The sequence below is a fragment of the Bacillus sp. HNG genome, assembly GCF_003400205.1.
In the GTDB taxonomy this organism is placed as follows: domain Bacteria; phylum Bacillota; class Bacilli; order Bacillales; family Bacillaceae_L; genus Ferdinandcohnia.
Window position 1 is genome coordinate 1 of sequence record NZ_QUQV01000011.1, and the last position, 115,343, is coordinate 115,343.

General features: G+C 37.8%; 111 protein-coding genes, 4 pseudogenes and 2 riboswitches (1 of these 117 running past the window's edge). Of the genes and pseudogenes, 23 read left to right on the forward strand and 92 right to left on the reverse strand.

Annotated features, from left to right (window positions below; genetic code table 11):
• Positions 1 to 264: 264 nt before the first annotated feature.
• Complete coding sequence (locus DZB84_RS17770) at positions 265 to 816, reverse strand: NADPH-dependent FMN reductase (protein WP_116353676.1); 552 nt, start codon at positions 814 to 816, stop codon at positions 265 to 267.
• Between the two features lie 124 nt (positions 817 to 940).
• On the opposite strand from DZB84_RS17770, the gene DZB84_RS17775 reads away from it, so the two are divergent.
• Positions 941 to 1,282 carry a winged helix-turn-helix transcriptional regulator gene (locus tag DZB84_RS17775; protein ID WP_116353677.1) on the forward strand — a complete coding sequence of 114 codons (342 nt, stop codon included), beginning with the start codon at positions 941 to 943 and terminating at the stop codon, positions 1,280 to 1,282.
• 539 nt (positions 1,283 to 1,821) lie between these two features.
• On the opposite strand, the gene DZB84_RS17780 is transcribed toward DZB84_RS17775, so the two are convergent.
• On the reverse strand, positions 1,822 to 2,607 hold the full coding sequence (locus DZB84_RS17780) for an SDR family oxidoreductase (RefSeq protein WP_116353678.1): 786 nt from the start codon (positions 2,605 to 2,607) through the stop codon (positions 1,822 to 1,824).
• A gap of 420 nt (positions 2,608 to 3,027) precedes the next feature.
• Here DZB84_RS17780 and DZB84_RS25465 point away from each other — a divergent pair, with 420 nt between their 5' ends.
• Positions 3,028 to 3,159, forward strand: coding sequence for a hypothetical protein (locus tag DZB84_RS25465; protein WP_262983981.1), 132 nt, complete (start codon positions 3,028 to 3,030; stop codon positions 3,157 to 3,159).
• A gap of 234 nt (positions 3,160 to 3,393) precedes the next feature.
• Complete coding sequence (locus DZB84_RS17785) at positions 3,394 to 3,567, forward strand: asparagine synthase (protein ID WP_116353679.1); 174 nt, start codon at positions 3,394 to 3,396, stop codon at positions 3,565 to 3,567.
• A gap of 404 nt (positions 3,568 to 3,971) precedes the next feature.
• Here the strand turns inward: DZB84_RS17785 and DZB84_RS17790 are convergent, their stop codons facing one another.
• Positions 3,972 to 4,619, reverse strand: a complete 648-nt coding sequence (locus tag DZB84_RS17790; RefSeq protein ID WP_116353680.1) for a hypothetical protein — start codon at positions 4,617 to 4,619, stop codon at positions 3,972 to 3,974.
• A 184-nt stretch (positions 4,620 to 4,803) separates the two neighbouring features.
• On the reverse strand, positions 4,804 to 5,844 hold the full coding sequence (locus DZB84_RS17795; protein ID WP_116353681.1) for an alpha/beta fold hydrolase: 1,041 nt from the start codon (positions 5,842 to 5,844) through the stop codon (positions 4,804 to 4,806).
• Between the two features lie 397 nt (positions 5,845 to 6,241).
• On the opposite strand from DZB84_RS17795, the gene DZB84_RS17800 reads away from it, so the two are divergent.
• Positions 6,242 to 7,939, forward strand: coding sequence for a M3 family oligoendopeptidase (locus tag DZB84_RS17800; RefSeq protein ID WP_116353682.1), 1,698 nt, complete (start codon positions 6,242 to 6,244; stop codon positions 7,937 to 7,939).
• A 120-nt stretch (positions 7,940 to 8,059) separates the two neighbouring features.
• Here the strand turns inward: DZB84_RS17800 and DZB84_RS17805 are convergent, their stop codons facing one another.
• Entirely contained in the window at positions 8,060 to 9,025 is a 966-nt protein-coding gene (locus DZB84_RS17805) for a DMT family transporter (RefSeq protein ID WP_116353683.1), read from the reverse strand.
• A gap of 144 nt (positions 9,026 to 9,169) precedes the next feature.
• Here DZB84_RS17805 and DZB84_RS17810 point away from each other — a divergent pair, with 144 nt between their 5' ends.
• Positions 9,170 to 10,042, forward strand: coding sequence for a LysR family transcriptional regulator (locus DZB84_RS17810; protein WP_116353684.1), 873 nt, complete (start codon positions 9,170 to 9,172; stop codon positions 10,040 to 10,042).
• An 87-nt stretch (positions 10,043 to 10,129) separates the two neighbouring features.
• Here the strand turns inward: DZB84_RS17810 and DZB84_RS17815 are convergent, their stop codons facing one another.
• From DZB84_RS17815 to DZB84_RS17995, 36 genes are all read right to left on the reverse strand, one after another.
• Positions 10,130 to 10,780 (reverse strand): YdeI/OmpD-associated family protein, encoded by a 651-nt coding sequence (locus DZB84_RS17815; RefSeq protein WP_116353685.1) that lies wholly within the window; start codon positions 10,778 to 10,780, stop codon positions 10,130 to 10,132.
• Positions 10,781 to 10,998: 218 nt separating this feature from the next.
• Positions 10,999 to 11,967 carry a sugar phosphate isomerase/epimerase family protein gene (locus tag DZB84_RS17820; RefSeq protein WP_116353686.1) on the reverse strand — a complete coding sequence of 323 codons (969 nt, stop codon included), beginning with the start codon at positions 11,965 to 11,967 and terminating at the stop codon, positions 10,999 to 11,001.
• A 16-nt stretch (positions 11,968 to 11,983) separates the two neighbouring features.
• A complete protein-coding gene (locus DZB84_RS17825) occupies positions 11,984 to 13,021 on the reverse strand; it encodes a Gfo/Idh/MocA family protein (protein ID WP_116353687.1) in 1,038 nt (345 codons plus the stop codon).
• 11 nt (positions 13,022 to 13,032) lie between these two features.
• Positions 13,033 to 14,061, reverse strand: a complete 1,029-nt coding sequence (locus DZB84_RS17830) for a Gfo/Idh/MocA family protein (RefSeq protein ID WP_116353688.1) — start codon at positions 14,059 to 14,061, stop codon at positions 13,033 to 13,035.
• A 22-nt stretch (positions 14,062 to 14,083) separates the two neighbouring features.
• Positions 14,084 to 14,809 carry a ThuA domain-containing protein gene (locus DZB84_RS17835; protein WP_116353689.1) on the reverse strand — a complete coding sequence of 242 codons (726 nt, stop codon included), beginning with the start codon at positions 14,807 to 14,809 and terminating at the stop codon, positions 14,084 to 14,086.
• A gap of 19 nt (positions 14,810 to 14,828) precedes the next feature.
• Positions 14,829 to 15,578: a response regulator transcription factor gene (locus DZB84_RS17840; protein ID WP_116353690.1), complete on the reverse strand. Its 750-nt coding sequence runs from the start codon at positions 15,576 to 15,578 to the stop codon at positions 14,829 to 14,831.
• Positions 15,559 to 17,370 carry a sensor histidine kinase gene (locus DZB84_RS17845; protein WP_116353691.1) on the reverse strand — a complete coding sequence of 604 codons (1,812 nt, stop codon included), beginning with the start codon at positions 17,368 to 17,370 and terminating at the stop codon, positions 15,559 to 15,561. The genes DZB84_RS17840 and DZB84_RS17845 overlap by 20 nt, the downstream gene beginning before the upstream one ends.
• 116 nt (positions 17,371 to 17,486) lie before the next feature.
• Positions 17,487 to 18,761 carry an ABC transporter substrate-binding protein gene (locus DZB84_RS17850; protein ID WP_116353692.1) on the reverse strand — a complete coding sequence of 425 codons (1,275 nt, stop codon included), beginning with the start codon at positions 18,759 to 18,761 and terminating at the stop codon, positions 17,487 to 17,489.
• 57 nt (positions 18,762 to 18,818) lie between these two features.
• Positions 18,819 to 19,646 carry a carbohydrate ABC transporter permease gene (locus DZB84_RS17855; protein ID WP_116353693.1) on the reverse strand — a complete coding sequence of 276 codons (828 nt, stop codon included), beginning with the start codon at positions 19,644 to 19,646 and terminating at the stop codon, positions 18,819 to 18,821.
• Positions 19,646 to 20,587: a carbohydrate ABC transporter permease gene (locus DZB84_RS17860; protein ID WP_116353694.1), complete on the reverse strand. Its 942-nt coding sequence runs from the start codon at positions 20,585 to 20,587 to the stop codon at positions 19,646 to 19,648. Before DZB84_RS17860 ends, DZB84_RS17855 begins: the two co-directional genes overlap by 1 nt.
• A gap of 432 nt (positions 20,588 to 21,019) precedes the next feature.
• Positions 21,020 to 21,763, reverse strand: a complete 744-nt coding sequence (locus tag DZB84_RS17865) for a DeoR/GlpR family DNA-binding transcription regulator (RefSeq protein WP_116353695.1) — start codon at positions 21,761 to 21,763, stop codon at positions 21,020 to 21,022.
• A gap of 117 nt (positions 21,764 to 21,880) precedes the next feature.
• On the reverse strand, positions 21,881 to 22,636 hold the full coding sequence (locus DZB84_RS17870; RefSeq protein WP_142759850.1) for a hypothetical protein: 756 nt from the start codon (positions 22,634 to 22,636) through the stop codon (positions 21,881 to 21,883).
• A 47-nt stretch (positions 22,637 to 22,683) separates the two neighbouring features.
• Positions 22,684 to 23,157: an Hsp20/alpha crystallin family protein gene (locus DZB84_RS17875; RefSeq protein WP_116353697.1), complete on the reverse strand. Its 474-nt coding sequence runs from the start codon at positions 23,155 to 23,157 to the stop codon at positions 22,684 to 22,686.
• Positions 23,158 to 23,307: 150 nt separating this feature from the next.
• Positions 23,308 to 23,817 (reverse strand): Hsp20/alpha crystallin family protein, encoded by a 510-nt coding sequence (locus DZB84_RS17880; protein WP_116353698.1) that lies wholly within the window; start codon positions 23,815 to 23,817, stop codon positions 23,308 to 23,310.
• A 23-nt stretch (positions 23,818 to 23,840) separates the two neighbouring features.
• On the reverse strand, positions 23,841 to 24,083 hold the full coding sequence (locus DZB84_RS17885) for a spore germination protein (protein ID WP_116353807.1): 243 nt from the start codon (positions 24,081 to 24,083) through the stop codon (positions 23,841 to 23,843).
• 63 nt (positions 24,084 to 24,146) lie between these two features.
• On the reverse strand, positions 24,147 to 24,389 hold the full coding sequence (locus DZB84_RS17890) for a spore germination protein (RefSeq protein WP_116353699.1): 243 nt from the start codon (positions 24,387 to 24,389) through the stop codon (positions 24,147 to 24,149).
• Positions 24,390 to 24,528: 139 nt separating this feature from the next.
• Positions 24,529 to 25,803 carry a cation:dicarboxylate symporter family transporter gene (locus DZB84_RS17895; RefSeq protein ID WP_116353700.1) on the reverse strand — a complete coding sequence of 425 codons (1,275 nt, stop codon included), beginning with the start codon at positions 25,801 to 25,803 and terminating at the stop codon, positions 24,529 to 24,531.
• 117 nt (positions 25,804 to 25,920) lie between these two features.
• Positions 25,921 to 26,068, reverse strand: a riboswitch (cyclic di-AMP (ydaO/yuaA leader).
• A 359-nt stretch (positions 26,069 to 26,427) separates the two neighbouring features.
• Positions 26,428 to 27,336, reverse strand: a complete 909-nt coding sequence (locus DZB84_RS17900; protein WP_116353701.1) for a dihydrodipicolinate synthase family protein — start codon at positions 27,334 to 27,336, stop codon at positions 26,428 to 26,430.
• A gap of 70 nt (positions 27,337 to 27,406) precedes the next feature.
• Positions 27,407 to 28,306, reverse strand: a complete 900-nt coding sequence (locus DZB84_RS17905; protein ID WP_116353702.1) for a fumarylacetoacetate hydrolase family protein — start codon at positions 28,304 to 28,306, stop codon at positions 27,407 to 27,409.
• Between the two features lie 131 nt (positions 28,307 to 28,437).
• Positions 28,438 to 29,211 carry an IclR family transcriptional regulator gene (locus tag DZB84_RS17910; protein WP_116353703.1) on the reverse strand — a complete coding sequence of 258 codons (774 nt, stop codon included), beginning with the start codon at positions 29,209 to 29,211 and terminating at the stop codon, positions 28,438 to 28,440.
• Between the two features lie 77 nt (positions 29,212 to 29,288).
• Complete coding sequence (locus tag DZB84_RS17915; protein ID WP_116353704.1) at positions 29,289 to 30,233, reverse strand: sugar kinase; 945 nt, start codon at positions 30,231 to 30,233, stop codon at positions 29,289 to 29,291.
• A gap of 26 nt (positions 30,234 to 30,259) precedes the next feature.
• Positions 30,260 to 32,467, reverse strand: coding sequence for a dihydroxy-acid dehydratase domain-containing protein (locus DZB84_RS17920; protein WP_223254496.1), 2,208 nt, complete (start codon positions 32,465 to 32,467; stop codon positions 30,260 to 30,262).
• Positions 32,468 to 32,483: 16 nt separating this feature from the next.
• Positions 32,484 to 33,632, reverse strand: a complete 1,149-nt coding sequence (gene dgoD / locus DZB84_RS17925; RefSeq protein WP_116353808.1) for a galactonate dehydratase — start codon at positions 33,630 to 33,632, stop codon at positions 32,484 to 32,486.
• A gap of 84 nt (positions 33,633 to 33,716) precedes the next feature.
• Positions 33,717 to 34,985 carry a nickel pincer cofactor-dependent isomerase, group 22 gene (locus DZB84_RS17930; RefSeq protein ID WP_116353706.1) on the reverse strand — a complete coding sequence of 423 codons (1,269 nt, stop codon included), beginning with the start codon at positions 34,983 to 34,985 and terminating at the stop codon, positions 33,717 to 33,719.
• Positions 34,986 to 35,013: 28 nt separating this feature from the next.
• Positions 35,014 to 36,063 (reverse strand): TRAP transporter substrate-binding protein, encoded by a 1,050-nt coding sequence (locus tag DZB84_RS17935; protein ID WP_116353707.1) that lies wholly within the window; start codon positions 36,061 to 36,063, stop codon positions 35,014 to 35,016.
• A 13-nt stretch (positions 36,064 to 36,076) separates the two neighbouring features.
• Positions 36,077 to 37,114, reverse strand: coding sequence for a C-terminal binding protein (locus DZB84_RS17940; protein WP_116353708.1), 1,038 nt, complete (start codon positions 37,112 to 37,114; stop codon positions 36,077 to 36,079).
• A gap of 19 nt (positions 37,115 to 37,133) precedes the next feature.
• On the reverse strand, positions 37,134 to 38,408 hold the full coding sequence (locus tag DZB84_RS17945) for a TRAP transporter large permease (RefSeq protein ID WP_116353709.1): 1,275 nt from the start codon (positions 38,406 to 38,408) through the stop codon (positions 37,134 to 37,136).
• A gap of 45 nt (positions 38,409 to 38,453) precedes the next feature.
• The gene (locus tag DZB84_RS17950; protein WP_116353710.1) at positions 38,454 to 38,972 is read right to left on the reverse strand and encodes a TRAP transporter small permease; all 519 of its coding nucleotides are present in this window, start codon (positions 38,970 to 38,972) and stop codon (positions 38,454 to 38,456) included.
• A gap of 15 nt (positions 38,973 to 38,987) precedes the next feature.
• Positions 38,988 to 40,022: a TRAP transporter substrate-binding protein gene (locus DZB84_RS17955; RefSeq protein WP_116353711.1), complete on the reverse strand. Its 1,035-nt coding sequence runs from the start codon at positions 40,020 to 40,022 to the stop codon at positions 38,988 to 38,990.
• Between the two features lie 248 nt (positions 40,023 to 40,270).
• A complete protein-coding gene (locus DZB84_RS17960; protein WP_116353712.1) occupies positions 40,271 to 40,939 on the reverse strand; it encodes a bifunctional 4-hydroxy-2-oxoglutarate aldolase/2-dehydro-3-deoxy-phosphogluconate aldolase in 669 nt (222 codons plus the stop codon).
• A gap of 356 nt (positions 40,940 to 41,295) precedes the next feature.
• Positions 41,296 to 42,246 (reverse strand): U32 family peptidase, encoded by a 951-nt coding sequence (locus DZB84_RS17970; protein ID WP_116353713.1) that lies wholly within the window; start codon positions 42,244 to 42,246, stop codon positions 41,296 to 41,298.
• 95 nt (positions 42,247 to 42,341) lie between these two features.
• Positions 42,342 to 43,808: an alpha-ketoglutaric semialdehyde dehydrogenase GucD gene (gene gucD, locus DZB84_RS17975; protein ID WP_116353714.1), complete on the reverse strand. Its 1,467-nt coding sequence runs from the start codon at positions 43,806 to 43,808 to the stop codon at positions 42,342 to 42,344.
• 377 nt (positions 43,809 to 44,185) lie between these two features.
• On the reverse strand, positions 44,186 to 44,953 hold the full coding sequence (locus DZB84_RS17980; RefSeq protein ID WP_116353715.1) for a PHP-associated domain-containing protein: 768 nt from the start codon (positions 44,951 to 44,953) through the stop codon (positions 44,186 to 44,188).
• 15 nt (positions 44,954 to 44,968) lie between these two features.
• On the reverse strand, positions 44,969 to 45,787 hold the full coding sequence (locus DZB84_RS17985; protein WP_116353716.1) for an energy-coupling factor transporter transmembrane component T family protein: 819 nt from the start codon (positions 45,785 to 45,787) through the stop codon (positions 44,969 to 44,971).
• Entirely contained in the window at positions 45,774 to 47,498 is a 1,725-nt protein-coding gene (locus tag DZB84_RS17990) for an ABC transporter ATP-binding protein (RefSeq protein ID WP_116353717.1), read from the reverse strand. Before DZB84_RS17990 ends, DZB84_RS17985 begins: the two co-directional genes overlap by 14 nt.
• Positions 47,473 to 48,348, reverse strand: coding sequence for a DUF8171 family membrane protein (locus DZB84_RS17995; protein WP_116353718.1), 876 nt, complete (start codon positions 48,346 to 48,348; stop codon positions 47,473 to 47,475). The genes DZB84_RS17990 and DZB84_RS17995 overlap by 26 nt, the downstream gene beginning before the upstream one ends.
• A gap of 157 nt (positions 48,349 to 48,505) precedes the next feature.
• Between DZB84_RS17995 and DZB84_RS18000 the strand changes: the two genes are divergently transcribed.
• On the forward strand, positions 48,506 to 49,348 hold the full coding sequence (locus tag DZB84_RS18000) for a MurR/RpiR family transcriptional regulator (protein ID WP_189655295.1): 843 nt from the start codon (positions 48,506 to 48,508) through the stop codon (positions 49,346 to 49,348).
• 294 nt (positions 49,349 to 49,642) lie between these two features.
• Here DZB84_RS18000 and DZB84_RS18005 read toward each other — a convergent pair whose 3' ends face one another.
• Positions 49,643 to 50,398: an SDR family oxidoreductase gene (locus DZB84_RS18005; RefSeq protein WP_116353720.1), complete on the reverse strand. Its 756-nt coding sequence runs from the start codon at positions 50,396 to 50,398 to the stop codon at positions 49,643 to 49,645.
• Between the two features lie 449 nt (positions 50,399 to 50,847).
• Here DZB84_RS18005 and DZB84_RS18010 point away from each other — a divergent pair, with 449 nt between their 5' ends.
• Both DZB84_RS18010 and DZB84_RS18015 read left to right on the forward strand, forming a co-directional pair.
• Entirely contained in the window at positions 50,848 to 51,297 is a 450-nt protein-coding gene (locus DZB84_RS18010; RefSeq protein ID WP_116353721.1) for an AraC family transcriptional regulator, read from the forward strand.
• 92 nt (positions 51,298 to 51,389) lie between these two features.
• Positions 51,390 to 52,304 (forward strand): class I SAM-dependent methyltransferase, encoded by a 915-nt coding sequence (locus tag DZB84_RS18015; RefSeq protein WP_116353722.1) that lies wholly within the window; start codon positions 51,390 to 51,392, stop codon positions 52,302 to 52,304.
• 734 nt (positions 52,305 to 53,038) lie between these two features.
• Here DZB84_RS18015 and DZB84_RS18020 read toward each other — a convergent pair.
• From DZB84_RS18020 to DZB84_RS18090, 13 genes and pseudogenes are all read right to left on the reverse strand, one after another.
• On the reverse strand, positions 53,039 to 53,512 hold the full coding sequence (locus DZB84_RS18020) for a DinB family protein (RefSeq protein ID WP_116353723.1): 474 nt from the start codon (positions 53,510 to 53,512) through the stop codon (positions 53,039 to 53,041).
• A gap of 138 nt (positions 53,513 to 53,650) precedes the next feature.
• On the reverse strand, positions 53,651 to 54,616 hold the full coding sequence (locus DZB84_RS18025; RefSeq protein WP_116353724.1) for an ornithine cyclodeaminase family protein: 966 nt from the start codon (positions 54,614 to 54,616) through the stop codon (positions 53,651 to 53,653).
• 229 nt (positions 54,617 to 54,845) lie between these two features.
• The gene (locus tag DZB84_RS18030; protein ID WP_116353725.1) at positions 54,846 to 55,058 is read right to left on the reverse strand and encodes a hypothetical protein; all 213 of its coding nucleotides are present in this window, start codon (positions 55,056 to 55,058) and stop codon (positions 54,846 to 54,848) included.
• Between the two features lie 142 nt (positions 55,059 to 55,200).
• Entirely contained in the window at positions 55,201 to 56,004 is an 804-nt protein-coding gene (locus tag DZB84_RS18035; RefSeq protein ID WP_189655296.1) for a class I SAM-dependent methyltransferase, read from the reverse strand.
• 162 nt (positions 56,005 to 56,166) lie between these two features.
• Positions 56,167 to 57,048 carry a GNAT family N-acetyltransferase gene (locus DZB84_RS18040; protein ID WP_116353727.1) on the reverse strand — a complete coding sequence of 294 codons (882 nt, stop codon included), beginning with the start codon at positions 57,046 to 57,048 and terminating at the stop codon, positions 56,167 to 56,169.
• Between the two features lie 380 nt (positions 57,049 to 57,428).
• A complete protein-coding gene (locus DZB84_RS18050) occupies positions 57,429 to 57,914 on the reverse strand; it encodes a DUF5412 family protein (RefSeq protein ID WP_223254497.1) in 486 nt (161 codons plus the stop codon).
• A 933-nt stretch (positions 57,915 to 58,847) separates the two neighbouring features.
• Positions 58,848 to 59,708: a hypothetical protein gene (locus DZB84_RS18060; RefSeq protein WP_223254498.1), complete on the reverse strand. Its 861-nt coding sequence runs from the start codon at positions 59,706 to 59,708 to the stop codon at positions 58,848 to 58,850.
• Positions 59,709 to 59,790: 82 nt separating this feature from the next.
• A complete protein-coding gene (locus DZB84_RS18065) occupies positions 59,791 to 60,609 on the reverse strand; it encodes a sensor histidine kinase (protein WP_223254499.1) in 819 nt (272 codons plus the stop codon).
• A gap of 110 nt (positions 60,610 to 60,719) precedes the next feature.
• A complete protein-coding gene (locus tag DZB84_RS18070) occupies positions 60,720 to 61,466 on the reverse strand; it encodes an ABC transporter permease (protein WP_116353731.1) in 747 nt (248 codons plus the stop codon).
• Positions 61,459 to 62,379 carry an ATP-binding cassette domain-containing protein gene (locus tag DZB84_RS18075; RefSeq protein ID WP_116353732.1) on the reverse strand — a complete coding sequence of 307 codons (921 nt, stop codon included), beginning with the start codon at positions 62,377 to 62,379 and terminating at the stop codon, positions 61,459 to 61,461. The genes DZB84_RS18070 and DZB84_RS18075 overlap by 8 nt, the downstream gene beginning before the upstream one ends.
• Positions 62,380 to 62,473: 94 nt before the next feature.
• Entirely contained in the window at positions 62,474 to 63,154 is a 681-nt protein-coding gene (locus tag DZB84_RS18080; RefSeq protein WP_116353733.1) for a response regulator transcription factor, read from the reverse strand.
• 108 nt (positions 63,155 to 63,262) lie between these two features.
• Positions 63,263 to 63,550, reverse strand: a complete 288-nt coding sequence (locus DZB84_RS18085; protein ID WP_116353734.1) for a hypothetical protein — start codon at positions 63,548 to 63,550, stop codon at positions 63,263 to 63,265.
• 141 nt (positions 63,551 to 63,691) lie between these two features.
• Positions 63,692 to 63,979, reverse strand: a pseudogene (locus DZB84_RS18090) (GNAT family N-acetyltransferase); the annotation flags it as partial.
• Positions 63,980 to 64,295: 316 nt separating this feature from the next.
• Here DZB84_RS18090 and DZB84_RS18095 point away from each other — a divergent pair.
• Positions 64,296 to 65,294 carry a DUF2268 domain-containing putative Zn-dependent protease gene (locus DZB84_RS18095; protein ID WP_116353735.1) on the forward strand — a complete coding sequence of 333 codons (999 nt, stop codon included), beginning with the start codon at positions 64,296 to 64,298 and terminating at the stop codon, positions 65,292 to 65,294.
• A 230-nt stretch (positions 65,295 to 65,524) separates the two neighbouring features.
• On the opposite strand, the gene DZB84_RS18100 is transcribed toward DZB84_RS18095, so the two are convergent.
• From DZB84_RS18100 to DZB84_RS18115, 4 genes are all read right to left on the reverse strand, one after another.
• Positions 65,525 to 66,397, reverse strand: a complete 873-nt coding sequence (locus DZB84_RS18100; RefSeq protein WP_116353736.1) for an AraC family transcriptional regulator — start codon at positions 66,395 to 66,397, stop codon at positions 65,525 to 65,527.
• Positions 66,398 to 66,587: 190 nt separating this feature from the next.
• Positions 66,588 to 67,067 carry a CcdC protein domain-containing protein gene (locus DZB84_RS18105; RefSeq protein ID WP_223254500.1) on the reverse strand — a complete coding sequence of 160 codons (480 nt, stop codon included), beginning with the start codon at positions 67,065 to 67,067 and terminating at the stop codon, positions 66,588 to 66,590.
• Between the two features lie 205 nt (positions 67,068 to 67,272).
• Positions 67,273 to 68,241, reverse strand: a complete 969-nt coding sequence (locus DZB84_RS18110) for an NAD(P)-dependent alcohol dehydrogenase (protein WP_116353737.1) — start codon at positions 68,239 to 68,241, stop codon at positions 67,273 to 67,275.
• Between the two features lie 77 nt (positions 68,242 to 68,318).
• Positions 68,319 to 68,894 carry a Crp/Fnr family transcriptional regulator gene (locus DZB84_RS18115; RefSeq protein WP_116353738.1) on the reverse strand — a complete coding sequence of 192 codons (576 nt, stop codon included), beginning with the start codon at positions 68,892 to 68,894 and terminating at the stop codon, positions 68,319 to 68,321.
• A gap of 230 nt (positions 68,895 to 69,124) precedes the next feature.
• Here DZB84_RS18115 and DZB84_RS18120 point away from each other — a divergent pair, with 230 nt between their 5' ends.
• Positions 69,125 to 70,378 carry an amidohydrolase family protein gene (locus DZB84_RS18120; RefSeq protein ID WP_116353739.1) on the forward strand — a complete coding sequence of 418 codons (1,254 nt, stop codon included), beginning with the start codon at positions 69,125 to 69,127 and terminating at the stop codon, positions 70,376 to 70,378.
• A 126-nt stretch (positions 70,379 to 70,504) separates the two neighbouring features.
• Here DZB84_RS18120 and DZB84_RS18125 read toward each other — a convergent pair whose 3' ends face one another.
• A complete protein-coding gene (locus DZB84_RS18125) occupies positions 70,505 to 71,467 on the reverse strand; it encodes a helix-turn-helix transcriptional regulator (protein WP_116353740.1) in 963 nt (320 codons plus the stop codon).
• 109 nt (positions 71,468 to 71,576) lie between these two features.
• On the opposite strand from DZB84_RS18125, the gene DZB84_RS18130 reads away from it, so the two are divergent.
• From DZB84_RS18130 to DZB84_RS18160, 7 genes are all read left to right on the forward strand, one after another.
• Entirely contained in the window at positions 71,577 to 72,056 is a 480-nt protein-coding gene (locus tag DZB84_RS18130) for a GyrI-like domain-containing protein (RefSeq protein ID WP_116353741.1), read from the forward strand.
• A gap of 14 nt (positions 72,057 to 72,070) precedes the next feature.
• Positions 72,071 to 72,535 carry a phage tail protein gene (locus DZB84_RS18135; protein WP_116353742.1) on the forward strand — a complete coding sequence of 155 codons (465 nt, stop codon included), beginning with the start codon at positions 72,071 to 72,073 and terminating at the stop codon, positions 72,533 to 72,535.
• 195 nt (positions 72,536 to 72,730) lie between these two features.
• Positions 72,731 to 72,934 (forward strand): hypothetical protein, encoded by a 204-nt coding sequence (locus tag DZB84_RS18140; protein WP_116353743.1) that lies wholly within the window; start codon positions 72,731 to 72,733, stop codon positions 72,932 to 72,934.
• Positions 72,935 to 73,150: 216 nt separating this feature from the next.
• Entirely contained in the window at positions 73,151 to 74,284 is a 1,134-nt protein-coding gene (locus DZB84_RS18145; protein ID WP_116353744.1) for a C40 family peptidase, read from the forward strand.
• 462 nt (positions 74,285 to 74,746) lie between these two features.
• Positions 74,747 to 75,064 carry a PadR family transcriptional regulator gene (locus tag DZB84_RS18150; protein ID WP_116353745.1) on the forward strand — a complete coding sequence of 106 codons (318 nt, stop codon included), beginning with the start codon at positions 74,747 to 74,749 and terminating at the stop codon, positions 75,062 to 75,064.
• On the forward strand, positions 75,051 to 75,623 hold the full coding sequence (locus tag DZB84_RS18155; RefSeq protein ID WP_116353746.1) for a DUF2812 domain-containing protein: 573 nt from the start codon (positions 75,051 to 75,053) through the stop codon (positions 75,621 to 75,623). The genes DZB84_RS18150 and DZB84_RS18155 overlap by 14 nt, the downstream gene beginning before the upstream one ends.
• 229 nt (positions 75,624 to 75,852) lie before the next feature.
• Entirely contained in the window at positions 75,853 to 76,077 is a 225-nt protein-coding gene (locus DZB84_RS18160) for a hypothetical protein (protein WP_116353747.1), read from the forward strand.
• Positions 76,078 to 76,130: 53 nt separating this feature from the next.
• Here the strand turns inward: DZB84_RS18160 and DZB84_RS18165 are convergent, their stop codons facing one another.
• The 8 genes from DZB84_RS18165 to DZB84_RS18200 all read right to left on the reverse strand — a co-directional run bounded on the left by DZB84_RS18165 (position 76,131) and on the right by DZB84_RS18200 (position 84,201).
• Positions 76,131 to 76,637, reverse strand: a complete 507-nt coding sequence (locus tag DZB84_RS18165; RefSeq protein WP_116353748.1) for a type 1 glutamine amidotransferase domain-containing protein — start codon at positions 76,635 to 76,637, stop codon at positions 76,131 to 76,133.
• 186 nt (positions 76,638 to 76,823) lie between these two features.
• Positions 76,824 to 77,486: a metalloregulator ArsR/SmtB family transcription factor gene (locus tag DZB84_RS18170; protein ID WP_116353749.1), complete on the reverse strand. Its 663-nt coding sequence runs from the start codon at positions 77,484 to 77,486 to the stop codon at positions 76,824 to 76,826.
• A gap of 303 nt (positions 77,487 to 77,789) precedes the next feature.
• Complete coding sequence (locus tag DZB84_RS18175; protein WP_116353750.1) at positions 77,790 to 79,034, reverse strand: MFS transporter; 1,245 nt, start codon at positions 79,032 to 79,034, stop codon at positions 77,790 to 77,792.
• Entirely contained in the window at positions 79,027 to 79,479 is a 453-nt protein-coding gene (locus DZB84_RS18180) for a MaoC family dehydratase (RefSeq protein WP_223254501.1), read from the reverse strand. The genes DZB84_RS18175 and DZB84_RS18180 overlap by 8 nt, the downstream gene beginning before the upstream one ends.
• A 26-nt stretch (positions 79,480 to 79,505) precedes the next feature.
• Positions 79,506 to 80,645: an acetyl-CoA C-acyltransferase gene (locus DZB84_RS18185; protein WP_116353751.1), complete on the reverse strand. Its 1,140-nt coding sequence runs from the start codon at positions 80,643 to 80,645 to the stop codon at positions 79,506 to 79,508.
• Positions 80,642 to 81,073 (reverse strand): Zn-ribbon domain-containing OB-fold protein, encoded by a 432-nt coding sequence (locus DZB84_RS18190; protein WP_116353752.1) that lies wholly within the window; start codon positions 81,071 to 81,073, stop codon positions 80,642 to 80,644. Before DZB84_RS18190 ends, DZB84_RS18185 begins: the two co-directional genes overlap by 4 nt.
• A 3-nt stretch (positions 81,074 to 81,076) precedes the next feature.
• The gene (locus DZB84_RS18195) at positions 81,077 to 82,243 is read right to left on the reverse strand and encodes a thiolase family protein (protein WP_116353753.1); all 1,167 of its coding nucleotides are present in this window, start codon (positions 82,241 to 82,243) and stop codon (positions 81,077 to 81,079) included.
• The gene (locus tag DZB84_RS18200; RefSeq protein WP_116353754.1) at positions 82,240 to 84,201 is read right to left on the reverse strand and encodes an acetoacetate--CoA ligase; all 1,962 of its coding nucleotides are present in this window, start codon (positions 84,199 to 84,201) and stop codon (positions 82,240 to 82,242) included. Before DZB84_RS18200 ends, DZB84_RS18195 begins: the two co-directional genes overlap by 4 nt.
• A 651-nt stretch (positions 84,202 to 84,852) precedes the next feature.
• On the opposite strand from DZB84_RS18200, the gene DZB84_RS18205 reads away from it, so the two are divergent.
• A complete protein-coding gene (locus DZB84_RS18205) occupies positions 84,853 to 86,151 on the forward strand; it encodes an MFS transporter (RefSeq protein WP_116353813.1) in 1,299 nt (432 codons plus the stop codon).
• Between the two features lie 107 nt (positions 86,152 to 86,258).
• On the opposite strand, the gene DZB84_RS25660 is transcribed toward DZB84_RS18205, so the two are convergent.
• The 10 genes and pseudogenes from DZB84_RS25660 to DZB84_RS18255 all read right to left on the reverse strand — a co-directional run bounded on the left by DZB84_RS25660 (position 86,259) and on the right by DZB84_RS18255 (position 93,799).
• The gene (locus DZB84_RS25660) at positions 86,259 to 86,522 is read right to left on the reverse strand and encodes a T6SS immunity protein Tdi1 domain-containing protein (protein WP_116353755.1); all 264 of its coding nucleotides are present in this window, start codon (positions 86,520 to 86,522) and stop codon (positions 86,259 to 86,261) included.
• A 327-nt stretch (positions 86,523 to 86,849) separates the two neighbouring features.
• Positions 86,850 to 87,290, reverse strand: a complete 441-nt coding sequence (locus DZB84_RS18215) for an SMI1/KNR4 family protein (protein WP_116353756.1) — start codon at positions 87,288 to 87,290, stop codon at positions 86,850 to 86,852.
• Positions 87,290 to 87,406, reverse strand: a pseudogene (locus tag DZB84_RS18220) (hypothetical protein); the annotation flags it as partial. The gene DZB84_RS18215 and the pseudogene DZB84_RS18220, both read right to left, overlap by 1 nt.
• A 270-nt stretch (positions 87,407 to 87,676) precedes the next feature.
• Positions 87,677 to 88,105, reverse strand: coding sequence for an SMI1/KNR4 family protein (locus DZB84_RS18225; protein ID WP_116353757.1), 429 nt, complete (start codon positions 88,103 to 88,105; stop codon positions 87,677 to 87,679).
• 18 nt (positions 88,106 to 88,123) lie between these two features.
• On the reverse strand, positions 88,124 to 88,294 hold the full coding sequence (locus DZB84_RS18230; RefSeq protein ID WP_317616465.1) for an HNH endonuclease: 171 nt from the start codon (positions 88,292 to 88,294) through the stop codon (positions 88,124 to 88,126).
• A 6-nt stretch (positions 88,295 to 88,300) separates the two neighbouring features.
• The gene (locus tag DZB84_RS18235) at positions 88,301 to 90,229 is read right to left on the reverse strand and encodes a serine hydrolase domain-containing protein (protein ID WP_116353758.1); all 1,929 of its coding nucleotides are present in this window, start codon (positions 90,227 to 90,229) and stop codon (positions 88,301 to 88,303) included.
• Positions 90,230 to 90,254: 25 nt separating this feature from the next.
• Complete coding sequence (locus DZB84_RS18240; protein WP_223254503.1) at positions 90,255 to 90,860, reverse strand: TetR/AcrR family transcriptional regulator; 606 nt, start codon at positions 90,858 to 90,860, stop codon at positions 90,255 to 90,257.
• 173 nt (positions 90,861 to 91,033) lie between these two features.
• Entirely contained in the window at positions 91,034 to 91,351 is a 318-nt protein-coding gene (locus DZB84_RS25340; RefSeq protein ID WP_223254507.1) for a nucleotide pyrophosphohydrolase, read from the reverse strand.
• Between the two features lie 300 nt (positions 91,352 to 91,651).
• A pseudogene (locus tag DZB84_RS18250) lies at positions 91,652 to 91,855 on the reverse strand (DNA/RNA helicase domain-containing protein); the annotation flags it as partial.
• Between the two features lie 90 nt (positions 91,856 to 91,945).
• Positions 91,946 to 93,799 carry a DUF2075 domain-containing protein gene (locus DZB84_RS18255; protein ID WP_116353760.1) on the reverse strand — a complete coding sequence of 618 codons (1,854 nt, stop codon included), beginning with the start codon at positions 93,797 to 93,799 and terminating at the stop codon, positions 91,946 to 91,948.
• 619 nt (positions 93,800 to 94,418) lie between these two features.
• Positions 94,419 to 94,521: riboswitch (SAM riboswitch) on the forward strand.
• A 98-nt stretch (positions 94,522 to 94,619) separates the two neighbouring features.
• On the opposite strand from DZB84_RS18255, the gene DZB84_RS18260 reads away from it, so the two are divergent.
• Positions 94,620 to 94,952, forward strand: a complete 333-nt coding sequence (locus tag DZB84_RS18260) for a hypothetical protein (protein WP_116353761.1) — start codon at positions 94,620 to 94,622, stop codon at positions 94,950 to 94,952.
• A gap of 146 nt (positions 94,953 to 95,098) precedes the next feature.
• Here the strand turns inward: DZB84_RS18260 and DZB84_RS18265 are convergent, their stop codons facing one another.
• The 7 genes from DZB84_RS18265 to DZB84_RS18300 all read right to left on the reverse strand — a co-directional run bounded on the left by DZB84_RS18265 (position 95,099) and on the right by DZB84_RS18300 (position 101,104).
• A complete protein-coding gene (locus DZB84_RS18265; RefSeq protein ID WP_116353762.1) occupies positions 95,099 to 95,719 on the reverse strand; it encodes a hypothetical protein in 621 nt (206 codons plus the stop codon).
• Positions 95,720 to 95,795: 76 nt separating this feature from the next.
• Positions 95,796 to 96,281 (reverse strand): GyrI-like domain-containing protein, encoded by a 486-nt coding sequence (locus DZB84_RS18270; protein WP_116353763.1) that lies wholly within the window; start codon positions 96,279 to 96,281, stop codon positions 95,796 to 95,798.
• A gap of 266 nt (positions 96,282 to 96,547) precedes the next feature.
• Positions 96,548 to 96,919 (reverse strand): nucleotide excision repair endonuclease, encoded by a 372-nt coding sequence (locus DZB84_RS18275; RefSeq protein ID WP_116353764.1) that lies wholly within the window; start codon positions 96,917 to 96,919, stop codon positions 96,548 to 96,550.
• 69 nt (positions 96,920 to 96,988) lie between these two features.
• Positions 96,989 to 97,603, reverse strand: a complete 615-nt coding sequence (locus DZB84_RS18280; protein ID WP_116353765.1) for a branched-chain amino acid aminotransferase — start codon at positions 97,601 to 97,603, stop codon at positions 96,989 to 96,991.
• Between the two features lie 135 nt (positions 97,604 to 97,738).
• Positions 97,739 to 98,980: a DEAD/DEAH box helicase gene (locus DZB84_RS18285; protein ID WP_116353766.1), complete on the reverse strand. Its 1,242-nt coding sequence runs from the start codon at positions 98,978 to 98,980 to the stop codon at positions 97,739 to 97,741.
• 276 nt (positions 98,981 to 99,256) lie between these two features.
• On the reverse strand, positions 99,257 to 99,544 hold the full coding sequence (locus DZB84_RS18295) for a hypothetical protein (protein WP_116353767.1): 288 nt from the start codon (positions 99,542 to 99,544) through the stop codon (positions 99,257 to 99,259).
• Positions 99,545 to 99,619: 75 nt separating this feature from the next.
• Complete coding sequence (locus DZB84_RS18300) at positions 99,620 to 101,104, reverse strand: amidase family protein (RefSeq protein ID WP_116353768.1); 1,485 nt, start codon at positions 101,102 to 101,104, stop codon at positions 99,620 to 99,622.
• A 333-nt stretch (positions 101,105 to 101,437) separates the two neighbouring features.
• On the opposite strand from DZB84_RS18300, the gene DZB84_RS18305 reads away from it, so the two are divergent.
• Together DZB84_RS18305 and DZB84_RS18310 are read left to right on the forward strand one after the other, a co-directional pair.
• The gene (locus DZB84_RS18305) at positions 101,438 to 101,662 is read left to right on the forward strand and encodes a hypothetical protein (RefSeq protein ID WP_116353769.1); all 225 of its coding nucleotides are present in this window, start codon (positions 101,438 to 101,440) and stop codon (positions 101,660 to 101,662) included.
• Positions 101,663 to 101,873: 211 nt separating this feature from the next.
• Positions 101,874 to 102,716, forward strand: coding sequence for an aldo/keto reductase (locus tag DZB84_RS18310; protein ID WP_116353770.1), 843 nt, complete (start codon positions 101,874 to 101,876; stop codon positions 102,714 to 102,716).
• Between the two features lie 84 nt (positions 102,717 to 102,800).
• Here the strand turns inward: DZB84_RS18310 and DZB84_RS18315 are convergent, their stop codons facing one another.
• The gene (locus DZB84_RS18315; protein WP_116353771.1) at positions 102,801 to 103,565 is read right to left on the reverse strand and encodes an MIP/aquaporin family protein; all 765 of its coding nucleotides are present in this window, start codon (positions 103,563 to 103,565) and stop codon (positions 102,801 to 102,803) included.
• A 12-nt stretch (positions 103,566 to 103,577) separates the two neighbouring features.
• Positions 103,578 to 104,791: pseudogene (gene fdhA, locus DZB84_RS18320) on the reverse strand (formaldehyde dehydrogenase, glutathione-independent).
• Positions 104,792 to 105,061: 270 nt separating this feature from the next.
• Here fdhA and DZB84_RS18325 point away from each other — a divergent pair.
• Entirely contained in the window at positions 105,062 to 106,831 is a 1,770-nt protein-coding gene (locus DZB84_RS18325) for a sigma-54-dependent Fis family transcriptional regulator (RefSeq protein WP_116353772.1), read from the forward strand.
• A 66-nt stretch (positions 106,832 to 106,897) separates the two neighbouring features.
• Here DZB84_RS18325 and DZB84_RS18330 read toward each other — a convergent pair whose 3' ends face one another.
• The 5 genes from DZB84_RS18330 to DZB84_RS18355 all read right to left on the reverse strand — a co-directional run bounded on the left by DZB84_RS18330 (position 106,898) and on the right by DZB84_RS18355 (position 114,379).
• Positions 106,898 to 108,217: an alpha/beta hydrolase family protein gene (locus DZB84_RS18330; protein WP_116353773.1), complete on the reverse strand. Its 1,320-nt coding sequence runs from the start codon at positions 108,215 to 108,217 to the stop codon at positions 106,898 to 106,900.
• Between the two features lie 217 nt (positions 108,218 to 108,434).
• Positions 108,435 to 109,082 carry a GNAT family N-acetyltransferase gene (locus DZB84_RS18335; protein ID WP_223254504.1) on the reverse strand — a complete coding sequence of 216 codons (648 nt, stop codon included), beginning with the start codon at positions 109,080 to 109,082 and terminating at the stop codon, positions 108,435 to 108,437.
• A gap of 183 nt (positions 109,083 to 109,265) precedes the next feature.
• The gene (locus DZB84_RS18345; RefSeq protein WP_116353775.1) at positions 109,266 to 111,242 is read right to left on the reverse strand and encodes a glycoside hydrolase family 3 protein; all 1,977 of its coding nucleotides are present in this window, start codon (positions 111,240 to 111,242) and stop codon (positions 109,266 to 109,268) included.
• A 107-nt stretch (positions 111,243 to 111,349) separates the two neighbouring features.
• Entirely contained in the window at positions 111,350 to 113,275 is a 1,926-nt protein-coding gene (locus DZB84_RS18350; protein WP_116353776.1) for an FUSC family protein, read from the reverse strand.
• Positions 113,276 to 113,845: 570 nt separating this feature from the next.
• Entirely contained in the window at positions 113,846 to 114,379 is a 534-nt protein-coding gene (locus tag DZB84_RS18355; RefSeq protein ID WP_116353777.1) for a DUF1643 domain-containing protein, read from the reverse strand.
• 810 nt (positions 114,380 to 115,189) lie between these two features.
• On the opposite strand from DZB84_RS18355, the gene DZB84_RS18365 reads away from it, so the two are divergent.
• A protein-coding gene (locus tag DZB84_RS18365; RefSeq protein ID WP_116353779.1) for a hypothetical protein crosses the window boundary here: on the forward strand, positions 115,190 to 115,343 show its 5' portion. Its footprint extends 35 nt past the window's final position; the window shows 154 of its 189 coding nt (coding positions 1–154); its start codon is at positions 115,190 to 115,192; the stop codon falls past the right edge of the window.

A 115,343-nucleotide genomic window follows, 5' to 3' on the forward strand; every position in this document is an offset into this window, starting at 1 on the left:
GGGGCGGACAGTTTAGTTGACGGGATCAATGCCCCACGCACCCGTACGTCCTACCCTGGCTACTGCTATAATAGAATCTATTAAAAAAAGGTCAACCAGTAAAAACTGGTTAACCTTATAATACGAACGCACCCGTTAGTGAAAGATGATTATTTGAAATGGACCTACAACTAATCCCTCACCTTTATTAAGTGAGGGATTAGTATACTTTCATTTCATTACATTTATCTTATAGACTTTAATTTCTAATTTCTTTAACTTAACCTACTTAAATTTCTGGATTAATTCAACGAACGCATCGACGACTGATTGTAGGAATTGAACCGTTCCTTCATTATTAATTTTTCCATTTTCATCAAACAATTCCCAAGAGTTTGCAATATAAGCCTCAGGTTGTTGAAGAGGTTGCATATTCAAGAATACAAGTGATTGACGTAAATGGTGGTTTGCACCAAATCCACTTAAAGGGGATGGGGATTGGCTGATGATGGCCGCACCTTTTCCATCCCATACACTATGACCATACGGACGAGAACCTACATCTAATGCATTCTTAATTGATGCTGGCATAGAACGATTGTATTCAGGAGTTACAAATAAAACAGCATCAATGTCTTTCATTTTATTTCGGAATGTAACATATTCTGCATGAGCACCATTTTCATTATCAATATCCTCATTATACAAAGGCAGATTCCCAATCTCAATAAATTCTGTTTCATATCCATCTGGGAATAAATCCGCAACATTTACTGCAAGTTTTTTAGTTACGGATTCTTTCCTTAGACTTCCTACAACAATACCTACTTTAACCATTCTTTATTCATCCTTTCAGTTTGAATTATCATATAATTGAAGTATAGATAATAAAATCAATTAATGTAAGTACGCACTTTTAAGTGGTATAGTATACAAAAGCATACCAAGCGGAGGGATTGTAATGGTAGAAAATTTTGATTGTCAAATGAAAAATACTTTAGAAATAATTACAGGTAAATGGAAACCACTCGTCCTATTGTACTTAATAAAATTTGGAACAATGCGATTCAGTGAATTGAAACGCAATATGCCAGGTATTACACAAAAGATGCTTACTCAACATTTAAGGGAATTTGAAGACGAGGGACTTGTTAAACGTGTTGTTTATCCAGTGATTCCCCCTAAAGTAGAATACTCCATTACGGAATACGGAAAGGGATTGGAACCGATTTTAGATGCTATGCATCATTGGGGAGAAAAACATAATCTAAATAAACAGCAAGATTCAGTAATTAACAACTAATAATTGATAAGTAGTGTTTAAATGATTTATTTAAGTTTTTTTATTTCCGAGATACTTTGAATCAACATTAGAAAGCCACAAATACCCAAAAAATTGTGGCTTTTTAATGTTGCTTTGTATTACCTTTACTAATTTTACTTATTTTATTAACCTGCCCCGTTAGTTAAACAATGAAATGTTTTTACTTTATAATAACGAATCAAGACTTAATCCCTTTGGTGGAAATTCTTAGAAACTGTTGGAAGATGTTGATATCGAACAGATATCTCTATTAAAATAATAATTAAAGGGTCCTTGGACATTTGTTTTTTTAAACACCAGTACGTTAATTTAAGTACACCACTTCACAAACTATATAAGATATTAAGGTGTGTTCATTATAGTTCTAGAAAGCAGGTTTCACTGTGGGATAACAAAATTTGATCAAAATCGGCATCTTCGGCAAATTTAAGGTGCAAAAAGGAGAAAAAGAGCTTACTGTCTTTTCTCTTTTTATAAGTAGTCTCATACCACAGGTTAAAAGGACTGGATGGAGCGTCCTATATGTCCATCTCCCACCACTTTTTTTCTTCTTGCTTCATCTGTTCCTCCATTTGTTGAGGATAAGCAGTTCGGAATTTGTGATGGTCAGATGGGATGATTTCTATCATTTTTGCAATTAGTTCTTCAGGGTTAAACTGGTTCTTTAAACCCTCTTCCGCCTTTTTTATATCCTCTTTTCTTGTGAAGTTTTTCTCTTCATCGTACCATTTCCATAGCTCTTCTGCCGCCCGATCATTAAAGCCTGTCTTGAAGGCACCAGGGTTAATGGTGGCAACTTTTACTCCAAATCCTTGAAGTTCTAACTGCAGAGTATGGGCAATAGATTCAATCGCATGCTTTGTAGCAGCATATGGACCACCATATGGAGATGCCAAAATTCCGGATATTGAACTCATAAAGACTATTTTTCCGTTTCCCTTTTCAACCATCTTCCGTGCAGCTATCTGCGCTGTTTCTAAGGTTGCGAAAACATTTACTTCAAAAATTGCCCGAAATCGGTCCATAGGCACTTCCCCGAGCGGCCCTCGTTCATTAATCGCAGCATTTGCAACAAATACATCAAAATCATACTTCTCAATCTGTTTTAGATCCAAGGGGTTAGTAATATCAACTTTAATCACCTCTATATCCAGTCCCATGTCATTTGCTTCCCGCAGGAGGTCTGTTTTCTGAGAAGTCAGCTCTGTAGTCGCAATCACACGATGCCCTTTTTTGGCAAGACCAATTGCTGCACCTCTGCCAAGCCCAGTGCCTGCACCAGTAATGAAAATTGTTTTGCCCAAGTTAAGTTCCTCCATTCTAATTAGCATACCAATTTAATTTTCCCAATAGCAGTAAAGGCATACCAGATACCAAACAAGGGCAACTATACCGATTCTAGTAGGATAAATGGCATTTTCGACTACCTTGTTAATGGAAAACAAAAAAGCAGCCATTTTTTATTTATCGCACCTGTTACTTTGAGTACGTTCTTACAAAAAAACCTTTTTTTCCCGTAAAATCATATCCGACTCATTCTCAGAAAAAACAGTCAAAATAATAACTAGTAGTGTACTTAAATATGAAGAAGACTATGAAAGCAATTTTAAAGTTGTTCATTTTCTATTTGAAATTATATAAAAATGTTAGAGTAAATAGACTATTATTTAAGTGCATAATCATATTTGGTATGGATATTTTAAGAGGGAAAGGGGGTGTTGTTGTTGGCTAAAAATAAAGCATACCAACCAGAAGGTTATAAGCAATATGCCGGATTGGATAATGAAAACGATGTGAATGTTAAAGGAAATCCTACAATTCCACAGAGTGTAAACAAAGAAAAAAACAGAAAATAATAGTAAATAGATTGGCATTAGTAAGAAGGATTCTCACTAATGCCTTATATTTTGTTCCACCAAATTGTAGAATGTATGTAATATTTACATATTTAATTAAAAAACTCCAAAGCCTAAACTTTATCTCACGCACTTTCATCCTCTTAAATTAAAAAATCATAATAATAGAACTTACTGGTCAAAATATGATTGGTGTTAATACACCAACTAACTTCGATGCGGAGGGATTTAATTTTGACTATTCGTGAAGGCATAATCCCAACAGTATTGGGTACCGCAGTTACTGCTACTGGCTACGCATTAAAACAAAAACGCGGTTCCAATAAAATGATTGCAAACACAGTATTCGGTTTTGGTTTAGCCCACATAGTATTAGGAGCAATCGACCTAGTTGAACATCGTCGTTAGTACCCAGGGGAGCATTTATATATGCTCTCCTTTTAAAATTTTGTTAGTAATACAATCCAGTAGATTAATCTAAGCTCATGCATAGCGAAAAATTTCATTGATTCTATCGGTCAATTCCCGAAGTTCTTCTTTTAACTCACTTTCAATATCACTAATTGCTTTCTTCAGTTTGAGTACAGGCTGTTATTAAAAATGAACTTAGGATAAATAAAATCAATATTAATTTTCTCATAACCTGTTCCCCCTTCATATAAAGCTAATCTGTTGCTATTAAGTATACCTTATTTATATAATGATCTTATTCAACAATCTTCTGCCCCTCTAGTCCAATAACTTCTACAAAAAAGGATGCTTCTCCTTCTTTAGGAAAGCACCCGCTAGCTCAACAAATTTTCAGGAAAACCTTATTCACCTTCATTCCAAATATCAGGATTGTCAATCGTTAGATTTTCTCCACGAACCATAAAATCATAACTATCTTTTGCACCAGTATACCAATCAACAATGACTAACTTTCCGTTTACATTACGTATCAGAAATTCAGTGACTTCACCATAACTCCCTATAGCTTTATTAATTTCCACAGGTAATTTTAAATAGAGAAAACCTCCATCCTCATCATCAGTATACTTCACTTCCCAGGCACCAATCCCAATAGTTTGGACCTTATCATTTAAATTGCCTTTTACATCATATTGGGATTGAATTTTCTTTTGCGTATACTGTTTAAGGTTATCGTTCTCGATAAATGTATCCAATTCAATATCTGAGCCGTTCCAGACGGCTTTATAATAGTCCGTTAGCACTCTCTCACACAATTCATAAGCCGTTTCAAAATCAAGTTCAGATAGTTCACCTTCATTTTCAGCTAAGTATTCTGGATTATTTTGTAATGCAGTCCGTTCAGAGCTTGGTGAAATCTCCGTTTTTATAAATCTATCTGATGTTTTATCTCCTGAAACTACAGGCGTATTCTTTGCGTACTCATTAGGAGTATCCTTAATACAGGAACTTAGAGTAAATAAGACTACTAATAAAAATATAAATTTCATTGTATCCCTCCAATTCATTTTTTAATTTCAATGCCTACTCCTTTAATGTTTAGACGATGTTGTTGTAAATTTCGTTACCAAACTCTTGAACTATCCTGCCCCTTCAGTGAATATCCTCAACAAAAAAGTGCATTAACCCTTCTTGGATCAACGCACCCGTTACAAAATAACTCTTAAATTCCCTTTAATTTCCCTCCAAACTTTTCCAAGTTTGAAGTAGCCAATCTTTAAAAGCACTCTTTTCTTCAAATTGCGGATAATGTGCAGAGTTCTCGAAGACGATAAAATCCTTAATCGGAGCATTTACGTTATCATAATATGCTTTTGCTGCATTCGTAGATGTCATATAATCATATTTTCCCATGACAAAATAGAAAGGGAGATCTAAACTACTAACAATTGTTGTAATATCATTCTCCTTTTCTTCAGAAAGTAATAGATCCTGCGTGGCTGAAATCCCTTTTATATAACGAATGACATCAAGTAAATTATATTCGGGGTTCGTTAGAAATCCTAAGTAATAATCCATATTGTCATTAATTAACCTTGCCGCCCCTCCATACTTCCGAACCATATCTCTAGGGGTATGTGCTTCCCCTTTTTTAATGGAATCTTCAAGAAGCATGAGTTCATTTACATCCTTTCGATTTCCCGCTTGATGTGCTTGATTAATTGTATAGTTTAAACTATCTACTTCACTATTAATATAATTTGAAACTTGACCAATCCCGATATATGCAGCATATTTTTCAGGAGCTTTATTTGCAGCCTTCATCCCAATGTATGTACCGAAAGAATGACCTATTAATAATACCTTTTCGTTAGGAAACTCATTTTTTACATAGTCTGTTAGTGCCAATAAATCCTCGACATGTTGATCTGAGGAAATAGTAGAATAATCCTCAAAGAACTGATATGATTTTCCGCTTCCTCTTTGGTCATAATGAACAATAGTAAAATGCTCTTCAAGTAAATCTTGATACTTTCTAACATAAGGAATTTCAGAGCACCCCGGTCCACCATGTACGAACATGATAATTGGATTATTTCTATCGACACCTCTGATCATGACTTCGAGCTCTGTTCCATTTATTTCTATGCTATCTAATAAAGCGATGCTGTTTTCCCCATTTATCTTTGGTGTCCAAGTAGGAAACAATAGAATAAGAAGTAAGAACAGTGTTATTGAAATTAAAATAATGATTAGCTTTCTTTTACTTTTCACATAGAAAACTCCTTTTCTACTTATAGCTTAATGCTGAATTTGGGCAACTTAACAAAAATGGCGTTGAAGTTTCTTCGTTGAAGAATAAAAGTTCACTTTAATGTGAGGAAAAAAAATTTGGGTATGCCTCGCTCCAATAATCCACAGTTTTTAAGGATAATCATTCATTTTTTGTTAATACTTCTTATGGTAAACTGCACCAATAGTTTAATATTCAACAAAGCATGCATTAATCCTTCTTGGACCAACACACCTGTTTGTTAAGTCACTCTATATTCATTGTGATTCTTTTTCTAAAGAAAGTTATTACGTTGCAATTTTCGAAAAAGTTAGATGTAAGAACTAGGAATCTATAATATAATGAAAGATAGACTATAAAAGGGTAGGTGAGTTATCCATGACAAAAGATTTACGTCATACGTATTATAAAGAATTAATTGATTTACAAGATGTTGAAGCGGTAGAAACTCAGATTCAAAGTTTATTGAATGTTCCAATTGAATCCGTTTCCGACCTAGAAAAGTGGTTAATAGATGAAAAAAATTTAATGATTAAAATTTCAGAGGCGATGACAGGTCACCAAGTTGACTTCTATCGGAACACAGAAGATGCAGAAATCAAGTCGACGTATCTTCACGATCAGCAAGTCATTCAACCGCTTTTAATGAAATATGAAGCAAAACTGAATGAGAAGTTCTGTGAGTCTCCTTATTTACATCAATTAGATGAAAAACGGTACGGCTTAATGCGCCAAGTTCGCGAAGCCAAAGTGAAGCTGTTCAGAGAAGAAAACATCCCATTAATGGTAAAAGAACAAGAGCTCTGCACGAAGTATAGTGAAATTATGGGTGGGTTAACAGTTGAATGGGACGGGGAGGAAAAGCCTTTTCCGTTTATCCAATCCCAACTCGATAATCTAGACAGAAGCGTGCGAGAAAAAGCGTATAAAAAAATGGGATCCGCCTTCCGTCAAATTAAGCCTGATATGGATGCCATTATGGATGAACTCGTTCAACTACGCCATCAGATCGCTTTAAATGCAGGCTTTGAAAATTATCGTGATTATATGTTTGTGGTCAAAAATCGCGAGTATAGTGTCCAAGACTGTTATGACTTTCATGAAAATGTAGAGAAACATATTATTCCAGCTTGGAATCGACTGGCAGATGTTTTTAAGTCCAAGCTTGGTGTTGATACATATCGCCCTTGGGATAACACCGCTAAATTGATGAAAAACCCACCTTACTCCGAGGTGTCTACTCTTATGGATGGCGTTTCTGAGATGTTAGGGCAAACCGATCCATATTTTGCAGACCGTTTCGATTACATGAGAGAGAATGGGTTACTAGATCTTGGGGATCGGAAAGGAAAAAGCCCGGGTGGTTTCTGTACCGGCTTACCTGTTTCAGGGGATACCTTTGTGTTTGCAAACTTTAGTCCATCCTTTTTCTCTTTAATCGCATTAATTCATGAGATGGGCCATGCGGTAAATGGATACCTCCAGTTTTCCGAGCACGGTCCTACTGAAGATTACCAGCACCGAATGGAAGTTGCAGAACTGTATTCTCATGGGATGGAATTGCTCTTATTGGATAAACTAAATCGTTTTTATCCAGATGAAGAAGATTTTAAGAGCGCACAGCGTGAAGAGTTAAGACGGGCATTTACAATGTTATACGGGCCATTGTCAGGAGATCTCTTCCAACATTGGATGTATACGAATCCAAATCACACTGCCAAAGAACGTGATGAAAAATACTTTGAAATCTCAAAACGTTATGGCTTAAACCCTGTCGATACTTCTGGGTTTGAGGAAGAAATTGGAATGAGCTGGGCAGGTACCCTTCATTATTTCGAAGTTCCTTTCTATAATATTGAATACTCCATTTCGATGCTTGGCGCTTTACAATTACTTGAAAATTATCAGAAAAACCCAGAGCAAGCTATCGAATCCTTTAAAAAAGGGGCTAGTGCGGACTACAATCAAACCATTGCAGAAATTTATAAAGAAACTGGCGTCAGTTTTGATTTTTCAGAACCAGCCGTTAAGCGAATGGGTGAATTCCTAGAACAAGTTATTCAAGACATTCATTAATGAAGGTAGGCATTCGGACACAATCGAAGTACAAAAAAGCACCACTAGTGAAATGAATCTAGTGGTGCCTTTTGCTTTACTCGTGCCCGCAAAATTTTCCGAACAAGGGTCAGGCACCAGTTAAGATGCACGTTGACGTAAGTTTGGTTGAGCACTTGGTATATATTTTTTCTTTTGTAGTCTTACAAACAGATTATTTGCCACTAGTGAAAGAATTATAAAGGCAGTACCTAAAATATCAAACATTGTCACATGGTAGCCTTGAAAAATCGAAACTAAAAGGGTCGTAACGGGAACAAAATTTATGAATAACAAGGCATTGATTGGCGATAAAATACTGACACCAATGTTCCAACCCAGTAGGGCAATCAGTCCTGGAAAAAGGATCATAAACAGCAAATGCGGAGCTGTTGCCGTAATCTCTTCATCTGTTGGAATCGATACATATCCAATTAGGGTCGCTACAGCTACAACCACACCCGCTGTTATCGTTCCAAGTAAACAACTTAATGTGGAATACCGCAAAACAGACCAACTGCTAAACTTACTTCCCCCCATTGTGTAAATAACCCATCCAACAACTGCAAGGAATATAAGAATAGAAGGAATCAAATTGTCCGTTGCACTTAAAAATGATTGAATATCCCCTTTTGTAATCACGAATACCGCGCCAATTAATGCCACGATTACACATGCCAAAGTAAATGTATGAGGACGTTTTTTATATAACATCCAGACGATCACAATCGAAATCATTGGCATGAGCGATTCATTTATGGATGCAACCATTACCCCTGGTTCCCCCAATAAATCCTCTCCCCAGAAAATAAACAGATTATAGACCGTAAAGGCCATTGTCCCAAAAAACCATAATTGCAGACCTTTTCCTTCAAATCGAAAAGCCTGTTTTCCTTCTTTCCATAAAAGCATCGCTACCAAAAGAATGGTAACTGCTCCATACCGTATAATTGTAAAATAAAAAGGATCAATATGCTTAAAGGCTGCATGTGCTACCGGAAACATGGCACCCCAAGAAACCGCAGCAACAAAACATAAAACAGCTCCCCATAACACATTATTTCTCACTTTCCCTCATGCCTCCCTTATATGATTAGCAACCTTGATTATCTCTCCTATTTGATATCTTGTAAAATGAATAAAAATGATTAACTACTATCATTTTTCGTGATATCATAGAACTATAGAATAATAGCGATCGGAGGCTTAAAAATGGAATTTAAAGACCTAGAGATTTTCCAACTAGTTGCAGAAAAAGGGACCATTACAGAAGCCGCAAAAGACTTGAAATACGTGCAATCGAATATTACATCCCGAATTCGAAAACTAGAGGCAGAACTGAACACTCCGTTATTTAATCGCCATCGACGCGGGATGAGCTTAACACCTGAAGGGAAAAAACTCTTAACCTATAGTAAAAAGATAATAGCATTGACAGAAGAAATGAAACGTTCCGTTCAAACCAATGAGGAACCATCAGGAAAATTAGAAATCGGGACAGTGGAAACCGTTATTCATTTACCTAAAATCCTTTCAAGCTATGTAAAAAAATATAAGGATGTCGATTTGTCTGTATTTACGGGGGTAACTAGTACACTTGTGGAGGAAGTATTACATCATAAGCTAGATGGTGCGTTTATTACGGAATCGGATTTGCATTCCGAGCTTGTATCCCATGAAGTGTTTCAAGAAGAGCTCGTCCTCATTTCCGATAATCGAGTGTCCAGTCTAGATGAATTAGTCGAAGAACCAATCTTATGCTTTAGTAAAGGCTGTGGATACCGGGCACGTCTAGCAGAATGGTATCGGGACCAAGACATAACACCTAAAAAAATAATGGAATTCGGCACATTAGAAACCATCCTACGCAGTACGGCCATGGGACTAGGCATTGCATTCGTTCCAAAATCAGAGGTTACACAAATGGAAAAGAATGGACTCATTCGATTCCATCAACTCCCAGAGCAATATAGTAAAATAAAAACAGTTTTCATAAGAAGATCGGACACATTCTTAACACCCACCATCGAAAAGTTTATCGAAACAATCGAATCTAGTAAACAGGAGAATCTTTTCTCCGAATAAAAGCAAAAGCCCTCACAAACATTGTTTAGTGAGGACTCTTTCTTTATTCAACTGATTAAAAATTTTGCAATGCTAGGGGACAGGGACCTATTTCTTTTGTTGACGGTATAAATCTAACGTTTTATAGCCTTGTGATAAGATATCAATCATTTGTTCCTGACGCTTTTCACGTGTCTTTTGTTGTTTTGCAGAAAAAATATAACGAGCCCAATCTTTTTGATAACCTGGCGTTAACTTTTGATAAAATACCAGTTCACTTGGATGATCAGCTAATATTTTTTCGATATCTCCTACATTGTTTTCATAGTCTCCAACACTCTGGCTTGCAGCTGATGATTTTTTAGCTTTCTTCTTCTCACGTTTTAAACCGACAACTGTAAACACATCATCCATGCTAACCATACGCGAAAATTTTAAATCACTCCCCTGTACATAACCATCTTCGCCAACATTCATCGCTGGAAATATTTCATCTCGATGTACAAAAGTAGGATATCTCTTATTCCCTTTCTTCGGATAGGCAAAAAATAAGTATCCTTTGTCAAGCAAGTGATTTTCCTGAATGATATGTTGAGTATGCTGGACCATATCTTCAATCATTTCAACAAAAATGAAAATAGCATCATGTTCCCCAGTTAATAACGTCTTAACATCAGCAAATACGGCACAATCACTCGGCTGATTGATAACAGCCATGTTTTTATACTTTGTTAAGTTTAATTTATCAATAATCGTCATGAGATACTCCTTTATGTATAACTGTAAAAATGATTCAACCACATTTAACGTTATTCTGTAAATTTGACTCTACTTTTACTATATCTTCACTAGTATAACTGTCAACTCAAAAATCCCAAAAAGTGGGTGGATTCACCATATTAAAAAGCACCTGCAATACGTTGAAATTCAACATTTGCAGGTGCTCAAGTAGTGTGCTTTAGAATAATAAAAATTCGTTAAACCCACCACATATTCCCTGGTAGTTCTTCAAGTAGAACTGATTTTAAATTTCGAACAGCACGGGCAAATCCTTCTTCAATGGACATAATCGGGTCCTCATGCTCAATACTTACGACATAGTCGTATCCATAGGTTCGTAGAGCACTCATCATATCTGACCATTCTTGTAAACTATGACCACAGCCTACAGAACGGAATGTCCAGGCTCTCGTTTGAACCTCGCCATATGGCTGCATGTCTGTTAGTCCATACATGTTGACGTTATCTTGATCAATATATGTATCCTTCGCATGGAAATGGTGAATCGCATTTGCCTTACCTAGGATTTTGATCGCCGCTACAGGATCAATTCCTTGCCACCATAAATGACTTGGGTCGAGGTTTGCACCAATGGCATCACATGTTTCCTCACGTAGTTTTAAAAGTGTATAAGGAGTGTGAACCAAAAAACCTCCATGAAGCTCTAGCCCGATCTTTACGTTATGATCTTTTGCAAACTGGCCCCATTCCTTCCAATAGGGGATTAATTTTTCTTCCCATTGCCATTTTAAAATATCACCATACTCATTTGGCCATGGAACAACCGGCCAGTTTGGAAATTTCGCGCCTTCATGGTCTCCTGCCGTTCCTGAAAAACAGTTCACAACAGGAACACCTAGTAAACTAGCAAGCTTGATCGTTTTTACTAAAGCCTGGTGAGACTCCTCGGCAAATTTTTGATCAGGGGAAATCGGATTTCCATGACAGCTAAACGCACTTATTTGGAGTCCACGCGATGTCACTTTTTCCATATATTCTTGTCGTTTTTCTTTACTTTCTAATAAGGCATCAAGATCACAATGCGCATTCCCTGGATATCCACCAGTCCCGATTTCGACTGCGTGTAATCCAGAAGCTGCTACATAATCAAGCATGTCTTCAAAGCTCTTTTCTGAAAATAAAACAGTAAATACACCTAGTTTCATTCTTTTTTACCTCCCGCTACATTTTAATGCTGTTTCCTGTTTCACTACTTTTATATATGGCATCAATGATTTTGGAGACTTGTAAAGCTTGCTCTGGTTTCACGATTAGTTCATCGATTCCTAAACAACTATCCACAAAGTTTTTCGCTTGTGGAATATCTGGAGAATCTTCACCTGGTACCCATTCCGCAACTGTATTTAAGAGCATTCCATGCTTCGCTTGATTCAATTGAAGTGGGAATAACTCGATGCCACCCTTAACCCCTGAAATACTAACTCCTTCCTCATCCTTCAAAATATTGGCTGACCATGACGTTTCAAAAAGCATCGAAGCACCGTTTTGAAATTTTATATAGGCAGTTACATGATCATCCACATCAAAGGATTCCGAATCGAAGTTTCCCCATTGATTGACTTGGTTCGGCATCTTACTTAGGCGGTTATAGGCTGTTCCGAGTACCTCTATAGGCTCTGGATTTCCTAATAACCATAAGGATAGGTCTAAGAAATGACAGCCCCAATCGATAAGGGTTCCTCCACCCTGCAGGTCTTTTTTAGTAAAGACACCCCACCCAGGAACCTTACGTCTTCTTAATGCTTTTACCCTTGCAACGATGGGTTCGCCAATTTCATCTTCTATGACTAATTTTTTGGCAGCCTGTGAGTCTTTTAAAAAACGATAATGATAGGCAATTGCCAATACTTTTCCTGCTCTATTGGCAGCATCAATCATTCCCTGACATTCTTCTGTTGACATCGCCATTGGCTTTTCGCATAACACATGAACGCCCGCATCAAGTGCTGCGATTGATATCTCTGCATGAAATTTATTCGGGGTACATACAACAACAGCGTCCACTCCAGCAAACATTTCCTGATAGTTCGTATAGATCTTTGAAATCTGGTATTTGTCTGCAACAGTCTTTGCGATTTCTTCATTCACATCACAAATGGCTTCAATTGTGACTTGCTCGGCTAATTGCTGGAATGCAGGTATATGTCGTGCTTGTGCAATTCCACCAGCTCCTATTATTCCAATCCTCAGTTTGCTCACGTTTTTACACCTCAATTGATCGTGATAATCTTGTTCGTCTCTTTTGATTCAAGTGCTGCTAATATAACCTGTAGTGATTTCATTCCTTCTTCCCCTGGTACAGGAGGCATCGTATCGGAAACGATTGATTGTACAAAATGGGAAATAACGTGCGAAGTTGTTTGCCCACCATCTTCATTTGTTTGAATACCGCCTAATTCACATTTCACAACCTCACCATTTTTATATTGAATAATAAGATTATGAACAGGATCATCCTCTAAACGTAAAATCGCCTTTTCTCCATAAATAATCGTTGAATTATCCTCCTTTGACACATAGGACCAGCTCGCAGCCAATGTTCCGATAATGCCAGATTCTGTTCGTAAAATACAAACGGCTGTATCATCTACATCCGCGTTTTCCTTGGCACTTGTTTCAATGAATGCCCCCACCTCGACAAACTCTTCCCCTAACAAATACCGGAGCAGGTCTGTTTTATGGACGCCAAGATCACCCATTGCTCCAATAAAAGCCTCGTTTTTCTTAAAAAACCAGCTTTCCTTTCCGTCCACACTCCATCCTTCCGGACCTCCATGTCCAAATGCGGTACGGAAACTATAAATTTTTCCTAGTTCACCTGCTTCAATCAGCTTTCTTGCCCTTTGATGGGAAGCGACAAAACGCTGATTATGCCCTATCATCAGCTTCTTGTTTGATTTCTTCGCCGCTTCAATCATATTCATCGCTTCTTCGCTTGACGTAGCCATTGGCTTCTCACAAAGTACATGCTTTCCTGCATCTAATGCGGCAATTGAGATCGGTGCATGCAAATAGTTCGGTGTACAAACACTTACTGCTTCCACCTCAGGATTTGCAAGAAGTTCTTCATAGTTTGTATAGGCTTTTACACCATACTCACTTGCAACCTTGTTGACACGGTCCTCGACAATATCACACACTGCCACAATCTCAACCTGTTCGTTCATCGCATATTCAGGCAGGTGACGGTGCTGGGCAATACTCCCACAGCCAATCACAGCAATTTTCACCTTACTCATCCTTCATTCCTCCCCTATGTAACTATTTATTTGCTTTAATATCTTCAAGTGGTTTAGCATTCCCATAAATAGGTTTTGGCAGCTTAGTAGGCTTAGCCCATTTGACGGCATTGCAAATCACTCGTTGAATGTCCTTATGATAATAAGTTGGGTATGTTTCATGACCTGGGCGGAAGTAAAAAATTTTTCCTTTTCCTCTTTGATATGTACAGCCACTTCTAAATACCTCTCCACCTTCAAACCAACTCACCATTAACAGCTGGTCAGGTGCTGGAATATCAAAATGCTCACCATACATTTCTTCTTTTTCAAGCTCGATATATTCACCAAGCCCTTCCACAATCGGATGGCTTGGGTCGACAATCCAAATTCTTTCTTTTTCATCCGCTTCACGCCATTTTAAATCACAGGAGGTTCCCATTAAAACTTTAAATATTTTCGAGAAGTGTCCTGAATGAAGGACAATGAGCCCCATCCCATCTAGTACTCTCTGCTTCACCTTCTCTACAACCTCATCACTTACCTCATGATGGGCAAGATGTCCCCACCATACTAAAACATCTGTCTGGGCAAGTACATCATCTGTTAAGCCATGCTCTGGCTCATCCAGGGTGGCTGTTCGAACCTGGAATGACTCTTCCTTTAAAAAGCCCGCAATCACCCCATGAATACCTTCTGGATAAACCTCCTGTACAATCGGATCCTTCTGCTCATGGCGATTTTCATTCCAAACTGTTACTTGTAGCATGATATGTCCTCCAGTCTACTCATTTTACCTTCACGTTCCTATTTCTATATTCATTCGGTCTTACCCCAATTAACTTCTTAAACAGTTTGCTAAAGTATTTCTCATTCTGATAGCCCACCAGATTTGCAACCTCATAGATTTTCAAATGTGGGTTTTCCAATAATTCTTTTGCTTTTTCCATCCGAATCTTCATTACATAATCGGTAATTGTATCGTCAAACTCTTGCTTGAATTTCCTTGAAATATATTCCCGACTAAAAAAGAAACGGTCCGCTATTTCTTGTAGATTGATTTCATTCTGATAATTTTGTCTTACGAATTCTTCAATCAAATGGATTCCTGTTTTCTCATTTTGATAGTTTTGAGTCGGAATCAATGTTTTTTGTTGAAGAGCTTCCTCCTTCCATTCGACAATCGCTTTTTCTAACGTTTCATTAAGCACGTCCGGCTCAATCGGCTTTAATAAATAATCAAAGCTTTTATAAAAAATAGCATTCCTCATGTACTCAAAGTCATCGTAACCGCTTACAACAATGGTTTTACTCAAAATTCCGGATGTGTGTATCCATTTCAAAAGACTGATTCCATCCCTTTTGGGCATTCTCATATCTGTAAAAATGATCGCAGGCTGATGCTCCGTAATAAGGTGCATTGCCTCTTCCCCATCTTTTGCCTCAAGAATCGTATTGATTCCAAATCTTTTCCAATCTGCTAGCATTAGAAGTCCATCGCGCACATGCTTTTCGTCGTCAATAATGATCGCTTTCATAATCAGCACCTTTCACATCAATCGGAAGTCTCATCGTCACTAAAAGACCGCCTTCCTCATTATTTTGAAGTTGTAAAGTAGCCTGGTCATGATAATAAAGCTTTAATCTGGCATATACATTCTTGAGTCCAATATTGGTCCCCTCACCCATACTTGTTCCACTATGAAAATACGAATCGATTTCTTGAAGCCTTTCTTCAGATACACCCGTTCCATTGTCTTTTACGGCAATGAATAATTCATTTTGTTGGATTGAACATGATAGCGTAAGCATACCAACTTCAGTCCGATCATCAAATCCATGCTTGAAATAGTTCTCGATGATCGGCTGCAGAATCATTTTCGGAACCTTCACTTCTTGTGCATTTTCATCTACATCAATGATGAATTCGAATTGTTCTCCAAATCTTTCTTTCTGTAAAAGCAGAAACGCTTTTATATAATTTATTTCTTTAATCAGTGGAATTATGTCTTCTTCCATATTCATTCCGTATCTCATAATCTTTGAAAGCTGAGTAATCAACGAATAAATTTGTGGGACATTGTTCTTTAACGCAAGTGTACCTATCGATTGAAGTGCATTGTATAAAAAATGTGGATTTATTTGCGATTGAAGTACACGCAATTGATTGGTTTTGTTTTCTATTTCAAGCTTGTATTCCTTATTGATGAGATGATTGATTTTTTCAATCATTTGTTTAAAGCGATTCCCTAAAACCCCTATTTCATCCTCGCCCAAAGGTTGAAAATTCACATCCATGTTTCCTTCCTCCACCTGACGGATGTTGTGGAGAAGGATTCGAATGGGAGACGTTATTTTAAATGAGACAAATAAAGTTGCAAGCACAACTAAGATTAATCCAATTACCCCAAACAAGATGTTGATAATCGCGACGTTATTCACACTTTCATAGAGAGTTGTATATGGAATTCTTTTGATTAACATCCAGTTCCCTGAAATCTCTGGGAGCTTATTATAGACCATGACTCCATGAAAGGAATCATCACTCCATTCCAAAGTCCCATGTTCTTCATTTGTATGAACGATTGTTTCAATCCACGCTTTGTGATCTGCCTTTTCCCCTTGTGTAGATTGAAAGATAAAATCCCCTTCAGCTGAAACGATATAAAATTCCTCATTTTCTTCGTTATAAAGATTTTGGCTTATTTCAAGGATTTTATCTGGTGTAATTTCCAATGTGACAAAGGCAAGAACGTCATTAGATGGTGAATTAATAAAAGAACGGTGAATAGATAAAACGGTTTTTGGCCGTTTCACATTTACAATATCGTCCAAATCATTCTGGATATGAATCGGTTCAATATACATATTACCTTGGCTTTTTTTTGCCTTTTCGAAGGCTTCTTCGTTACCATTTTCTACCTTATTTGCAAATACAACTGCTGATTGCTTTGAAATGGAGATGATTCGGTCATCATTCTCAAACGTAATATAGACCCGTTCAATATTTTCTTCTGCATATAAAATCGTCTGCAGAACATCCTTCACTGTATCCAAGATCTGATAATGTTTTTCCTTATGTGGAGACCTTAAAAAACTCACAATATCAGGATTATTATAGAGTGAGAGCGATAATCCATTCAGTTCTCGGATATAGCTCGAAAGATTTTCCTTCCCTTGATATAAGAGACTCTTATTCTCTTGAACGACTTGATCCTTCAACGATTCTTTAATATGAAAATATGTAATCGCAATAGACGTTCCAAACGGCACGATTGTGGTCAGTAGCAATAAAACAATTAGCCTATTTCGAATACTCTTTTTGAACAAAGGGCATCTCCCTCCTAGATATATACAGTTATAGTATAAAATAGAAAGCACATCTAGTATAGACATGCTTTCTATCAAGAAGGGAGTCATCACTGAATGACTACTTTAGGATTTGATTACTTCAGGTTATCCCATGTTTCTTGGAAACGAGCTAATAATTCATCGTAATCAATTTTTCCTGCTGCATATTCTTGGATGGCTGCTGCTTTCTCCATGTTTGCCCCATCTGGCCATCTGAACCAAGTCCACGGAATGGTTTTGTCATCCTTGGAATATTCCAGGATTGAGAGGCCAAGATCACCTAATCCTGTCGGTTCGATGTTATCAAATGCAGGGATAAACGCGAATTCTTCTGTAATATATCGTTTACCAGTTTCGGATGACACCATCCAATTTAAGAAATCTTTAGCTTCTTGCAGATGCTTCGAATTTTTATTCAATACCCAGTTGTTCGGAACCCCTACTGGCAGACGATTTGCTGTGGCTTCATCATCCGTCATTGCAATTGGAAGGAAGCCCATATTGATGTCAGAATTAATTTCATAAATCATGTTTTCTGTCCAGTTTCCTTGTTGAAGCATAGCCGTTTCACCAGAAGCAAATAATGTAACTTGAGTGTTATAATCGGTTGTCAGTGGATTATCATTTGCATATTTTAACTCTAAATCTAATACATTCTTAAAATCTTTAAAATGCTGATTACCCACAATTTTTTCTGTTCCAGCATAAAGTCCTTCGATAAATTTCACCGGATCATCCTGCTGTGCAAACGGAATATTAAGTAAATGTTGCCCAATGACCCACCATTCTCCATAACCAGCTGAGAAAGGTGTAATTCCAGCTGCTTCAAGTTTTTCTGCAGCTTCTTGTAGCTCTGCGAATGTTTTTGGAGCTTCTTTAATGCCAGCTTTTTCAAATAAATCCTTGTTATATACAAATCCATACCCTTCTAAGTTAACAGGCATCCCATAAAGCTTACCATCTGTATCTGTCATTGGAACTTTACCAATTGGCAACACATGCTCTACCCATGGCTCACCAGAAAGATCAGCTAAGCGTTCTTTCCAAAGCTCTAACTCCTTAAATCCACCATTGTTAAAAATATCTGGTTCGTCACCTGAAGCAAATTTCGCTTTTAATGCTGCACCGTAATCAGCACCACCACCAACAGTTTCAAGCTTAATCTTGATGTTTGGATGTTCTTCCTCATACTCATCAATCATCGCTTGAAGCTGATCAGCAATCTCAACCTTGAACTGCATCAAGTTTAGCGTAACGGTTTCCCCATCAGTGCCTCCATCTCCCTTGCCACCTGTCTTTTCCTTATCCGAACAGGCGCCAAGGATAGTTAAGAACAAAACCATTGTGAACAAAAGCAATTTGCGTTTCATTAATCTGTTTCCCCCTTTATCATGTGAATTTTTATATTATACAAAAACGTATAACCACTATTTAATCGATCCTGAAGCAATTCCCTTGATAATATGTCTTTGTAAAAACAGGAAGAAGATGATGATGGGTGTGATCCCAAGAACAAGCGCTGCTAATCCCATATCCCATTGTTTTGTATACTGAGCAAAGAATGAGCTTGTCGCTAAAGGAATCGTCCGCAGCTCTGCATCTGTTAAAACAAGCAAAGGCAATAAGTAATCATTCCAAATCCATAAGGTATTTAGAATAATGACCGTCACGGTAATGGGTTTTAATAACGGAAATACAATTCTCCAAAACACACCAAACTGCGAACAGCCATCTATTCGTGCAGATTCCTCAATTTCAATTGGCACCGTCTTCACAAATCCGTGAAAAAGGAATAAGGACAATGGAACACCAAACCCAAAATACATGATCACCAAACCTGGAATGCTATTGACGATTCCCAACATCCCGCCAAGCTTCATCAACGGAATCATAACTGACTGGAAGGGAATCACCATTGCTGCTACAAAAAAGATAAACAAGAAATTACTAAGCTTTCCACCCGTTCTGACCAACTTCCATGCGGCCATCGAACTAATCACAACAATTCCAATATTACTAGCTACCGTAATAATCAATGAATTCCAAAACGCTCGTGGAAAATGAATGATATCCCATACCTTCACAAAATTCGCAAATAGAAATTCCTTTGGCCAGGCAGCCGCATCTATTAAAATCTCAGAAAAAGCTTTCATTGAATTAATGAAGACAAAGTAAAAAGGGATGAGAAAAATGAGCCCTAGCACAATTCCAACAATCTCTAGAAGAAAGGTCTTCTTTGTGTACCTTTGGTTCATTATGCCTCAACCTCCTTTTTCTTCGTCATCACGACTTGAACAGTCGTAAAGACCGCTACAATCACAAAGAATAAGACCGCTTTAGCAGTACCTAGACCGAAGTTGTTATACTGAAAGGCTTCCCGATATATATTAATGGCGACAGATTCTGTTGAGTTAAACGGTCCCCCGTTCGTCAACGAGATATTAATATCGAAAATCTTAAAAGCCATCGATATCGTCAAAAAGAAACAAATCGTAAACGCAGGCAGAATTAACGGCACCATAATTTTTGTTAAGACATTCCAATTCGAAGCCCCATCAATTCTAGCAGCCTCTACTAAGGATTGATCCACTCCCTGCAAAGCAGCGATATAAATCACCATCATATACCCTGCCGTTTGCCAAGCGAATACAATCACGATTCCCCAAAAGGCAGTAGCCTCATCACCTAACCATGCGAGCTTAAAAATACCAATATCAGTATATTTCCCTACCGATGCGAACCCCTTCACAAAGATGAACTGCCAGATAAACCCGAGCAAGAGACCACCAATGACATTCGGCATAAAAAAGACGGTTCGTAGAATATTTCTTGTCTTTAAGGCTCCATTTAGCAATAACGCCAATCCGAATCCTAACAAATTACTGATGATAACAGCTGCAAACATAAACCTTGTTGTAAACCAGAAGGAATTGAAAAACTTGGAATCGTTGGTAAAAATCTTTTTATAGTTTTCAAATCCAACCCATTCCACCGCTGCGCTAATCCCATTCCAGGATGTAAATGAATAATAGATCCCCATCAAAAACGGGATAATTTGAATCACCACAAAAAACAGTAATGCAGGTCCAACAAAAGCAGCATAGGTTAACACGTTTTTCCATTTAATTTTTCGTTTTGGTCTAAGTTCTGGTTTTCGGCTCAGTTTACCTTCATTTACTGCTGTCTTCGCCTCCATTTACACCACCCCCTTATTTATGAAACCGTTTTCTTTTATTATAGCTGGTCGAAAATCAGAATACAGGAAACAATATTGACGGATAGGGGGTACTAAATTGACCTCGTTATGTCTTTTGGACTATTTTCTATTCCGTGAAAGTGAATCGGTTGAGGGTAAAACTAGAAATGGTTCGGGGATTTCCTAAGCCGAAAAAGGGGTGCGATGCAACGTGACAGGTTAGAAAAATAAGATCGGAATTGCATTCTGGATTGAGTTATTAATTGCTCAGCCAATAGCAAGATTTGTAATAAAAAATTACATGCTGGTCAGACTCGTATAGCAGAAAATGCTTATTAATCAGTATAAAAAAGTAAAAAAAAACATTATTCCAAAGCGGAAAAATGTTTTTTATTTAGTCAAATTAGTCAATGATAAATCTAAGTCGGTTTATTAAATAGCTACATGGATAATCTCGATGTCCCACTGTTCATATTGGTTTATTGTAGATTGAGGAACTCCATCTTCTACTATTAAATAATCCAAATCTGAAAGAGAACCAACGGAGTAATTAGAAATTGTATTTAGTTTATTTGTGGTTAAGAGTATAGCAACCTTCCTTGAACTCCTTATCATTTGTTTTTTAACCAGTGATTCTTCAAAGTTTGGTACACTAATGCCGAATTCTGGATGAAGCGAATAGGTGCCTAAAAAACATAAATCTGCTTTTATGTCCACTAAAGTGTCTATCACTGTTGTTCCAATGTTTACAAGTGAATCCTTTAAAAATTTCCCACCCAGCATCATGATGTCTAAGTTTGGATGATTTGACAATTCAACACAGATTACAGGACTATTTGTGATGATGGTAGCATGCAGGTCTAAGGGGATTTCTTTCGCCAACTGAAGGTTCGTTGTACTTCCATCTATTAGTATGACTTTTCCTTGTTTTATTAATTCCTTACCTGTTCTGGCTAATAACCTTTTTTGTTCTAGTGATTCTTCTTGTCTATCGGAAAATAAAAGAGACATTGAATTAACAGGGAAAGCCCCCCCATGAACGCGTAGGATTAATCCTTTAGCATCCATCTCTCTTAAATCTCGTCTAACAGTGTCCTCTGAAACATTTAATTTATGGCTTAAATCTTTAGCGAAGCGTGGGCGAACTTGGATGCTTTCGGTGACAGAATCCCGCATCCCCGTTTGCCCGTGCCTCGGTTATGCCTTCGATAATTTCGTTAATCAATGTTTTCAACGGTGCATTCTCCTACATTCCCCTTCACGGACTCTAAGATTGGAACGTCAGGAAAATGACTAATCTTCTTCTATAAAAATCTCAGTCCCCTCCTCGTTCATTTCGACTTTTATTCCACCATTTTCTTCCTCATTTGTATTGGCCTGTTCCGTTGGCTCATCACTCTTCTGTTCGTCGTTCTTTCCTTTTTTAAAATCATTCATGGTCGATAAAAAGTCCTCCGCTAATTCTGAGGGGATGATTCCCGTTCCATATGTAGCGCCAACATTTAAGCTCCCACTTAAATCCCTTACCCCAAGGTGAGCGATATTATTATTCAGTTCATATTTATCAATTAGCATTCGTTCAACCTTTATATCCTGATAAACAATAGGGAGATCGTTTGATTTCGATTGACCACCTAATGCTTTCTTGATTTCATGAAATTCCTTAAGGATCTGTTTATTTTCAGATTCACATTGTTTGATTCGTTCTTTTAGGCTAGTCATGTCATTGCTAAGGGTATGTAACTGTTCCTTTAGTTTGTCCATTTCGTAAAACCACTGAGCGGTCATTCTTTTTTCCACAGTGGCAATGATTTTCGCTTCAAAATCATCAGGTATGCTCTGAAACTGCTTTTCCTTTTTCCCCTTTGTTGCAGAGTTCTCTAACGCATTCATGGTGGAAATGGCAAGAAAGTTGCTTTCCATTTTCAAGAATCGCTTCATTGTCACTTCAAGCGTATTGATTCTCTTAAACTCCACTTCAAGCTTTGCAATCCTCTTTTCTAAAGCGTCTCGATCATTATCATTATGAGAATTTCTTTTAAAAGACAACTTTATCATCACCACCCTCTACCATTTATTCAACAATCAATAATTGTCTATTCGATTATGACAAACTCCTCTGGCTCTACCTTTTTGTGATAGGTGATCACGAGGAGTCCATGGTTAAATCTGGCTCTTATTGGATTGCCATCTGTTGGTTCTGGAAGCTCAATCGTGCGCTCGAATTCGCCATATACTCGCTCGTTTTTCAAGGCTGTTTCTGGTTTAAATGGCAATCTTGATATTCCTTTTATGGTTAGTTTTGATCCAATGACTTTTAACTGGATGTCTCTTTTATCAATACCAGGGATTTCGATTAAGATGACAATTTGAGAGTCTAGCATGAAGATATCTATTGGAGGATATTCCATTGATTCTGCCGAACGACTTGCTTGGTGTTGATTTTGTTCCGACTTCATATCCTGCATAAATTTCCTTGCAGATTCCTTATCAAATACCTGGTTCCAAAAATCACCCGCTTGATATTTCTGGGCAACCTCCATCCACTGCTTGAGCTTTTCAAAATCCACGATGCTTCCCTCCCCTCGTAATTCATTTGACAAGCTAAATATTATTGCCTTCTATTACTAATCATATTGTTCGATTAGCGTTTCATTCCTGTGAATTCGTTACAGCATCCCTGATTTACCTATTATCTAAGGAACAAGACGCCCATCCGCTCATTCAATGGGAGGGACGTCTATTTGTGTATATTGCATATCGGTTGCCTTAGGTAGTTTGATTTGAAGATATTCATCTTTAAAGGTGGTAATAGCTCCTTTTTTCTTGACAATCTCAGGCAGGGCGAACACATGATAACTTTCTTCATTCGGGTACCCCTCAATGATGATTTGGTTGGATGTATGAAAAATTTTTAAGTTCGATAATTTTGATGAATCCTTTATTCTAAACTTTACATACACGTGATCAAGAGAATCAAATATCGAAGGAGTTAGTTCACTTGAATTCGCTTGGTCGGGTATAGTAATTTCTCCATCTTCACTTACCTGGTTCTCATGAAATGCACGATTTAAAACAGAAGCATTATTTTGAAAATAATCCAGGGAAGTGGACATTGATTTTGAAATCGACTCTTGAACAAATTTTTCAATGCTCGAAGACTCTGTTGACTGTTTCATCAACTGCTGCATGATATCATTAAATGGAAAGAGGGATTTAAAGGGGAACATTTGATAACCTCCTTATACTCAAACTAAAATTGATTCGAAACAGGGAAAGATGGATTAAAGATTTGGTCTTGATCTGTAACATCTGTATCTAAATAACCTTCTGCAATCCAAGATGAATTTGGTGAAATATCACCTAAAGAAAAGCTTAAACCTACATTTTTTGAATTGGCGGTGTGGCTGTTATGAACCGTTCCACCAATATCAAAATTCGCGTTTTGACTCATGTTGTTCGTCTTTATATTAAAAATATTAATCATATAGGGCATCTTATTTAGTCCTTTCTCTTTGTCATTATCCTTTATCAAAATCGCCTTGGTATTAAAAAGCAATCAATCCTGAGTGGCATTCACAACTGCTGGGTTTCCGATATCGCCTTGATCATTTAAATCTGGATCAATAAACACGTTCTCCATCCCTGCAGAAGTTGGTGAAAGATCTCCATAGGATGAATTTTCCCCTTGGGACTTAGAGTTTGCTGTGTGAGCATTATGAAAGGATTCACCAATATTCACTGAACCGTTATTCGAAATGCTATTTACTTTCATGCTATAAATATTGATATGAGTTGGCATATTGATTACCTCCCCCTTCATGTTCTTTTATCTTATGCAATAGGCATGCAGGCTGTTATCCCTAATTTGAACTTGTAACAATTACACAAAAAAATAAGCACATTTCCATTCAATAGAAATGTGCTTACCAGTTTTATTTTTATGAAGCTGAAGCTTCAGCTTCTCTTAAAGTTTCAACTTCAGCAGGAGGGTTAAATTTCCCTTCCCATTTCGCCACAACAAGGGCTGCTAATGAATTACCTACCACGTTAACCGCAGTTCGTCCCATATCTAGAATACGGTCAATACCCGCAATAAATGCTAAACCTTCAGCAGGTAAACCAATTGTACTAAATGTAGCTAATAGCACTACAAAGGAAACACCTGGTACTCCTGCCATTCCCTTAGATGTTACCATTAACACCAACATGAGGGTAATTTGATGACCAATGCTTAAGTCAATTCCGTACATTTGAGCAATAAATAAAGAAGCTATAGCTTGATATAAAACAGATCCATCCAAATTAAAGGAATAACCTGTTGGAATAACGAAAGTCGCAATATGCTTTGGACTTCCTGCTTTCTCCATCTTGTCCATAATTTTCGGAAGGACGGTTTCCGAGCTTGCTGTTGAAAAGGCCAGGATAAGCTCTTCCTTGATCAACTTCAGTAATTTAAAAATACTGAATCCAACGAATTTAGCAAGTAAGCCTAAAACAACAATCACAAAGAAAATCATCGTTCCATATACAGTAAGGGCAAGCTTACCTAATGGAATAAGGGATGAAAAACCGTATTTCGAAATTGTTACACCGATTAATGCAAAAACACCAATTGGGGCATACTTCATAAATAAGTTCGTCACATAAAACATGGCATTTGCCATACCTTCAAAGAAACGTAATACTGGTTTTCCTTTTTCACCAATTGCAGCAATCCCTAGTCCAAAAACGACTGCAAAGAAGATAATCGCGAGCATATCGCCTTCAACCATCGCTTGAATTGGATTAGTCGGAACAATGTGAAGTAGCGTATCGGTAATCGATTTTCCTTCTTGTTCCTCTGAAGTGTGGACATAACCAGAAATGTCACTTTGCTCTAGCTTGTCCATATTTAGACCAGCACCGGGCTGAAAAACATTGGCAGCAATCAGGCCGACCGCAATCGCAACTAATGTCATACCTATAAAATAAGTAAGTGATTTAGCACCTAACTTCCCAACTGATTTTAAATCACCGACACCTGCAATCGCAACGATGATACTCGAAAGGACAATTGGCACTACAATCATTTTAATTAAACGGATAAAAAGATCACCGAACGGCTGTAACACACTCTGTGCTGTTGGACTTCCATAGAAAATCCCACCGACGATAATCCCTAATACAAGACCGATAAAAATTTGAGTGGCTAAACTTAATTTAAACTTTTTCATAAATTACCTCACCTTCTTGATGTTTTTTATATAGCTGTATTGCTTAGGCAAGGGAAACAAATGAATACGATAATTTACCCAAATAACGGCTATTGCCGACTTATGATGCTATCGTTCTCGTTTCCACTAAATTGCTTACGAGGTTAGCTTTCAGGTTAGGACTATCGGAAACACTGAGCCCCTTCTTTATAAGAATTCACCTATAACGGAAATATCCGTGTAAATCATTGGGTCCCCCGCTCTTAAAAATAGGCTCTATTCTAAAAGATTGTTGCTTTCAGATATAAAGTGCAAACCTAGTTAGTGAAGCGTAATTCAACGATAAAAACAACAAAGTTTACGAAAACAGCCTAAAATAAGATTAAGCACATATGAACTAATAGAATTTTATCATTAAAATACTATATTAGTAAACTATTGATTATTTCCAGCAAGGTGTAGATTCCATCCTTCATTAAACTTTTATACCATTTTTTCAGTTTCATCATGCGAGCAAACACGTTATTCTTAAATAATTATTTTTACAAAACTAAAAAGGGAGCAGTCTCTATAAAAGATAAAGACTACTCCCCATTGGCGGAACGCTTCTTATTTAATATCTCCTGTCAAACCGGTCCTACAGGCTTATTTTAGATGTGAAGATATAAATGTTTCTACCTTTTGGTTTAATATCGTTTCCTCTGCAAAGGCAGGTGGAAGATTCGCTGTTTTGTAACCTAGGATTTTTTGGTTTACCGTTTCTTTAATTGCCAGGAAGAGTGGATTGCTAAGATCATAAATGGACATAAGGGAATTTATCTTTTGATGATGAGTAAGCGCTTCTTGTAATTTCCCAGATTGAAAACAATTATATAGGTTAACAGAATGTTCGGGGGCAAACACGGAGGTACCGTTAATCGACCCTGCTGCTCCTATTTGTAGCGCTGGGAGGACTAAATCATCGAAAGCTGCGAATACAGCAAAATCCTCTCTCTTCTTTTTTGTCTCAAAAATAAGCTTTCTAATATGCCCAAGGCTATCAATCGTGTCTTTCATACCAACAATATTCTCACAGCTTTCAGCAAGTCTTGCAATGAGCTGTGGTGACAGACTCTGGCCGGTTAACATCGGAATATTATAAATCAAGACAGATATATCAACACCTTTAGACACATTAGTAAAGTAGTCAAAAAGTTGATCCTCTGTAAACTTCCAATAGTACGGATTTACGACAAGTACCCCATCTGCCCCGCATTCCTGGGCATGACGGGACAAGTCAATTGTATCCGCTAAAGAAGAAGTCCCTGTACCAATAAGAACAGGTACCCTGTTATTCACATACGGAATCATTTCAGCAATGAATCGCTTCCGCATATCCATGGATAGAGAAGAAAACTCTCCAGTACTTCCCATATATAAGATCCCGTGTACCCCTTTATTAATGAGAAAATCTGTTAACTGTTTGTTTGCTTCCCAGTTAAAGTCTCCATCCTCATTAAATAACGTGACAACCGGAGAGATTATCCCATGAAACTTACCTGATTCTCGTGCCACTTATTCATCACCCTTTTTGCAAAGTTTAAAACTCTCCCCCATCGCTTGATGGAGGAGAACGTGAATCCGGTTACATCACTTTCTCACTAGGTACCTGAACTTTTACAGGATTCGCTAATACACCAATCGTGGAAATCTCAATTTCAATATGGTCGTTCTCTTTAAGAGTAAATTCGTTTGGCGGTACAATCGAGGTGCCCGTTAACAGGACCGTACCTTCAAAAATTTCATTGTCTCGAATCAAGAACGAGACAAGTTCTTCAAATCGTCGTTTTAACTGTGCTGTATTGGCGGTTCCCTCAACGACCAGTTGGCCATCTCTGAAAATACGGCAGGTAAGTTGAAAATTATATGGGTCTTCTACCGTTTCCGCAAGGCGAATAGCTGGTCCAATCGCACATGAATGTTTCCATACCTTTGCTTGTGGTAAATAAAGGGGGTTCTCTCCCTCGATGTCCCTGCAACTCATATCATTGCCGATTGTATAGCCAACAATCCGGCCACCTTTTGTGATGACAAGCCCAACCTCTGGCTCAGGAATTTGCCAGTTGGAATCATTTCGTAAGTAAACGGGAGTATTCGGACCAATGGTTCTGGCAGCCGTTGATTTTAAAAATAGCTCAGGCCGCTCAGCATCATAGACTTTGTCATAACATGTTTGGTCGTCGTTTTTTCCATTTGTAGTTTCATAGTTTCTTGCATCCCTACTTTTCTCATAGGTCACTCCAGATGCCCATACCTCTGGGGCAACGATGGGAACAAGCAATTCCAATTCGTCTAGACTCTCTCTAATAGGTTCCGTCCCTGCTATAGAGTTTTCAACCAATTTAAGAGCTGTAACTCCAGCAGCTTCCGCTTGATTCACCAATTCCATAAAATCCGAATATGGCAAAGAATAAATATCTCCTTGATCAGTTAACGCTCCAAGTACAACTGCTGAATGATTATTTACAAAACGAATGATTCTCATGTAAATTCCTCCTGTTTTATAATATAAAACTTAGTTTTGTAATCTAAACAAAAATTAACTACACAAGATGGTGCAACATAATGAATAGCAACCGAGGATTTTTATGTCTTACGCCAGAAAAATCCTTAACGTTACTTGATCGGTAAATACATTTCGTATCCCAATTCTCTAGATATTTTCATCGAAGCTTCTTTGAGCATCTCTACCGTCCGCTGTAGTTTTTCTTGGTTGATACCTGCTGAATGCTGAGACATACTCATCGCTGCTGCAACTGTTCCAGTATGATCCCAAATCGGAACTGCAACGCAGGTGATACCTGGTTCATTCTCTTCCTTATCCATTGAAAAGCCTTTTTCCCTTACGTTTTCAAGTTCAGCCAAAAACAGTGTTTCATCTGTGATTGTATTAGGAGTCTGCTGAACGTACTCATAGTCTTTAAGGATTTCTTGTAGCTCTTTACTGGATTTATGTGCAATAAGCGATTTTCCAACCGCACTGCTATGCAACGGTATTCTTCTTCCAATCCTTGAGTACAGTACTGTCGCAGAAGGACCTTCCACCTTATCAATATAAATTCCTTCTTTGCCATCGCGAATAACAAGATGGACTGTATTTCCCGACTTTACCGACAACTCAATTAAATACTTCTTGGCAACCGTGCGAAGGTCGAGTCTTCGAATGACAACATTGCCACGTTCAAATAGTTTCATTCCAAGTCGGTATTTACCGTTTTCAGGATTTTGCTCAATATATCCTCTTTGCCTCAAAGTCTGCAATAAGGAGTGTACTGTACTTTTATGGAGTTGCATTTTCTCACTAATTTCAGTGATTTTCATTTCCTGTTCGTATTCATCGAATAAATCGAGGATACGGAGGGCACGATCTACTGATTGAATGATAAGCATTATTCTCACCCTTCTAAAGTCCTAAATATGAATACATTTTACCATAATAAGTAGATTAGTAATATGTATTCTTGCTGTTAACGAAGCACTTCCGTATCTCTTCCATCCTGACGAATTTGAGACCAAAACGGGTACCCTTCCACATCTCCTGCAGTAGTGAGGGCGAAGGCCCCTACCCTGTTTCCAAGACGGACCGCTTTTTCTAATGACCATCCTCTTAACAGCCCAGATAGGAAGCCAGCAGCGAACCCATCGCCTGCACCGATTGGATCAACGATTTGGGTTACGGTATAACCAGGAACAAATCCTTCAACTGTTTTCGTTGCGTAATAAGCACCGTTGTCCCCCAGCTTTACCACAACTGTTTCTACACCTTTCTCCAAAAATGAGGAAGCGATTTCGGTTGGTTGTTTCTTTCCCGTTAAAATCATCCCTTCTTCCAGACCCGGAAGGACGATATCAGATTGGGCGGCAATGTCGTTCAAAATCCCGTACGCCTCTTCTTTGCTCCAAAGCTTCAGACGAATATTCGGGTCAAAGACTACCTTCACTCCATTCTTTTTTGCTAAGGAAATGGCATGCATGACGGTTTCTCTGCAAGAAGGGCCTAACGCAGGAGTAATTCCGGTTACATGCAGGAACGTTGCTGTTTTGATTTGTTCTTCATTTAGATCTCCTGGAACCATCCTACTAGCAGCAGAACCTTTCCGGTAATATAAAATATTCGGTTCCTGCATTGGCCGCATTTCCTTAAAAAATACTGCGGTAGGGTTATTTTCGTCAAAAATGACACCCGAAGTATCAACGCCTTCTCCTCTAATAAAGTTGCGAATGTAAATGCCAAACTCATCCTTTCCTAGCCTTCCAGTCCATCCCACTTGATGACCAAGTCTTGAAAGGGCGATTGCGACATTCGATTCTGCTCCCCCAATCGTCTTTTGAAAATTGCTGGTAAACCTTAAGGGGCCAGGTGTAATTGGGGTAAACAAAACCATTGTTTCACCAAATGTGATGACATCCATACGATAGCCCCCTGTTTTTCCATTTGTTAATGTGATTTTTCTGAAAGATTGGTTGAGTAAGCAGCCAAATCCTCCCTATAGTCATAAACAGCATCTTCTGCCACCTCGAATGGAACAACACCATTGGCCGCATCCGTATGTCCCGCCATCCGGTTGCTTGCGGCTACCAGACGCTGGCGCTGACGAATCGTTTTTAGTCTTGTTTCTCCCAGCTCTTTCCTAGCCTCTTTAGCCGTTTCAAACTGAAACACAAGATTTCCCTTTTGGAATTCGCCTTCATCTAAATAGTCGATTCTTTTGTTTCGAAGCTGCAGATAAAGCACATCCCCTGTCTTTAAGTATAGAATTCCTCCACCATTCTTCGCTTCTGGAGTCATGTGCCCGATTGCAGCACCGTAAGTTACTCCGGAATAGCGGCCATCACTGATTAACGTTGCCAATCTTTTCAGCTTTCGGTTCGCGTTAATATGCTGCATTGGAGTAAACATTTCTGGCATTCCGAATGCTTCCGGTCCCTGCCCAGACACAATGACTGAAATTTTTAAAGCACCCTCGGCAACCATAAAGTCAAATAGCTCCTCATACTCCAAATTCATACCGTTCTTAAACAAATCCGGTGCATTGTGTTTGAGCATCGCCTTCATCGTTGAATAGTTAAAACTTCTATTCTGCTTTAATTTTTCTAATAAATTTTCTTCCAACAATCCTTCATTGGCACTATGTTCATTATCATAGAAAAGAACAAATGACGCCTTGTGATCAAAATTATCGAGTTGTGCTGTCGTCATTCCGCTTATCTTAACCACAGCACTTTCAAAAAAGTTCCCTGTTAACACGTCTACCCCGCTGAATGACCTTCTTGGTTTTGAGAGAATAATAGGATTATCCTTTACTCCAGTTGCCGGTAAACCTTGTTTTTTCGAGAGTCGCTCTCTCCATGTTGTCCCGGTTACTGTCGGTGCATCTATATCCATTGGGACGCCATTTTCAATCAACTCATAGATAAGTGTTTCCATCCCTTTAATCTGACCACTACAGCATTGCATCGCAAGTGCAAAAATGTCTCTGCCCTCAGTCAGGCTATAGTTAAATAAATCTGGAATAGGAACCTCATGATGGATTTGGTCATAATCCCACAGATTAAATTTATAACCGCCGTACACCATCGCAGCAACGATGTGCATCATCAAATTGGTGGATCCCCCTGATGCACTGTGAATTCTGATCGCATTTCTAATATTAGCTGCCATAATGCTAGAAGTTCCAAATGCTGGATCATTTATCATACCCGCAAGTGAATCCACTGCTTCATTGACCTCAACCTGTGTTGGTGGAGCTGTCAGTTGTTCAACTGCCGGATGTACGAGCCCCATCCCCGCTACCAGGTGGCGAGAGCTGTTTCCTGTTCCGTTAAAGGCACAGACACCACCCTGACCATCACAAGTTGCAACAGCCAATTTCTTTTCGTAAAGCTCATGCTGACTTTTCGTTATAATACCCCGCTCACGAGCGCGTTCAAGTACCCCTTGAAACGCTGTATTTGAGGAGCATTGTAAAATGTACGAAAGAGCGTCACGCAGGTCAAAGGCAATATCCTCTGCCCCTTTCGCTTCTGCGAGGAGAGCTACTTCTTCAAGTTCGGAAAAAAGTGCACTTGGGATTGTTCCTCCTTTTAGAACATGAGCAGGGGCAAACGTAGCAAAAAACGGCGCTTCATTTCGGAATTTGCGAACACGGTCTAAATGAGCCAATGCACTTACGACACCAAGAGGCTGTTTATCGCAACCTTGAATTACAAAGGCCCCGTGATAGCTATGGGCTTCCAGCTGGTTCACGACCATTTGGGCAACTGCATTCCGACTTTGCAAAGAATAGCTCATGCCTTGGTTACTCTGAGCGGTACCATCACACATAACCGGAGTTGCAAATTGGAAAGGGACTCCTCCGTTCTGCCAAATCCGGATGGCAGCCCTAGCAATTGTTTGAAAGTCCATGATATGGGCAGGATGATCCTGCGAACCTCCAATAATCGCAATTCTTGGCGCATTATGATGAAGCCTGTCATAAATCTCTTCTAACGACCAATCGGGCTGGAACCCTTTTAATTCCGTTTGGAGGATTTGTTTGGAACGGTCCAACAATCCTGCGACACAGATTGGTTCATTTGCTTTACCTTGAACATTATCACGATAAGGATTTACCGTATTCTCTATATAGGGAAATTTCACTGACATCAAACCTACCTCCTTATTACCATTCGGCTACACTGCCATCTTCGTTTCTCCAAATTGGATTTTTCCAATCATGCCCCTTTTCAGCTGCAGCTAAAACGGCCTCTTCATTCACATCAATACCCAATCCTGGACCTTCGGGAATCTCGACAAACCCATTTGTATATTTAAAGACGGATGGATCTGTTAAATAGTCAAGCAAATCACTGCCTTGATTGTAATGAATACCTAGGCTTTGTTCTTGAATCACCACATTTGGTGTACAAGCATCCAATTGGAACGAGGAGGCTAGGGCAATCGGTCCAAGTGGACAGTGCGGGGCAACCGAAACGTCAAAAGCCTCTGCCATAGCAGCAATCTTTTTGCATTCAAGGATTCCACCGGCGTGAGAAAGATCCGGCTGAATAATATCCACATACCCATCCATTAAAAGCTGCTTAAAGCCCCAACGACTATATTGCCGTTCACCTGTAGCAATCGGGCAGACAGTATGCCTGGCAATTTCTCTTAAAGCCTCATTGTTTTCTGGTAAAACGGGTTCCTCGATAAACATCGGGCGGAAAGGTTCTAATTCCTTTACGAGAATTTTTGCCATGCTCTTATGAACCCTGCCGTGAAAGTCGAGGGCAATCCCAAACTCTTTACCCACCGCTTCTCTTACGGCAGCAATTCGTTGAACGGCCGCCTCTACTTTTGAATGAGTATCAATATAATCCATTTCTTCTGTGGCATTCATTTTGACTGCTGTAAAACCTGCATCCGCCTTTTCCTTGGCTGCATGTGCCACATCTGTTGGCCGGTCTCCACCAATCCAGGAATAGACCCTGATTTTTTCCCTGGCCTTTCCACCTAGCATTTCGTACACCGGAATGTGATAATACTTCCCTTTTATATCCCAAAGTGCCTGTTCAATTCCGGAAATTGCACTCATCAAAATTGGACCGCCTCTGTAAAATCCTCCTCTGTAAAGAACCTGCCAGTGATCCTCAATCCTTAATGGATCTTTTCCGACAAGATAGTCGCTGACTTCTTGCACACAGGCTCTTACTGTATCTGCTCGCCCTTCAACAATTGGTTCTCCCCATCCTGAAATCCCTTCGTCTGTCTCAATCTTCAGGAATAGCCAACGGGGAGGCACTTTATAAAGTGTTAATGATGTGATTTTTATAAAAATCCCTCCCAAATAAACTACTTAAGTTACGAAAGGCAAAAATCCTAAGCCAAAAAAGGAATTGTTTTTCTAGTAAACTACCTATATACCAACGTTTGAACTAGAAAAACCCATGGGAGCTAGATCAGATACTATTTCGATAGAATCTAAGCTTTTCGCTTCCTCCAACATCGATTCTGATATCCATATCTCCTGGATATCCAATGTATTTTTAATCCTGACGATCCTTACTTTACTTAAATCAAAAGCATTACATGTTTTAATCGCTGCTTTTACTGCCAATTCCTCATTTTCTAATATCATCGGCAGCTTGACGACCTGTGTGACTGTGCTAGTTAACGCGTTTGCATACCCTTTTTCCCAAATGGTTTGATCCATCACCTTTTGAGTAGACACATCGGCCATGCCAATTCCATTGGCGTTCCCATGTGTTTTCTCAGTTAATCCCAAAACTGCAATTCTGGTTACCTGAGGACCGCCACTAGCGTAAGGTGTTGCATATCGTCCAGTTATATTTGGATCCATTCCGTCTCCAGAAATGTCCTTCCCTAGTTCATCAACGACAAGAACATCGATTGGATCAAACATGATTCTTGGCATTAACGATTTTGCTTCTATTAAAAGCTCCGGCTCACGGTGGATAAGATCCTCTGCCGGAATCGCAACAATTTTAGCAGGTCGATCATAGGCATTTTCTAACGACCCTAGACCAAAAATAATCGGCGTACGGTCAATAGCTATTTTCGCCATCTCTACTACATGTTCGGCCATGTATTTGAAGCTGAATGCATGCGCAGCCTCCGCTCCTTTTTGCTTGCCAAGTCCAATCGTAATCATTTTCATCAGTCCACTTTCTACTGGTCCCCGAAAAGCTGTATGAGGTTTAATCCTGTTGATCACAATGATTTTATCTGCTTTGTAAGCATGAAGATCCATATAAATTGGAAGACCGTTTGGTAGTCTTCCAATTTCTACAACTTCCATGGTAGCTAGAATGGGGGCACCAATTGCATCTTCCGTTACCCCCAACTGCTCGAGAACATCCACTTGACCTGCGGCGGTTGCCCCTCCATGGCTGCCCATCGCCGGCACTATGAATGGATGTCCTCCGACACTTTTCACCGCATTCACAGTCTCCCTAACCAATTCGGGCAAATTGGCGACGCCCCTTGAACCAACAGCGATCGCTACTCTGTCTCTAGCTTCAACTCTATGAATTACCCCAGCCGTATGAATCGCTTTATGAACAGCCTCTTTAACATTTTCAACTTCTGGGGCATGAAATTTTTGCCTTATCTTTATCATTCGTGGAATCTCTATGTCACGCAGGAGTTCTTTTATGATTTCCATGTTCTCTCATCTCCCGGTAATCTCTTTCCTATTTGCGTACTTTTTCAATTTCCTTCATCATCTCGTCTACTAGGTCCTGACCAAACTTTTTAGAGTAGTCATCAATAGTAGGCTGAATAACCTCTTTCATTTTTTGCTTTTCTTCCGCAGATACTTCGTTTACATTTGTTCCTGCAGCCTTTAGTTCTTCAATCGCTTTGGCATCTTCTTCCCGACTTATCTGGCGCTGATATTTGCCTGCTTCAACAGCTGCATCTTTTAAAATCGTTTGCTCTTCCTCAGAAAGACCATCCCAGAATTTCTTACTTACCAAGAATACAAATGGCGTATATACATGCCCAGTCAAACTTAAATAATCCTGAACTTCATTAAATTTATTTGACTTAATAGTTGCAAGCGGATTTTCCTGACCATCTACTGTTTTACTCTCAAGTGCGGTGAAAACTTCTGAAAAAGCCATTGGTGTTGGATTTGCCCCAAGCTCTTTAAATGCATCAAGATGGACTTCATTTTGCATAGTTCTGATCTTAAGCCCGTGGAAATCTTCCGCCTTTTCAACAGGATGTTTACTGTTTGTCAACTGGCGGAACCCATTTTCCCAGTAGCCTAGTCCAATAAGCCCGTGTTCTGGGAGTTTTTCCAGTAGTTTTTGACCAACTGGACCGTCAAGGACCGCATCAGCCTCTTCAGGCGTATTGAACAGGAATGGGAAATCAAATATTCCAAATTCCTTAATCATTCCTACTAACGGCGATGTGGAAGGGATGGTAATCTCCTGAAGTCCTCCCTGAAGAGCCTCAGTCATTTTTTGGTCATCACCTAGTGTCGCGCTGTAAAATGGCTTTACCGTTAACTTCCCACCACTCTTTTCCGCCACAATTTCACTAAACTTTTTTAATCCTAGACCTTCTGGATGGTCTTCATTCAGCCCAATTCCTGCTTTGATCGTTCTCTCCTGAATCCCGTCTGCCTTATTTTCCCCATCACTGTTACCGGTGGATGCAGAACCACATGCACTAAGCAGTAGCATTCCTGGAATAATAATTCCTACACCCAATTTTTTTAGCCAACTTTTCATTTACACTTCCCCCTTATCTCGTTCCTTTACTATTTGGAATGGTCTCTTGACCTACTTGTTCCCTCAAGTTCTTATGATTCTTTACTTCTTTGTTAACCAGGTACTTTGGGTATTTTTTTTCAATCAGCACATCCATAACCCCCACCGCTGCCTTTGTCCTCATTTCCGCCTCTGCTTCTTCTGAATACCAGGCAACATGTGGTGTTAAAATCACTTGATCCATCGAAAGAAATGGGTGATGTGCATCAATCGGCTCTTCTTCAACTACATCTAAAGCTGCTCCCGCTACCTGTCCTCGCTCAAGCCCTTCAACTAGAGCACTTTCATCAATAACAGGACCCCTTGAAGTATTAATAATCAAAGGTTTCTTTTTCATCCTCGCAAATTGTTCTTTTCCAAGCATCCCTTTTGTATCCGGAGTCAATGGAGCATGGACAGAAATGATATCCGACTCTTCTACAAGCGTTTCAAGAGAGACGAGGGTAACACCCTTTCTCTTTGCCTCATCTGCTGGAAAGTAAGGATCCGAAGCGATGATGGTAAGCCCAAGTGGCTTTGCCTTCTCGGCAAGTGATTGAGGTATCCTGCCAAAACCAACAAGACCCAGTGTTTGATTACGCAGTCGATGAATCGGTCGTGTCACCTTAAAGTCCCAATTTCCGATTTTCACTTGTTGATTTGCTACGACCACTTTCCGTACCCATGACAAAATCAAGGCTAATGCATGATCTGAAACTTCATCCATACAGTAATCAGGCACGTTCGCTACACATATCCCTTTCTCTGTAGCCGCCTCCAAATCAATCGTATTGACTCCGACACCATATCGTGTGATCACCTGACAGTTTGTCAACGATTCAATCACTCGTCTACTTAGCGGTGCATACTGATTGATAATACCGTCTGCATCATGGCAAGCATGAATGACGTCATCTTCTGTACGACATTGGGCTGCAATTACCTCGATTTCCGGCGATTGGTATAACACCGCCTCCTCAAATCGAAGATCTTCAAACTCCCAGTCTGTTACCACTACTTTGAACTTATCCAAAACTCCACCTCCAATAAAATTACGTTAAGAAATCAAGCGGAACCATAATAATAGAAGGAAATAGTATCAACAGAATAAGGACAATAATATGAACTAGAACAAACGGCCAAATCCCTTTTGTCAATTCAATGATATTGATCTTACTGATTCCGCATCCGACATATAAGACCGTTCCGACTGGAGGGGTAATTAAGCCAATACACAAGTTAATTACCATAATAATTCCGAAATACACAGGATCAATTCCGGCCATCTTTACTAGCGGCAGAAATACCGGTGTGAAGATTAAGATAGCTGGTGTAAGATCCATGACAAGCCCAATAGCCAATAAAATTAAATTAATTAATAAAAGCAACATTAAAGGATGTTCAATCAGCCCACCAAGAGCCCCTGCCATTTGTCCAGGGACGTCCGCAACGGTGATCATCCAAGCAGATACCATTGCCGCTGCTGCAACGAACATAACCACTGCGGTCGTCTTTGCTGCCGCAACAAGGACATTATGCAACTCTTTTAATTCCAATTCACGGTAAACAAATAATCCGACAAATAAGGCATAGAATGCAGCTACCACAGCCGCTTCTGTAGGTGTAAAAATTCCTCCCCTTAAACCGCCAATGATGATAACAGGAAGAAACAAAGCCCAAATTGCTTTTGTAGTAGACTGTAAAATCTCTTTTGATGTTTGTCGTTTTGGAAGTTCACTTTTATCTTTTCGAGCAATAAAAGTCCATGCGGTAATGAGTCCAGCACCCATCATGATGCCCGGAACAATTCCACCCATAAATAATTGAGTGATTGAAACACCTGCGGTTACCCCAAAAATAATCATTGGAATACTAGGAGGAATAACAGGTGCAATAATTCCTGAAGCACAAATTAATCCCGTAGAGCGATTAACATCGTAACCCCTAGCAATCATCATCGGTATTAAAATGGCCCCAAGCGCAGCCGTATCAGCTACTGCTGAGCCGGACAATCCGGCAAACAAAATACTTGCAATGATGGCTACATACCCAAGCCCTCCTCTAATATGGCCGACCAAGGACATGGCAAATTCGACAATCCGCTTAGAAATACCTCCCGCGTTCATCAATTCCCCTGCTAGCACAAAAAACGGGATCGCCATAAGTGAAAAGTTATTTGCTCCATTGATGAGGTTCTGCGCTACAATTTGTGCATCCATCATATTTAAAGCAAACATAATTGCAACGCCACAAAGAATTAATGCAAAAGCGATAGGCACCCCAAGTGCAAGTGTCCCAAACAACGAGCCAAGAAAAACAGCAACCATACATTTGCCTCCTTTCGGAAATATGTTTCAATTCGTTTAGTAGTTTTATGGTTTTATAACTTCCTCAGTGGTAGAAATGATGCTAAATTGTGAATTGGACTTTGAAGTAAATGCCTGAATCATTCTTATGATAATAATCAAGGCCATTGCAATACTGGTAATAACCCCTATTCCATAAAGAAATGAAAGCGGAAGACCTGTTGCTGGGGCGGTGCTGTTCATATTTAACACTGTCATTTTCCAGCTGCCTACAAGTAATAGCCATAAAACATATAACACTAATAAATTACTAATAACAAATGCTATTTTCTTTAATTTTATCGGCAGCGCATTGACAACAACATCGACACCCAGATGCATATTATCCTTCAGGCAGGCAATCGCACCAAGGAACACCAGCCACACAAACAGAAATCTAGACATTTCCTCCGACCATGTAATGCCTGAATTGAAAATGTAACGAAGAATAACATTTCCAAAAACGAGAATTGACATCGTAGCCAGGGATAAAGAAATACTCCCATTGAGGATTTTTATACAGACTTTGCTGAGTTTTTGTAACATGAATAATTCCCTCCTTTAGTCGGCTTCAGCTTTGATCCTTTCAACCAAATCTTTGGCCCACTCATATTCTTGATAGATTTCATCGTATAAAGGCTGGGCGGCCTTCTCCATTTCATGTGTGAATTCTTCAGATGGGGTAGTGAACTTGACTCCATTTTCTTCGAGAAATTTCTTGTCTTCTTCATAGCTTTTTTCAAGTAATTCGAATTCATATTCTGCGGCAGTCTTTGAGGCTTTTTCAATAATTTGCTGTTGTTCCTTTGATAAACTGTTCCAGAATTGACTATTAATGATATAGACATTCGGGCTGAACATATGCTTAGATTCCAGAACGTCGCTCTGTACTTCATACCATCCTGATGCTCGAAGGGTTGCAATCGGATTGTCTTGGCCATCCACAACATTTTGTTCTAATGCAGAAAATATTTCTGAAATAGGTAGTGGTGTAACATTTGCTCCTAGTAATTTCCCAAGAGTAATGTAGTTTGGAATATTTGGCATCCTTAAGCGAAGGCCATCAAACTCTTCCAAGCTCTTAATCGGTGTATTTGATGAAAACATTCGGAAGCCATTTGCACTCCACGCCAATGGTTTTACACCATGCTCTTTTTCAAGGTCGGCTGTTAATTCTTCGCCAATCGGACCATTTAATACTGCTTTCACGTGTTCAAAGTCTTTAAAAAGAAATGGCCATTCAGGGACAGCCATTTTTGGAATGTCCGCTTGCATGATTAAACCAGGAATCCCCATTTCAATCGTGCCGTTTCGTACCCCGTCATAGAACTCCTTTTCAGCACCAAGCGTACTGTTCGGGAATATTTGAACCTTTAAGCTTCCTTTTGATTCTTCTTCAACAATCTTCTTGAATTTTTCTTTGAGGGCTATGTTCTGTGGATGATCTTCTGCAAAATAATGTGCGACTTTAATCGTTTTTTGAGATTCATTGCCGGTTCCTTGTTCAGAATTGGACTTTTCTGTACCTCCACAAGCGGTGAGGAACAATGATGTAATGAGGATTAAAATCCCTAAAAATGAAAATTTCTTATTCATCTTACCAACTCCTTTTTTTCATTGAGGATAAAATGTAAGCGATAACAAAATATTCAATAACCAAGAGCTCGGATAAGCACCTCCTTTACATTTGTTTTATATTATAAAACTAAGTTATGAGATATTGATAAAAAATAAAGAGGAAATCTTTTTTGTTTTACATTATAAAACTTAATTCCGATATATAAAACTAACCTAAACGTAATATAATGTAAATTTTCTGACTTGTCAATAATTTTCTTGGGTTTTTATCCACTTTTTTCTTTAACAACTTCTTCGCTTCTTGCATCCTTAACTTTTTGAACAAACTGCTGTGCAAGTGAGGTTAATGATTCCCACTCATTCTTGTCTATAAGGTCTTTCCTTAGTAGAGCACCACCAACCCCCACAGCAACAGATCCCGCTGAGATAAAATCCTTCGTATTCTCAAGGGTAATCCCTCCAGTTGGCATCATCGGTATGTGACCTAAAGGTCCACGAATTTGTTTAATAAAATCAGGCCCCAATGTACTTGCCGGGAAAACTTTTACAATATCTGCTCCCCACTCATATGCCTGAAGAATCTCAGTTGGTGTGAAAACACCAGGGATTACAATTTTCTTGTATCCTTTGGCTAGCTCAATCGTTCCTCTATTTAAGGTTGGCGCAAAAATAAATTCTGCCCCCGCCTCAATCGCCATTTCAGCTGACTGGGAGTTGAGTACAGTGCCTGCACCAATTACTGCCTTTTCCCCAAATGTGTTTTTTACCTCCTGAATAGCCCCCAATGCGTCCTCAGAATCAATTGTGATTTCAATGCCGGTAATTCCTCCTGCAATAAGGGAGGACACAACCTGAAGCACTTTTTCCCGACTGACTCTCCGAACAACGGCAATAACACCTGATTCTAATAGGTAAGCCAGGTTATCATAAGTCATGGATTTCCTCCGTTTCATATTTACTTTTTTAATCGAATCTCTCCAGAATCAAACCTATTGATAAAACTGATTAAATGATTGCAAGATGGGTCGAAATTTTTGTTATTCATAGAAGAGTGTTTGCTAGTTATTAGTGTTTTACTGAGAGGATAAAATAGAGTAATTCTTTGGTAGAATTATGTGTATTTTCATCATTTAGAAGGGTTCCGATATTTTCAATAGACACAATTGGACCCCTTCTTTTAACCATACATAAGGATTTCTTCCCATACCGACACCACCTGGTGGAGTACCTATGGGAATCAGATTGCCAGATTTGAAATCATAGGCTATAAGAGGACTTATTACTGAATCTTTTATATCGGTGCAGACTCAGAAATCATTTTCGGAATGCCCAGTCCTTCTGCACCAAGCTTGGATGTGACAGCATCAGGGTAATAGCGCTCAATCATTTGGATTCCCAACGCAGCACGGCGCACACGCTCTTTCACTAGTGAGACGTTGGTGCTTTCCCATTGCTTTCCAGATGGATAGACATCAGGATGATTACGCAAACCAAATTTGATATAAACTGGCGCCAATACCCGAATGATTTCTGGAATTTCATAATAGCGGAGAAAACCTCCGAAATTATCTGGTACCTCAACATACAAATCAATCGGAATATCAATGGCCTGGCGGATGGAAGCTAACTTATGTAGCGTAAGCGCAGTTGGTACATTATACGTTCCTGCCCCAAGGTCCTGCATCAATTTAACAGAGACTGGGTTGGCGGCGCCCATTTGCACTGACACTTTTACAACAAAATCCTCTGGTAGCTGACCGAATTTCTTCATTTCCTTCGTCAGCAGCAAAAGACCTTCATCAGCAATTAATGCACTTCTGAGTCCAAGTTTAGCTCCTCTTTTTAAATCTTCCATCGCATAGACAAGCTGATCGGCACCTTCATGACGCAAACCTATGGATTTCCCACCGCTCGTGAATGGCTGTGCACTAATATCCCATGTACCCCTCGGGCCGACAAACAGGCTAAGTTCCATTCCTCTTTCAGCAGTCATTCGGCACATTTCCTTAATTTCCTCGTCCGTTTGCAACATGATGCCGCTACCTTGTGAAACGCGGTGAATCGTTAACCCATAATGATCGATTTCCTTTAACGTTTCTTCTAGCGCAACAGGACCTTCTACACTTGGCAGTTCAATTCGGTATTGAGCCCCGTCTGGAAATCTTTTATTAGAGGTAGGGAGTTCTGTTAAATCAGTGGATGGATAACCTAGTTTTTCTAATAACTCTCTGGATTCATTCATCTGAAATTCCCTCTTTTCCTATTTCGATTATTTACAGTCAAGGGATGCATCATAGGGGGGTTCTAAATTCAGAATCCCCCTTCAATTCGTTTAGATTAACCCTTAATAAATACAGTTTTAATAGAAGTATAGAATTCTTTCGCCGCTTCTCCTTGTTCACGTGATCCAGTGCTAGATGCCTTCATGCCTCCAAATGGCGCCTGAAGTTCTACACCAGCACTTTCAGCATTAATTCTGACAAGGCCCGCTTCGATTTCATCGATAAACTCAAGGAGTGAACCAATATTCGTGGTGAAAATTGACGCACTTAATCCGTACTTTGTTTCGTTTGCAAGGTCAATCGCTTCTTCTATATCAGTTACTTTAAACAGAGCGATGACCGGACCGAAAATTTCCTCCTGCGCAATGCTCATTTCTGGTGTTACGTTTTCAAAAATCGTTGGTGTGACATAATATCCGTTCGCATGCTCACCGCTTGTCAATGGTTCTCCTCCATAAATAAGAGAAGCTCCCTCTTCTTTTCCCTGTTCGATATACTTGATTACGGTACGGAACTGGCTTTCACTTGCACAAGGTCCCATCCAGATTCCCTCTTTTAAACCAGATCCAACTGTTATTTTTTCTGTTTCTTGAATCAACTTTTCTTTAAATGCCTCGTAAACCTCTGACTCAACAATGACGCGGCTTGAAGCCGTACATTTTTGACCAGTAGATCGAAAAGCTCCACTAATAACGGCCTCAACGGCACTATCTAAATTAGCATCCTTCGTAACAATGACCGGATTCTTGCCTCCCATCTCTAACTGAAACTTGATTCCTCGGCTTGCTGCAGATTTAGCGACAGATTCACCTACAGTTTCAGAACCAGTAAAGGTAATCGCATTTAAGAGCGGATGATCAATCAGTTTCTGGCCAATGACAGAACCAGACCCTGTTACAAAATTAATGACTCCCTCAGGAAGCCCTGCTTTAGCAAAGCAGTCAACTACTTTTGCGGCAGTTACTGCTGCTTCTGTTGCCGGTTTAAATACAACCGTGTTTCCATATACAAGGGCGGGTGCTATCTTCCAAATGGGAATGGCGACTGGAAAATTCCAAGGAGTAATGACCCCAACCACCCCAAGAGGCGTTCGCTTGGTAAACATGAGCGCATCCTTATCAGATGATGGGATAACATCGCCGTCCTTCCGCATGCCTTCCCCAGCATAATAGCGAAGAATCGCAACGCCACGGGCCGTTTCACCTTTTGCCTCAGGGAGAGTTTTACCCATTTCTCTTGTCATCGTTTCAGCAATATCTTCCAGGTTTTCTTCAAGGATATTTGCCACTTTGTATAGAATTTGACCCCTAGCTGCCTGCCCTAGCTTCCTCCATAATTTTTTCGCATTATGTGCAGCCTGCACAGCTTGATCAAGATCCTCAACCGTGGAACTTTGAACATATCCGACAATTTCTTCTTTATTTGCTGGGTTTATACTTTTGATGGTTTCCTCTGATGGGGACTCAACCCACTGATTGTTAATAAAGTTTTTGTACGTTTTTTCCTTCATTTCAGTTTTCATGAAAGCGCACTCCTTTTATTTTAAAATTTTTTCATAACACATTGTTTTTGCTTTTCTAATGCGTGCGGGAACTTCCTTGAGCTTGATCTTTGAGTATGGTTTAACAAGGAGAATCAGAAGATTTTGTTTTATATTATAAAACTCAGTTTATGTATTCTAAACTAAGGCCATTTTATCACACTTGTTTAAATTTTCAAACACATTTTCAGAAAAAAATTGGATAAGCGCGGAGATGCTTTTTTAGAAGACGATTGGAGGGATTTGTGTAAGGTGCAAAAAAATTTCACTTTAACTACTAAAGTTCTTTTTAAGCTTACATATTAAAAAACCAGCGTTCAATCCGCTGGCTTTGACCTAACAAGTATCTTAATTGTTTATTACTTCACGCTTTCCAATTCCAACTTAGCCTTTTCAATCGCTTTTAATCGAATCGCTTCTGAGACTCGTTCATGCAAGTCACTTGCAACTTCAATCGTGAACTCCTGGTTTGAAATAACATCCTTTAATTCCTTGACCGTTGAACAAGATTTTTCAAGCTCCGTATAAACGGCACCATACTGTTTAAAATGATGCGTGTCACTTCCACCAACAACTGGTTTACCAAGATCCAACGCAAATGAATGGACATCCTCTTGGTTTTTCTCGATTCCTCGTGTATGCAGGTCTTTGCCATTTAAATCAAAAGCATCTAATTGAATGAGTAAAGCTGAATGTAAATTCTTCAATGGGGTACTTGGTCTAAATGGATGTGCACCGATAACCAGCATCTCATAGCGAGATACAAATTCTAATAATCTAGCAAATGGGACAAACGCGTCTTTTTCTGTATACCCCTCTAAATCATCTCGTAATGACCGAATATCCGAACGATCACCAATACAGAGGATATGCCCCACTTCTTTGATATCCACTTCCATGCCTGGAAAGACTTTTAATCCTAAAATGTTATAATATCCATCCTGGTAAGGAAATTGCTCATCTAATTTGTCATAAACCTCATGAAAATTTTTCGTATTAAAATGTTCGGTTAACGCTATACCATCCAACCCGCTTTCTAAAGCATGTTTTGCCATTTGTATATAATAATCGACCGAAAAGTCAAATGCCTTTGCTAGCTTTCCGTGTGTATGAAAGTCAAACTTCAATGTACCGCACTCCTTTTATAGAACAAAATGTAAACTATGAACAATCAGTAAATAGAAAAATGTTATAAAAATAAATGCATAATCCAAATAAGTTAGTTTTAAATAACCCGTCTTTAATTGGATGAGCTTGCGATTATTGGTTCCATAAGTAAATCCTTTTGTTTCCAATGCCTCTACCGTTGTGCGCGAACGCTTTGCCGTATTTAGCATTAACGGATAAAATGAACGAATAAAAATTCGTAATAAATAGACAATCTTTCGCCAGTAAAGCAGTCCACTCCGTGATGGCGATTTCCCTCTTAATCGATAGGATAATATAATTTGTTGAAATTCCTCGAAAAGAGTTGGCAAAATACGATAGCCATAGGCAATACTAAAAGAAAGCTTATCAGGAAATCCCAGTCTCAGTAGGGCGTCACTAAATTTTTCAGGATTCAAACTTGAAAATACAGAAACACTTGCTAGGGAAATGCTAGCTAGTTTAATACTTAACCAGAACATAGGGAGCATGGCCTCGATGTTCCCACCAAATAATAGAGAGAGGAGAAATAATAGACCAACCTCTCCTATTAAGCCCAAAATAAGAACAGTAAGTATAAGTGGGCTAACCTTCGCTTTATAGGTTAAGAAAACCATAAAGATAAAATAGCCGATTAAGATTGTGTGGCTATAAATGAACCATGGAACAATCCCAAAATAACAATACCAAATAAGAAGGACGCGCGGATCAAGCCTTGTTAACATGTTTTCTTCCACACTATAGGCTGTTCTCACAAGCTCATTTTTTATATATTCTAGGGAAAGCTTATCTTGAAAAAATTTAGCCAGTTCCAACTAATTCACCTCGTTCTTTAGCGAGTTTCCAACTTTCAACAAAGGATTCCACTGTTAAATGGATTGGAAACTGAAGTTGATTACTAAGCGTAACGATCTGTGGAACAATTAAACCAGCACGATTCAAAATGTCTTCATGAGATAATACCTCTTCCGGTGAGCCGTCATTAATGAGTTGCCCATCGTGCATGACGAGGATTCGATTCGCCCATTCCGCCACAAGCTGCATATCATGTGTTGCAATGATCACTGTATCGACATGTTCTTCAAGCTTCTTAAGCATCAAAACTACTTTATTTTTCGTAGCAATATCTAGATTAGCAGTAGGCTCATCTAAAATAATGATTGAAGGACTCATCGCAACACCAATCGCCAGAGAAACACGTCGTTGTTGACCACCGCTTAATAAACGGGCATCTCGATCTTGCAAGTCAATTAAATCGAAATCAGCCAAAATCCGATCAACTTTTGTTGAATAATCCTCCACTTTTCTCGCTTTTAAGTAATATTCAATTTCCTTTCGAACACTATCATCAATAAACATTTCCTCAGGATTTTGATAAATATAGGCGACATGGTTTGACATGACTTCAGGCGTAAACTTCGTGATTGGAAGATTCGTAAACTCAATATCTCCATCTGAACGTTTCACAATCCCACTTATGACTTTTAAGAGAGTAGATTTACCCGAACCATTGTTTCCAACCAAAGCAACCTTATCTCCCTTAAAAAATGTGGTCGAAACGTTTTTTAGCGCAGCCTTTGGTTGTTTTTGAATGGAACGGTAGTGAACTGTAATATCCCGTAATGAAAGAATGGGGTTTGTACTCTCTTGTTTTACGTTCTCTAGCTCATCAACAACAGGTATTCTCCCGCCAAAATACTCAACAGCTTCTTCTATAGTAATCGGGTATTCAGCATTTTTATTCACATGGTAAGCTGCTAAGGTAACCTGTGGAGGATAGATTTGTCTGAAAACCAACTCGTCTACTCTCGAAAGGGCATCACGTACCTGTTTCTTCCAGATAACTTTCCCTTTATCCATTAACACCACATTGCTACAATAATCTGCAATAAATTCTGCATGATGTTCAATCGTGATTATCGTGATCCCATGTGTTTCGTTCAGCTTTTTTAAAACATCATAGATTTGCCTTGCATGATAGGGATCAAGCTGGGAAACTGGTTCATCGACTATTAATAGTTTTGGTTTCATCGCAATTGCGCCTGCCAACGCAAGTAAATGCTTTTTTCCCCCACTTAACTGCCAGGTAAACTCATTTGCTACGTCAGAAAGACCGGTTACTTCTAACGCCCATTTTCCTCGTTCTTTAAAATCAGCTAACCCATAATTTAACGGTGCAAAAGATGCATCATCAATAACCGTGGGACGTAATAATTGATTTTCAAAGTCCTGATACACATATCCAATTACTTGTGAAAGCTTTGCCACATTATGCTCAGACGTATCTAATCCATCAACAACAACGTTCCCCGAAAATTCACCAACATAAAATCGGGGTATAAGCCCATTCATCGTTTTACAAAGAGTTGATTTACCAGAACCATTTCCACCGATAATCGCAAGGAACTCCCCCTCCTCTATCGTTAAAGAAGCCCCATTTAAAACTTTGGTATCACTACCTGGATATTGAAAACTTACATTTTGAATCTTAACGAATGGGTTAGCCTGCACGGTTGATGTCCTCATTTGATTTGTTTTCCTTACCTTTTTTCAATAAGAATAAAATGATACCCAATGAACAAATAGCTGCAACACCAATTACAATCCAGATCACCATGTCACCATATACATCAACAAACTCTGGCTCCCAAACCGCAAATTCAATATCCATTTCACTTAGGGTTTCAGCACCAAAAGCTACAAGAGATAAAATAATGGCAGTAATCACAAATTTCGGTGTAAATACTTTTCCTGCTGAAACTCGAACTTGACTTGTGCGAGGCTTCATTCCTAGTAATGGTTCAATTTTTCCGTATAATCGCGGTACTAAATACATCGTTGGAAGTAACACAAATAATGTTCCAGAGAAGATTAAATCCGTTAGAAACTCTACCCCTTCGACCACAAAGATACTCTCTGCCAAGCCTTCGACTGCTTCAAAATCCTCTACCCCAATGACAACCTTTAAAATGTCAACCACCGTAGCAATCACGAGGAAAATACCGTAACCCGCGATCGCAGCAAATCCGACCTGCGCTGCATTTTTAGGATTGCGAACGATCATACCACCGATTGCCATTCCAAGTGAAAAAAGTATAAACTTTTCAATTTCCCCAATTCCACCAAATTGTCCAAGCATAAGTTCACCAAAGATGATTTCACCAGTTGATGCACCAATCGCAGCATAAAGCGGATGGAACAAAATACATAATGTTAAAGGTATAAATGCAAAAGCGTCAATGGACAATTCAATTGGACCTAAGTTTACTGAAGGAACCAATTCTGTAAACATGTTGCTTAACCCGTAAAGACACATTGATAAAATAAATACCATCATTTTTTGAGACTGCGTTAATTCGTATGGCTTCGTTACCATAATAAATCCCTCCCCATGTTTTATATCAACTTCATTGTAGGTAATGATTGTAAATCTAGTATTAAGGAATTATCAGGAAATTGTAATTTATTTTCAAAATAATCTTAATGAAAAATTTTTTTCATTTTATGTTACATTAATACTGGAGGAGATCGTAATGAATTTTTCTTGTGATGTATCACAACTAACGACAAATCAAATCAAAATTGCTGATTTCATCAAGAAAATGGGAGATAGGATTTTATACTATTCTGAGACAGAGCTTGCAAAGGAATTGAAGATAAGCAATGCAACGATTTCTCGTTTCTGGAAAAAAATCGGATATGAAAATTTCAAAGCCTTTAAATCGAATATCATTCAAAATGAACAAATAGCACCCGAGAAGAAGCTACAGCATTCATTAACACAAATCCAAAAACAACAGGTAAAGATCCATGAACATTTGTTATCGATCATGGACCTCCAGATTAAACATACACTGGAGGAACTCGATGTAAGTCGATTTAAAGAAGCCATTTCCCTGATGTCTACGTGTCGAAGACTTTATATTCACTCGCCTTCCTCTGCTGAAGGTATCGCTGTCCTAATGAAGCACCGATTAAAGCGATTTGGCTTGGATATTGAAATCATCCCAAAGAGTGGCCATGAATTATTTGAATCTCTTTTGCATTTTCAAGAAGAGGACGTGGTATTTTTATTCGGATTTGTTTCCATGACAAAAGAAGCCTATGTCATTCTTGACTACGCGAAAAAGAAGAACTATAAAACAATCATCCTTACAGATCAACTGATTTCTGACTTTCAAGACCAAGGGGATTATATTTTCTACACAAACCGGGGAGAACTATGGGAGTTTCACTCGATGATTGCTCCAACATTTTTAATAGAAAGTTTCATTCTCGGTATTGGTCAATTCCTAGAGGAACAATCGTTACGCAATCTAGAGCAGCTTAGCGAATTACGAAAAACATACAAGGATCAGCTGCCACGATTGCGATAAACTGAAAATCCAAATCACAAAAAACGATGTCTTTATTAAATTTAACAATTTCTCTGCGAGTACCTCAACAATAAAAATAAACGTAGAAGAAACTGAAATAGCAGAGTAATTCGTATCAGAATTAACTCTGCTATTGCTGATTTGATTATAAAAAAACGACAGTTCTTCTGTCGGCATTAAAATTACTTATTGGAATAGCATCTAAAGTGTTTAATATAGAAAAGCCGCCAAAATGGCAGCCTATTCTTTAACTTAAGATTTTATTTAATTTGAATAACCAACGAATTTGTCCTTTTAACTTCGATAAAATCCACCTTCAGAATGGATAATCTGTCCTGTTATCCAATTTGCATCTTCACTAGCAAGAAAAGCAATAATGCGTGCAGCGTCTTCTGGCAGCCCAATACGACCCATTAAGAATTTAGGGAGTAAATGTTTTCTTATATCTTCCGTCATCCAATTTGAATCTGTTGGTCCTGGGTTAACTGCATTTACTGTTATACCTAATGGTGCCAACTCAGCTGATAAAGATAATGTAAAGGATGAAATTGCACCTTTTGAGGCAACATATGCTAAATTCCCGGGCATAGCACCAAGCTCTTGACCAGATGTTAAATTAATAATACGTCCCCACATTCTACCTTTTTTCTGAAAACGACGGGCAAATTCAACAGAAAGAAGACAAGTCGCTCTAACATTTACATCGTAATGTTCATCTAATGTCTTTGCATCTAAATCCATATAATTTGAATCAACTGAATGTGCTGCATTATTAATTAGTATGGAAGGAAAACCTAATCTTTTTGAAACTTCATCCAATAGGAATAAGTATGAATCAAACTTAGATAAATCAATTTGTAACCCTTCACATCGAACTCCCATTTCTAAGATTTCACTTTGAAATATATCTGGCCACTCAGAATCGGAATTCCAGTAAGTAAAAAATATATTTATACCCTGAGAAGCTAACTTACGACATACAGCAGCACCTATTCCTCTTTGGTTACTTACGCCTGTGATAAATGCAATTTTATCTTGTTTACTAGTCATTAATATCCCTCCGAATAAAGGGACCTATGATGATGTTATTAGAGATGTAGATTTCCCGAAACAACATAAAGCAGCTACAAAGGTAACTGCTTCGTAAACGGGCCATTTATAACTCCACACCATTTATCCCTTGAATGATTAAAAATAGACAGACCACACCCATAATTTTTATGCAAAAACGATCTGTCTCTATCCAGTTAATTAATCATTACAAGGTTTTCCACATGTAGAATCTAGATTCCCCTCTCATTACATCTCTAATTTAGATGTTAACAGAATAATTAATTAAGTCAAAGATTGTCACAAAATAAAGCACCCTTTAGTTTAATAAGAACCCCCCATAATTCTACTTAAATTCAAAAATTTTAAAAATTTAAGTGTATCTATTTTTAAAGCGTGCTACATTCGAAATGTAGCAAACAAAAAGGATAAGAAAGGAGATAAAAGTGATGAAATTTAAAGTAGAAACATTTCCAGACTATCGTATTGCTTATATCCGACGAATTGGTCCTTATGGTCCTGCAAATTTTGAAGTAATGGAGAAGCTAAAAAAATGGGCTAAGGAGAAAAATCTTCTTGAGTCGGCAATTCTATTTGCAATCCCACAAGATAATCCAGAATTAACTCTTCCTGACAACTGTAGATTTGATGCTTGCATTGTGATTCCAAGTGATTATCAAGTGGAAGATTCGGTCTTTGAAGGAGACCTTTCTGGTGGAAAGTACCTTATTTACGAAGTCAAACATACAGCAGAGGATATTCAAAAAGCATATTCTGATATTTTTCTATCCCTACAAAGCAATGGATATGAAATGGATAACAAACCAATTATGGAAAAATACATTGGTGATATGATTAGCAACCCTTATTGCGAAATATGTGTTCCTGTTAAACCATAATGGTCTTAATTTGCTTGATAAGCACTATTAATTAACATGATAGAGAAGTGGCCAGGGGAATCTTATTCTTTTATATATGGGAGGAAAAGGGTATGAAACAAAATGAATCCAGTTTAACTTCCTTAGTTTCGGCTTTCGGTCGAGCATATCATAATAAATATGACACACCCAAAATTTTTGATGATTTTTTGGCAAAAAATTTAATTTCCGAAGAAGAGTTTTCAGCTATCAGCAGTAATATGATTAACGGTATACAGTTTTTCAACAGAGATATTGGGCAAAAATTTAAAGAGGATCCAGAGGAAATTTTAAAATGGATTACACAGGTCCAACTTTCCCCAATACCCTTAGCACGCTCTGCCTATTGCGAAAAAGTATTACTTAATGAAATTAGGTTAGGTGTAAAACAATATGTCATACTTGGAGCAGGCCTAGATACTTTCTGTTTCCGATATCCAGAGTTGAAAAGCAGATTAAAGATATTTGAAATAGATCATCCAGCTACACAAGAATTTAAAAAGAAAAAGTTAGAGGATGCTAAACTTAATATCCCGAATAATCTTCATTTTGTTTCTATGGATTTTACTACTAAATTTCCCCACCAAGATCTAGCAGATGAAGGGTTTAATAACAAAAAAACTTTCTTTAGCCTCTTAGGTGTTTCATATTATTTAACCAAAGAGGAAAATAAGACCTTGATCAATCATTTATTTGCTAACGTCCCACCAGGTAGCTCCATTGTTTTTGATTATGCAGATGAAAAACTTTTTAAAGAAAAAGGAATATCTAATAGAGTTGAAAATATGGTAAAAATGGCTTTAGCAAGTGGAGAACCAATGAAATCGAATTTCACCTATAACGAAATAGAGAATATATTAGAAAAATCAGGTTTACTAATTTATGAACATTTATCACCAACCACAATAAATGAGCTTTTCTTTAAAAATAGGACGGATTATTTGTCTGCATTCGAGACAATTCATTTTATCCACGCAGTAAAGAAATAATTTTCTAATTTAAAAGCCTCTCAATGATAATGGTGATTGAGTGGCTTTTTTCTATTTAAATGAGACATTCAATTAATATTGCTTATTAAACTCTATTCTGATTCGTTACTTGAAGGAAAAAGCGATCCTTCGCTATGGAAGACTCGCACCCTTTAATTGAAGTTGAATAACTTATAACAGTGGAACATTTTCGAAGTGTTCCACTGTTATAAGTTTTTGCTTATGATTCTTTACTTGAATATCTCCCTTTAGAGAACGATACAGCGAAAAGAAATAAATTTGCTACCCCTAATATCATCAGTAAAATTGTGACCGACTTTCTAAATAAAGAGAAAGATACCCAATTCTCCATTTGAGTTATAGTAATTAGTAGGATACTCACAGAAATTAGTAGTTGGGAAACTAATAATCCCTTATTTTGATTTCTCATAATCCATTTACACCTGCTTATAAGATTTTTTCTTATTGAAATTTGATCACTTTTTTAATTATTACAAATTAGCATCATTTCCACAACAAATTCACAAACTGGGCCGATCGTTGAATAAAAGATAAATACGATTTTTGTTAAACTACCATGCCCCGATAGAGAAAAAGACCGCCGAGTGAGGATTTCGTTGTTGTGCTAAAGCACCCTTTAGTTAGAAGTACATTTATTCACAAACTTAGTCCGTCCTACGTGTTAATGGAACAAGGTGTAATTCTAATCTTCACCAAAAATAGTTTGAACCATATTAGGAGAAGTCCTTTTTCATTTTACGTATATAGGCTATTTGACCGATATGATAAGCATTATGTGTAGTAGCGTTTCCAATTAATGCCCACCACTCAACTTCTACTGGAAAACCATTAACACTTGACTCTAGCTTCTTTTCTGTAATCAATTCTTGCCAGCGTAACAGTACCTTCAATAATTGATCTTTAAGCTCTGTAAAACTTCTATCTTTTGAAATAAGAAAACTGTCTGCATTATCATCTAAAGACTGTACGGCATTAACGTTAGATTGTTCATACCTTAATTGCCATACTTCATTCCAATAGATAAGATGTTGAACAATTTCTGCGATGCTATGACTCGCCCCATCAGGTTTCCAATTAGCCTCTTTATCCGATATCCCCTCAACAGATTCTTGAAAGGAAACATACCAACTGCTATCATTTGCATTGGCTAACAACTGGTCTAACAATACCGTTTTAGCGTGGATCATTTTTCATCGTCTCCCTTGTTATTTTAATTCTATTATATATTGATATACTATGGAGAATTTTTTCACAATTTAAACACTTACCTATTATTGTTTAAGTAACCTGCCCCATTAGTTGAGTAAAAATCAGAATAAATCTCCCTATTCTAAAAAATCAATATATCGGCCTTGTTTTAGTTCTTTTGCTTTCTGGTAGACATGCCATGCTCCCACTAAATCTTGGAAAGCTAAGCCCACGGATCCATATACTGTAATTTGGTCGTCATTTGTTCTTCCTAAACGTTGGTCGTTAATAACCTCGCCAATTTCTGCATGAATGTTATCCTCTGTTAATCCTACTCCACCTATAGCTCCCATTTGCACTGCAAGATCTCTATCATCACAAATAAATATGGATTTCTCGATGAGCTCTGCACTAACTTCACATTTACCCGGCTCATCTGAGCCAAGAGTCGTAATATGTACACCTTTCTTAACCATGCTTGAAAACACAAAAGCCTCTCTTGCCCATGTAGCAGTTATAATAATATCCGCTTCGTGTATGGCTTCTTCAACACTATTACAGACAGTTATAGGAATCTTTAACTCCTCGGTAATACTTCTTGCAAAAGAATCTGCTTTTTCAAAAGATGTGTCATAAACAAATACTCTAGAGATATCTCTAAGATAGTTAAGAGAGCGAAGTTGAATTGTACCTTGTACTCCTGCGCCAATAATTGCCACATTTTCAGCATCCCTTCTTGCTAATAAATGAGTACCAATTGCACCAGATAACCCTGTTCGAATAGCAGTAATATAGGTAGAATCCATAATAGCTAATAGTTGTCCTGTTTCAAGATTATGGAGGTTTATAACACCTTTAATAGAAGGGGAATGAGATGGAAATTTAGCATGATCCTTTACTGTATAAGCTGGAATATTTGAGATGAGTCCAGGGAACAAGAGCATAACACTGGTATTTTCTTGAGGAAGGTTGGAACGAACCCGTTGCGCTGGGATCTTACGAGTTAAAGAATATGAAACAAAGGCTGCTTTTAAATCTGGGTAAAGCTCTAAAGGCTCCAATAGATTTTGTATTTCTGTACGAGTCAGTAATAATGTTTTCATTGTAAAGAATTCTCCTTTATATAAGAGATGGTGATTAGACTATCTAACTTAATAATTAGTGACTATTCTATAAACCATCTAAATAATTTATAAATATAGATGGTTTTTATAACAAAAAACGATCTGGACATATCTTGTGATGTGGAACTAGTATTTTTAAACTATCCTGCCTCTTAGTTCCATAAATTCTATAAAAAAGATGCTTCTCCTTCTTTCAGGAAAGCATCCGTTAGTTGAGAAAGTGTTCATAATTTGTGGTAGATTCAACTGGCGGTATTAGTTCGCCATCATCAAACCTATAATTATCTAAAAACGTAATTTTTAAAATGAAATTACCAATCATAAAAATAATGAGTAAAGCTATGACCATAGAAGTCCAAAAAGCACCTTTAATAATTAACTTGAAAATTTTTGACTCATCAATCATATCTCCCCAATGCACATTTTAACCCCCCTTTTTTAGTTATCTTTTGATTTCATCTTATATGTTATTTTCTAAACTAAACTGCCCCTTTAGTTCAATTACTTCAACAAAAAGGTGCGTTATCCTTCTTGGATCATCGTACAGGTTAGTTGAAGTATAATCATTCCGTTTTTTTACCGATATACATTAAATGTTCAGCTAAACTAAGTAAATCCTCTCGTTCACATACCTGCTCTGCCAAATCTAACCAAGCATTTATAACATCTGGTTTCTGCTTGAGTAATTCTGGTTCACGAAGGTATAAGAAACTTTCACTATTTAGTAAATGAAGTTTTTCAAGATTAAATGGTTTGAAAAACGGAAGTACATTTTTAGGAGATATATAAAAGTTATCTGAAAACCCTTTTCCAGCAAAGTCTTTACCGTCCACAATTTTATTTAGCTCTAACTTTCTTTCGCTATTTAAGATAATTTCAGGATTACGAATAAGATAATCCCACACAAATGAATAAGAAGAAATAAATGCTACGAAAATAATTCCATTTGGCTTTAGTTTTTTTAGACATTCTTTTATAGTTTTAGCTCTATCTTCCTCGCTTTTAAGGTGATACATTGGCCCCATACATAAAACGAAATCGAATTGACTATCTTCAATTGCAGATAAATCGCGTGCATCTACTTGTATTCCTTTAAGTGCAAGGTCTTGTTCACTTGCTTTATTCAATGCAAATTTAACATTTTTTTCTGATAGATCAGCTAACGTTACATCACAACCAAGTTCAGCAAGAAATAAAGAATACCTTCCAGGTCCACCACCAAGGTCCAACACTTTGTCCCCCGGCTTTATATAACGGCTTAAATAGCGTTTGGTAAGTTCAAACTCTACTTTGTGACGTTCAAGGCGTTCCCACTCATACTTTACAGTATCATCATAAAATTTCCTCACAATTTCAATGTTCTCCAAATTAAACCCTCCCTTGTTTATTCAACGATTCTGCTTCGTTAAGTCCAACCAATTCTATAAAAGTAGTGTTAATCCCTTCTTAGATCAACTCACCCAATAGTTGAAGAAGCGAAGTTATAAGGGCGTTTCCTTAGGAAGACGGTCCCAACTATTAATTAAAGATTAATTATGATTTGTATTTTTAAGACGATGAAATGATTTTGTTTGAGCAAATCGTTCAAACCCAATAGATTTGTAAAATTCATAGGTTTCCGTGGATGTACAAACAACAATTGCAGTTTTTGCTCCTTTTTCACTCAACGCATTGAGAGCAAGCTTACATACGGAGCTAGCTAACCCCATTCTCCAAAATCCAGGGTCCGTTCCCACAGGTTCCAGTAATCCAACCTTGTTAACTTCATCAAACCAAATTAAACAAAATGCTACAAAATCGCCATTTGGAGATTCTATTACCCAATCAAGAGATGAATCGTAAGGATAGGTATTCATTACATTCAAGTAACTTTTTTCTGTGACTCTTAATGATTGAAATGCAGCCCTATGTACTGCGACTCGTTTCTTTATATCTTCAGAGCCCTTGATATGTCGAGCTTTAAACTTATCTGGCAATTTAACAGGGAAAGGACAGCAATCCAATGAAATTTTTGTGAGGACTTCAGGAGCTTCTTCTACTGGGGTGAATAAAGAATCTTCTAAGGCTGAAATAAGATGAGACTCTGTTTCTAAGACAGTTACCCTTAGTTCATTGGTTTCGGTCATGTTTTCAAACCATTCAATGACAACCTTGGATATTTCAGAATAATTCGGGTCAACTTGAAATGTTAAACTGCCAGGTAGTCTAATCCATCCCCAAGCCACTGGTTTACCATCCAGTTCCCAAATTGCAGTAATCCAATCATCCTCAAATCCAACGTGTCGATAGCGTTGCCAAGCTAGATCGCCAATATGGTAATTAGATTCCAGTGACCATATCGCTTGTGTGAGTTTCTGCATACGTTTTAAATCACTTGAATCTTTATAAACTCGAATGACGGGTTTAGTCATTTATCTAATCTCCTCGATTCTTCTTGGTACTTGTAATAATTGATTACAATTTTTACATACATAATATGCTTTAAAGTTTTTCTTAGTCTTAAAATATACTTCTATAAAAAAAGAGCACTTCTTCTTTTTAAAGAAAAGCACCCTTTAGTACAACAACATTTTCATTTCTTTATATTTTTAAATACTTTTTTCATATTGATTTTTCGCGCAAATACAACCGCAACTATCAAACCAATATATAGAGGATAAGCTAACAATTTATTGGATGAATACCCTAATAAATAAGGCATTCCTAACACAATAGACAATAATCCAATTAGGAATAAAATAAATGATAATTTCTTATACATGACATCCCCCATTTGTGCAAGAAAGGTTTATTAGTTTTGAAAGCAAGTCTCATATTTATCTTTCATTAACAAACTTTTGCAAGCCAGACCATTTTCATGATAAATCTCTTTACCGATTTCTAATTTAATACTTCTATCTGAATTTGGAAAATCAGGATTATCGTTTAGAATATACAATGTGTCCTCATCTAACCATTCCATCGAAAAATGATCTTTTGCATCGGCATAATAAACAATCATTACTTTATTGTGATCATTATTGTATGTGATCTCTACCCATACATTAACGCCGCCTGCTGCACCACCATATAGTTCATAATAAGCATTTGCTGTATATTTTTCAGTAGGGGAAGTTACAGGTCCAGGTCCCTTTTCGGTGAATTCTTTATCAATTTCACTAAATGTAAAAAAATACGTTTCATATATATAGATTGAAGAAACCAAAACAATCCCAGATAACGTTGCAATCAGCATCGTTTTAGGAAAAGGTTTCTTTTTAATGAAAGAAATAATCATCCATACACATAAAATCAAAAATAATATAAAAGTAATGAGAGATAGTAAGATACCGAATAAAATTAAAATCAGAAGCCCCCCGTTCTTAGTTCAAAAAAATCATCTCAATACTGGTAAATTCGCATCACTCTTCTTTAACTCTACTGATCCGTTACTTATATAAGAAGCAAAATCCTATTTGAAGCGACTTAAACCTTCCCAAATGGCAACTCCCAAAAAGAATACAATTATCGTCAAGGTAAACCAAGAGTAAAAGTTCTTCTTGTTTCGTATTATTTTGTATATAAAAAAAATCAGAATAAAAAACAATATTGCCATTCCCGCTATTGCCAATAGCATATTAAGCACGAACATATTAAACCTCCAACTGTTAAACTTTCCTGACCGTTAGCTAGTAACTTCAACAGAAATAGGCGATAATCCTTCTTGGATTATCGCACTCGTTAATGTAAAAGAATACGGGTTAGCTAATTTTACCTATATTTTTCAGGATGAGGAATTTTGGACAGCCATATTAAATATTTTATTTTTTGGATAAATAATATCTTGCATTAGCAAAAAAGATGGTTCCAAAAAGGAATAACATAACTATTATCCAACTTGCAATAGCTGAATACTCACCTTTAAAAATAAATTAACTTGTTAAAGTAACAAACACCATTTGTGCCATCACAATATACAAACCTATTAAATGCTTCATATTTTGTTGAACCTCCATCCTTGTAACATGCTTATGAAGATGAGGTCTATGACCCAAAGTATTAAAAATGAAATAAAAACAACTTGATAACTGAATACGGGCTACTTTTAATGATATTTTTACCTATTTCATCTTTCCATACTTCTTGTCATGTACCCCATGTAAAAAATCCTCCCCATGCCACCAAAGGAGCAATGATAAAAAGAAACTCCGCTACTCCACAGGATAGATTCTTATCGACACTTCTGTGAATCTGATATTTTGTTTTTGATTAAATTTTGGAGTTCTTCCGTACTTTTCTTTTGCTCCGTTGAACCATGCCTTGACTGCCTCTTTGTAATATCGTTGTAAGAAATCTGATTCGTATTACCCCATTTCTTCCAGGGAACTTTATCGTATTTATGATGCTGGTAATACTTCCATGGATGGATACTCCCCGGCGCATAATTATACGTGCCCATGTTTACCGGATCGTTTACCATTTGACCGGTCTCAGCATGATAGACAACTTCAAAGCGACCATTTAATGATATAAACTTCACATTATAAGCAGCGTCATATTCGCTTACTTCATACCGGTGATATCTAGCACTGAATAGCTGCCATTTGCCACATGCCACTAGTTCAATCATTTCTTCTAATTGTTCAGGAGCTTCTCCATATCGATTCAATTCATTGCGAAAATAATGAATCTCTTCAGTGATATAAGGGAGTTGTTTGACATGTTGATTAAATGTCTCAAAAAACAGTTCAAATTGCTTGTGCCCGTTCAAAAGCTTTTGATTTCCCACCAAATCCTCCATCATCTGCGTTAGGATAGCGTATGATGCAATTGCTTTTGAATTATCAAATATATACCATTTTCGATGTTCAGAGCGAATTTGGTCATACTGCTCTGAGAGCTCAGAAAAGTATGACTCCGATAAAAAATCGGCCTTGATCGCTACAGGCACAATCGGATATACAAAGCCTTTCTCTAGTCGATGGTACCCGTATATCGAAACTAAAATCAGGGAAAAAAGAATGATAAGAACCGTTTTTGGCGACCGACTTTTGATTACTATCCTAATTTTTTTGCCCTCCTCTTCTCCCAATTTCAATCATCTTTAATGCTTCTTGATCATCTCACCCGTTATAAAAAAAGAAATCAAATATGACCTGTTCATCAAAACCTCGCTAATCCCACTTTCTAAACGACACTTCAATGGTAAATTCATTTTCATGAACATTAGCTACCGCTTTTCCACCTTGTTTGTTAACAAGTTGATCAACAATATGTAGTCCTAATCCAAGATGAGTACCCGTTCGACTAGTATCCAACCTAAATGTTCGATTAAAAATCTGTTGGAGTTTCGTAGCATTTATCTTCTCAACATCATTTACTGCCCTTAACCATATATACTCTTCCTCTTCTACAAAACTAATTTTTAAATAACTTTTGGCATAAGTTAAAGCATTTTGAATGATGTTGATTACAATTCGAACGGTTGCTTTGTTGTCAGCAAGAACAGCAGGCACAGTACCCTCATCCATTTGGACCTCTAATTGCTCTTTCTCAAAGTCTTCATAGAACATTAGCATTGTTTCCACAACAATTTGATCTAGAAACTGTTTTTCCATGGTCAACTTCTTGTCCGATGAATCAAGTTGTGAGAGTTCATAAAATAAATCTACAATCATAGAAAGATTATCAATTTTCTTTTGTATAATATCTAAAAACTCTTTCCTATCTGTCTCAGATATAGACGGATCTGTTAACAACTCTGAAAACCCTTTGATCGATGTTAAAGGCGTTCGTAAATCATGGGAGATATTTGTGATTTCTTGCTTTAATTCCATTTCTCTTCTTTCAACAGACTGCTGGTTCTGTTTGAATAATTGAATCAGCTGGTTGATTTTTGCTGCAAATCGAGCCAAATTTTTATTATGTGTATTTGTACGAACTAATTCATTTGTCCCGAAATTTTGACTAATTCTCTCTAATTGTTTTGTCATCCTTTTGACATCCCAATGGAACAGCAGATGTATGCAGACGGCAACAATCAGTAGGAAAATCAAAATAATAATAATCCACCAGCTGCTCACTTTCATTCATCCCTTCTCTTTCAATCGATGTTTTTATTTGCGAACTTTTTTGCTCCAATCAGCAAAGAAATAACGGAAATGACGATACCTACAACCCAATAGTGGTAGTTGAATTGGGCTACGCCATCCAAATAGCTCATTAAGTTATCATTTAACAATGTATTCGGGGCATTTTTGTGTAACTCTCTTAAGCCTGAAAATGGACGAAAAACCCTAAACAAGCTCCCAGAAAGACCAAATACAAATAGCAGCACGATAATAATGTAAACCTCTCCAACCTTCAGCATCTTCAACGTGTGGGCTAGGAAAAATCCACTCAGAACAATTGGTGCCATATTGACACATGCAATTAGAAAATTTCGTACCGACTGATTTTCACCTGTAAACAAGTTCTCACCTAACGCAATCATTAAAACTATTCCAACGACACAGGTTAGTAGAAAATAACTTAAAGTCAGGATTAACTTAGACCAGAAGATGATATTTCGAGAAATACCGAAAGAAATAGACTGCTTTATTAAAGACAAATCTTTGCCAGTGAGAGCTGAATTATAGATAAGCCCAACGATAACAATTAATAATCCGCCACTTATTACATTTGAATAGAAAAATTTACTAGTCGCATAAGGGAAGTTCGGATCAAACTGTTCAAAAAAATAAAGGGTGGCAGCAGCAGCGATAATCAGTAACAAACAAATTAAGCCTGTTATATGCGTCCCTTTTTTACGGAGTAGCCGATAACTTTCACTTTTTAGATAATTAATCATTTTTATGCCCCTCCTCCACTAATCCTAAGAAGTATTCCTCTAAATTCAGTGCTTCGATGCGAAACTCCTTCACCGTCACACCATTATCAACCAAGAGGCGATTAATATCTCCACCGCTCTCTACATGATTTTGGATAGAGATAACTTGATTAGGAAGGACTTTAAACTGGATATCTGCATATGCCCGTTCTAATAATTGTGCCACCTTCACTGAATCATCAACGAATAGGAGAATGTGTTTCCTACTCTTCTCCTCAAGAGCCTCTTTACTTAAATCCTCAACAATTACACCATTTTTGATAAATACATAACGCGTTGCTAACAGTTTTAATTCCGTTAAAATATGACTAGAAATTAATATGGTTATTTGTTTTTCCTGATTGAGTTTCATCAATAATTTGCGGATTTCCATAATCCCCTCTACATCCAAACCATTGATTGGCTCATCGAGCACTAAACAATCGGGGTTGCTTAAGAGACAAAGGGCAATGCCTAATCGCTGCTTCATCCCCATGGAATAATCTTTAAATCGTTTTTTCTTTTCGTTTGCTAGATCGACAATTTTCAGTACTTGATAAATACGCTTCTTGTCAACGACACCCCGTTGAATCCGGAAATATTCTAGATTTTGAACTGCCGTAAAATCCGGGAAAAATGTAGGTGTTTCAATCATGAAACCCATTCTTTTTTTCTCATACTCTATTTCTTTACCAGATTTCCCAAAGAGCTGAATCTCCCCAGTTGTTGGCATTAGTTGCCCTGAAAGAATTTTGAATAATGTCGATTTGCCTGCACCATTTTTTCCAATGAGTGCACAGATTTCCCCTTTTTTTAATGAAAAATCAAGAGGTTTAAGGACCTCATCCTCCTTAAACTTTTTCGACAATTGATACGTCTTAATAATGGTATTCATCTTTTCGACTCCTCCACTAAATTTCTGTTATTTCCAGTTTAGCTTAGAAGTCTTTAAAATCCTTTAAGCAAAACATAAAGAATTCATAAAGAAGTCAGATAAGCATAAATCCTACTCCCCAAATGGTCTTAATATATTCTTCAGTAGTCATTTCGGAAATCTTCTTACGGAGGTTAGAGACGTGAACGCTGATCGTATTATCATCACCATAATAGGTCCCTTTCCAGATGCTTTCATATATCTCCCTTTTGGAAAGCGCACGCTCAGGATTATTCATGAAAAATGTTAAAATATCAAACTCAGCATTTGTCAGCTGTAGCTCGTTTTCTTTTAATGTAACAGACCGTTTTTCCGTATTCATTCTAAGCTCTCGCCATCCTATTTCCGCTGATTGCTCCGGGTGAAAACTGGCTTTACGTATTTGGACTTCCACTCGGGCCATTACTTCTTCTTGATGAAAAGGTTTGGTTATATAATCATCCGCACCCATTTTCAATACTTGCACTTTATTCTCAATATCGACTTTGGCTGAAATGACAATAATTGGAATAGAACTCGTTTCTCTGATTTCTTTTAATAGTTCCTCCCCGCTTTTGCCCGGTAACATCAAATCCAATAAAATTAAATCGAACGTATTGTTCTGAAGTTGCAACAAACCTTCTGTGCCCGAATAAGCGGCGACCGGTTCCATGTGTGATTTTTCCAAAATGACACTTAGCAGTCTACTAATCTCTTGATCGTCTTCAATGATTAAAATGCGTTTTCCTTCATACATACTTATCACCTATTTTTTAATGTGTAGCGTTTTATTAATTTTCATGGTAGTTATACACTAAAAGACTTACATATTAATTGCATATTATATAAATGATGTGACAATAAGTCATTGTTTCTTACCTTTTCGTTCTAAAAGAATAGGTGCTATATTTACTAAGATAGAAACAATTGTCAAAAACCAAAATGCTCTAGCCATACCTGGAATTACATCCGATAATGCCGCCCAATCTTCCACTTTTACCCACCGAGTTAGATAACTGTAATCTGCACAAATTGTTAAAGCTGTAAATGATAATGCCATCGCCATAGCAAGCTTATAATCCTTTCCTGCTTTATACATAAAAAGATTTATAAAAGTTGTTATTATTGCAATAACCCCAAATATTATCCACATGACTATACCTCCATATATTTTTATTAATGTCGTGTAATAATACTAATGTGCTTCATCTCAATTTTTTGCATTACTTTGTACAATTACTTCTTCAAAAAGGGTGCTTCTCCTTCTTAAGGGAAGCACCCGTTAGCTTACTAATTAAATTTTCAAAGCCATTCGTACAGTTTTTAAAATATGTCCATCGAATTCATCGTCAAACTCTTTAACAATTTCGAACCCTTTTGCTTCATAAAAAGTCTTTCCTATTTGATTATCCTTTTCTACATTTATATAAATCTCTTTAACACCATCTAAATTTTTAATTCCTTGTTGTAACAAAGCTGAACCAATTCCTTTACCTTGGTATTCTGGATAAAGATAAATAGAACCCAATTCAGCTTTTCCATCTTCTCTTACTTGAGAAAAGTTGGCAAAACCAACAACTCTTTACGAATAGATAAATTCACATAAATCCCCCTTTTGTGATAATTTTCCATTTTGGCTATTGTAGCATAATTAGACTTTAAATAGTTAAAATTGTTGTTTAACTAGACTGCACCTTTCTTGTGACCACCTACTATTTTGATTGCTAATGCACACGTAACTCCACAAACTTTAACATGTTTTCCTAAATTGCATTTCAATTGGGTTAAAGTAACAGGCATGCAATTAATGGCGATAGAATTATATCAATCCGTTTTACTATAATTGGAATAAAAGGAAAATTTAGAGTATACTAAAAAATAGCTTTTAAAATAGGTTGGTGATTAAAATTAATAGACTAATTCCTTTTTTCATATTTTCCGTTATTGTTGTATTACTTATCGGGTGTTCTAATAAAACAATTGAAGTTGAATCACCTAAAGAATTAATTATTAAGAACCCCATCATTGTGAAGAATGGCAATCAGGAATTTAAAATTATACCCTTTTATAGTCAAATATTAGATTACTTGGAAAGCGTTTCAGAAATTGAACAACACGAGAAGATGGAAGAATATTACTATCAAAAAGTTGTCGAACCATTTCAATTAGATACTTTAGGTAAAGGAAAGGGGTATTGGCTAAAGGATAATTGGGCTTTTGCAACTCCTAAAAACATTAAAACTTTGGAGGAATTTGTATATTCTCTAATTAATAATCAAGATGAAATAAATAAAATAATAGAACAAGCCTTGATTAAATCATCTAATACCCTTCCAGGCGAGAATAAGACTGTGTATTTATTTCCTCCTAATCCGGATGACATGTATGGTATCAATCTAATGGGTGGCACTGCTGGGCTAGCAGTTAGTAAGGATGTAATCATAATACAGATTGACCCATCTTCATTTAATTTGGATTTGTTGGAGTATACTGTTGCACATGAATATCACCATACTGTATATATGGAAAGTGGAGAGGTAAATAGTTATAATACCTTATTAGATTCAATTATTCTCGAAGGAAAAGCTGACACTTTTGCCAAAAGTCTTTACCACGATATTAATATACCGTGGATAGAACCTCTATCAAATCAAAAAGAGGAGGAAGTGTGGGAGCACTTAAAAGAGAATTTAATGTCACAGGACCGAACAATAAAAGGCGATTATTTTGGAAATCCAAACAAAGGAATCCCCCATTGGACCAACTACAAAATTGGATACCAAATAGTGAATTCCTTTTTAGAAAAGAATCCCACCACCCCGGTCAGAGACTGGACAGTATTATCTGCGGAGGAGATTTTATCAAATAGTAAATATGGAGATAGGATTTCAAAATAAAAGTTTATTTAGATTCTTGCAAAAGAAGAGACATTCTGACTTTGCTTTTTTGTTTTGCATTTTCTGTCTACTTAATTATAAAGCTGTTTTTTCTTCTTCTACTATGCTGCCCCTTTACTTAAAGAAGAATAAGCATTAATTCTGTTTAAGTGTAATCATTCACAACATACCATCCCATAAGAATAAAAAAAAGAGCTGCCATATACAGCTCAGTGATCTAAAATGTACATTTAATTTTTCATAACTGGAATCCAGATTTCGCTTGTCACAGATGGTGAAGTTAAATCTTTGGTTTTTATCGACAAAATTTCAGGGCCTTCTGTAACCTGATAATTGGAAGATGGAAACCACTCTGAATAAATCCTTCCCCACGTTTCCTGTAGCGTACTAGGAAATGGGCCCGTTGATTCAAATATCGCCCAGGTTAACGCAGGAACTTCAAGTTTCGAAAAGTTGTCAGGGCAATCTTGTGTTGTTGCTACGCCAATATACTGATCAAGCTCTCCTTTTTCTTCCATACGTCCTTCAGAAAAATTTGTAGATGCTTGAATCATCCCTTTCGGCTGAACATTAGAGAGTTTTGTTAATTGATCTATTTTATCCATAGTCAACGATTTCCACATTGCAGTAATTTCCGGGTTTTCTCCTTCAAAAATAATCGGAACTCTTTTCATGATACCAACTATGCTAAATGCTTCTTTATGTTCGATTCTGTAATTCATTTCATCTCCACCTCTAATTGATAATTGAAAGGTCATTAGTGGATAGGCTTTTAATGGCTGTCCAGTGTTTCTTGCTTCTGATGGTGTAACACCGTGTAGATTTTGAAAAGCTCTATTAAACGAGTCCGGTGAGCTGTACCCATATTTAATCGCAACATCAATTATTTTTATATGACTGTTCGTAAGCTCAAATGCTGCCATGCTAAGTCGTCTACGGCGGATGTATTCTGATAATGTAATACCTGCAAGAAAAGAAAACATTCTTTTAAAATGATATTCAGAACAACGAGCGATTCTCGCCACCACTTTGAAGTCTATTTCGCTCGTAAGGTTATCCTCGATATACCTTATTGCATCATTCATACTCTTAAGCAAATCCATTATTTGACCTCCTTTCATCAATAGAATACCAGGAGTTGATTGTATCCATCCGACTTTATGTGCACCATTTTATCGGTTTATTGATATCTTTTTACTCCCCTGCCCCTTTTACCTTATAACTTCAATAAAAAGTGCATTCATCCTTCATGGATCAACGCACCTTTTTAAATGTACATGATTACTCCAAGACTTACATGGCTACTTGAGAGTTATATACCTTTTTGAATTTCATAAAACTGATGATTCTCCATAACCCAACATATACAAACAGAGAAATAATAGATAACGCATTTAATGTTAAAGCATCAATTCCTGGTAAAAAGGAATCTGATAATCGTCGGCTAACAAATACTATGATTAACGCTATTACAAATCCAATGCTCTTTTTTGCATATATCTTCCCATCCTCTCGAATCTCGTAACCCGTTGTATAAATCAAAGGTATAGATAAAATTATGCCAAATATCACTGAAAAGATAATTTCTATTGTTGTCATGTGAACAGATGGTTGGATTACCACAGAAAAGGCAGGTGACATATAGAGCAGCGGAAGCAAAATTCGCAAGCCAGAACCTCTAATTGGGCGGACCATCGCTCTTGTTCGCCTCCAAAAGATCAATCCAAAAATAACAAGTAAAACTGCGAACATTCCATATTGCATGTGTTTCATTCACTCCATCCCTTATACTTCAATCGAACATACAAATTGATAATTGAAAAAAACTTAGGTAAATTTACAGAACCTCATATAGGAAGTTTTGTTTTCACACTCCCATTAACCAGATTTTCATTTATTGATTTTCATTTTAAATATTCAATGAACATAGGCATAAATCCTTTTTGGATTTATGCCCCTTTGTACATTTTTTTATTAACTATATGGTGATAACAACCTTCCCCTGTGAATGCCCTTCTTCAAAATACTCAAATGCTTTTGGTACGTCATTTAATGAATAGCTTCTATCAATAACGGGCTTTACCTTTCCTTCTTCAATTAGCTTTTTCATTACGATTAAATCTTCTTGCTTCGGCCTTTGTAAAAAGGGAATGAATTTCTTTTTTCCAGTCATCGAGTACCAGGCCCCTATTGTCATGGATTGATACATTTGGCTTTCAGCACCACCTACATGAATGAATACGCCATTCTCTTTTAGCAATCTTTTATAAGTAGAAATAGGTTGTGATCCATTCACTCCGAAAATCACATCATAGGTCTTCTCAAGGTTCTTAATGTCTTCTTTTTTGTAATCAATCACATGGTCGGCGCCAAGGGACTTCGCGATGTCTACGTTTCTCGTACTCACCACGGCCGTTGTTTGAGCACCATATGCTTTGGCTATTTGAACCGCAAACGTCCCAACACCACCAGACGCACCATGAACCAGCACTTCCTGTCCAGGCTTTACCTTACCTTTGTCTCTGATTGCTTGTAAAGCAGTCATGGCTGCCATGGGGACGGCAGCTGCTTCGGTAAATAAGAGATTACTAGGCTTTAAAGCCAATGCCTTTTCATCAACGGCTACATATTCCGCAAAGGTTCCCCAGCCGCTGCTTGAAATGTCTCCGTACACTTCATCCCCAACTTGAAATTGGGTCACATTCTCACCTATCGCCTCAACAATCCCGGCCATGTCCCCGCCAGGAATCAGGTATTTCGGTTTCCTTAGTCCAAACGCCAATCGGACTGGCAGTGGTTTCCCTCTTAATAAAACTAGATTACTATAATTGATCGATGATGCATGAACTCTTGCTAGCACTTGATTCCCCTTAGGTATAGGTGTCGCGACCTCACGTAGTTTCAGTGTATCGGGTGATCCATATTTTTCAGAGATAATCGCTCTCATCTCCGTCCTCCTTCTAACTCTTTTACAATAATACTAATTGGAAAATGTTGATGCGGCATTGACTTAAGTTAAGATGTTTATTGAATTCGTTTTTTTATTCGACTTAATGACTCTGGTGTCATCCCGAGGTAGCTTGCCAATTGATGTTGAGGTACACGTGTGAGGAGATCTGGTCGATTTTGGATAATCATTTTGTAGCGGTCTTCTGGAGAAGAGCGAATAAATAGTGCATTTTCATTTTGGATTTGAGTAAGGTATTTTTCCATCATCCGTCTGGTCATGGTTTCAAGTTCCGTGTATTGCTTATACATTTCTTGTTCAGACTCTAGTTCTCCAACAACCAATACACTATCTTCTTGGCAGGTTAATGTGTAGGTGGATTCTTGATCTGGGTCTTCTACATTAAACAATAAAATCGCTTGATCTTCGGTATAAAAATGAGTCGTGACCTCTTTTCCTTCAGTATCCAGATAATATTGCCGGACACACCCTTTCAGTACAAAATAACAATTCTTTGATGAAGAATCTCCCTGTTTGATGAGAGTGGTCCCCTTTTCAAACTTCTCTATGATTATAGCGTCAATCACAGCTTGTTGTTCGGCTTCACTTAGAGATGTATATGTAGCCATATATTTCATGAGAATCTCTTTCATGTTATGTCTCCTTTACATTTTATGGGTCCTTTATGACAATAGTACCATTACAATGTATTCACAACACTCCTTATTTATAAGAGCTAACCGGTCAACAAGATGAGGAAAAAATAAGGATTCCTCCCTAAAGTATAGTCCGAAGCCTTTCGTTACATGTTATTTCTGGTTCATGGTAACGTTGTAATATAACAATAAATCATACTTAATCAATGGAAAGGAGTCATGTATAAATGAAAAAGTTTATTAACGCGACTATATATGGAGAACCGAACTTCCATGAGATTTTAGTAGAAAACGGTCAATTTAAAGCAATCGGGAATGATTTAGGAAACACAGATGAGGTCATTGATTTAGAAGGTCGTTTGGTGTTGCCACCGTATGTTGACCCTCATTTACATTTAGACTATATCTTTTCGGGGCTAGGCGAAGGAAACGCAAATGTGTCGGGTACATTATTTGAAGGCATCCAGCGCTGGAGTGATAATAAGAAATCATTAACGGAAGAATTGGTTCGTGAGCGTGCGATGAAAGGGATTCAAAAAGAAGTGAATCATGGGGTTCAGTTTATTCGTACACATGTGGATATTACGGATCCCAATTTAACTGGAATGAAAGCTCTTCTGAAACTCCGTGAAGAATTGAAAGATGTTGTTACCCTACAGCTCGTCGCATTCCCTCAAGAAGGATTCTTTCGATATAAAGGTGCCGAACAGTTGATGGAAAAAGCGCTTGAAATGGGTGCTGACGTTGCAGGAGGAATTCCTCACTTCGAAATTTCCTATGAACATGGTGTTGAATCATTGCGCCGCATTGTAGACATGGCCATCAAATATAATGTGATGATTGATATTCACTGTGATGAAAATGATGATCCAAATAGTCGATTTTTAGAAGTGTTGAATGCACTTGTGATGGAAAAAGACTATGGTACATATACAACAGCAAGTCATACTTGCAGCTTTGGTTCTGTAGAAAACAGCTATGCAAATAAAATGCTAGGTTTGTTTAGAGAATCAAACATTAACTTTATCTCATGTCCAACCGAAAATGCACATTTACAAGGTCGTGGGGATACTTATCCTAAACGTCGTGGTCTAACTCGAGTAAAAGAACTACTTACTAACGGTAATAATGTGGCGTTTGCCCAGGACTCCATTGCGGATTACTGGTATCCACTCGGGAATGGCAATATGATGAACATTTTAGACAATGGGATCCATTTAGCTCATTATACGCACATTGATGAAATCAATAAGGCATTCGCCCTCATCACGACTAACGGTGCAAACATTATGAGAGTGAACGATGAGTATGGGATTGAAGCTGGTAAACCAGCGAACTTTATCGTTTTAGATGCACAGAATGCTTATGAAGCCATTCGCGAACGTGCAGAAGTTCTTGCCTCCATTCGCAATGGTGAGTATCTCTTCAAACGTGAGCCGCGAAAAAATAAAATCGAAATCGATTTTCTAAAACAATCATAAAGTCTTGTGGGGCTGTCCGAAAGTCAAGAAAATGACCTTGGTGACAGCCCCTTTTATATGCTGGAAGCTTCTAGGGTAGATTGCAGTTTACCTAGCACAAAAATAGGAGGATTTAACTGATACTCATTATGGGTAAAATATGGATAATCTCTCTTGTAAACATGCTAAGACTTCATTTGGCATTTCCCTGACCTTAATATCCTCACCGAGGAAAAGGAGCCAATTGGTTAGTTCGGTTAATTCATCTGTATGATGTACATTGATATGAGCCTTTAGAATGGCTGTCGTTTGATAAGGGTCCGTATAGGAAATCGAAAATTTTAAAGGATGATATTTTTTAAACTGGGCAATCGCCGATGGACCCAGTTCAAGGACTAAGTTAATGTCTTCTTCCTGCATCCTTTGTTTTTCTAAAATTTTCTTCTCAGTTACTCTTTCTTCCGGAGTATATGGTTTTACATTTTTGAGTTGGTCGACAGGAAAAATTTTTTTCTTCTCTTCCTTTAGATCAAATCCTTCAATGAGCCATACGCTTTTTTCACGATAAAGGTGAAGGAGATAAATTTCATAGGACTTACTCACCTTCTCTTCTTCGATGGAGATCTCTAAATATCTATCCAACAGAAGGATCTGGATGAGTTTTTCTAACATGGGATGAGGAAGGTCTGATAGATCCAGTAGGTCAGGATTGTTCGGATTGGTTCCTTCAAATAGAAGAATTTGATTTAACAGAATAAGGTCATCTTGCTGGCTTTCTGAGATGAGGCCAAGTAATTTTTCAGCTAAAGATTGACGGCTCTTAAGATATGGAAGTTGTAGATTTCTTGTCGCCATAAAGGCGATAAAAAGAGCTTTCACCTCATCATTGGTAAAGCGAACCTCTGGCAGGACAGCGTTATGCATGACAAAATAGCCGCCATCCCTGCCTACTTCAGCGACAAGTGGCATCCCCATCGCCTCAATTTCTCTGATATCCCGAATGGCTGTCGAACGAGAGATGTTAAATTCTCTCATGATTTCAGAAATGGTAAAATGGGAGCGGTTGTTGATATACCGCATGATGATATTAATTCGTTCAACTTTTTTCATGGCGACTCCTAAACAGTATCATTTTTTGACATGGTTTAAGGCTATTATAAACATATCAAGTGAAAAGACAAATCATTTGAATTACTTTTAGAAAAGGATGGTTTTGAATATGGCAGATTATACAATTGAAGAAAAAGACAGTTTTATCGTTTTAGGAATTGGAACTGAGCTCAAGAGCGACTATAGAGACTTTGCTGGTATTAATAAGGAAAAGGCAGATTTTTGGCAAGCTGTTACACAAGATGGAAGACTTGACGCTTTAAAAGCCCTCGCCACAAATGACTATATTTTTGCGGTGAACGAAGCGGTGAATAACAAGATGATGCATTACGCTGGCGTTATGACAGAGGAAACAATCCCTGAAGCAACCAGAGTGATCCAGTTCCCAGAGGGTCCATATGTAGTTGTCAAGGGTGAAGCAAAAACGTCTGAAGAGTTAAGTCAAACACTTACTGGCATAGCTTTTGGTCAAGCTTTGGCAGAAGCAACTGATTATGCCTATGTCGGTGGACCAAATACGACGGTTGAGATGGGGCAACGTGACGGTAACGTATTTGGTGAAATGTGGATTCCTGTTGTTAAGAAATAATTGGAGTGATGGAAATGTCCTATATCGTCGATTTTAAGAATGTATCTACAGTTGGCTTAGAGTCTTCACCAGTAGCAGATGCACTTGCTGGTTTACGAGCACATGAAGCCCGTTACTTTATGAACAAATATAAGCATGAATTTACGGTTGTACCAGCTAGTGAAAGCCAAGAGACCCTTGACTATGTGAACCGAGTGTTGAAAGAAGAACGTGACATTGAGTTTGCGGCCAAACCTCTAGAAACATCTCGTTTTCAAGTGGAAAATATCAACTGGACCTATGTCTTCTATGAAGATGGTCTTGGGGTCAACGTGTTGTATACGATTGACGACCCTAAGAAGCGTGCCGTTGGTTTTAAGCTTTCTGAGGGGATGGAGATTCCAAAGGAGTTAGAAGGAAAGTTTAAGTTTGCAAGACAAAAGTCTAAACTAGCAGGAACGATTCGTGGCTCGTATTTTGTCATTAAGGGTGAATATTAAAGTTAAAAGATGCAGCACTTCTCTTGCAAGAGGGTGCTGTTTTCTTTTTGCAGGAAAATGTGGTTAGATTGTTACAAGTTTTCAAACGAAATTATGAAGGATTTGTGAATCCTTTCACAAATCCACCTTCACGATGCCGAATGGAGATATACTGTAATTGAGTTGAAAATATATCTTCCAAGGAAGGTGCAAGTAATGAAAGGTACAGCATTATTAATCAATAAGGATCACTCAGTTACAGTTTTAGAAAACGTTGAACATGAGGTGTATGAAGATCTAGTAGGTCTAGGAGATTCTAAAAATAGTCAATGTACCATTAATGACAAAGAAATTCACTTTGATCCGTTTGATAAAGTCGTTTGGTATGAGGAAACAATCGACTGGGAATACGGTTATTAATAAATTGGCAAAAATTCATCCATTAACAAGGCTTGCTGTAATCTAATTACTGCAAGCTATTTTTTTACAGATTTTTATCGATTCGACAACACCAGGTGACGTTATCCTAAAAATAATGGATATCTATTCCTCTATTTCCACATTAATCTACAAACCTAGACAATCCTAGTGTATAATAATTTAGTAGAATGATAGATTTGTGAGGAGGTACAAAAGTTGGGTAATAAGAAAATATATATGTCCGTGACAACAGCTGCATTCATTGCCGCTTCACTATACGGTGCGGGTGAAACTGAGGCAGCAAGTACATACAAAGTTCAAACTGGTGATTCACTGTGGAAGATTGCTCAAAAGCATAATATTACTGTTACACAATTAAAGTCCTTAAACAATTTAACAAGCGATCTGATTTTTCCAAATCAAGTCCTACATACAGAAATAAATGCTACCAACACTACACCAAGTAACAACAATACGCCAACGACGAACGTAAAGGAAAATCAAAATACGAGTCCTAGCCCTAGCCCTAGCCCAAGTCCATCAAAGGCAACTACATACACTGTAAAAGCTGGTGATACACTAAGTGGGATTGCAGCCAAACATAAGATTTCGCTTAATGACTTAATGAAGTGGAATAACTTGAATTCAACTCTGATCTTCCCTGGAAATGTGTTTGTTGTCAGTCAAGCTACAACAACGGAGAAGCCAACTAACACGACGCCTCCGAAAACAGAACAACCAGTTAACACAACTCCTGAGAAAACAGAGAAACCTCAAGAAGAAAAGGTGCAATCGGCTACTGTTTATACAGTTAAGTCAGGTGACACTTTATCACGAATTGCTCTAGAATATAAAGTGACAGTTGCCAACCTTAAAAGCTGGAACAACTTAAAATCAGATATGATCTATATTGGTCAAAAACTAAATATTGGAGATGGCGCTAAAGTAGAGGCTCCAAAAGTGGAAACTCCACCAACCGCGATTAGCTATAATGTCGATCAGCTGATTCAAGTAGCGAAAAGCCAATTGGGAGCAGGCTACGCATGGGGCGGATCTTCACCTAATGGCTTTGACTGTAGCGGATTCATTTACTATGCATATAAGGAAGCTGGTTTAAACACCAATCGCTATTCAAGCGAAGGCTACCATATGCGCTCCTACTATGTAAATACACCTAGTGTGGGTGACCTAGTATTCTTCCAAGGAACCTATAAAACTGGTATTTCTCATATGGGAATATATATTGGCAATAATGAATTTATCCATGCGTCAAATGACGGAGTTGTTGTTTCAAATGTAAATGACTCTTATTGGAAAAAGCATTTTGAAGGGTTTAAGAGATTTTATTAATAGATTATAACGAGTTAGGAAGTTAGTCCTTTGGGATTGACTTCCTTTTTAATTTCTCATATTGACTTCTTCTAGACTTGTGGTAATATATGGTAAATAGAGGAGTTGATTTACAAATGCTTGACGCGTTAGGTAACTTTTTTGGAGCAATTGCAACAGCTCTATTAGGGAAAAATAAAAAGAATTGATAATGCTGGTTTCAGGACCTATCAAGGTTCTTTTTTTGTGGTCAGAAAAGGTTCATTTTCCACAATCGGGTCATTTAATTGAATAAGACTACACCAAAGGTCCCTTTCTTACATAAGGAAAGCGACCTTTTTAGATTGATTTTCCCCTTGCTATCAAGCTTTTCACATAAAGTTACTTTGACTATTTTTGAAAATGTTGTTGACTATTCAGTTGAACTGTATTAACTTATTATTAAGTTGAACTATATAGTCGAACTGAATAGAAGGTGAAGATATGAAACATAAATTATTACCGTTGTCAGAAACCATGCATTATATTTTATTAGCTCTACGTGAGCCACTCCATGGCTATGCCGTCATGCAGAAGATAGAACAGATAAGTAACGGTACTGTTATTTTAGCAGCTGGTACATTATACGGTGCGATTGAAAACTTGAATAAGCATGGCTGGATTGAACCTGTTGGCGAGTCAGGCCGGAGAAAAGTTTATATGATAACTGCGGAAGGAAGAGCCATTTTAAAAATCGAACAAAACAGGTTATTGCATATTTTATCCCTGTACGAAGGAAGTGAATCGAATGAAGAAATTTAAGATATTTTTTTATATTGAAAAAGAGGAGCAGTGGCTGAACGAGCAATTACAAAAAGGCTATCGTTGCACAAATATTAGTGGATTGGGAATATACACTTTCGAAAAAACCGACAAAAGATATGTGATCCGACTGGATTATCAAGATTATTTATCAAAGAAAAAGTTCGAAGATTACAAAGGAATCTATGAAGACTTCGGTTGGATTTATATAAATGGCCCGTGGTTTAGTGGTATTCGATATTGGCAAAAAGAAGCTGATGATCAAAATGAAATCTTCTCGGATCGCGAATCAAGGAGTAATTATTATAAAAGATTAATGGGTTATTCATTTTGGTTGGGGGCAATTATGCTATCTTTAGCCTTTTCTTTTATGACTGATAAGGATTCAGAATTATATCATGAAGGTCTTTGGGGTATGGAGGGTTCATTATTTTGGAAGGCATTTTTATTTGAAACTCCATTTGCCCTTTTGAAGTTGTCTCCCGTACTTCTGGTTGTTATTTTTGCTAGCAGTTACTATAAAGCTTATCGAAAGTATTCAATGTTAAAAGAAAAATAATGCGATGTCATTATAAGCCGTACTCTTTTGAGGTACTCACATAAAAAAAAAACAATGACAGCAGTGGATTTCACAATAGGAATTACACTGCTGTTAACATTTTCTTGAGTAATCCGTGGTAAAATTAGGAAGAGGACTTATTGCACTAAAGAGAAACGACAGTGGAAAACTCACTTTTTTGGGATGACAGACAGTTTTGAACCTTAAATAGATGAAGGGAGTAAAAAATTTGAAAAAACTTGTACATTCCGAGTGGAAAGTAAGTGTTATGACTCTACAGGCACTTCTTGGGACTTTTATTGCCATCTTTGTCGTCCAACGGGAACTGAACTTAACATTTGCGATAGGCTATTTGATCGTTTTTGCAGTAGTCGTAGCTGGTAATGCAATTTACGTGCTCTATAAGAGAAAGAAAAACAACGGGAAAGGAAACAAGAATCAAAACCATGAATAGATCTGCACCGAATATAAAAAAGCCTCTTCAAAAACTTGAAGAGACCCTTGAACTTATAATTTATTTAAAATTTCTTTAATAAATGCTGGCTCGTCTTTAGGTGTACGAGACGTGATAATATTTCCATCAACCACTACCTCTTGGTCTAAATAGGTAGATCCAGCGTTCTTCAAATCATCTCGGATTCCAATATAAGAAGTTGCCTGTACCCCTTTTAGGATATCTGCACTAATCATTACTTGTGGGCCATGACAAATACCTGCAATCACTTTACCTTGTTCATTTGCTTGTTTTACAAATTGAACGACTTCTTCATTGACACGAAGTGCCTCTGGAGCTCCGCCGCCTGGAATAATCACCGCATCATAATCGTCAGCCTTCGCTTCACTTATGGATAGATCAGACGTATAAGATACCGTTCCTTTCTTTCCTTTAAGCTCAGCACCTTTTTCAATTCCGACAATAACGGTTTTGTGCCCCGCTTCATTCATTGCATCATAAGGGTTCTTCATTTCTGAATCTTCATAGCCATTTGCTAGTAAAAAGCATACATTCGCCATCTAAATCCCCTCCTATGTAATTTGAATACACTTATATAGTAATGGATTCATGTGGTTAGTTCAAACAAAGTGATGCTCCAAAGTACGTTTTTCTAATTACATGGCGGATTAACTGTTTCAAGATTTCTTCATTAATACAGCGAAGATGGTTTCATACAAAATAAAAGAATGAATCTTTTTGTAATCTCAGCTATTTACTTTTAACTCAACTTCTTTTTTCCAATGCTGGATACCGGCATTTAGACGCTTGGCTTGGTAGCCTTTGGAAACCAGATATTGAACAACCTCTGTAGCATAGACGCAATAAAAGCCCCTACAATATACAATAATTTCTCTATCCTTCGGAAGTTCCGAAACATGGTCTTTGAATGAATCAAATGGGATTGAAACCGCTCCCTCAATATGAGATGCATTATACTCGGTTTCTGGCCTAACATCGATGACCATAATATCCTTATTATCATATTTTGCCAAAAACTCCCCTATTTCCAAACTCTCAATTTTTTCTGACCTTACAATATAATCCATTCGCATCTGGCGCACTTCATCAAAACGGTCTTCGGTTACTTTTTGTAGGGATTGTACTAATTCACATACTTTCGTATTCCCTAACGAATAGACCATAAAATTTCCTCGTCTTCGAAATTTCACTAGTTTTACATCTAATAAAACCTGTAAATGCTGAGATGTATTAGCTATGCTCATCTCTGTTTCATTAGACAACGCTTCCACTGTTTTTGGGCCTTGCGTCAACAAGTCCAATAGCTCCATGCGTTTCGGACTTGTTAACGCCTTACCCACTTTTGAAAAGTAATAATAGATTGTCTCATTAAATTCCCTTTTATCCATAAAAACCTCCTAAATGTATCCCCCCGTTCTAATATATTTATTACGAACGAACCTTCTTTATTACTAGTTTAATAGAAAATCTTTCATATTTTCTTTTTTTCATTTCGAATCTATCACAAGAAACCCAGGAAAATCATTGTTTCGCAAAAATGAGTCCCCTCAAATAAATGTCAGCAAAAATGTTAATAGTCATTAATTCTCCATTAACTTACTCAAAAAACGGCTTATTCTATTGAGCGTTGAATTTCCTCGTAATTTTTAGAGTAATAGTGTTTCTATTATAATGATAACGATTCTTTTCCATTACTTCTCTGCCCCCACTTCCTCCAGACCAACAATTGTAACCCTAGTTTTTATCCGATGTAATCGGTACATCGATAGGAACCCAAGAATCGGTCCAGGTAATAGAATCAAAAACGTATATTTCCAGCCAATAATTGATTCTATAAAAGGCATGAGAAAAATAACAATAATTGTAAGGATATACCCTATGGCCAATTGAACTGTTAAAGATGAACCGACATAACGCTGGTCGGAATGCTCGGTGATAATAGCTGAGAACTGAGCTGAGTCTGCAATAATACTCACTCCCCAGATGATACCCAATATGGTCATAATCCATGGCGAACTACCGAAGAAAAATCCAATGATTAGTGTGATTGTTCCGGAAACCCCTAATGACCATAATGTCACTTCTTCCCGGCCAATTCGATCGGCAAAAACACCTCCAAACCAAGCACCAAAAAATCCCGAAGCAATCACAACAAATGTTACTATTGAAGCGGGAGAGGAAAAATGACTCATCCCACTTGTTTTAAAGCTCTCAGCTAAAAACAATCCAAACCAGGACCACATCGCGTAAAGCTCCCACATATGGCCAAAGTAACCGAAGTTTGCAAGGCGTACCTTATGATTTTTGAAAGCACGTAAAATGGCTTTTGGATCAAAATTACCTGGGGGCAGTGGGTAAGGTCCTATCTTCACAAAAAGGATTAAGATCCCGGATAAAATGGAACATAAACCCGTTATTGTTAAAACCAGCTCCCATGAAGAAATTCCAATCCCTTTGAATAAATGGGGGCCAGCCGAGCCAATCGTAAGTGCACCTACGACTAGCCCCAACGCCGTCCCCCGTCTGAGTCGAAACCAAGTGGAGACAAGTTTCAGACCCGGTCCATATACACCTGACAAGGAAATTCCGGTGATGAAACGGAAAATCAATGCAACCATCAAACTATTTGCGAGTATAGCTGTTAAAATGGTTGAGACTCCCGCTAGCACTGCCGACCAAAAGAATAAAATATGAGGTTGGAGGCGATCAGGTAGATTCATAAATGCCGATACCAGTGATCCGACAATAAACCCTAAATTGACCATTATGGTAATATAGCTTACCTCATTGCTGTTCAAGACCCATAAATCCATTAAAGTTGGTAAAACCGCCGTCATCGAAAACCAAGTTGTCATTGTGCCAAGCATGGCAAGCGATAACAACAGTAACTTATTAGTGTGACTTTTTCCGTATTCGAAAGATTCGTTCCTACCCATCCAATGCAGCAGTATACGTGACCGCCGTACCTTCTAGGCATATTTCATCATTTTGATTACGTACCGTCGTTTTGATTTTACATATTGGCTTATCATCCCGTACCTCAAGTATCTTAACCTTCCCAGTAATCGTATCCCCCACATAGACTGGCTTTTTAAAATCCCATTGTACGGTTAAAAAGACAGACCCTGGACCGGGGAGATTCTCAGCAACAATGGCATTTAAAATACCGGTTGTCACGCCACCTTGTACAATCAGCCCACCGAATCGTGAAGCTTCAGCAGCCTTTCTGTCAGTATGAAGTGGATTTCGGTCACCCGTCATCGCACTAAAAAGTTCAATATCTGCTAAACTAATTTCCTTAACAATTTCTGAGTATTCTCCTACTTTAGGTTGATCAAAACTGCATTTCGTCCAACCATTCATGTTCTTCGCTTCGCCCATCTCAAAACACTCCTCTTGAAAAATTGTTAAACTTCGATCAGAATAGCCATTCCTTGACCTCCGCCACCACAGAGAGTCGCGATTCCACGTCCTCCACCTCGGCGTTTTAATTCATACGCTAATGTCAGTAAAAGGCGGAAACCACTACCTGCAAGTGGATGCCCAACAGAAATCGCACCACCATTTACATTAACCACATCCATCGGCATACCTAATTTCCTTTGACTTGCTATTACCACTCCTGCAAAGGCTTCGTTGATTTCAAATAAATCGATATCGGAGAGCTTTAATCCTGTACGATTAAGCAATGCTTGAATCGCATTAGCCGGCTGTAAATGTAACGATGTATCAGGACCTGACACAGTTGCCCAATCTATTATTGTCGCTAGCGGTTTGACTCCGATTTTCTCAGAGATTTCTAGAGTTGTAACAATGCCAGCACTTGCGCCATCTGACATTTGGCTGGCATTTCCGGCTGTGATGGTGCCTCTGACTTCGATTGGTCTCAGTTTGGCTAATTTTTCAAACGTCGTCCCTGGCCTTACTCCTTCGTCTTTTTGTAGAAGATTTTCAACTGCCACAATTTCGTCTTCAAATAGTCCTTTTTCCTGCCCATTTGTTGCACGCGTTTGAGAAGTTTCGGCATAGCGGTCTTGTTCTTCTCTCGTAATATTCAACTCAGCATTTGATTTTTCGGCAATTCCAAGCATCGACTGGTCTGAAAGTGAGCACCAAAGTCCGTCATTCAATGTATCGTAAAAGGAGACATTCCCCATCTTTTGTTGGTGGCGAATCACAGATGTGTGTGGGGCATTTGTCATCGACTCAAAACCGCCGACAATGTAGGTTTCCCCTTCTCCTCTCTCAATTCTCCGTACCGCATCGGCTACTGTCGCTAACCCTGCAAGACAGACACTATTTAATGTGATCGCAGGGATTGTTAAAACTAAACCAGACTTTACAGCCACTTGTCGGGCTGGATTTTGTCCTTGCCCTGCTTGAATGACTTGGGCCAGGATAACCTCATCAACTTTTAATTCAGGCACTCGCTCGAGAAGCTTTGTGACAACGGTCGCACCAAGGTCTACCGCTGTTTTTGCAGATAAAGCCCCCATAAATCGACCAATTGGAGTTCGACAGCCATCAAGTAAAACCGCTTTTTTCATGGAATAACACCCCTCATTTTTTTAAAAAAAGGTAACCAATGCTCACCACATTTTTGCAAATGAACCTGTAATGGTAAGCCGATTGCAAGGTTTTGCGGATCATCAATTAATAAATGACTTAGCATTATCGGTCCTTCCTCTAACTCTACTAATCCCACAATATACGGAGTTGCAATGTTCCAACCAGGGTGTCCGGGTTTATGCACGATTGACCAGGTCTTTAAACGTCCTCTTCCAGACGCCTTTTTCCAGCTTAGATTTTCACTCCAACAATATGGGCAGTGCGAGCGAGGGTAAAAAACAAACTCCTCACAGTCTAAGCATTTTTGTAAAATGAATTCCTTCCTTGCAACAGCTTTCCAAAATGGCTCTGAAACTGGGGTTACTGTTGGCCCCGGAACCACTAAACGTTGATACTCTACCGTCATGATTTAAGCCCCCAATATTAATGCCGTAATTTCACTCATTGTGGCACCGTTTCCTGTCACTAATGCAAGTCGTGCATTTGGAATTTGTCGCCCATGTGCCTCGTGTCTAAGCTGACGAACTGCTTCAATAATATGTGACATCCCTCCTGCTAAATCCGCTTGACCAAAGCCAAGCTGACCTCCATGTGTGTTTAATGGAAAATTACCATGATGATCAAACGACTGATCCTTCATCCACTCGCCAAATTGTCCAGGCTCACAAAGCCCAGCATTTTCAATTTGATTCGCGACTACGCTTGTGTAGCAATCATATAAAGACAGTAAATCCATTTCCTTAACATCCACCCTTGCCTGCTGTAATGCTTGAGCAATCGCAAATTTAAAAGGTGACTCCGCTAGTGGCGGTGACTGACTAACAGCACGATGCGTTAATTTTTCACCAGCTCCAAACAGATAAACTGGGGGTTTGGGCAATTTCTTTGCCGCTTCCACAGATGTCACAACAAACGCGGCTCCCCCGGCAACTGGCATTACAATTTCAAATAAATGAAGTGGATCAACAATCATAGGTGAATTTAAAATGTCTTCAGCCGTTGCAGGTTTTCCGTAAAAAATAGCATCTGGATTGTTTTGCGCATTATGGCGAGCCCAGTAGGCAATTTGTGCAAATTGTTCCTGTGTAGAGCCATACTCTGACATATGTCGCTGCTTCAGCAATGCATAGGACGTATTTGCACCTGAAGCTCCAAATGGAACATCAAATTCACGGATTGGATTTCGGTTTGGCGACCTTGGACCTGTTTTCACTCTTTCATTTGTATTTGCAAGCACACAGACAACTGTTTCACACATGCCCATACGAATCGCTGCAGCTGCCCGCCAAAGCATTCCAGCTCCTGTTGCACCACCAAGATCAACAACATTTGACATTCTTGGCTTGATTCCTAAGTACTCGACTACAGTAGCCGGGACATGCTGGGGTGTTTCACCCACTTGTGGTCCAACTAGTAACCCGTCAATTGCATCTTTTTCTAGTCCAGCATCTTCAACCGTCAGTTTTACTGTTTCAGCAATCATTCCCAAAGTGGTCTTACCTTCTGTGTACCTTACGGGCTTCAGCTCCCCAATGCCAACAACCGCTGCGAGTGGTTCACGTTTTTTTAATATCATAAAAAATCCCTCACAGATAGATTTTCATATTCACTTAAACAACCTGGATTAATAATTGACCCTTTATTTTTCACAGGTTTTCCAGTAACAACCGAACGAACCGCCCCTTCCACCTTCTTTCCATTTAAGGTATACGGGATTTCCTGCACTTGATAAATTCGTTTTGGGACATGTCTTGGAGATGCCTTCATACGTATATCTTGACGAAGTTGTTTAACAAACTCTGAAGTCATCTTTTCCTCCATAACTAGACATAAGACTACCTCTTCATCTCCATCAATCTTCATTCCAAACACAATGGAATCTTGAATTTTAGAGAATTGATCGATAACACGATAGATTTCTGCAGTACCTATGCGTACACCTCCAGGCTTTAGTGTTGTATCCGCTCGGCCATAAATAATTACCGTTTCATCAATCGTTTGTTCTGCTAAATCACCATGAACCCATATTCCGTCTCGTTCTGCAAAATACGTATCGAAATAGCGTTCGTCTCCACCCTCTCCCCAGAAGGTAATCGGCATGCTTGGAAAAGGTTCAGTACAAACTAAATCCCCTTTTTGATGTAGAACAGATACACCGCGTTCATCCAAGACATCAACTGCCATTCCAAGCGTTTTACATGTAATTTCTCCCTTGCGTACTGGATGAATCGGTGAGCCCATAACAAAACATCCTAATATTTCAGTTCCACCGGAACACGAGGCAAACAACATATCTTTTTTAATATTTTCATAAACCCATTCAAAATGTTCCGGTGAAACAGGTGCTCCAGCGGAAAACACACTGCGTAAACGACTCATGTCATGTAAGTTTTGGACATCATAGGAATTCTTCATCAATATGTCTAGAAACTTTGGGCTTAATCCGAAATGGTTTATACCGACTCCTTCCGCAATTCTCCACAGAAATCCTAAATCATCCTTAAGTACGGCTGCACCGTCATAGAGTAAGAGAGTTGCCTCACTAGCCAGCCCAGAAACCAACCAATGGTACATCATCCAAGCGCTATTGGTATACCAAAACATCACATCTCCAGGCTTCACATTACAGTGCAATTGATGCTCAGTAACATGCTTCAGTAACGAGCCACCTACAGAATGGACAATTGCTTTTGGTAGTCCCGTTGTACCAGATGAATAAAGAATATAGAGTGGGGAATCAAACTCAACTCGCTCAAACTGTGGTACCCTTGCATCATTTTGAGTTAACTCACTCCAACTGATAACGTTTACACTATTATCTTTAGGAAAAAATTGAGCAGGTTCTAGTGTCACAATAGTAGAAACCCCATCCATCATGACTAACACTTCTTGAATCTTTTCATTAAGATCAAATGTTTTACGATTATATTGATAGCTTAACGAAGCAATAAGGACCTTCGGTTTTACCTGACCTATTCGATCCACAATTCCTTGAGGACCAAAATCAGGTGAGCATGTCGTCCAAACAGCTCCTATAGATGCAGTAGCCAGTAAACCAACGAGCCCTTCAATTCCGTTCGTGACAATCCCAGCAACTCGGTCTCCTTTCGAAACACCAAGTGAACGTAAGCCTGTTTGTGCTTTTGCAACCATGGTACGAAGCTGTTCCATTGTTAACGCGCGAGTCACCCCATCCTCTGTTGCTTCAATGATTGCTTGACGTTTTCCATCTCCCCGCAGAAGATTTTCGGCAAAATTGAGTTTTGCCTGTGGAAACCATTTCGTTCCTAACATTTTTCCATCATCAGGCCGAATAAGAATGTCATCCCCTTTTTCCCCAATTATGTCTGTATAATCCCAAATCGCTGACCAAAATTCCTTTGGATATGCGTACGACCACTTGTGAAAACGGTCATACTGAATTGGCCACATTCCTATACATTTCGCGAATGCCGTCATATTCGCATTTCTAATCCATTCATCACTAGGTTCCCATAAAATGGTATGCTCATTTTTCACATTTTCTAAAATCATCACGTACCTCCTTTTTAGATAACTATTCAGTTCATGTAACTACTTGGTCTTGTCGATTATTAAATCATTCAATTGAATAGTTGTGTTATTACATTATTAGAGGAACTATTGATTTATGCTTAAGCTTAAAAGTTCAATTCAGAAAATTTTAAAAATGATTATTTATTATCGATAGTAAGAGAAGGTGTTGCGATAACCAAAATTGAACGGTGAATATTCATACGTAAAGTTTTAAGGAGAGTCTCTATTTCTACCTGTTTTTTAATCTTGTATTTGCGTCTCTAAAAGTTGGAATTTTTAAAATTAACTGACATATAAATTAATCAATCATTTAATTGAATAATTTAATAAGAGATTTGGATTCTAATATCACTGTAAATCTCCCCCTCGTTATCCATTAAATCTACACCTTTAAATTTTAAAATCTCTTATTAAAGATAAAAGGAGGAAGTATAAATGATCAAAATGGAAGAGTGACTCTCTACGAGATCTTAAAATTAATTTGGCATTGGGGGTGTCATTAATAAATGAGGAAGTATGATTTCCTTTTTAAAAAACAAAACTGTTGAATTATCAAAAAACCGTGTAGTAGTTTTTACTTTTGTACGAATGAGTCAATGGATCATTAAAAAAGTACAAGGAGGTAAATTTATGACAAAAGAAAAAAGTAGCGGTCTTACTAAGGAACAAAAGAAAGTAGCGATGGCCAGCTTTATGGGTACTACCATTGAATGGTACGATTTTTACCTATATGGAACAGCAGCTGCGCTAGTCTTCCCATTACTATTTTTCCCAAATCTAGATCCATTAGTTGGAACAATGGCTGCCTTTGGCTCTTACGCTGCTGGGTTTATCGCTCGTCCACTGGGAAGTATGATATTTGGACATTTTGGTGACAGAGTCGGACGAAAAAAGATGCTTACTATTTCTCTCTTACTGATGGGGGTAGCCACAACCTTAATGGGAGTACTTCCAACCTATAATTCAGTGGGACTATTAGCTCCGTTATTAATTAGTCTATTACGTATTGTGCAGGGATTTGCAGTAGGAGGGGAGTGGGGATCAGCCGTTGTAATGTCTGTGGAACATGCTCCACCAAATAAAAGAGGACTTTTTGGAAGTTTTCCTCAAATGGGGGTACCTGCCGGGTTACTTTTATCAACCCTAGCGTTTTCAATCGTGTCCAACAGCATGTCAAATGAAGCATTTTTGGCTTGGGGTTGGCGTATTCCATTTTTATTGAGTGCTTTATTAGTCATAGTAGGGCTTTATGTTCGATTAAAGGTGAGCGAATCACCTATATTTCTAGAAGTAGCAACTAAAAAACAACAGGAAAAAAATCCTGTTCAAACTGTACTTCGGGAGCAGAAAAAGCCTTTGTTCCTTACGATTGGCATGAAGCTCTTACAAAACGCAGTGTTTTATATCTATACCGTATTTGTCCTTAGTTATATTGCTACTACACTGAAACTAGATAACTCTGTTGGATTAAATGCAGTAATGATTTCATCCGTAATTGGATTAGCCACCCTACCACTTTGGTCGCATTTATCAGATAAGATTGGACGAAAACCAGTTTACTTATTTGGCACAATCGCTTCGACCCTGTTTGTGTTTCCTTTTTTCTGGATGATGAACACAGGATCTGTATTATTAATTACCATTGGGATTATTATCGGATTAAATATTTTACATGATGCTGTTTATGGTCCTCAAGCTGTGTATTTCTCTGAACTTTTTGGTACAAAGGTACGCCTTAGCGGTGCATCAATTGGGTACCAAATAGGAGCTATCATCGCAGGCGGCTTCTCCCCTCTTATTGCCACCTATTTACTAGCGCAATTCGATGGTCAAAGCTGGCCAATCGGCGTCTATTTAAGTGTTCTTGGAGTATTAAGTATTATATCTACTATTCTTGCTCGTGAAACATTCCGTGATTCTCTAACTTAGATTAAACAGAAATATCCTTTGAAATTTTATTGGTTTTTTCTATTTCAAATGTTGGAGTCAAGGCTACCATGCTTCTTTGGGTAGCCTTATATTTTGTTGAAATGGGTTTAACCTTTATGCGTACCTAACTTCACATTAACACCCTTAACAAATAGTGGGGTGTATCCAAAACACTCTTCATAGTTAGGGGCACAGTATTTATTTACCGCTTCAGGATAAGGCTGCCACATTAATTCATCGTTCATAAAGTCATTATCTTTTAAGTCACCAAAATAGAATTCAAATCCAGATGAAACAACGTTGACATATCCTTTCCTAAAGTTTAAAAAATTTTCATACTTATTCTTTTCCCATACTATAATATCACCCATTGCAGTTGTAAAAATAGGAATCGCCTGCTCATACCTTAGATAACTTCTCTCTAAAATATCTAAATGTTCATCTGGGTTAATAGCTTTTATAAACCCATTTTCAAATGTACCAAAACCTTATTTTTCCGTGTTTCTATTAATTCTGGAAGTTTATCCATATATTTTAAAATAACATCTTGTCCTGGCGATTTAGTAATAAAAATACTTAAAGTGTTCTAGAGAAAGATTATCTTGTGAACCAAAAATTTTCGCCATTAATATCCTCTTAATGCTAAAAAACCTGTAAAAGCTTTTAGCCAATCAAGGTATGAGTTTTATTATTGTTTTTTATTCAACTAGTAACTCCAAGTAATATTTATCATTTTCTTCTATCTTTCTTAAAAATTCTTCAAGAGAAGTCGCAATTTGAATATCATAATAGTAAACTGGACTGCTATTCTTATTATTCAATTCGATTGACATTAAAGCTGATTCACTACCTTCAAAAAATATTAATTTATTATTTTCAAATTCATCATAGATTTCTATGTCGGGATAAAACTCAAAATCATTAACTCTTAACCGAAAATCTCTTACGGAATAAGGGTCCATAATACGATTAATATTAAACTCTGAACCCTTAATAAACCCGTAGCCAACCTCTTTATAAAAATTAACTAACTCCTTAGGAAATTTCAAATCGAGTTCCTTCTCAACCTCTTTTATTTCGTTTTCAGTCACTGGATAAAAACTATTTTCTTCGTTTGCCTTAATAAGTTCATAGCCCATTATTTTTTACCTCCTTTAAATAGTGTATTTGCTGGTGATCCTGTTCCATGAATACCAGCTTGATGCTCATTTGGGAATTTTGCAGGACGCATATTCCACCATTCATGTTCTCCACCAAGTCATCTTAACTAATCGTTGGGCATCATCGAGCTTGCTTTTGTATTTCTTAATCGAATACTTTAAATCTGCCTCTAAGTTATGTATTGAACCTGGTACCACACCTGGGAAATTCGCAACAGTGAGGAAAAATGCCAATTAATCGCATCTAAAGCTAAGCTTAATATGTTATAGAAAACTAAAAACACCTGATTCCAAAAGGAAATCAAGTGCTTTATTGTCAACTTTAAACCATTGATCTTTTATAACTAATGTAATGGTTATTCAGACTAATATAAGTTACTAAAGAACTCATCAAAACTATTTGCAAGGATAAACATATTGTCCATTTCATCCTCTGGCTCAATATCGTGAATCCAAAAGTATACCTTTCCGTGAAACTCTTCACTTACCCCTAATAAAATCTCATTTCCTGCTGGATCATTGGCAATCGAAATAAAACCTTCTGGTATTTCACCTTCTAAAATTTCAAATACTTTACCTAAATTACTTTTCATTTGCCCAAGCCCATAAAACTTATTGATTAAACTTTCTCCTTCATCGTCTGAGATTTGAAAGCTGGATTCATGAGGATATCCTCCATTATATTCTAGTAGAAAAGCAATATATTGTTGTGGTAGCGTAACATCGTACTCTTGTTCAAATTGTTTTATATCTTGTAATGAAATCTTTGGATTTTCACTAATCACTTTTGTCATACTATCACTCCTATTTCCTTACTTGTTTTTTCCATTAATTCTTGATTGACCGCCTACGTGTCTAAACTCTCTATGGATGTCTTCATCTACTAGCATCATAGTTTTTCCATCTTCGTGATGATGCCAAGTATAACCTTCAATACCCTGGGGACAGGCATCCCGTCTTGTACTCCGGTAACCCATCCCCATCCCACTCTAATACAAATTCCAATACCAGAAAATCCAAACCAGATGCATCATCATCAGACTTAATAAGGAATAATGCACTAGGCTAAGCTTGCGCCAATATCTTCTCCGCCAAAGGAGAACCGTGAAGATGAGCATGGCAATTCCCAAGATTGTTAAAAGAAAGGGAATAACATTTAACAGTGGGCTCCATGCAGGTACAATGCCTAAGGCCTCTTTTGGTAGTTGATAGATTGGATCAACTCCCCCAGATATCGCAATGCTGGCCACTAAAAACAACAGGAGAAGCCCCGCTGCAATGGCAAATCTCTTCCCCAAAACCACTAACTTAGGTTGAGATGTTTTCCTTTTCCTTCGTACCAATGCTTTGATACCCCAATAGAAAAGACTTCCGACAAAAAGTAAGATAACCAGGATCAAAGATAAAAAGGTAAAGCCTCTCGACGCATACCACGGTGCTTTCGAATAAGACATCGGACCATCGGTGGTAAGCATTATTTTCCCATGGGGATCTGTTTGAAAGACGATTGTTCGAAACTCACCATACGCATCAATCGAGGATCCTTCTCTCGTATTCTTGTAAACACCAGGTTCTGTTTCGACAAATCGATTGGTTTCTCCGTTGTGGGTCACTACTAAATCTCCAGTATCATTTAATTGGACATGGATCATTCCCATGATTAGACTGCTAATCTTATCCTCATTCGTAAAGCTTTTCCGATTTTGATGATATTCACCGACATATTTGCGTGAGCTCTCTTCGCCCCTAGACGTAATGGTAACACTATTGTCTGACGGAAAATAATGATCCATGAATGCCTCGAAAAGCTCTGTATGCGTACGATAATTATTTCCACTATACGAGATAAATAGACCGATATTTTCTTGAGGTAATAAGTACAGTCCCGTATCAAACAGTGCCGTATTTCCCCCATGATTAAGAATTCGTATGCCATTCATTGTTTTTTCGATAAACCCTAAAGCCATCCCGTCTAATTGGTCATGATGGGTAAACTGTTGTTGGAACATATGCTGAACGGTATCCTCTTCTAGAATCCTTTCTCCATTGAAAATCCCACCCTGAAGATAGGCTTGCATAAACTTTGCCATATCTTTTGCCGTACTACTCATTCCCCCTGCAGCACCAGGTACAAACTCAAAACTTCCTTCTTTAAATTCTCCATCAATATATCTATAAGCCTGTGCTAGATTCGTAGAAAATTCCGTTGGTAATGGCTGTTGAAACGTACTGTGGTTCATGTCAAGCGGCCTAAAAATATTCTCTTCTACATATTCGGAATAAGGAATACCTGAAACCTGTTCGACAATATATCCCGCTAAAGCCGTACCATAATTTGAATAGGCAAGCACTTCACCGGCAGGAAATACACGTTCAGGTCGATATTCACGCACATATTGACCAAGTGGAGGCATTTCTTCAGCGGTCAACCTAAAAATGTCACTCGAATAATCCTCAAATCCAGGTGTATGAGTCATTAAATCAAAGAGAGTAATTGGCTTTGGTTGTTCTTTATTCGGGCCCACTGCAAGTCTAGCTGGGATTTCAAAATCTAAGTATTGATTAATATCCGTGTGAAGATCAAGTTTTCCTTGCTCGGCAAGCTGCATGATTGCCGTCCACGTGAAGAGCTTGGATACGGACCCAATTCGAAACATCGTGGTTTCTGGATTTACCTTTACTTGCCCCTCGATATTGGCCAAACCATAGCCTTTTTCAAAAACGACTTCCCCATCAGCCACAATCGTTACAACCATATTCGGAATATATTCGTCTTCCACTTTTTTCAGTAAAAACTCATCCATAAACGTTTCAATATTTGATAAGTCAGTAGTATTCTCTGCAAAAGACAAACGACTGTCAATCAACACGAAAACCAAAAGCATACAAGCAATAATGGATGTCTTGATTATTTTCAAGCCGGTATATCCCCCTTGTTTTAGATTATGTCTCTTTCTTTTGTAAATAAGCAGATGTAATCACATCGGTAGCCATACTATCTAACAGCGCAACTCCCATTTCCTCGTTAAACGCTTCTGGAAGCAGTCCACTCGCCACCATGACAGAAAGCCCGGTTGTAAAGATTCGCATTTTCAATAAAATGGTCATTAGCTCTTCATCAGAAAAGCCTTCCAGATCCTCATCACCTTTCATTTGCTCAATTAACCCATGCCCCATATTTTGATCATAGTTTTGGAAATACTTGTTTTGATTCATGACAAAATCCTGAAAAAGAACTGGATATTCTCTTGCAAATCGGATGCTAGCTACCCCAATATCGTGGAATGGTTTGCCCGAATTCTCCTCCGCTAAAAGCTGATAACTTAACTCAATGATTTTTTGCATGACCGCTTCGGTTAACTCATCAATATTATTAAAATTGACATAAATAGGTGCAATCGAGCTTCCCAAATGCTCCGCCACTTTTCGAATTGTAATCTTGGACATCCCCTCTTCCTTTGCGATTTCAAATGCAGCATCAATTATTTGTTCTTTAGAAAATTTTTTCTTTGGTGCCATAGTTCGTTCCTTTCCCGTTATAAATCGCATGATATAAAACACATGTTATATATCGTTGATTATATGATGATTTTGGAAATAGTAAACCCCTTTTCCGAAAAATTCAGAAAAAGGGGTTAGGGATATCCTATTTATTATGCAAAAAGAGACAAGGTGTTAGGCCTTGTCTCGGTTATTGTGATAGTGATATTAGTAACTCATCCTTATAAATCCGTATATTTCTTGCTTGATCCAAAAGACTTTTCGACTGGATACTTTTGTCTGTTTTTACGTATCTTTTCTTTAATGGCTTGTTCTAGATTTATTTCAAGCTCACTAGACATTAATAAAGCATAAATAACCACATCTGCCAATTCGTCAATAATATTATCCATTTTATCTTCTTCAGCTTCTTCACTTTTTTTCCATTGAAAGTTTTCTAATAACTCACTTGCTTCTAACGAAAGTGATATTGCTAGATCCTTTGGATTGTGGAATTTCTGCCAATCTCTTTCATCCCGGAAGTCTACAATTTCTTCAATTAATTGGTCAAAGACTGATGTTTCAAAATCAAATCCTTCATTCTTTAAATCCTGATAAATTTGTTCAGCTTCCCCATATTGGGAAGAAGGAACAATCAATGAAATATAACTAGTTGGATTGCCTTTAATATCTTCATAGTCGTGCCATTGTGTTTGCCAATTGATTTCAGGATAGTTTTCTTTTAGTTCTTTCATTATTTTATCTATTCTCTTACTATCTCCAATATTAAATGAATCCAAATACTCCAAAATCAACGCTCCTTCTTTGCTTTCTCAAAACTGTTTTAATAAAAGGACTTTTTAATGATAATTCCCTTTTTCCTCTGCAACCTTCATATTTCCATAATCTTGTCCGCGGCTACAATATAATTTTAATAAACGTGCTCTAAGATTCGGATTACTTGCAAATATATATAGACCCTTTACTCCTCTTTTTAATAAAACATTAATCGAGTTTAGTATGATTTTTTCTTTAATATACTCAGGATCATCAAAGTCATCCTTACCTCTAAGAGCATCTGCAAAAAGTAACAGGTACGAGAATTCTTCCTTACCAAAGAAACCCGCTTTTCATTCTATAGCTCAAAATTATTTTTATATATTATTACTACAACTCTTCATATACCTTCCCAACTCCTCATCACAGCAGTATACATAACACCCCTTCATCCCTCTAGTCATTAGTGTTTTATATGTATTCCTTACAAGGTCAAATAGAGGATCTGGTTGTCCTTTCTTTGGCTTGGCTGGTCTTGCACCTTTGTCCTTAAATTCATCTCTATCTACAATAAGTGAAGATGTTCCTGGATCATATCCAAGGTCTTTTCCAATAATTACTCCGACATAATCCATTTCAAGCCCCTGAACAGTATGGATGCAGCCTATTTGGTAAGCACACTCCGGATGTATTGCCCAATCAATACGTTTTGGATCGTTCCATGGTAATGCAAAGTCATGTTCTTCAATATATACATCTTTTGGTAGTTCTCTATGGTTACCTTTTGTGTTCCACTCCCATGCATAACCGGCAAGAAGTCTTCCTCCCCGTTTCTCTACAATTTCTTTTGTTAGGTCATGTGGGTTTGACACAACCTTAAAGTCAAATTCACCTTCAAGATCAACTTTTTCATCTGTATACCCTAATAGACTATCTAACCATGCGATGTAGTTACCAGATCCTGAGCAACGGTATTGGGACTCTAGTTCTACTGTATGAATTTCAGCACCTAGCTTTGCAGCCTCTTCTTCTATTAGTTTCGCACTTCCAATATCCTTTTTAGAGATAATTTGTTGGTCATCTACAAAAAAGACACTTACCTTTGAAGAGCGAATAATTTGTGTTGCTTGGTTTTCACCTTCAATTTTCTTCTGCATGTGTCCTTGCTGTTTTAATCGGTGTGCCTCGTCACATATTAGTACGTCAAAATAATCTTTCGGTGTTTGAACATATGCGGCCGACCCTTTGAATAAATCTCTTACCTCTAAATGACCTGATGAACCTACTAACTTCTTTCGAAGAATTTCACGGAAAGATTGGTTTGGTGTTATGTACTCAGCATACGCTCTTGTTTTTAACAGATAACTCATTAAGTTGAGTCCAATAACTGACTTCCCTGTCCCAGGTCCACCTTTTATTATAATCGCATGCTTTTGACCTTCTGATTTGTTTAACCTGTTATACATGCTAACCACTTTTTCGAATGCAACCTTTTGTTCATCTAAAAGAATAAATTCCTCATTTCCTTCTATTAGTGACCCCACAGTATCTACGAGCTTTTTAGAAGGACGAATCCTCCCATGCTCTATAGCTTCTGCAATCCCAGCACCATTACCTTCTGCTACCGTTTCTCTAATTCTTTTAGCTAATTCCCTATCACTAAACTGAAAAAACAGTGGAGAATCTTTTAAATACATCGTGTATCTTGAATCAAGTAATGGTTCGTAAGTTGGATTCTGAATATAATTATGCAAATATGCACATGAAGAAAGCTGAATTGAAGTATCAGTGTACAGTGATTCATTAAAATTAAGCAGAAATCGCTTATACGAAGTAGCTTGATATGATGGATGGACCGTTTCACGTTCCCTTCCTCCAAGAAAAGTTGTTACGATTCCATTTCCCTCAGCTACTTTAGCCTTCTGCCACTGCTTTAATTCAATTATCATTGCATTTTTCTTTCCTTTTTTATCCTGACCAGTGATTATAAAATCAATTCGCTTTTGAGTAGACGGGAGCTTATATTCTAGTAAGACATGAGTATCCTTTTTTAGATCTGCATCCCTAATAACTCTTGCCATCTGTGGGAGAGAATTCTCCCATGAACGCAGCTCGCTATCAGAAACCACCTTGTTCATTCTCTTATATAAGTTCTTTTTTAGTACGTATCCAATTTTGTTCTCATAGATATGGTTGATAAAGTTGTTAGACGTTTCGTTATAGATAATCATTACAATATGGCCTCGCTTTTAATGAACTCTATATTTTTAAAAACATTTAAATGTAAAATAGTGTAATCTACATATCATTTTAGCATTTAATACCTTTTAAAGTGTAGTTTCTTGAAAAAGGTCTTGTTTAATACCAATCTAATCCAAAGAAATAAGAACAGCCTCAAGTGCGGCAAAGTATGACGCTCTTGGGGGACAAGCACCAGAATTCAACATTAGTGAGTGCTATTAAATTAACTCATTTTCTCCTAAAAATAATGGTAATCGGTTGAACTACATTAAGAAAACACTCTCATACTTCACTCAACTTCTATAACCCATAACCTCCTGGATGGGAGGATTGCCAATCAGGATCCTGCGGTTTATGAGGAATTATAATTCGATTTCCTAGCACTTTGAAGGCTACCAAAACTTTGATCGATTTCACGTATCCTTGATGTAGGCTGTGACTTGATTAGCGTAAAGTAAAGGTAAAAGTCATCGTGAAAGCTTTCCATTTGGATAATTGCCTTGTTCCAAAACATAATGGTGGACAATCTTATAAATATTAATGGAACATGTCAGAGTTATTCATTTGACGTTACCTAATGGTTGTAGTTATACTTTATATAATTCAATAAGGTTATCAAGAGTGAACGAGAGTCCTGGCTCGATGACTTCACAGCAACCTGCCGATTGGTAAGGTGCTCCAACCAGCAAAGCAGTGCTTTGAATGATGACGATCGGCTTAGGGCTCTTTGTTGCATTCATATGCAATGAAGAGCCTTTTTCGTTGCTTTCACTCTTGTACTCTATTGTTAATAGTTTAGGAGGAAAAAAGATGAATACTTCAGGATTTTTAAGAGGAATGATGTCAAAAAATATGGAGGGAGAGAAATATTTGATTCATGTTGCGACTTGCGTTGAACAAGAGCTGCAGGAACGGGATCCAGATGGTAAAGTGATTGTCATGAAGCTCGAAAACTATGTTTTGTTTGTTACAGGTAAACAAGACTCTTACCAACTCACAATCACTGAAACAGAATTAACAACACTTCAACAAAGAGATCCGTATGCCCTAGATCGAAAAATTTGGAGGGATCTAGAGCAACAAGGCCTTCAGATCATACGAGGTTCTGGAAATTATTTAGAATATGTATTTATGGAAAGGTAAGGTATTTAGGGAATTTATGGCCTGACCCCATGCACAGTAATACTTTAATGCACTGGGGCAGGCCCTCAGCATTGTACCTTTTTGTCACTGGTCACATATGTAGCTATTTGTCTATCAAACTGTTATGTTTCTCATCTCTCACTGGTTCAACCAGTAATTAAACTAAAAATACGTTCATACGCATTATAAATTTTATTTGCCTCTTCAGGCTGTTTGAACTCTTCTTGATATTGACCGACAAACAAATCTAATTCACGAAAATCAATAAGAATATTTACCAAAACTTTTGGAATTTCATCCCATGAATAAATTTCATCGATAATATCGGATAATTCCTGATAGATTCTTTCAAATTGTTGCTCATCCAGTCCCTTGCCATTTTGAAGTTTATTAAAAAAATTTCCGTTTTCGTTGATTTTCTCAATTAACCTGGCAATTTCGCTGGCTTTTTCGGGTTCTATTTCACCCTTATCCTTCGTACATCTTTGAATCAGCTTTTTGGTATTTTCGGCTGCTTGCTTTATCCGGACTGATTCTTCATCACCATATATTAATGAAAAGTTGTACAGTTCATCGTATAGTCCAACTAAAGTATGGACGACTTCTCCTGGAATACTTGTACGACTCTCCCATACATCCGCACAGACGGTGAGTGCCTTCACTAACTTTTCATATTCTTTTTCTTGGAAACCATTTCCCATTCGCAGCTCTACGAGTAAATTTATTTCTGACTGTTCAAAGACTTCTAGGATCTCTTTGTCTTTCACACTCTCACTCTCCTCTGAAAAGGTCTTGGATAAACGAGGGGAAGGTTTCCACGTTTAAAGGTGAACGTTAGGTCCTTTATTTTTTTACAATCGGTATAAAAATATCAAAGTGCGGGTCACTAGGGTCGCGATCCAATGGATAATGTTCATGTTTTATTGGCATATATGGATCATAGTAAACTACACCTGGTTCCCTAAAAGCGGTATAATCACTATCAAATAACCATTCATGTAAATCCGTATAAGTCTTTTGTATATCCTCCCCTTTGTGATGTGTTGTCTTCACATAAGTCAATTGAGGAACCTTTATTTCAATCATCCCATCAGGAATATCCTGACTATCACTTACTTCATATACTGCATAATGCACGAAACCATTCTCAATTACATGATAAGATAGTCCTAATTGAACATGAGGGTTCAGCTTGTCATCTAACTCATTGGCACGTTCTTCCATTTGCCGAATCACGTTTTTTAAATTCGGCACAATCTCAGAGAATGTCCCCTCCCATTTTAGTCCTACTGCCCGATAGCCAGGTAATGTAATAATTTCATAGCTCACTTTATTTCCTCCATCTCAATAAAAGTGTCGTAAGTTTCCTAGTTTACAGTTTTTCATTAACTTTGGTGCCCATCTCCTACTTATTTTATCATCTTCAATAACCCAATACACATTGAAAAACGAGGGGACGGTTCCTCAAAAGACTTAATTACCGTCACAGTGACCACCCGAAGATTGTCGAATTTTAAATATTTTTATACCTAAAAAAAGGACCAGACCCCCAAACGGTAAATGACTACCGCACTGGGGACTGGCACCTATATTTTTTAATAAAACACTTTATCAACGTTATATTTGCATCGGAGTTTATTTATGATGTAAGTTTCATAAATTTCGCGTTCCATTGGGTCTTCTACGATGCAAATATCGATTTTATGTACTTCGTCTCTGTGCATTTTAATCGGAGAAACCGTATCTTCAAAATGTTTTTTAATTCTTTGACGGAGTTTCCGCGCTTTTCCAACAAAAAGAAGCTCATCATTTTTATTAAAAAATAAGAAAACGCCACCTTTATCTCTTGGTATTAGATGGAAATCAATAAATCCGTAAATATCCTTGATTACTGGTTCATTTTCTTTCGGAATTTGTTTCCGTTCTGTAATTGTAAGATCTGGAGTAGGTATGGTAATTTTTATCATGTCCAATCACGTCCTTTTTTGTGTAGAGATAAATGGTATCATATGTAAGAAAGAAATGCGATTTAACAGTTAATTCACGTCCATACTTCTTTCTTCCGTTCTCTCAACTAGTTTAAATAAAAATCGATAAATTAGCCGGTATGCTTCCTCTAATGACATTTCCTCTTTGAACCCATTCACATAATCCAAGGCAAAATTCAAGTCCCATAAGCCATCATTTTGATTAAACATCAATTCAAATTTTGCTTCATCTCCAAGTAAATCTTTTCTTAGGTTTTCTTTAAGAGTGGCCTCAAACTTTTTCTGTAGCTTCAATCCTACCATGACGTCGTATGTTCCAAATACATCATTCACTTCAAACGCAATTGCATCAACTCCAATTAGTTCCAACCAATTTGATTCCAAGTATAGAAATTCATTCTTGTGTTTTTGAAGGTAGTCAATCGGGTGTTCTAGGAAAACAAATGATTCTTTAGAGAGTGTTTCTTCTGTTTCTTTATCACATCTTTCAATGTAAGCTTCATGGAAACGTGTAGTAGGATCTTTTTCTATTAATGTAACGTCATCTGAAATCAATTTATATTTTTCAATGTACTCTTTTTCCTCTTGATATAATGGTATTGACGAAGGTTCTTTACTCGTCAACTCTGATGTAATGAATTTTTTCATTTGTTTATGTAACATGGGTGTAGCCTCCTGAATTTGATGCCTTCCCCCGGTAAAGCGTCATTCCAGAGGTAAGGAAGTCCATTATGTATCATTTTCTCTTTAGCGAGAACGTCTTCTACCTTTTGTTGGAGTGCTTGAATTTCTTTTTGTTTAACTATCATTCGATTTTCTCTTTGACGACTCATTGCTTTTATCTTTTCGATTTCCTTCAGGGCGCTTTGTTTTTTTTATTTGCTCGCTTCTTTCTTTCTGATAGTCCTCCCGATCAGGGATACTTACTCCTTTAATCACTTGTATTTCGAATTTTTGATGAATCCCTTTTTCAATCATTCGGAGGAACTCCAGATCCTTAGGTGCCACTAACGTAATGGCAACTCCATCGCCACCAGCACGGCCAGTTCGTCCAATCCGGTGAACATAGCTTTCAACATCTTGTGGAATATCATAGTTATAGACATGTGTTACCCCTTCTACATCAAGTCCCCGTGCAGCAACGTCTGTTGCAACTAAAAACTGCGTTTTCGCCTCACGAAACCGTTTCATCGCTTTTTCACGTTTGGATTGTGGTAAATCACCATGCAGCTCATCTGATTCATATCCATTGGCAATCAATGCATCATGAAGCTTTTTAGCTCGTATTTTTGTTCGACAGAAGATAATCGCTAAAAAGGGACGATGCTCTTCGATTAAATGCAATAAAGTGGCTTGTTTTCTTCGGTCCGTTGTTTCAATCACAACTTGTTTAATTTCTTCAACCGTTACTTTTTTTGCTTTCACTTCTATGAACTCTGGCTCTACCATATATCTTTTGGCAAGAGATTGAATTTCTTTCGGCATTGTTGCAGAGAACAACATGGTTTGTCTAGATGGGAATGTTTCATGAATGATGTCATCTACCTCTGGAAGAAATCCCATAAGTAACATTTGGTCGGCTTCATCTATCACAAGCATCTGAATCGTTGAAAGATCAATTGTTCCACGACGAATATGATCTAATAACCGACCAGGCGTTGCAACGACAATATGTTGAGCTCCTTTTAACTTTTTTAACTGATGCTCAACATCCTGACCACCATATACAGCTAACACATTGACACCTTCTAGGTTCTCCATCATTTTCTTTATCTCTTTTGTAATTTGCTGAGCCAATTCTCTGGTTGGTGTTAAAATCAGGGCTTGAACATCCGAATTTTGAACATCAATCTTTTCAAGAATGGGAAGAACAAAAGCCAACGTCTTTCCTGTTCCAGTTTGTGCTTTTGCAATCACATCCTTCCCCTCAAGCACGGATGGTATCGTCCGTTCTTGTATGGGAGTTGGTTCCATGATACCTAATGACTTTAATGTATGGTTAATCTCTTTTCGAATACCAAGTTGTAAAAAATCTCGCAAGGCAAATCACTTCTCTTTTCGTAAATTAATATCAGTTTGTTTTAAGGCTTATTTACTATAGCATATTGGTTAGTATTTACAGAGTGATTTGGATTATTAATGGAGCATTTCTATGACTGCGCTTTTCTCTAACACAGTTAAAAAACGCAGGGACTGTTCCATCGTTTCTAGGTGAAACGTTGGAACAGTCCCTCTGAGCCACTTGTACTAAAGCGAATAGTACAACATTTAAGTCGGCAGCATATCCTACTCCAACTGCTAAGTCAAGTTTGTTACTTAATTTTGTGCTCCAAATTCATACCCGTATTTCTTGTTAATCTTTTCTGCAATAGTCTTTAAGAATGCTTCTACCGTCATATTTTCTACATCCCTTGTATACCAAGCTAGTTTTGCATCTTTATGTTTTCCATCATAGTTGACCTCTAATGGCCAGAATGTATTCGTTGCATGTGTGTAATCGAAATGAATATAAAGTTCCTTGCCTTGTGGGCATTCCAGAATAACCTTATAAACCGGGTTTTTACCTTCTGTGTTTAATTTAACCTTTCTGATTTTCGCTAACATAATGCTTGTCCTCCTTTATCACTTTTACTCTTGTACAACTCATACGCCTTGTCTATAAATTTAGTTATCTGCTTTTTAAAAACTAGGATTCTCCTTCACCTGAACCCAAGAATCTGTCTTTTCAAGTTGTCCTGCAAGCTGTAACAGAAGGTCTTCACGACCGCGCCTTGCCATAACTTGAACACCGCATGGGAGACCATCCTTTGTAAGATGCATAGGCAGAGTCATTGCAGGTTGACCGGTTAAGTTCGCAAGCTGGGTAAATGGTGTTCTCTCAAGGCTTTTGTTTGCCAATTCCTCAACGAAGCCTGACTTTTTCAGCATTCCTCCTAACCTTAGACCTCCCACTACTCGGATTAATCCTTTTTCAAATGGAGTTTGATCGAGTTCACCTATCCTTGATGGAGGGTGTGCCGTAGTTGGTGTGAGGTAAAGGTCAAAATCATCATGAAAGCTTTCCATTTGGATAGTCGCTTGGTCCCAAAATTTCAGGCTTCCTAAAAATTCTTCAGCTGATACAGCTTTTCCTAGTAAATTCAGCATCCAAGTAGCTGGTTCTACATCGTTAAATGTGATCTTCCGTCCAATTACATCCTCAAGTCCAGTCAAGGTTGTAGCAACTTCAGCAAAATACAACATGAAATAGCTATTCGCTAATCTTTTCCCATCTACTGGTGCTGCTTTTTCAATAACAGTATGCCCCATCTCTTCTAGTAGCTTTATCGTTTTATCTACTGCTTCTTTACACTCCTGATCAACAGTAGTACCTAATGGAGAGTCTGTAGAAAATGCAATTTTTAGCGGAGTTGTTATAGGTGTCATTGATGCTTCTAAATAAGACCCAATATAAGGGGGCGCCAAAAACGCGTTGGCCCGGTCCATTTGATAGTGGTCTAGCATGGCTGCACTGTCCCTGACAGAACGACTTAAAATATGATCCACGGATGCGCCCTGCCATACTCGTCCTCTATCAGGACCAACTGGTGTGCGACCACGAGTTGGTTTTAACCCAAATAATCCACAAAAAGCACCAGGAATTCGTATCGAACCGCCGCCATCATTTGCACCTGCAATTGGAACCATCCCCGAAGCGACAGCTGCTGCGGAACCTCCACTTGAACCACCTGGTGTATAATCCGTATTCCACGGATTTCTTGAAGGTCCATAATAAGCAGGCTCTGTGATTCCCATTAACGCAAATTCCGGCACATTCGTCTGTCCTAAAATCGTGACACCCGTATTCCGAATTTGACGAACAAACTCACTATCTTGATTGGCAGGAATGTCTTTAAGTAGTTTCGAACCACTTCTGAGTGGACGACCTTTTACTTCCTGATTAATACTTTTCGTTAAGAAAGGAACACCCGAAAAAATTCCTGTTGATTCAGCATTAGCAACGCCCTCTGGATCATCGTAAAATGTATCAATTACGGCATTTAGTGCACCATTTTTCTTTTCAATTTCACGAATCGCCGCCTCTCGTACTTCTTCTGACTTCACTTCTTTCTTTTGAATTAACTCGGCTAATCCCAACCCATCATATTGCTTGTAATCAAACACCAACCATCGCCTCCTTTTGTTCTTAGCTCCAAGACAAACGATATTCCACTATTTACCTATTATACTATCATTTTATCGTCTACATTTTTACGAAATCTTTTTTGGTTGTAAAAAGAGCCAAAATAAGCAAGGAGTGGATAACAACCTGCATCATGTCAACTCTTTTCTTATGGTTAAGTATCCTTTGAGTTGAAGGACATAACTAATTGTTATGGTAGGTGTATGTATTATTTGTAGACAATTTTTCTTAATGTCTAATCAATTCAAAGTCACAAGTCATACGGTAGTTAGGAAGGTTACTGGACATGAGAAACTAACAGGAGGTGATTAAATATGCCATTTTATCCTTCAAACTCAGGAAGGAGACCGTTCCCTTCAGGAAGATTTGGACCTCCAAATGGAATTAGAAGACAGCCGCGCTCTTTTTTTACAACTCAAAATCAACAGGCACCAACTTCTAGACTTCAAGGATTACAAACGGTAATGGGACACGTGGGAAAGGTTACAACCGGAATTGGTATGCTAAGACAAATGGGGGGACTTTTAAAGTTTTTCTAATAATTTTAGTTATCCAGGAAGCTGTTATATGGAGAAATCCTTTACTAACAGCTTCTTCTCCTAAAACGCGGGGACGGTTTCTGCGTTTTTAGGAAAAAGAATCGTAATGAAACAATAATAGTGGACACCACCTCTCCTCCCAATCTTTCAAAATAGAGTAATTTTCAATATTGTGATATTATTGCGATATTAATGGAGGGAGTGTTGTTTTATGGAAAGTAAAATTCCAGAGGTTACGTTAAATGATGGCTTACGTATTCCTGTGATTGGTTTTGGTACATACCCGCTTAAAGGAAATGATGGAGTAAATGCCATCGTCAGCGCGATTCATAATGGCTATCGTCTCATTGACTCAGCTTATAATTACGAAAACGAAGGGGCGGTAGGAGAAGCAGTTCGTCGTAGTTCTGTACCGAGACAAGAATTACTCATTACTTCCAAACTTCCTGGTCGCTATCACGAATACGACAAAGCAAAAGCAACTATTCAAGAATCGCTTTATCGAGCTAACCTTGATTATTATGATTTATACCTCATACATTGGCCGAACCCTAGCAAAGATAGATATGTAGAAGCTTGGCAGGCTTTGATTGATGCTAAAAAATGGGGACTTATTCGTTCAATAGGAGTTTGTAATTTCTTACCTGAACACTTAGATCGTTTGGAAAAAGAGACCGGTGTCAAACCAAGCATTAACCAAATTGAATTACATCCATTCTTTAACCAAGCTGAACAAAGAAAATATCATGAAGAAAAAAATATTGCGACAGAATCTTGGAGCCCATTCACTCGTGGAATTAAAGACTTAGAGAACGATACCCTTCAAACGATTGCTACAAATCATAATAAAACGATTCCACAAATCGTTTTACGTTGGCACTATCAGCTCGGAGCGATTTCAATTCCTAAGTCAGCATCACCAGTTCGCCAGGTAGAGAACCTTTCTATTTTTGACTTCTCACTGGACGATGCAGAAATGGCTATGATTTCAGCCTTAAGCCAGCCAGATGGAAGAATTGCCAATCAGGATCCTGCTGTTTATGAGGAATTTTAATTCGAATTCCTAGCTAACCTTATAAAAATCAAAAAGGTGATAGTTGCCTCCACATACCGCAGGGACTATCACCTTTATATCACTCTATTTAACTACTTCATGTTGAGAAGTTTCATTAGATACCCGTAGCTTTTTCGAACTGGTCATATACGTATAAAGGACCGCGGCTGCAATGGCACCAATGATAGGACCAATGACATAAACCGGGAATTGGATCCAGTTGATATTGCCACCTAATAGACTATCTACAAGATAGGGTCCAAAGGTTCGTGCTGGATTGAATGATGCACCCGTAGCACCGGCAGTCATCATGATAATCCCTCCAACTGTTAAACCGATAACAAGTCCTCCCCAATCTTTTGGAGCCTTGGAGTCTACGGCCACTCCCATAATGACGAACATCAAAATAAACGCTGCCATGGCTTCGATAACAATCCCCTGTAAATACCCAGTAGTTGGTGCAAGTACAGTAGCCCCTAAATTACCTAATAAGACTCCGTCCATACCTAAAACCGTTACAATGCCAAACGCCCCAATCGCACCACCCACACATTGTGCAAGGAGATATGGTCCTACTTCTTTCCATGAAAAATGACCAGTCGAAGCTAATGCAATTGTAACAGCTGGGTTAATGTGACAACCTGTTAATCTACCTATGGAATAGATCATTGCCATCACAATAATGGCGAAGGCAAAACTAATAACTCCAATATCTGCTAATGTTGTAGACTCGTTGTTATTCGCCGTAATAATTCCATTGAATGCAGCTGTTCCAGGACCAATAAGTACTAATAAAGCTGTTCCGATCCCTTCAGCAAAACACCGTTTGAACAGGCTGGGTGTCTCCATCAGCAGCCACCTTTACTTCACAAGTCCATGAGGGTCAATTACATATTTTCTTGAAGCACCTTTATCAAATTCCGCATATCCCTGTGGCGCTTGATCTAAGGAAATAACCGTTGCATTAACCGCTTTTGCAATCTGTGCTCTACCACTTAAGATCGCTTGCATTAAGTCACGGTGGTATCTCATGACTGGTGTTTGTCCGGTTACGAACGTATGCGCTTTTGCCCATCCTAATCCTAGACGAACTCTCAATGTGCCAATTTTCGCATCTTCATCAACTCCACCTGGATCTCCGGTTACATAAAGACCTGGAATCCCAAGGCGTCCCCCAGCACGAGTGACTTGCATAATGCTATTTAAGACCGTTGCTGGTGCTTCTATCGCATTCGCACCATGAGCAGATGCTTCAAATCCTACGCAATCGACCGCACAGTCCACTTCAGGAATACCTAAAATTTGGTCAATTTGTTCTCCCAAATCAGGGTGTTTACGTAGATTTACGGTTTCACATCCAAAGCTTCTTGCTTGCGCAAGTCTTTCTTCATTTAAGTCCCCTACAATCACGACAGAAGCCCCTAAGAGTTGTGCCGAATGTGCAGCTGCTAGCCCAACAGGGCCTGCTCCAGCAATATAAACTGTAGAGCCTGGTTTAACACCTGCGCTCACTGCCCCATGATAACCTGTTGGAAAAATGTCAGAGAGCATCGTTAAATCTTTAATTTTTTCCATCGCTTGATCTTTATCAGGAAATTTCAATAATTGGAAGTCAGCATAAGGTACCATCACATATTCAGACTGGCCTCCTACCCATCCCCCCATGTCTACATACCCATAGGCTGAACCGGGGCGATCAGGATTTACGTTTTCACAAATATGTTGTTTTGCTCTTTACAGCTCCGGCATCGTCCACACGCAATATTAAATGGAACCGACACAAGGTCACCTTTTTTAATAAATTCCACATCACGACCAACTTCAATGACTTCTCCCGTTATTTCATGCCCAAGCACTAGTCCTTCAGGAGCCGTTGTTCTCCCTCTCACCATATGCTGGTCACTTCCACAAATATTGGTTGTAACGACCTTCAAAATAACCCCGTGTTCACATTTACGTCCTACGTTTAGAGGATTTACCCCAGGTCCATCTCTTAACACTAAATCTGGATAACCAATATCCATTACCTCTACTCTACCAGGTCCCATATAAGCTACTGCTCTGTTTCCTACCATCTTTTTCCCCTCCATTAAAATGAATATGAGTCAGACAACTTATATACTTGCAAGTATTGTGCCAATCATAATTCCTTTTAGAATGGACCTTTTTCAAGGCTAGTTATAAAAAGAGTGTTCAGAACTTGAGCAGCATGTGTCCTATTTTAGTACACATCGGACAAAATATTCATTACTTTCAAAATAATGGAATAATAGTATAATAGATGTAAAAAAAGATTTTGGAACGTAAAAGGGCAAGGAAAGAATGTAAGGGGGATAGGTATATTCATGTCATCCGTCGATCTTTTCAATCAAAGGAACATTATTGATCTTTCTTGGAAACGATGTCAAAGGTTTGGACTTTCACCCACCGGCCCAATTAAAGATATCAAATTTACGGGCAAGAAATTACAAGAGGTACTAACAGAGAATGAGCATTTGATCAACCATACGACCGCCATTTTAGAAAAGCTTTATCCTACCATCCATTCAAGTGGGATTGTGACAGTGATCGCTGACGGTAATGGAACCATCATTCATAAAATAGGTAATCTCGATATCGATGAATCTATTGACTATTTTTCAATTGGCTCAAATTGGTCAGAGGAAGTGAAGGGGACAAATGCCATTGGACTTGCCATTTATGAGAAAAAAAACATCATCACCCACGCAGAACATCATTTCCATGTGAAGAATCACTTTCTCACCTGTGCGGCAAGCCCCATTTTTTCTCCAAGTGGCCAATTTATCGGAGCAGTTAATATAAGTGCTAGGAAAGAATTATTTCATCCTTCGATGGTTTCTTTAGCAAGTATGATTGTAGAAGCTGTGCAAAATCGATTGCTCATGGATCATGTCAACCGAGAAAAGCTACTAGCCTTAAAAGAATTAGAAATTACTGGGAATTTATGCTCAACTCCACATCTTACACTCGATCATGAAAGAAGAATTATTCGTGCAAACAAACCCGCTCAGCAATTATTAGGCAGTGATTGTATTGGACAGGAATTTCATATGAAAGGTGGCTCTTCGGTCGATATTATTGACGATTATTCAAATTCAGTTTTTCGTTCTGTTGTTTCCTTACAAAGAAATAGCACTAAATCCTCCCAGGACAAAAAGCTTTATACCATCTCTGATATGATTGGCTCCTGTTCAAAAATAGAAAATGTAAGGAAAATTGTTAAAAAGGCTTCCCTATCTGAGTACCCGATCATCATTTATGGAGAAAGTGGAACAGGAAAGGAATTAGTCGCGCAATCCTTACATACATCGGGTACACGGAAAACGCAGCCATTTGTTGCGGTTAATTGCAGTGCCATCCCTGATAGTTTGATTGAGAGTGAATTATTTGGTTACGAACGAGGTGCTTTTACAGGTGCTAGACGAGAAGGAGCTCCTGGTAAATTCGAACTTGCTGACGGCGGGACGATTTTCTTAGATGAAATTGGGGATATGTCGTTGAAGGCACAAGCAGCCCTACTACGTGTTTTACAAGAAAAAACGGTAACCCGAATTGGCGGAGATTCCGTTAAATTCATTGATACGAGAGTAATCGCTGCAACCAATAAAAATTTGCGCGAGGAAGTACAAGCAGGAAGATTTAGAGAGGATTTATACTATCGGTTAAGAGGGATTTTTATAACACTGCCGCCTCTACGAAATCGAACTGACATTATCGAGCTAGCCGAACATTTAATAACAAAGCTAGATACCCCCTCTATTACTTTATCGGAGGATGCGAAGCAAAAACTAATCTCCTATCATTGGCCAGGCAATGTACGGGAGCTGAAAAGTGTTCTGATGCAGGCCTCATTTTTTGCAGAAGATCATATCATTAACGGTGATGATTTACATTTTGAAGATGAATTTGAGCGTCAGCCAAGTCGTGAAAGTTCCGAAGTAAACACTTCCCTTTCACTGACGAACACGGAAAAAATGGCGATTCTGCATACCTTACATTCTGTAGACTGGAATATTACGAAAGCTGCCAACATCCTACAAATCAGTCGAAATACGCTATATCTAAAAATAAAAAAGTATAAATTGGAGAGGTAGATAGGTTTAGGGCCTGCCCCCGAGTGTGGAAATACTTTTGTACACTGGGGGCAAGCCCTTTTACCCTTAATACGTTCCCGCTGACTCAAAACTTCCTTCATCCTTCAAATAACTATTAAAGAATTCTAGTACAATTTCATTCATCGTTTCTAGTACTTTGTATTTATCGGAAGCATGAGAATTAGTGCCCTTTTCTACTGGACTATTCATCATTTTAACAAGTAACGGTGACACAAGCGGTAAATCAGTAAGACTCAAGTGATTGGTTCCTTTAATATACACCTCGTATGCATCAGGTGCCGTTTCCGAAATATATTGTTGTGGAACCACTAGTTCTGGATCTGTCACATTAGCCATTAAGTTCTTCATCGTATCCGTATAGATACTTAGTAAAGGAACCGGATAAATATCTTTATTAATTACTGGTTTGCCATTCTCAACTCCCAGTACTTCTCCAAGTAAGTCTGCATCCAAATTGATAACTGCAGTAATGTCGTTACGATCCCGACCTAGCTTTGCAGCGGCAGCACCACCTAACGAATGTCCAATTAATCCGATTTCAGTTGTGTCTATCAGCTGATACAATTCATCTGAATTATCATCATCAGCTTTTTGCTTAATGGTATCAATCACGAAATTAATGTCATCCGTTCTCAATTGCAACCATTTTTGTTCAAGGTTAAAGACCGTCCCCTCATCATATACCCCATTATTGACATCCTCTACTTCTTGCATAAAGGAAGAGTCCACCATCGTAATCTTGCCACTTGCATCTTTTGTGTATAAGGAATGATACGGATGATCGATTGAAACAACAACATACCCATTACTTGCTAGATTTTGAAAAGTAGACGTATTACTTGCTTTAATTCCATATGCACCGTGAGAAAACACAATAAGCGGATATTTTCCTTCCGCATTCTTTGGATACCAAATTTCAATATTCACTTCTCTGTTACCATCTGATTCAGCGAAAGTCTCGATTCGATTGTCATCCGTGAATGTAAACAATTTTGTCTTAACATCGTAATCACCGCTTACCGCTACAGCTTTATGCTGTGGGAAAATGATGGCAGGTAATAACGCAACAGCTACCAAGACCCACACTCCCACTGCCTTTACGATATTTCCAACAGGACGATACTTTTTCTCTTGCTTATTTCTTACTATTGAAATAGTCGAAATAACACCAAAAATGAATAATATAGCTGTCAGTGGAATCCACCTGAAACTCCAATTAATGATCGTCACAAATACAACAAAAATAATAAAAGCACTAATACGCACCCAATTTCTAATTCGCTTCTGACTAGATTTAGTCAGAATGCTATGTACCGCCAACCCAATCTCAATAACCCCTGCTAAAATAAGTAGCACGATCCCCATTGATTTTCCCCCAAATTTAGTATCAAATCTTTTTTCATTACGGAAAAATTATAATCGTTCTTCCATTAAATGTATATCATTTTTTACGGATTCTTTAAAAAACAAAAAACACTCATCAACATTGATTTATCAACATTTGAGAGTGTTCTACTTTTACTTTATTTTACTTGTTATAACCATACAATAAATGATCAATACCCAAACTAACCAGTTTTGTCTAAGCAAAAAATTGCATGTATTCTTCATCTCTAAGAATCTTCACCATATAATCATAGGGATGTTGATTAATTTGGATAACTTTCTGTTCCTTATAGCCCGTTCGTTTATAGAGTTTCTTTGCAATCGGATTATCATGTGCAACATTTAAAGAAACCCTTGAATATCCCTTTTCTAATGCGATTTTCTCAGCTTCTTTTAGGAGCAATGTTCCGATTCCATAGCCTCGGAACCGGTCATCAACACATATAGTGTCCACATAATAATCCCCTTCGTCGGCTTCTTTATCTAAAAAAACGTCCTCATCCCTACTCTTCTTTCTTAACCGTCTCAAGATAGGCTCGTCCAAACGAGGAGCATCTTCTCCTGGATAAATAATGAGAATCCCCGCTACTTCTCCCAAAATATCGGCAACAATGATATTTTGATAGCTTAAACGATTATTCTCATCGCAAAAAAATTGAGACAGCGTTTTGCGAATGTTTTCTTTCTTCGTTTGACCTGTCAGTTGCTCCGCAATATCGTGAATGGCAATATGAATAAGTTCTGCTGCTTTAGTAGCATCCATCTTCACAGCACCTCTAATCTTCAATTCTTCCGCAAAACTGTTATCTACATTTCGTTTATTTATTATTGCTCTATTTTTCAATTAAATTCCCTCTGTTCTTATTCATCGTTGTAAGTACGCTCTTTAAACCGTAAACTTTTAAATTAGCATACCATACAAACTTCATAAATGAATAGGGTTGTGTCATTTTGTTGTCTTCATACAAAGAAAATCCCACTACATCTACCAATGCTAATGGGATTTTCTTATTATTCATTTCACTACTCAATAAGTAAGTCCAAAATTATATCGATACCTATTTCCTGCTTTATCCTGATACGTATAAGATGGGGCCTCGTCATATCCTGGTACATCACCTGCTTCATTTTTCACTGCTTCTTGACTAGCAGGGATGGATATAGGAAGTCTTCCTACCGGATTAAATTTTCCACGAATCAGTTCTACGACTGCCTCTGTTTTTGTACCAAACGTTCCTATTACGGCGGCTGCATTTGGTTCAATCCTGTTAATTAGCCATGGATTGGAGAAGTTAATTACCGTTATAGTGGGAACTGTCTGTTGAATTTTTACGATTTGATCTACTTGTTCCACACCTGTCTCTGGACCAATCACTACAGATGGTTTATTTGCAAACAAGTCTTGAAATGGTTTGACCCAGACAAAGGCATGTGTCGCATCTTCTATCTTATCCACAATCGTAATAGAACGATCGTGATTTCTTATTTTTTGCTTTAATTTCTTAGTTTCTTGCCCGTTTTCTCCACCAGGGAACATTTCAACGTAGAGTCGAACATCGGAAATTGTTTTATCTTGTAATGGCAGTAGATTACGATCATTTCGCAATAGTACAACCGACCTGCGATGCGCATCATCTGCAACCTTTTGAGATTCTGGATTATTGGCAATAGTTAAAGCCTGTTCTGGATCGACATATGGATTTTCAAAAAGCCCTAATTTCATCATTTCCGTTAAGATATACGTGGCTGAACGATTAATTTGTTCTTCTTTCACTAAGCCCTGATTTACAGCATTAATAATCGGTTTTGGATTCGGTACCCCAGAAAAAATATTAGTTCCAGCATTGATTGCTTTTGCAAATCGCTGCTCTAACGATAAATTCTGTGCACCCCACGCTCGATCAATCACCGCACTTGTATCTGAATTAACATAGCCTAAGAATTTCAATTCGTCTCGCAAATATCCATTAATAAATTGTTCATTAAGTGCAAAAGCAACTTCTTCAAACTGTTGATTTGGACTAAAATGTGGTAATCCTTGTTCTGCGCTTTTGTTACTTGGGTATGCATAATAAGGCATAATGGAAGTTGTCTCTGCTTCAATAGCTGCCTTAAACGGTGGAATATGATACTTTAACAAACTACCAGGGGTTGGATAAATATTATATTGTCCTTCTTTAAAATGAGGATCCCTTCCCTCTGCCCGCGCTCCCCCACCAGGAAAATGTCTCGTTGTTAATGATACACTGTTTTCATTTAATTCATCACCTTGAAAACCTTTAATCACATTGTAGACCATACCTGATACAAGTTCTGGATGTTCCCCAAATGTTTCTTGATTTCTTGCCCATAATGGGTCTGTAGCAACATCAGCTGAATAGCCGTACATCTTATGAATCCCTGCAGCTCTCCACTCTTTCGCAGCGATCTCACCAAACCTTCTTACCATAGCCGAATCACGTGTGGCTGCTAAACCTAAAGTATCTGGCCAATGAGAAAACTGTCCTGGCTCTTCAATTACAGGGATCGTTAAAGGATGATTTCTTGGATTAGAAATGACTACAGCAGGAATTCCTAGTCTTGAAGCTTCAGCTGCTACTTGTAATTGATTCGTATGGTTTGCAATAACATTAGCACTCGGCATTTCTCTATAAATAAAATAACGGGTATGCTGGTCAAGAAATTTATTGGGTAACACTAACGTACCTTCCTGAATTTTTGGAAATTCATTAATAGTAAGTATCCCAACCTTTTCTTCTAACGTCATTTGAGACAATAAATCTTCCACCCTCTTTTCGGTAGACAACTCCCAGTTTTCGTACGGATCAAGCTTTCCATTATCATTTAAATCTCTAAATCGTTTTCCCTCCATTTTTAAGATCGCTTTTGTTCTTGTTTCAACATGCACATTTTTTTGAGCATGTACCTCTAGTTGTCCGATTGGTAATACCAAAACAAACGCCATCATACATAAAACTGTATTTCTTATGTATCGGGAATACATCTTCCTCACTCCATTTAAAGTTGATATTATTCTTCATTAATATCCCTTTTTTGGGAAAAGAATATCCAACTGTTAAGGAGGACTTTATATAAGTTGAAAGCCCCTCATTACCCACGCGATCTACCAAGTTCTTTTTGTAGAAATTGGATTTCCTTCTGTATACTAGGATAACCCTCTATTTCAGGAATTTCTTTCTGGTTTGGCAAAACATTTCGTGCTGCAGCATTAGCCATTGTTTCAAATGCAAATAAAATTTGTGCTAATTTTTCATCTGAAAGGATCGGCCGATTAGATTCTTTTGAACAATTTTCTAACAAGTATCCTAAATGCCTTATTGAAAAAAGAATCGGCCAGTAATATTCTAACGCCTTATGATTAGCAGGAATCTCACCTAAGGCGGTAGTATACAAAGTTTGCAAATTACTTAAATTGGTTCTCATTTTCAATCTTTCTCTACTCTGTCTTGCATTAAATCCTTCACCCTGATTCGAAAAAAGCACCAATAAAAACTGCGCTTGACTTCGAAGTGTTTTGCTCAGTAAATGGGGAATTCGGCTAGAAGCAGATTTTCTACCCACGAGATAAACCCCTAATAAACCAATCGTACTTCCTATGATAATGTCGATAAATCTCGCTTGTGCAAAATAGGAAAAACTAAACAACTGGTTACTTGTGGTTTCAGCCATTAAGAGTGCATTTGGCGTAAAGAAAAGGGCTGCTAATCCATAATTTTTTACGATAAACAACTCGGTAATAAATGTTAGTACTAATATAAACAATGCAATTATAAAACCAGATGGATGAAAGGATAGAATAAACCCGGCAATGACGATTCCAATTACTGTCCCAAAAAATCGTTGAATAGCACGATGAAAGGTTGCTACAATCGTTGCACCCGACATCACCGCTAAGCAAGATAACGGTACCCAATAGGATCGTTCAAATCCAAATTGATAGGCAATGATTGCAGCGATAGCCGTCATTATTCCAAGTCGTACTGACGAAATAAATACGATTGAATTTTTATCAAACGCCCCCATAAAAATCGTTTTTAGAGAGGGTTTATCAAATTGAATCGATTTTTTAATCTTACTAATTGGTTCATTTAGGATTGCATCTGCATTATAAATGGTTGTGAACAGCTCGCTTACTTGTGGTTCTAACTTCTCAGGCTGTAATATTCGTGGCTTTTCTTGCTTTTCACGCTTGTTTAAAGAATGGGCAAGCATTCGAGTAGATTGCCCTAGCTCTTTAGGTAAGGTTTGGCATGCATTTGAAAAATTTTCGACAACTGAAATAAATAATTCATTTGCATACTTATTTAATAGATACAATCGATTAAACATGTCAGTGGTACGCCATGGTATATAACTCGCTGAAAGGGTCTCTTCGGATTCATTAAGTACCTCTATTACTTTTTGCTTAGCTTCATTGAATTTAGTAGTTCCAACAGAATCCAGCAGTTCCGCCAATTGCAAATAAACTCTAGTTACAACGCTAGATTCCGGACCATGAGGGTTAAAAAACCACCCAATCATGGCAATCATCCATGATAAACAACCACTAAGAAAGACTAATCCTGCTCGTAAGAATGCTTCATCTGGATTAATCGGCATTCCAGATGTCATGGCAAAAACTAATACAAAAAAGATGGCGGAAGGACCGGCTATTTTTAATGCACCGAACACAAAAATGACTACTGCTGCAATGATTCCCATCAAAATAGCAACTGCAAGCGGATATGGTGCACTAATCGTTCCCACATAGGTAACAATCGACAAACCGAGAACGACCGAAAAGATTTTCTTTGCTCGCTGCGCATATGGAATATTAAACACATATAAATAGGTAAAGCCACCCAAGCCAGCGATTAATCCATAATGCAAATTCCCAAGTGCTAATCCTATCATAACCGGCAAGGCAGCTGCTAACCCCGCTCTAAAAGCTTTTAACCAAGGAAATGGTTTCTTATTCACTTGTAGTGCTTGCTTGATAATGGAAGGGCCTAGTGGGTTTGTTTGTTTGTCATTCATCGTAATCCTTCTTTACTATTATTTTCTATATCATTATTCTCTAAAGAACACCTAAAAATTATGAAAATAGAGTAGCAAGAGAAATGGTTTCAAATATTAGTTCCTCAAAAAATGAGGCATAATTTCTATATGTATTTATGAAATATGAAGGATGATCAAATAGCTAGATCTTAACAATGGAAGTAGCATTTATAAATGTGGCTTTGACAGAGAAGTATGGGAGGTCAAACGTTTCCTATCCTAATTTATAGAGCAGTACAAAAAAACACCCGATAACGTTGATAAATCAACATTTTCGGGTGTTTGTGTAATTAATAGTAACTCATTTTCAACTAAAAGATACCGGTGGTCGGGGTCGAACCGACACTCCAGAAGGAACACGATTTTGAGTCGCATTTTTAGGCTATAGGAAAAGAAAGTCAATAGGAACAAGGGTTAGAGGCTACTTTTTCACTCTTTCTCTTTTACCCCCGCACACGATTCGATACCTTTGCGTGCTTAATAAAGATATTCGCTATTTTTTCTCATTTTCCTTCTTTTTTAGTTCTTGCTTTTAGTCCTGCTTAAAAGTTAGACTAAATAAATATTACCTTTGTAGTCAATTTTACATTTATATAACCGATTGTTTTCACCAAGGGTTCTTTCATATACTGGTTGATTATTCTTTGTCACACCAAAACACATTAATTTATCTGAGTGTTTATTTAATAGCGTTATGAATTTTTTATCTCTACTGACTTTCGCTCCACCATTTCCCCAAAAGAGCACAAGTATGTCCGATTCTTCAACAGTTTTCTTTATGAAAGCAAAATTTTCTTCATCAAATTTCTTATATTTTTTATCCAGGCTTTTTTTTGTATCACTTGTTTTTGCAAATAAATTTACAACACTTATAGAACCGTATTCTTTGGAAACCAATCGAGCAATTCTACCTAAAGTCTGTCCAAGTATAAAAGGATTTGGGTTTATCTCTCTTGGATTATACATTATTACTCCACATTTTTGTTTATTCAGATCCCAAACTCTTTCGAGTTGATATCGACATTCCTTTTCTAAACAAAATATATTAAAGGCTCCTATTTTAAAATCTACTTTACTATACATTAATTCTCCTACCTTTTATTTATTATTGAGAGGTCTTAAAAAAAAAGCAGGCATAGAGGGTGAAATAGATAAAATTATTAAAGGGAAATGGAATCAAGCAAAACTAAATTATCAAGTAGATACAACGATATTTTAATACTAAATATCTAAAAACTTAACTATAATTATACTTAATAGTATAATTATACCAAACTTATTTAAAAAGGCTTGCATGACTTTCAAGATTAGGAGAATAATATGTTTAATAAATTGTTTTGTCGTTGAAAGAAAAATGAAACTTCTAAGCAGGAAGAAAAATACCCATCTGGAGAGTTATTACTCTCTGTCATTCAAAAAGAATACGACTATGAACTCACAAGGAAGTCTACTCTCGAAACAAGATCGGGAATTGTACTGACCCTTTCCCTAAGTATTCTTACCTTTATCGTTACTAATTTAAAAATGGATAAATTACTATTACTGGACACAGCAAAAGTAGGCATAATTATTTTTATTACATGCTTTATCTTAATTTCAATCATTTCTTTTGTTTCATTAATCATTTCTCTGATTCTTCTTATAAAGGTTCTACTAACTTATGAGTATAAGAGATTAGATTTAGATGATTTCAATGAAGAGTATGGTGCATATTCTAAAGATATTATTGCGATGGCTCTTACCAAAGAGTATAAAAAAATAGTTACAGAAAACCAAAAGGTGAACAATAATAAGACAAAATTTTATAGAAGAGGAATTTATTCAACATTCTCTTTGGTAATATCGTCTTTAATATTGTACATTTTATCGTTGAGTTTATAAGGAGGTGTTAATATGACTAAAGAATCTTTTGGAGATATAGCGAAGAAATTAGCTGGTCAACCAAATAAAAGTACAACATCTAATGAACCAATATTTAAAAGTAAACCATTACACGAAGGAACTGATTTCTTACCTAAGTTTAAATCAACTACCGAGTTCTTTGAAA

Excerpts from the sequence above, each read along its gene's own strand:
- DZB84_RS17770 (WP_116353676.1), bottom strand. The coding sequence starts at position 816 with ATGGTTAAAGTAGGTATTGTTGTAGGAAGTCTAAGGAAAGAATCCGTA.
- DZB84_RS17775 (WP_116353677.1), top strand. The coding sequence starts at position 941 with ATGGTAGAAAATTTTGATTGTCAAATGAAAAATACTTTAGAAATAATT.
- DZB84_RS17790 (WP_116353680.1), bottom strand. The coding sequence starts at position 4,619 with ATGAAATTTATATTTTTATTAGTAGTCTTATTTACTCTAAGTTCCTGT.
- DZB84_RS17800 (WP_116353682.1), top strand. The coding sequence starts at position 6,242 with ATGACAAAAGATTTACGTCATACGTATTATAAAGAATTAATTGATTTA.
- DZB84_RS17810 (WP_116353684.1), top strand. The coding sequence starts at position 9,170 with ATGGAATTTAAAGACCTAGAGATTTTCCAACTAGTTGCAGAAAAAGGG.
- DZB84_RS17815 (WP_116353685.1), bottom strand. The coding sequence starts at position 10,780 with ATGACGATTATTGATAAATTAAACTTAACAAAGTATAAAAACATGGCT.
- DZB84_RS17820 (WP_116353686.1), bottom strand. The coding sequence starts at position 11,967 with ATGAAACTAGGTGTATTTACTGTTTTATTTTCAGAAAAGAGCTTTGAA.
- DZB84_RS17830 (WP_116353688.1), bottom strand. The coding sequence starts at position 14,061 with ATGAGTAAGGTGAAAATTGCTGTGATTGGCTGTGGGAGTATTGCCCAG.
- DZB84_RS17835 (WP_116353689.1), bottom strand. The coding sequence starts at position 14,809 with ATGCTACAAGTAACAGTTTGGAATGAAAATCGCCATGAGCAGAAGGAT.
- DZB84_RS17840 (WP_116353690.1), bottom strand. The coding sequence starts at position 15,578 with ATGAAAGCGATCATTATTGACGACGAAAAGCATGTGCGCGATGGACTT.
- DZB84_RS17850 (WP_116353692.1), bottom strand. The coding sequence starts at position 18,761 with ATGAAACGCAAATTGCTTTTGTTCACAATGGTTTTGTTCTTAACTATC.
- DZB84_RS17855 (WP_116353693.1), bottom strand. The coding sequence starts at position 19,646 with ATGAACCAAAGGTACACAAAGAAGACCTTTCTTCTAGAGATTGTTGGA.
- DZB84_RS17860 (WP_116353694.1), bottom strand. The coding sequence starts at position 20,587 with ATGGAGGCGAAGACAGCAGTAAATGAAGGTAAACTGAGCCGAAAACCA.
- DZB84_RS17865 (WP_116353695.1), bottom strand. The coding sequence starts at position 21,763 with ATGCGGGATTCTGTCACCGAAAGCATCCAAGTTCGCCCACGCTTCGCT.
- DZB84_RS17880 (WP_116353698.1), bottom strand. The coding sequence starts at position 23,817 with ATGTTCCCCTTTAAATCCCTCTTTCCATTTAATGATATCATGCAGCAG.
- DZB84_RS17885 (WP_116353807.1), bottom strand. The coding sequence starts at position 24,083 with ATGCCCTATATGATTAATATTTTTAATATAAAGACGAACAACATGAGT.
- DZB84_RS17890 (WP_116353699.1), bottom strand. The coding sequence starts at position 24,389 with ATGCCAACTCATATCAATATTTATAGCATGAAAGTAAATAGCATTTCG.
- DZB84_RS17895 (WP_116353700.1), bottom strand. The coding sequence starts at position 25,803 with ATGAAAAAGTTTAAATTAAGTTTAGCCACTCAAATTTTTATCGGTCTT.
- DZB84_RS17905 (WP_116353702.1), bottom strand. The coding sequence starts at position 28,306 with ATGAGAATCATTCGTTTTGTAAATAATCATTCAGCAGTTGTACTTGGA.
- DZB84_RS17910 (WP_116353703.1), bottom strand. The coding sequence starts at position 29,211 with ATGCTTATCATTCAATCAGTAGATCGTGCCCTCCGTATCCTCGATTTA.
- DZB84_RS17915 (WP_116353704.1), bottom strand. The coding sequence starts at position 30,233 with ATGGATGTCATCACATTTGGTGAAACAATGGTTTTGTTTACCCCAATT.
- DZB84_RS17920 (WP_223254496.1), bottom strand. The coding sequence starts at position 32,467 with ATGTCAGTGAAATTTCCCTATATAGAGAATACGGTAAATCCTTATCGT.
- DZB84_RS17930 (WP_116353706.1), bottom strand. The coding sequence starts at position 34,985 with ATGGAAATCATAAAAGAACTCCTGCGTGACATAGAGATTCCACGAATG.
- DZB84_RS17935 (WP_116353707.1), bottom strand. The coding sequence starts at position 36,063 with ATGAAAAGTTGGCTAAAAAAATTGGGTGTAGGAATTATTATTCCAGGA.
- DZB84_RS17945 (WP_116353709.1), bottom strand. The coding sequence starts at position 38,408 with ATGGTTGCTGTTTTTCTTGGCTCGTTGTTTGGGACACTTGCACTTGGG.
- DZB84_RS17950 (WP_116353710.1), bottom strand. The coding sequence starts at position 38,972 with ATGTTACAAAAACTCAGCAAAGTCTGTATAAAAATCCTCAATGGGAGT.
- DZB84_RS17955 (WP_116353711.1), bottom strand. The coding sequence starts at position 40,022 with ATGAATAAGAAATTTTCATTTTTAGGGATTTTAATCCTCATTACATCA.
- DZB84_RS17960 (WP_116353712.1), bottom strand. The coding sequence starts at position 40,939 with ATGACTTATGATAACCTGGCTTACCTATTAGAATCAGGTGTTATTGCC.
- DZB84_RS17970 (WP_116353713.1), bottom strand. The coding sequence starts at position 42,246 with ATGAATGAATCCAGAGAGTTATTAGAAAAACTAGGTTATCCATCCACT.
- gucD (WP_116353714.1), bottom strand. The coding sequence starts at position 43,808 with ATGAAAACTGAAATGAAGGAAAAAACGTACAAAAACTTTATTAACAAT.
- DZB84_RS17990 (WP_116353717.1), bottom strand. The coding sequence starts at position 47,498 with ATGAGGACATCAACCGTGCAGGCTAACCCATTCGTTAAGATTCAAAAT.
- DZB84_RS17995 (WP_116353718.1), bottom strand. The coding sequence starts at position 48,348 with ATGGTAACGAAGCCATACGAATTAACGCAGTCTCAAAAAATGATGGTA.
- DZB84_RS18000 (WP_189655295.1), top strand. The coding sequence starts at position 48,506 with ATGAATTTTTCTTGTGATGTATCACAACTAACGACAAATCAAATCAAA.
- DZB84_RS18005 (WP_116353720.1), bottom strand. The coding sequence starts at position 50,398 with ATGACTAGTAAACAAGATAAAATTGCATTTATCACAGGCGTAAGTAAC.
- DZB84_RS18010 (WP_116353721.1), top strand. The coding sequence starts at position 50,848 with ATGAAATTTAAAGTAGAAACATTTCCAGACTATCGTATTGCTTATATC.
- DZB84_RS18015 (WP_116353722.1), top strand. The coding sequence starts at position 51,390 with ATGAAACAAAATGAATCCAGTTTAACTTCCTTAGTTTCGGCTTTCGGT.
- DZB84_RS18020 (WP_116353723.1), bottom strand. The coding sequence starts at position 53,512 with ATGATCCACGCTAAAACGGTATTGTTAGACCAGTTGTTAGCCAATGCA.
- DZB84_RS18025 (WP_116353724.1), bottom strand. The coding sequence starts at position 54,616 with ATGAAAACATTATTACTGACTCGTACAGAAATACAAAATCTATTGGAG.
- DZB84_RS18040 (WP_116353727.1), bottom strand. The coding sequence starts at position 57,048 with ATGACTAAACCCGTCATTCGAGTTTATAAAGATTCAAGTGATTTAAAA.
- DZB84_RS18050 (WP_223254497.1), bottom strand. The coding sequence starts at position 57,914 with ATGATTATTTCTTTCATTAAAAAGAAACCTTTTCCTAAAACGATGCTG.
- DZB84_RS18065 (WP_223254499.1), bottom strand. The coding sequence starts at position 60,609 with ATGACAAAACAATTAGAGAGAATTAGTCAAAATTTCGGGACAAATGAA.
- DZB84_RS18070 (WP_116353731.1), bottom strand. The coding sequence starts at position 61,466 with ATGATTAATTATCTAAAAAGTGAAAGTTATCGGCTACTCCGTAAAAAA.
- DZB84_RS18075 (WP_116353732.1), bottom strand. The coding sequence starts at position 62,379 with ATGAATACCATTATTAAGACGTATCAATTGTCGAAAAAGTTTAAGGAG.
- DZB84_RS18080 (WP_116353733.1), bottom strand. The coding sequence starts at position 63,154 with ATGTATGAAGGAAAACGCATTTTAATCATTGAAGACGATCAAGAGATT.
- DZB84_RS18085 (WP_116353734.1), bottom strand. The coding sequence starts at position 63,550 with ATGTGGATAATATTTGGGGTTATTGCAATAATAACAACTTTTATAAAT.
- DZB84_RS18100 (WP_116353736.1), bottom strand. The coding sequence starts at position 66,397 with ATGGATTTGCTTAAGAGTATGAATGATGCAATAAGGTATATCGAGGAT.
- DZB84_RS18105 (WP_223254500.1), bottom strand. The coding sequence starts at position 67,067 with ATGAAACACATGCAATATGGAATGTTCGCAGTTTTACTTGTTATTTTT.
- DZB84_RS18110 (WP_116353737.1), bottom strand. The coding sequence starts at position 68,241 with ATGAGAGCGATTATCTCTGAAAAATATGGATCACCCGATACACTGAAA.
- DZB84_RS18115 (WP_116353738.1), bottom strand. The coding sequence starts at position 68,894 with ATGAAAGAGATTCTCATGAAATATATGGCTACATATACATCTCTAAGT.
- DZB84_RS18120 (WP_116353739.1), top strand. The coding sequence starts at position 69,125 with ATGAAAAAGTTTATTAACGCGACTATATATGGAGAACCGAACTTCCAT.
- DZB84_RS18125 (WP_116353740.1), bottom strand. The coding sequence starts at position 71,467 with ATGAAAAAAGTTGAACGAATTAATATCATCATGCGGTATATCAACAAC.
- DZB84_RS18130 (WP_116353741.1), top strand. The coding sequence starts at position 71,577 with ATGGCAGATTATACAATTGAAGAAAAAGACAGTTTTATCGTTTTAGGA.
- DZB84_RS18135 (WP_116353742.1), top strand. The coding sequence starts at position 72,071 with ATGTCCTATATCGTCGATTTTAAGAATGTATCTACAGTTGGCTTAGAG.
- DZB84_RS18140 (WP_116353743.1), top strand. The coding sequence starts at position 72,731 with ATGAAAGGTACAGCATTATTAATCAATAAGGATCACTCAGTTACAGTT.
- DZB84_RS18150 (WP_116353745.1), top strand. The coding sequence starts at position 74,747 with ATGAAACATAAATTATTACCGTTGTCAGAAACCATGCATTATATTTTA.
- DZB84_RS18155 (WP_116353746.1), top strand. The coding sequence starts at position 75,051 with ATGAAGAAATTTAAGATATTTTTTTATATTGAAAAAGAGGAGCAGTGG.
- DZB84_RS18165 (WP_116353748.1), bottom strand. The coding sequence starts at position 76,637 with ATGGCGAATGTATGCTTTTTACTAGCAAATGGCTATGAAGATTCAGAA.
- DZB84_RS18170 (WP_116353749.1), bottom strand. The coding sequence starts at position 77,486 with ATGGATAAAAGGGAATTTAATGAGACAATCTATTATTACTTTTCAAAA.
- DZB84_RS18175 (WP_116353750.1), bottom strand. The coding sequence starts at position 79,034 with ATGGGTAGGAACGAATCTTTCGAATACGGAAAAAGTCACACTAATAAG.
- DZB84_RS18180 (WP_223254501.1), bottom strand. The coding sequence starts at position 79,479 with ATGGGCGAAGCGAAGAACATGAATGGTTGGACGAAATGCAGTTTTGAT.
- DZB84_RS18185 (WP_116353751.1), bottom strand. The coding sequence starts at position 80,645 with ATGAAAAAAGCGGTTTTACTTGATGGCTGTCGAACTCCAATTGGTCGA.
- DZB84_RS18190 (WP_116353752.1), bottom strand. The coding sequence starts at position 81,073 with ATGACGGTAGAGTATCAACGTTTAGTGGTTCCGGGGCCAACAGTAACC.
- DZB84_RS18195 (WP_116353753.1), bottom strand. The coding sequence starts at position 82,243 with ATGATATTAAAAAAACGTGAACCACTCGCAGCGGTTGTTGGCATTGGG.
- DZB84_RS18200 (WP_116353754.1), bottom strand. The coding sequence starts at position 84,201 with ATGATTTTAGAAAATGTGAAAAATGAGCATACCATTTTATGGGAACCT.
- DZB84_RS18205 (WP_116353813.1), top strand. The coding sequence starts at position 84,853 with ATGACAAAAGAAAAAAGTAGCGGTCTTACTAAGGAACAAAAGAAAGTA.
- DZB84_RS25660 (WP_116353755.1), bottom strand. The coding sequence starts at position 86,522 with ATGGGTGATATTATAGTATGGGAAAAGAATAAGTATGAAAATTTTTTA.
- DZB84_RS18215 (WP_116353756.1), bottom strand. The coding sequence starts at position 87,290 with ATGGGCTATGAACTTATTAAGGCAAACGAAGAAAATAGTTTTTATCCA.
- DZB84_RS18225 (WP_116353757.1), bottom strand. The coding sequence starts at position 88,105 with ATGACAAAAGTGATTAGTGAAAATCCAAAGATTTCATTACAAGATATA.
- DZB84_RS18230 (WP_317616465.1), bottom strand. The coding sequence starts at position 88,294 with ATGGGGATGGGTTACCGGAGTACAAGACGGGATGCCTGTCCCCAGGGT.
- DZB84_RS18240 (WP_223254503.1), bottom strand. The coding sequence starts at position 90,860 with ATGCGATTTATAACGGGAAAGGAACGAACTATGGCACCAAAGAAAAAA.
- DZB84_RS18255 (WP_116353760.1), bottom strand. The coding sequence starts at position 93,799 with ATGATTATCTATAACGAAACGTCTAACAACTTTATCAACCATATCTAT.
- DZB84_RS18260 (WP_116353761.1), top strand. The coding sequence starts at position 94,620 with ATGAATACTTCAGGATTTTTAAGAGGAATGATGTCAAAAAATATGGAG.
- DZB84_RS18275 (WP_116353764.1), bottom strand. The coding sequence starts at position 96,919 with ATGATAAAAATTACCATACCTACTCCAGATCTTACAATTACAGAACGG.
- DZB84_RS18280 (WP_116353765.1), bottom strand. The coding sequence starts at position 97,603 with ATGTTACATAAACAAATGAAAAAATTCATTACATCAGAGTTGACGAGT.
- DZB84_RS18295 (WP_116353767.1), bottom strand. The coding sequence starts at position 99,544 with ATGTTAGCGAAAATCAGAAAGGTTAAATTAAACACAGAAGGTAAAAAC.
- DZB84_RS18305 (WP_116353769.1), top strand. The coding sequence starts at position 101,438 with ATGCCATTTTATCCTTCAAACTCAGGAAGGAGACCGTTCCCTTCAGGA.
- DZB84_RS18310 (WP_116353770.1), top strand. The coding sequence starts at position 101,874 with ATGGAAAGTAAAATTCCAGAGGTTACGTTAAATGATGGCTTACGTATT.
- DZB84_RS18315 (WP_116353771.1), bottom strand. The coding sequence starts at position 103,565 with ATGGAGACACCCAGCCTGTTCAAACGGTGTTTTGCTGAAGGGATCGGA.
- DZB84_RS18325 (WP_116353772.1), top strand. The coding sequence starts at position 105,062 with ATGTCATCCGTCGATCTTTTCAATCAAAGGAACATTATTGATCTTTCT.
- DZB84_RS18330 (WP_116353773.1), bottom strand. The coding sequence starts at position 108,217 with ATGGGGATCGTGCTACTTATTTTAGCAGGGGTTATTGAGATTGGGTTG.
- DZB84_RS18345 (WP_116353775.1), bottom strand. The coding sequence starts at position 111,242 with ATGTATTCCCGATACATAAGAAATACAGTTTTATGTATGATGGCGTTT.
- DZB84_RS18350 (WP_116353776.1), bottom strand. The coding sequence starts at position 113,275 with ATGAATGACAAACAAACAAACCCACTAGGCCCTTCCATTATCAAGCAA.
- DZB84_RS18355 (WP_116353777.1), bottom strand. The coding sequence starts at position 114,379 with ATGTATAGTAAAGTAGATTTTAAAATAGGAGCCTTTAATATATTTTGT.